We start from the raw sequence: 115343 nt of genomic DNA, 5'->3' as shown, positions 1-115343 counted from the left end.
TTGCGTGATTCGCTAGAATATCGCGACCTTGAGCAATACGAGGACCCCAATCACCAGCATCGCCTTTTTTAGGTGCGCCACTTACGCCAGATGCGTGACAAGCGATACAAAAGGTACCGTAAACTGCTGCGCCATCACGAGGGCCTGTTGGTTCCGCGACTACTGGCTCACTGCCGACTAGGTATACTTGGCCAACTGGTTTGATGCGTTCAGCAATAGCATCTTGCTCTGCTTCGCTTAGGCCTGAAGCCATTGCACCAGTTGAAAAGGTTAAAACTGCGATGACAACGCTTAAAATTCGACGAGACATATCCATTAAACTCACTTTACATTCCCAAGGTAAGTACATGCTTACCAATTTATAGTGTTGGAAGGGTGTTTTGATTTGAGCAGCAAAGAGCAACTGTTAAACCAATGTAAATAATGGGTGATTATATCCCGATAAGTTGTTGCAATAAACAACAACTTATAAGCTGTAGCGGGTTGTAGTACTCAAATAAGGGGTTTATCACATATTAACTGTCGAAAAAGAGACCAAACAGAAAAAAAAGTTAAAAAAGTACTAGACGGCATTGGGTGATATACGTATTATTCCACTCCGCCGACAGGGCATGCGCCTGTAGCTCAGCTGGATAGAGCGTTGGCCTCCGGAGCCAAAGGCCGAAGGTTCGAATCCTTTCAGGCGCGCCATCCGGTCTCTTACTTCGGTAAGTGAGAATTGGCAAAAAAGAAATAATGGTGGCTATAGCTCAGTTGGTAGAGCCCTGGATTGTGATTCCGGTGGTCGCGAGTTCGAATCTCGTTAGCCACCCCATTCTTTCTTTACAAAATATCGGTAGCTTCGGCTTCCAGTGTTGATTCATTCTTCCCAAGAATCGATACAAAACTAGTCGGTGAATAGCGCAGCTTGGTAGCGCATCTGGTTTGGGACCAGAGGGTCGGGGGTTCGAATCCCTCTTCACCGACCACTATTTCAATAATCGCTTGTTAAGTGGTTATATAAAAAATTAGTGGTGGCTATAGCTCAGTTGGTAGAGCCCTGGATTGTGATTCCGGTGGTCGCGAGTTCGAATCTCGTTAGCCACCCCATTAATTTTGGTAGCTTCTTTGAAGTTTCCAGTTTGAGAAATCAAACGAAACATCTCGGTGAATAGCGCAGCTTGGTAGCGCATCTGGTTTGGGACCAGAGGGTCGGGGGTTCGAATCCCTCTTCACCGACCACCTTAAGAAAGCTCATCAGAAATGATGAGCTTTTTTTCTATCTGGAGAAAAGATAATGATGTATTCGGGGGCTGGAAGCCCAGTCGTATCAAATCCTTCTTCACCGAGCACCTTTAAGAAAGCTCATCAGAAATGATGAGCTTTTTTTCATCTGTAGATCACTAGATTGGAACCCAAGTGGGGTTTGCCTGATGTTCAAAGAATGTCTCTTCACCGATCACTTAAGAAGCCTCAACTAGCCGTCCGCGTCAGAAATGACGGGGCTTTTTTACGCCTGGAATTTAGATCATTTGAGACCAGAGGGCTGGATCGCCAGTCCGCAGGAAGCCCTGCCGCGCCGTTATTCATTAACCTGCTATTTAAGGTTATGAACTTACCTATTTCGAAAAATTGTCTGTGATCGTACTGGTAAAATGTACTTTCGTATTAAATGAGCATGCTGTCATGTCTTTAATTATTACGTCTTTATAAATATATTTTCTCTATAAAATCATTAGATCTATATCTAATTTTATATAAATTGATTGCTCAATAATTCGACAAACTAATGGGTTTGGTCTAAGTGTTTTTATGAAAAGAGAAATCTAACCCTAGATTTGCTCTCTAAGGTCTATATTTGACAGATTTCTTCATATTAAATAGCCTAAAATCGTCTCTAATTTTATAAGCCTCTTATTTTACTACTTTACATTTATCACACTTATCTTGATGGTGGAAAGTGTGGCTTATTACTATGTATCTAGTTGTTTTATTTGTATTATTTAAATAATCTAGCATTTGTTTCTATAGTGTTAATTGTTTTTTGGAATAATTATTTGTTTTAAATGACTAATAGTGAGATCTGCTTTGAACGATTGGTTTCAGTCTACAAGTAAGTTGTAGTAAGGGATTTGTGAGTATTTCTCACCATGAGTATGATGTTGATTTTTATTACTATATGCTCTTTTTTTGAATAGTTATGTAGTGCTTTTGCTTGCCAGGCGTTTAATGTCGACTTTTTATCCTATTTTTGTTGCTTTTCTGTGAATTATTTGCCAAATTGTCAACCGTATAAAATATCAGAACAATATTCTGGTAAGAATGGATTCAATTTTGCAGACAGGGCAGAAAGCTGCCAAAGCAGTAGAGGTCTGGTAATGTCACTTTTAGAAGTAAAAAATCTTCGTATCGAATATCCATCTCGTCATGGAGTTCACGCCGCAGTTAAATCACTTTCGTTCAACATTGAACGTGGTGAGATCGTTGGCGTTGTAGGCGAATCTGGTGCAGGTAAATCAACTGTGGGTAATGCTGTTATTGATTTACTGAGCCCTCCTGGCCGTATTGCTAGCGGCGAGGTGTTTCTGGATGGCGAAAAAGTTTCGGGTTTATCTCCTGAGCAGATGCGCTCTGTTCGCGGCTCAAAGATTGGATTTATCTTCCAAGACCCAATGACTTCTCTTAACCCTCTATTCACAGTAGAACAGCAGTTAAAAGAGACGATTCATGCCAACATGAAGGTTTCGGATCAAGAAGCCTACCAGCGTTCACTAGACTTGATGAACCAAGTGGGTATCCCACAACCAGAAAACCGTTTAAAGCAGTACCCACACCAGTTTTCTGGCGGTATGCGTCAGCGTGTTGTTATCGCGATCGCATTGGCAGGTGAACCTGACTTAATCATCGCAGATGAACCAACAACCGCACTGGATGTTTCTATCCAAGATCAGATCTTGGGTTTGATTCGCGACCTATGTATTAAGAAGAACGTAGGTTGTATGTTGGTCACGCACGATATGGGTGTTGTATCTAACGTAACCGATCGTGTAGCCGTGATGTATCGTGGTGATTTGGTTGAGTTTGGCCCAACGGCGAAAGTCCTTGGCACTCCTGAGCATCCATACACACACAGCCTTATTTCAGCGGTTCCGCGTTCAGATCGTAAACTCGATCGTTTCCCTACAGTGAGTTACATCGAAGAAGCACACGAGATGGAACCACTGGATGTGAAAAACCACTGGTTGGGCCAAAGCCAAGATCACCGTGATTACACGGGGCCTTTGTTGAACGTTGAAAACGTGAACTTACGTTTTACGACTAAAGATTCATTCTTCGAAAGCCGTCGTGAATATGTTCAAGCGTCAAACAACGTCAGCTTTGAAGTGCATGAAGGTGAGACGTTTGGTTTGGTGGGTGAATCTGGTTCGGGTAAATCAACGATTGCTCGTGTGATTGCTGGCTTATACGCACCGAACTCAGGCAAGGTAACCTTTGAAGGTATTGACCTTACCGGTCTTAAATCTGAAAAAGAGCGTCGCCCTATGCGTCGCCAAATGCAGATGGTTTTCCAAAATCCGTATACATCAATGAACCCTCGAATGAAGATATTCGACATCATTGCTGAACCTATCCGTTTCCATAAGCTAACTCGCAACGAAAATGAAACTCGTCAGATCGTTAACGACCTGCTCGATCACGTTGGTTTGGGCCAAATGGCAGGGGTTAAGTACCCGCACGAATTCTCAGGTGGCCAACGTCAGCGTATCTCTATTGCTCGCGCTCTGGCAACTCGTCCTCGTCTTCTGATTTGTGATGAACCTACCTCGGCGCTGGATGTGTCAGTACAGGCTCAAATCCTTAATCTATTGAAAGACCTGCAAGACGAGCTCAATCTGACTATGCTGTTCATCAGTCATGATTTACCGGTTATTCGTCAAATGTGTGATCGTGTTGGCGTGATGCAAATGGGCGAACTATTGGAAGTTGCGCCAACTGAGCAGTTATTCCAATCGCCTCAGCATGAATACAGTAAGCACCTAATTTCTTTAATGCCTGAGTTTACGGGCTTAAGAGAAGAAAAAGCAGTGGCAAAAGCCGCAGTATAAAAATCAGCAGGCTGGAGTTTAGCTTGCTAAAAACAATAAACAGACGCAAATACAACAACTAGGGATCTGGATTCCCGCATGAAGGAGTTATGCAATGAAAACCATGAAAAGCAAATTAGCAGTAGCTTTGATGGCAGCTGGCCTAAGCTTTAGTGCAGCAGCAGCAGATATTACCGTTGGCTACGCAGCTGACCCAGTATCACTTGATCCGCACGAGCAGCTGTCTGGTGGCACACTGCAAATGTCTCACATGGTGTTTGACCCTCTAGTACGTTTTACACAAGAGATGGATTTTGAAGGCCGCCTAGCATCTAGCTGGGAGCGTGTTGATGAAACGACTTTCCGTTTCAACCTACGTAAAGGTGTGAAATTCCACTCTGGTAACGAACTGACAGCTGATGATGTTGTGTGGACTTTTGAACGTCTACAAGCTTCTCCAGACTTTAAGTCTATCTTCACGCCATACGAGAAAATGGTAAAAGTGGATGACTATACAGTTGAGCTAGTATCAAAAGCGGCTTACCCACTAGTACTACAAACAGCAACTTACATCTTCCCAATGGACAGCAAGTTCTACTCAGGCCAAACAGCTGAAGGTAATGACAAGTCTGAACTAGTTAAGCACGGTAATTCGTTTGCTTCGACTAATGTTTCAGGTACTGGTCCATTCATCGTTACGCAACGTGAGCAAGGCGTTAAAGTTACGTTCGAGCGTTTCAATGATTACTGGGATACAGAAACGGATGGTAACGTAGACAAGCTAACACTTGTGCCAATCAAAGAAGACGCAACGCGTGTTGCAGCACTTCTTTCTGGCGATGTAGATATGATTCACCCTGTAGCACCAAACGATCACAAGCGTGTTAAGAACGCTAAGAATATCGATCTAGTAACGCTACCTGGTACTCGTATCATTACGTTCCAAATGAACCAAAACAGCAACGAAGCACTGAAAGATGTGCGTGTTCGTCAAGCAATCGTTCATGCGATTAACAATGAAGGTATTGTTAAGAAAATCATGAAAGGTTTCGCGACAGCTGCTGGTCAGCAAAGCCCAACAGGCTACGCGGGTCACAACGAAGATCTAGTTCCTCGTTACGATCTGAAAAAAGCGAAAGAGCTGATGAAAGAAGCGGGCTACGAAGATGGCTTTACACTAACTATGGCAGCGCCTAACAACCGTTACGTGAACGATGCGAAAGTAGCGCAAGCGTCTGCGGCAATGCTGTCTAAGATTGGTATCAAAGTTGATCTTAAGACGATGCCTAAAGCACAGTACTGGCCTGAGTTTGACCTATGTTCAGCAGACATGATGATGATCGGTTGGCACTCAGACACAGAAGATTCAGCGAACTTCAATGAGTTTCTAACAATGACTCGTAACGAAGAGACTGGTCGTGGTCAATACAACTGTTCTGGCTACTCAAACCCAGAAATGGATGCGATTGTAGAAGCTTCTAACACAGAAACTGATCCAGTTAAGCGTTCTAAGATGCTGAAAGGCGTTGAAGCAACACTTTACAACGATGCAGTATTCGTACCTCTACACTGGCAAAGTGAAGCGTGGGGCGCGAAGTCTAACGTTGGTGCTGCAGACATCGTAAACCCAATGGTTATGCCTTACTTCGGCGACCTAGTTGTAAAATAATCTAGCTTGCTAGAATCGAGAGCCTGAAGTTTTTCAGGCTCTCAATATTATTAAGATATAGATTTAAGTTTCGGTATTTGGTCTTCCTTCAGTCTGGCTAAATACCTTTTTTAAGACTGAATTTTTTTGTTGTCTAATCGCGGATTTCGATTAGATAGTCATGGATAGATAAGGGGCAAGGAATGGTTACGTTTCTGGTCAAGCGCCTGTTTCAGGCACTGATAGTGATGTTTGTGATCAGTTTGGTGGCGTTTGCCATTCAGGATAACCTGGGCGACCCGTTACGTGAGTTAGTCGGTCAATCTGTTTCAGAGTCGGAGCGTCAAGCGCTACGTGATGAACTCGGCTTAAATGATCCCTTCGTTACAAAATACTCTCGCTTTATAGGCGCAGCCCTACAAGGTGATCTTGGTACTTCATATTTCTTTAAACGCCCTGCTGTGGACGTAATTCTAGATAAACTGGTCGCGACACTGGAGCTCGTGTTCGGTGCTTCTCTGATCATTGTTTGTCTGTCGATTCCATTAGGCGTTTATTCTGCAATACACCCAAAAAGTTTCTTCACTAAGCTTGTGATGGCCGGTAGTAGTATCGGTATCTCTGTGCCTGTTTTCTTAACTGCAATCATGCTGATGTATGTGTTCTCTATCGAGCTAGGTTGGCTGCCATCATTTGGACGTGGTGAGACTGCAAACTGGTTTGGTTGGGAGTCTGGCTTCTTAACACTAGATGGCCTTGCACACTTAGTTCTGCCGAGTATTGCTTTGGCATCTATCATGCTGCCGCTGTTCATTCGTCTAGTGCGTTCTGAAATGCTAGAGGTTCTTAGTTCTGAATACATCAAGTTTGGTAAAGCAAAAGGCCTAGCGCTGAACAAGATTTACTACCAACACGCTTTGAAGAACACAATGTTACCTGTACTAACGGTAGGTGGTGTTCAAATCGGTACTATGGTGGCTTACACCATTCTTACTGAAACTGTATTCCAGTGGCCGGGCACCGGCTTCCTATTCCTTGAAGCGATTAACCGAGTGGATACACCATTGATTACCGCATACGTTATCTTCGTTGGCTTGATCTTCGTAGTAACGAACACCATTGTTGATTTGCTTTACGGCATCATTAACCCAACAGTGAACATTACAGGGAAAGGAGCATAATCATGGAACAAACAACAACAGCTCCATCTCGTTGGGAGCGATTCAAGCAGTCAGACATTCTGTACTACTTCTTACGCGATAAAGTGGCTATGTTCAGCTTCGCCATCTTCGCCGCCTTCCTTGTGATGGCATTAGCGGCACCGATTTTAGCCCCAATCGACCCATACGACGTGACGTCTATCGATATCATGGATTCAGAACTGCCACCATCTTGGATGGAAGACGGTGAAGAACGTTTCTTACTGGGTACTGACGAGCAAGGTCGTGACATCTTATCGACTATGCTTTACGGCTCCCGCTTATCACTGACCATTGGTTTCTTAGCGGTTGGCCTTCAGTTGACTCTCGGTATCATTATCGGTTTGTCTGCGGGTTACTTCGGTGGTCGTATTGATAGCTTCCTGATGCGTTTTGCTGATGTTCAACTTTCATTCTCAACCATGATGGTTGCGATCATTGTCTCAGCCATCTTTAAGGCAAGTTTCGGCAGTGACTTCTACGCGCAATATGCCGTTGTTATGCTGGTGGTGATCATCGGTATTGCAGAATGGCCGCAGTATGCTCGTACCATTCGTGCATCGGTATTGGCAGAGAAGAAGAAAGAATATGTTGAAGCGGCACGTGTGATGGGCTTTAGAGCGCCTCGCATCATGTTCCGTCATATTCTACCGAACTGTTTATCACCGATCTTGGTTATCTCTACGGTACAGGTGGCAAATGCCATCATGTCAGAAGCGGCACTTTCTTTCCTAGGTTTAGGCCTTCCGGTAGACCAACCGTCACTGGGTGCCCTAATCAGTACTGGTTTTAACTACATTTTCTCAGGAGCATGGTGGATCACAGCATTTCCTGGTGTGCTTTTGGTAACATTAGTTCTAGTTATTAACCTACTAGGCGACTGGTTACGTGACGTGTTTAACCCTAAAATTTATAAAGGGTGATAGCTCGGTTTGATTTTTAGCAAAAAAAGTCACTAAACTAAGAGCCGTAAGCAATTACGGCTCTTTTTTTGCTTAATGGATCTGGAACTTAGTATTATTGATAGTGTCAATGATACTTAAAATGGAATTCATGTTTTATCGACATTGATTCGGTAATAATTAACCCGTGAGGGTTTAAGTGGTGGTTATGAAATTGACAATGAATGCTGTATGTCGTGCTGTGATGAGAAATTATCGTATGGGGCTTATCGCTGTATCTCTTCTGGTGTCGAGCCAAGTTAATGCAGAATCGGTACTATGCGATGCCACTCAAGCAAGCACCAATCAATTACCACAGCTAGAACAATCATGTCCGATCGGTAAAGGTGTATGGGGCAGCAAAGCGCCTAAACGTCATTCAGATAACGAACTGTTTTGGGTTCAATGTGGTTTGCTAAATAAGCCTTTGTCACTGAACCGAGCGAAGCCTCTATATGAAAAGATCTCAACTAACGTATGGATGAAGCCTGAGGGTGGCGATTATCGTTGTTTGATTGGTCCTTACTCTACATTTTCGGATGCGAGAAAAGACTTAGCTCAAGTACGCAAGGTGTCTGGTTATGGTGAAGCCTTTATTCGTATGGTTGATAAGTCTAAAACCTCATCACAGCCTGTCGTTGCAAAACCAGCAGAGTCAAAAGCTGTAAAGCCTAAGGCTCCTGTAAAAGTAGAAGCTAAACCTGCGCCGAAACCTGTGGCGGTTAAGCAAGCGGCTGCGGTAACGAGTGCTGCCGCTATTCAGACGCTACCAAGCGGTAATGCGAGTACAGACAACGATCTAGAAATCGAAATTCGCGTGACAGCCAATGTGTCGGGCAACCAATATGCTATTCCTTACCTCCTAGACCATCAGCAGCAGTTCTATATGGAGCAAGGCAAGCCTTGGAGCCGCCTCGATTACGGTAGCGCTGAATTAGTCTGCAATAAGGTCAACATGAAGCTGATGACTGAAAAACAGTGGCAGAGTATTTTGGGTTCAAAAGTCATGGAAAAACAGAATTGGCCAATGCACTTACCTTATTGGGGGGCAGGCAAGAAGGGTCTGTTTACCAATGGTAATGTAAACCAATTGAAAGGGTCTTCATTGCTTAATGTCATGTGCGTTAAATAAGTAACCTAAAGTAAGACTAAATGAGCCTCAGCTATCGCTGGGGCTTTGTTATTTATGAACCTAACTTTCTCATATTGGTTTTGTTCTTGAATGTTGGTCAGTTTCTTGAATACGAACTTGATTAAAAATCGCTAAAAGTTGTTCAAATTGAGCGTTTGATGCGTAGAAAACCATAACTCAAGCAATAAGGTGATTGAGATTATGAGTTTTAAAAAACGTTTAGAAGATGTGGCACCGCAATTTGAAGCCGGAGGTAAGTACGAAAAACTCTACCCAGTGTATGAGGCGTTCGCGACGATATTTTACACGCCTGGCAATGTAAACCGAGGGTTGACCCACGTTCGAGATAGTATCGATCTCAAACGAATCATGATTCTGGTGTGGCTAGCGACCTTCCCTGCCATGTTCTGGGGCATGTATAACGTCGGGCATCAGAGTGTTTCGGCACTCACATCCAGCTATCAACTGAGTGAGCTCACTTCGGTTATCGAGAGTAGTTGGCGCTTGTCTTGGGCATTTGGTGATGCGCCATCATTAATGGCAAGCGGTTGGGGCAGCCAGATGTTTTTTGGGGCGCTCTATTTCCTTCCTGTTTATGCCACGGTTTTTGTCGTTGGTGGTTTTTGGGAGGTACTGTTCGCGGTTGTTCGCAAGCACGAAGTCAACGAAGGCTTTTTCGTGAGTTCGGTTTTATTTGCCTTAATTCTCCCGCCGACGATTCCACTATGGCAAGCCGCATTAGGCATCACCTTTGGTATCGTTGTTGCTAAAGAGTTGTTCGGTGGTACAGGACGAAACTTCCTTAACCCTGCGTTAGCTGGGCGGGCTTTCCTCTATTTTGCTTATCCAGCCAACATGTCGGGTGGGCTTGTGTGGGTCGCGGCGGCTGATGGCTATTCAGGGGCGACACCACTCAGTCAGTGGTATGAGGGAGGCAGTACCTCTTTAATCAACAACATGACTGGCGAGACAATAACTTGGATGGATGCGTTCATCGGTAATATTCCAGGATCGATGGGGGAGGTTTCTTCGCTATTAATTATGCTTACTGGGTTGATGCTCATTTTCATGAAGATAGCGTCTTGGCGTATTGTTGCCGGGGTTATCATCGGTCTTGTGGTGACCTCTAGTTTGATGAACTGGATCGGCTCTGATACCAACTCGATGTTCTCGATGCCGTTTTACTGGCACTTTGTGTTGGGTGGTGTTGCTTTTGGTACTTTCTTTATGGCAACCGATCCAGTTTCTGCCGCGTTTACCAATCAGAGTAAGTGGGCTTACGGGATCTTGATTGGTGTAATGACGGTCGGCATCCGAGTGCTCAATCCTGCTTATCCAGAAGGCATTATGCTCGCTATCTTGTTTGCTAACTTGTTCGCACCATTGTTCGACTTTGTTGTGAAAGAGCAAAACATCAAGCGAAGACAAAAACGCACAGCTCGATAAGAAATATGACCCAAAAGAAAAAGGCTTGCACTAGTGCAAGCCTTTCTATTTTTATCACGATTGATTTGAATTTGATTCAACTCCATTTCAAATCAATCTCGAATGGTTGGGTATTACCACAATGCTCACCACACATCTCGTCGTAGGCACTGTTGTGAACCAACATTGCCGATGCTACGCCTCGATCGCTAAAGTGGTCGCGCGCTTGGTTAACACTTAAAAACTTCATTGGGTGCTGTTGGTCGTTTTTGATTAACTGCTTTTGCTCGCCAATAATTTGGTAAGCCAAGTAGATCCCGCCTTCAAATGATTCAATTAGTAGATTCATCACAAACTCCATTGCTGTTCTAGATAGGTCAGTATCTGTGTTACGTGGAGTTGAGGGGTAAGGTTCAAGAGTGGACATAAAAAAAGCAGGCACAAGGCCTGCTTTTAAGAGATATCAACAAATAGTGTTGATTATCTCATCGTTACGAACTCTTCGCTGCCCGTTGGGTGAATCGCCACAACAGAGTCGAAGTCTGCTTTGGTTGCGCCCATCTTCATTGCAACGCCGAAGCCTTGAATCATTTCATCAACAGTGAAACCGATGCCGTGTAGGCCAACTACAGTCTCTTCTTCGCCAGCACATACTAGTTTCATCTTACAAGGTTGACGGTGCTTGGTTACTGCTGTGTACATTGCCGTGAAGCCCGACGTGTAAACCTTGATGTTGTCTTTGCCGTATTGCTCTTCAGCTTCTTGAGTCGTTAGACCAATTGTACCGATAGGCGGGTGGCTGAATACAACAGTAGGAACTAGCTTGTAGTCCATCTTCGCGTTTGTTTGGCCGTTGAATAGGCGCTCTGAAAGCTGACGACCTGCTTTAACAGCGACAGGTGTTAGCTCGATACCGCCTTCCATGATGTCACCAACACAATAGATGCCAGGAACGTTAGTCGCTTGGAACTCGTCTACCTTGATGTAGCCACGATCGTTAGTCTCAACGCCAGTAGATGCTAGATTGATAGCGTCAGTCGCTGGGTGGCGACCGATCGCCCAGATTAAGTGGTCAACGTTTTGAGTGTTGCCGTTCTCTAGGTGTAGAGTCAGCGTACCGTCCGCTTCTTTCACCACTTCTTTAGGCACGGAGTGCGTGTGAAGTGTTGGACCTTCTGCTTCCATTACTTCTACTAGCGTTTCGATGATCATTGGATCAAAGCTACGTAGTGGAGATTCTTTACGGCAGAACAGATGTGTTTCTGTGCCAAGTGCACTTAGTACGCCTGCGATTTCTACTGCGATGTAGCCTGCGCCGATTACAGCAACACGCTTAGGTTGCTCCATCAGATCGAAGAAACCGTTTGAGTCGATGCCGTATTCTGCGCCTGGGATGTTTGGAATGGTTGGACGGCCACCTACCGCGATCAGGATGTGATCCGCAGTGTAGTGTTCACCGTTTACTTCAACGGTTTTCTCGTCAACAAACTTAGCAAAGCCTTTGATTACGTTTATTTTGTTGTTACCCAAAACGCGATCGTAAGACTCGTGGATACGACCAATATATGCTTGGCGGTTTTCAACTAACTTGCTCCAGTTGAAGCCTTTTACTTCAACGTCGAAGCCGTAATCTTCAGAGTACAGGTTGATCGCTTCAGCAACTTGAGCGCCATGCCACATTACCTTTTTAGGAACACAACCAACGTTTACACAAGTACCACCAAGGTCTTGAGCTTCGATAAGTGCAACCTTTGCACCGTGCATTGCTGCGCGGTTTGCTGATGCGATGCCGCCTGAACCGCCACCGATACAGATGTAATCAAAATGAGTCGCCATTACTTTCTCCATTTATTGAAGGCTGTGGGTACAGTGATCGCACTGAACACCTACGTCCTATAGATTCTTAAATTGTCTAATTATTATATTGAGGGCAGATCGGTTGAACTCAATCTCCCTGTTTAAAATTTATTCGTGTATGTCACAATCTACTGAATATTCGTCAGATCATGACGTTAAGTTCGAGATTATTCGGGTACGATCCACTCTACTTTGAAGTGACCGGTTGCCGGCGCAATTGCTTCCTTCAAGAATGGAAGAATTTCGTTCATTTGGCTTTCTAGCTTCCAAGGCGGGTTGATAACAATCATGCCTGATGCTGTCATGCCACGCTCGTTGGTATCTGGTGATACGCCAAGTTCGATTTGTAGAATCTTGTTGATACCTAAGCCTTCAAGTCCTTCGATCATGTCTTCGATATCACAGCGGTTTACTACCGGGTACCAAATTGCGTAGATACCGGTTGCCCAGCGCTTATGGCTTTGAGCAATCGCCGTCACCACATCGCGATACTCTTTTGCCAGCTCGTAAGGTGGGTCGATAAGTACCAAACCACGACGCTCTTTTGGTGGCAGGCTGCCTTTTAAGCGTTGGAAGCCATCTTCTTTGTAGATAGATACCTGACGATCGCGGTGGAACTCTTGCTCAAGCAGAGGGTGATCGGCTGGGTGAAGCTCGGTCAGTACCATGCGGTCTTGATCGCGCAGGTGCGCGCGGGCAACACGTGGAGAGCCCGGGTAGAAACGCAGTTTTTCGCCATTGTTGAGTGCTGAGATAGACTCAAGGTAGCTTTGAATGTCTTCAGGAAGTTCTGTTTGTTCCCAGACGCGTGCAATACCTTGTTTGTATTCGCCCGTTTTTTCAGACCATTCATGCGTTAAGTCGTAACGACCTACACCAGAGTGAGTATCATGATAAACAAAAGGCTTATCCTTCTGTTTCAAAGAATTAAGAATAAGGCTCTGTACGATATGCTTTACTACGTCGGCATGGTTGCCTGCGTGGAAGCTGTGGCGATAACTTAACAAATTAAACTCTCGTAACACTCTCGAATTAGAGTGTGGTTAGTGTAGGTGGGGTTAATCAGACTATTATAACCCTCAATGGACCATAAATTCTCGATCAATTCAGGAGCAGTCGTTCGCAATATGCAGTTAGTTATTGGTTCTGCTATTGAAATTTGCCTTCATGGGTACTATTTAATAACTATTCGCAAGTGATTTTTTAGGGCGACCCTTAGCCTGATGACTGTAAGACGACCTCATTACAAAAAAGACGAAAGTCTCTAAAGCCAAAGGAATGTTTATATGTCTAATCCGCTATTAACCTTCACGGACTTACCTCCGTTTTCACAAATCAAACCTGAGCACGTTAAGCCAGCGGTTGAGCAAGTGATTGAAGCGTGTCGCAACAAGATAGAACAAGTACTTGAAGGTAATACTTCACCAAGCTGGGACAACCTAGTTGCTCCGATTGAAGAAGTGGATGATCGTTTAGGCCGTATTTGGTCACCAGTAAGCCACATGAACTCTGTTGTGAACAGCGACGAACTGCGTGAAGCGTATGAGAGCTGCCTACCAGTACTGTCTGAGTACGGCACTTGGGTTGGTCAACATAAAGGTTTGTTCGAAGCGTATAAAGCGATCAAGGCAAGCGAAGCATTCTCGGCATTAAATCGAGCTCAACAAAAAACCATTACTGACGCACTGCGTGACTTTGAATTGTCAGGTATTGGCTTACCCGCGGACGAGCAGCACCGCTATGGTGAGATCAGCAAGCGCCAGTCTGAGCTGGGTTCTCAATTCTCAAACAACGTACTTGATGCCACCATGGGTTGGAGCAAGCAAGTAACAGACGTGGCTGAACTGGCCGGTATGCCTGAATCGGCACTGGCGGCAGCACAAGCCGCGGCCCAAGCTAAAGAGCTGGAAGGTTACCTACTGACTCTGGATATCCCTTCATACCTACCGGTGATGACGTACTGTGACAACCAAGCGCTACGTAAAGAGCTGTACGAAGCTTACGTAACTCGCGCTTCAGATCGCGGTCCAAATGCTGGTAAGTGGGACAACACTGAGATCATCACGGAGCAACTTAAGCTGCGTCACGAGATCGCACGCATGCTTGGCTTTAGCACCTACAGCGAAAAGTCACTGTCGACTAAAATGGCAGAAACGCCAGACCAAGTACTTGGTTTCCTTAACGACCTAGCAGTAAAAGCGAAACCACAAGGTGAGCGCGAAGTAGAAGAGCTACGTCAGTTTGCTGAGAAAGAGTTTGGTGTCTCTGAGCTAAATCTGTGGGACATCGCTTACTACAGCGAGAAACAAAAACAGAACCTGTTCGAGATCTCTGATGAAGAGCTTCGTCCATACTTCCCTGAGTCGAACGTAGTTTCTGGTTTGTTCGAAGTACTAAACCGTGTGTTTGGTATGTCGGTAACAGAGCGTGAAGGCGTAGACACTTGGCATGAGTCCGTTCGCTTCTTTGATATCTTTGATGCGACAGGAACACTGCGTGGTAGCTTCTACCTTGATCTATACGCACGTGAACACAAGCGTGGTGGCGCTTGGATGGATGACTGTCGTGGTCGTCGTATTACTGAATCTGGCGAGCTGCAAACGCCAGTGGCTTACCTAACGTGTAACTTCAACAAGCCAGTTGGTGACAAGCCTGCGTTATTTACTCACGATGAAGTGGTGACTCTGTTCCACGAATTCGGTCACGGCATCCACCATATGCTAACGCAAGTTGATGCGGGTGCTGTTTCTGGTATCAATGGCGTGCCTTGGGATGCGGTTGAGTTACCAAGTCAGTTCCTCGAAAACTGGTGTTGGGAAGAAGAAGCGCTGTCGTTCATTTCTGGTCACTTCGAAACCGGTGAAGCCTTACCAAAAGAGATGTTAGAGAAAATGCTAGCGGCGAAGAACTTCCAATCAGCGATGTTTATCCTGCGCCAGCTAGAGCTTGGCTTGTTCGATTTCACGTTACACACAGAGTACGACCCTGAAGTGGGTGCTCGTGTACTCGAAACGTTGGCGGATGTTAAGTCTAAGGTGTCGGTTCTGCCAAGCCTAGATTGGAACCGTTTCTCACATAGCTTTGGTCACATCTTTGCTGGTGGCTACAGTGCGGGTTACTACAGCTACCTTTGGGCAGAAGTGCTATCGGCAGATGCGTTCTCAGCATTTGAAGAAGAGGGTATCTTCAACACAGAAACTGGTAATCGCTTCCTGAACAACATCCTTGAAATGGGTGGCAGTGAAGAGCCAATGGAGCTGTTCAAACGCTTCCGTGGTCGTGAGCCACAAATTGATGCAATGCTGCGTCATGCGGGAATCAACGCATAATCACGGTAACTATCTAGTTTATTAAGAGTTAATAGCGAAAAGAGCCTCTAGTTAGAGGCTCTTTTTTGTCTGTGCTTCAGGGGCCAAACAAGGCGAACGAATGTTATGGATTCACATTACGATTGATAGGATTCTGCAATGAAATCAATGTCTCTGTCGATTGAACCTCATCGATCGCCTGCAATTTATCAATCAACACAAACTGTAGCTCTTCTATCGACTTACACATCAGTTTTACGAAAATGTTATAAGCACCAGTGGTGTAGTACGCCTCGACCACCTCGTCTAACGCATTCAGCTTGGCTATCGCAGAGTGGTAGTCTTTGGCTGCATTTAGGTTAATACCAATAAAACAGCATACGTCATAACCTAGCTTTTTGGTGTTTACCACAACTTCCGTTCGCTCAATAATGTCTGCCGATCTCATTTTTTCGATGCGAACGTGAATCGTCGCAGGGCTGACATCGAACTGTTTTGCCATTTCAGCATAAGGAGTTCGTGCATCTTCCATCAAGGTTTTTAGAATGGCGCGGTCTAGATCATCTAAACGGACGGTGGTTGTGGACATGCAGAATCCTTAGATTGAATGAAATCAGACTAGCTAGAGTACACATCATAGCCAAGGGTGATAATATTAGCAGCAACTATAGGGTTAGGGTGAATTCAGTGCGATTTTCGTTGTTATTAATTTTGATGTGTTGGAGTGTGTTTGCTTCAGCGCAGACAAAAGATGTGTTGGTTATTCACTCTTATCATCAAGGTTTTTTTTGGACGGATGATTTCCATAAAGGGTTATCCACAGAACTCGACCGTGACGGCTTGTCTTATCGTGTCGTTTACCTTGATAGTAAACGCTCTCAAAATACTGAATACCTAGATCGTATTTATCAGCTTTACCGCACGAAACTGACACATGAAGAATTTGCTGCGGTTGTCGTTAGTGACAATAACGCTCTGAACTTAATGAAACGTTTGGCTCCAGAGCTAAATGGTACTCCCGTTATATTTGGTGGCGTTAGCAACTTCTCATCTGAGATGCTTGAGGGGTTAAACGCAACTGGAATCACTGAAGATATCGATTTGGTTGGTAATATCGATCTAATTAAGCGTCTTCAAGCTACGGTGAAAAAGGTCTATATTGTTACTGACCACTCAATAACGGGCGAGGCTATTCGCTCCCAAGTTGACCTGTTTATTAAAACCCACCCTGATTTATCCAATTTGATTGAGCATTACGTTCCGGATTCATATCAAGAGCTAACGACCTTTGCTCAGCGTGCCGATCTAGGTAAGAGTTTGTTGTTTTGGGCGTACTATCGCGATGTTAATGGTCGTGTTAGTAGCGATGAAGATTGGCGTCAATTGAGCATGAAAACCCAACTGCCACTGTATATGGTCCATGATTTGGCGCTTGGATTTGGTGCTATCGGTGGTGTGATTCAAAGTGGTAAAACCCAAGGGCGAGAGACTGCCCGGATGTTGCTCGATGTGCTTGCTAATCCGGCAGAAGCATTCCCTCCGATTGTGCCTGGCACACCAGAAATTAAGCTCGATTACCAACAAATCTCGAGATGGGATCTTGGTGCTGAAAATGAAGCCAAGGTGACCTTCCTCAACAAGCCTAAGTCATTTCTAATGCGTTATCGCGATGAAATCCGAACCATAGGTTTGCTGTTTATCGCAATGTCGTGTGTCATCGCTATTTTGGTTTACTACCTGAATCGTCTGCAAAAAAGTGAACGAACGAGCCGTAAGAGCCAACTGCTTCTTGAGTCGATATTCGATCAAAGCTTGCAGTTTATGGGGATTATCGATAAGGACGGAGTGTTGCTGTCGAGTAATAGCAAGCTGCATGAACTTTTGTATAACCAAGGCTATAAATTAGGCACACCCTTGCAAGATCACCAGCACTGGGAAGATTCAGCAAGACAGGTACTCAACGAATATTTTATCCCTAGAGATGAACATCAGGTTTTGCGGTTTGAAGCTGAGGTGTGGTGTCGTGATCGCGGTGCGATGGTATTGGAGATTTCATTGAAGCCAATGCCGGGAAGCGAAGAGGATGACATTCAGTTCTTATTTGAAGCACGTGATGTTACCTCGCGTAAGCTAGCTGAGAATAAACTGTTTCAACGTGAAGCGAATCTAAAGTTGTATTACGACAAGCAACCAGTAATGATGATTACGCTTGATGGAAATAATCGTATTCAACAAGTAAACCAATTTGCGGAAGAGTTGTTGGGTTACTCACTTGACCAGTTATTGGGACATCGCCCGCGAGAGTTTTATGTCGATGAAAACGCGATGATCCCGCGCCATATCTTATTGCAACCACAATACAAGATTAGAGGTGTATGGCGTCGTGATATTGAATATCGTCATGCGGATGGCAGCACCATCTGGATTCGTGAAAATATCCGTCCGCTGGTGGAATCGGATCAACTGTTGATTGTGGGTGAGGACATCACCGAGACCCATGAGCTTGCTGAAAAGTTAGAGTATCAAGCGCGTTACGACTTATTGACTGATACCTTTAACCGTAACCACTTTGAGCAAGAGCTGCAAAAGGCCTTGAAAGAAGTTGAAAGCCATATGCGAACTCATGCGATGTTGTTTTTAGATTTAGACCAATTGAAGGTGTTGAACGATACTGCGGGGCATGAAGCGGGTGATGCCGCAATCATGTTTAGTGCCAAATTGCTGGAAGAGGTGCTGCCCTACAATGCTGTGTTGGCGCGTATGGGCGGTGATGAGTTTGCTGTATTAATCAAAGATTGCACCGAGCGAGACACGATCAACGTGTGTCGCAGTATCATCTCTATGATGAGCGAAAATTCGTTTGTGTGGGACGATATTCGATTCAATCTCACTTGTTCTATTGGCATTCGATTGATTGACCATACCGCCGCCTCACCACAGATGGTACACGCTCAGGCTGATGCAGCTTGTCATGCTGCCAAAGAGGAAGGCCGTAACCGCTATAACCTTTATCACCAAGATGATGAAGATCTACGTCGTCGACATTTGGAGATGGAATGCGTCAACCTAGTGCATGAGGCTTTAGCTCATGATCGTTTAGAGCTGTTTGCACAGCGTATTCTTGGTTTGGACAGAGACAGCGAAAAAATGCACTTCGAGATCCTAGTGCGTATAAAGAACATCAAGGGTGAATACATTTCACCCGGGATTTTCATGCCGGCCTCCGAACGCTACAACATTGCGCACTTGATTGATCGCCAAGTGGTGAGTCAGACACTGAGCTGGTTGGAGCGACGACCACAGGTGATTGATGAATTGGGGATGTGCTCAATTAACCTCTCTGGACATTCGATGGGTAATCGAGAGTTTGTCGAGTTCTTGATTGAGAGCTTGAGTAACTCGCTAATACCTTGTCATAAGATTTGTTTAGAGATCACTGAAACAGCGGCGATGAGTAATATGAAACAAGCGATCAAGTTCTTCACGCGACTTAAAGAGTTGGGATGCATGATCGCGTTAGATGATTTCGGCTCAGGGTTATCGTCGTTTGGTTACTTAAAGAAACTGCCGGTCGACATTGTGAAGATTGATGGCTTGTTTGTGCGTGATATTGCTGTCAACGAGATGGACCATGTGATGGTTCGCTCTATCAATGATTTAGCTAAGCAAATGGGTAAACACACAGTGGCTGAGTTTGTTGAAAACACACAGATAATCGACAAGCTGATCGAACTCGGTGTTAACTACGCACAAGGTTACGTCATAGGTCGACCTAAACCGCTTGAGGAGTTGGTTGAAGAGTTACAGCAAGAACGAATCTTATAACCTCCTTGGTTGTTTATACTCTCTTTAGTCGAGCGCTTGGCTTTATGGTGAATACTTTTCTTCCTTAATATGTATTGTTGAGGCAATCAGGTAAACTGGTTGCCTCTTTTGTTTTGAATATTACTGTCTGTTGGAGACGACCTTGCAACTACAACTGATTTGCGAAGATGCTACCCAAATCGATCATTTAAATGACTTAGCGACCCGTTGGAATTTATCCCATGATGAAAACAGCGATTTTGCGTTGGTTCTGACGAGCGAGCGACTTGAGTTACGCAAAGTGGACGAACCGAAACTTGGCGCTATCTTTGTTGATTTAGTCGGTGGCGCAGTCGGTCACAGACGCAAGTTTGGTGGTGGTAAAGGTCAGGCGATCGCCAAGGCGGCGGGCTTAAACAAAGGCGCAACGCCAACCATTCTCGATGGTACGGCAGGCTTAGGACGTGATGCGTTTGTGTTGGCTTCTTTAGGTTGTAAGGTACAAATGGTAGAGCGTCACCCTGTTGTGGCAGCACTGCTTGATGATGGCTTGCAGCGAGCACAACAAGACCCAGACATCGGTGATTGGGTAAGCGAGCGTATGAAGTTGATTCACGCTTCGAGCCATGACGCTTTAGATAAGCTAAGCGATGATCCTAATTTCGAACAGCCAGACGTGGTTTATCTCGATCCAATGTACCCACACCCTGAGAACAAAAAGAAATCGGCTTTGGTTAAAAAAGAGATGCGCGTATTCCAATCTTTAGTTGGTGCAGACATGGATGCAGATGCGTTATTGCAGCCAGCCCTTAAGCTCGCATCAAAACGAGTTGTGGTGAAAAGACCCGATTACGCGGCGTGGCTCGATGAGCAAAAACCGAGCATGGCGATTGAAACCAAAAAGAACCGTTTTGATGTGTATGTGAAAGCATCAATGACCTAGTTAATACATCAATTACTCAGTGAAAGCATCAATAACTTAGCAACACGCTAAGAAAGTTTCCCGTCATAAATACGATAAATTACCATTTAACACTTGCGATAGTCGCGTTACGGATGTATATCTAACTAAGAATCATTATTATTCTTAGCTGGAGTTGTAGCATGGCTAAACGCTTTTGTAAGTTAAACCGTCGAGATATCACTGAACACCTAGGCGAGATCCACAGCTTGGTCACTGAACCTAAGTTTGTGTGTCGTTCTTGTGCGCGTTCTTCGGCGGATCAAGCGAATCTATGCAAACCAACCGCAATTCCACCTCTTGGCTGTCAAAACAAACCCGTTGAAGAAAAAGTGGCATGCGGTCTGTTAGCGGAGACATTACCTGCACCAGAGTTATCGCTTGCGGAAATCAACGATACCCTTGAACCTACTGTGCAAATGTTCGATCCAGCCGTTGTTGATATTGCTGCTGATGTTGTCGATAAAAAAACATCACAGAAAAAAGCCAAGCTGAAAAAGCTGATAGCGAAGGCGAGTGGTGATGAGAAAGCAGAACTTAAGCGAGCGAAGAAAGCCGCTAAGAAGCAAGAGAAGTACAATAAAAAGCTAGCGAAGATGATTAAGAAGCAGCAAAAGCTGTTTAAGAAAAGTCAAAAACTGGAAAGTGACCTTGAACGCATCAATTTACAACTTGATGACGTTGCCTTCATGGAAACCAAGACTCAAGTAGTGAACCATAATCATATCCACTGAAGCTGATTTGAATTGTTTATTGCTACGCGTAGATTTAAAAAGAGCGACCTAAGGTCGCTCTTTTGCTTTTCTGGGGTAGCCGAGCTACTCATTTCGCTTATTCTGCCGGTTAGGCATTGCTTGCGGATCTCGCAACACGTTTCTTCACCCATGTTTCATTCACAAGTAGAGACAACAAGATAACGCCACCACCAATGGTAAGGCGAACCAAATCGACATCCCTGTTCCAAATCAAGATGTTCACCACAAGGCCTGCTGGAACTAAAGCATTATTCATTACAGCCAGTGCACCGGCATTCACCATGCATGCGCCTTTATTCCACATAAAGTAACCTAACCCTGAAGCAATCAAGCCAAGGTATATCAAGATTCCCCATTGAAGTGAGGTGGTTGGCAGTTTCTCTGGGTTACCCAGCAGCATGAAAGCAACGGAAGCGACGCATAACGCCCCTAAGTAGAAGTAACCAAATACGGTTCTCTGAGGTAACTCGGTCGATTCCTTCTCCATTATCACCTTATAACCCACCTGACCAATAGCAAAGCACAGGTTAGCGCCTTGTACGACAAGGAAACCGACTAAAAAGTTGTCATTGATGCCAGCAAATTTAATGAATACCGCGCCCAGCACTGCAATAGCGGCGGTCACGAGATACCAAGGTGAGAATTGCCCTTTGAGAAAGTCATAAATAAGCGTGACGTAAATTGGGGTAAAGACGGTAAACAAAAGGACTTCAGGTACGGACAGCAGTAAGAAAGATTGATAGTAGAAGCAATACATCAGCCCAAGCTGAATACCACCAATCGCCATCAATTTGCCGATCAGTTTGCGCGAGACACCGCGAAACTTAAGAAAAGGAAGAAACACGATGCCGGCAAGGGCTACGCGCATTAGTACAGAAAACCAAGAATCAACCTGACCAGCGAGGTAAACGCCGATCAGGCTAAAGGAGAAGGCCCATAGGAGGGTAACACCAGCTAAATAGCTCATAGTAAAACTTCGTTAATAAGATATGAGCTGTATGTTACCTAACCTTAAATCATTAGTCTTCTGAATCTCTTAGAGGCACGACCAGCATATCAACAGGTGAGGCATTGATCAGTTGTCGTGTTGAAGAAAGCAGTTTGCTCCAAAAGTCTTGGTGGTGACCACAGACCACTAAATCAACACTGAACTCATTGATGGTGTCACACAACTCATGGCTCAAATCACCACTGCCGACCAAAGTATGAGTGATTGGGTATTGAGCGTAGTCAGCAAAACTTTGTAGCTGAATACGAGAGGCCTCCATCGCGTTATGTTGGGTTTCTGCCATGTTGATATCAATCAGGCCGGTATAAAGCTCTGCATAGTTAACATCGATATGGATAAAAGAGACTTTGGCTTCCAATGGTTTAGCCAATGCCACCGCTTTATCCACAAGTAATTTGCTGTCATCTGATAAATCGACTGCGACCAAAATATGTTTGTAACTCATATTGCTAGCTCCTTTATTCGTTGTCTCATTAAAGACTAGCACTATGTGATGCCTTTTTTTGCTGAAGTGATCTCATATCCACTGTCTTGCGTAATGGCAGTTCGAAATATCGGTTAACTAATGGTCAGCGAGATATTCATTAAATAGTGATATAGTAGAGAAAATTGAGGATGTAATTAGGAGTCTTAAATGCTGTCAAAAACTATGGTTGAGCAACTGAATGATCAAATTAACCTAGAATTTTTCTCATCCAATCTATACTTACAAATGAGTGCTTGGTGTGAAGACAAAGGATTTGAAGGTGCAGCAGAGTTTCTGCGTGTTCATGCAGTAGAAGAAATGGAACATATGCAGCGTCTTTTCACTTACGTAAGTGAAACAGGTGCAATGCCAATTCTAGGTGCGATTGAAGCGCCAAAACATGAATTTGATAGCCTGGGTGCCGTGTTCCGTGAAACTTATGAACATGAGCAAATGATTACTCAAAAGATCAACAAATTGGCTCACGTTGCTTTCAGCACACAAGATTACTCAACCTTTAACTTCCTGCAATGGTACGTTGCAGAGCAACACGAAGAAGAGAAGTTGTTTAAAGGTGTATTGGATAAGCTAGAACTTGTTGGTGAAGACGGTAAAGCACTGTTCTTTATTGATAAAGATCTAGCGCAATTGGCAAAAGATGGTTCATCTTCAATTATGGAAGCTCCTGCCGTTTAGGTAGTATGAGAAAGACACTGATTATCTTTTTCTTTTGAGTTTTCTTATGAAGATGTAGGGAGGAAAGGATGATCAGCGGCGACACTATTCTATTTGCACTAATGGTTGTGACTTGTGTGAACTGGGCGCGTTACTTTACTGCGCTAAGAACACTCATTTATATTATGCGAGAAGCACATCCTCTACTTTATCAACAAGTAGACGGAGGTGGATTCTTCACAACTCATGGCAACATGACCAAACAGGTTCGCTTGTTTAGTTACATCAAAAGCAAAGAGTATCACCATCATCACGACGAAGTGTTTATGTCGAAGTGTGATCGCGTAAGACAGTTGTTTATACTTTCTTCTGCTCTGTTGGGTGTAACGTTGCTGTCTTCTTTCATCGTCTAAGTTATTTAGTACGCGTGAAGTAGAGTTTAGGTTTTGGTGTAAAGCTTCGGCTGTTGGTTCGCTAAGCCAAGTAGTGGTTTTGCTGCTGTCTGCAAATTGTACAATTGAACATCAATTGCAAAGTTTAAAATTGCCGCTAGAATAGCGAGCAATTAGTAAGGATGTGCTGTTTATGCACATCCTTTTTTATTGATGGCATTTCGAGAACAGGGCGTACTCGAGGTGCAAAAGTGAAGAAAGCAGAACCCCAATGAGTGAAAAGTTTGATGTAATCGTAATTGGTGCGGGCGCCGCGGGCTTAATGTGTGCTGCGGAAGCGGGTAAGCGCGGCCGACGAGTGCTGGTGGTTGATCATGCAAAGAAACCAGGCAGAAAAATTTTAATCTCAGGTGGCGGCCGTTGTAACTTCACTAACTATGATGTTTCAGCCAACAACTTCCTATGTAACAACCCTCACTTCGTGAAGTCAGCTTTATCTCAATACACCAACTGGGATTTTATCTCGATGGTGAGCAAGTACGGTATTGAGTTCGAAGAGCGAGACCACGGCCAGCTGTTCTGTGTGAATGACCATACCGCAAAAGACATCGTGAGCATGTTACTTGAAGAGTGTAAGCAAGCGAAAGTTGAACAGCGCTACCGCTGTGATGTTCACTCAATCGAAAAAACAGACGCTGGCTTTAAGGTGCACCTCAATACCGACGAAGTTGAGTGTGACTCACTTGTCGTGGCGACGGGCGGTTTATCGATGCCGAAACTAGGCGCGACGCCATTTGGCTATAAGATTGCTGAGCAGTTTGGTTTGTCTGTGATGCCGACTACTGCGGGTCTGGTGCCATTTACTCTGCATAAAGAAGACAAAGAAGCCTTTGCTGAGCTTTCAGGAATCGCGATTCCTGCCGAGATCACCGCGCAAGATGGTACCTTATTCAAAGAAGCGTTGCTGTTTACGCACCGTGGCTTATCTGGCCCTTCGGTACTACAAATATCGTCGTTCTGGAAAGCAGGTCAATCGGTCTCTATCAATCTAGTTCCAGAAGTGGACGTTGCCGAGCTGCTTGAGAATTCTCGCGAGAAACACCCAAATCAGAGCCTGAAAAATACCTTAGCGAAAGCATTACCAAAGCGTTTCGTTGAGGTGCTGATTGACCGCAAAGAGCTGGAAGACAAGCCGCTCAAACAGTTCAATGAAAAGCAGCTAAATGACATTGTAGAGCATCTAGAGAGCTGGAAGATTGCGCCAAACGGCACCGAAGGCTACCGAACGGCTGAAGTGACTTTAGGCGGCGTCGATACTAACCACCTATCTTCAAAAACCATGGAGTGTAAGAGCGTGTCTGGCCTCTACTTCATCGGTGAAGTGATGGACGTAACAGGCTGGTTAGGTGGCTATAACTTCCAATGGTGTTGGAGTTCTGGGTTTGCAGCAGGCCAGTGGGTTTAAGCTTGTGTAGCGACAATAAAGTTTGCCCGTAAGCGTTAAAGTTTGCCTGTAAGGGTGTTTTGAGACAATAAAGTTTGCCCGTAAGAGTTGTGTGTACTACTTTTTACAAAGGCTAACTTTATTGGAACTGTGATGGGACGTGGCAGAAAATTAGAGACTTTTGAAGACTATTCGAGAGCGTTAAAAGGCAAGTATGGCTTAGGTGAAGGAAAGAATTATAAGCCTTGGCTTAGAGTGCAAGATGTTAAGTCCGAGGGGGTTCGTTCTCAGATTTATGGCAGGAAAACTCAACGAGTTCACCATCTCCTATCTTCTATAGAAAGCCAATTATTCTATCTTAATGAATTCTCGGATAGTGTTATTGATATTCGTGAACAGTTCCCTTTACTCCCCCTTAACTACACTCAAAAAATTGCAAAAATCATAGGGGTTGAACACCCCGCTCACCCTATAAGTGGTGATCCGATCGTTATAACGACTGACTTTCTTTTGACGATTAGCACTGAGCGTGGCGTTCGCTATCAGGCAATCTCTGTAAAGCCAGAGGGCGAAGTTAATAATCAAAGAACCCTTGAAAAGATTGATATTGAAAGAGTTTGTTGGGAGCTTCTGGACATCTCATTTAGTTTATTTGTTGGTAATGAACTAACCCGAATTCAGAGTAAAAATATTGATTGGGCTTCTGCTCCATTTCGAGATGCCCCCATGCTTTTTTCTGGTGATCAGGTTACTGCCGCCTTACAAGTTTTAGATTCTGGTCAGCGTTTTGTTGAAGATATTTGTAACCTTTTTACAGCATCAGGCATAACTCCACATGATGAGTCCCTGACGCTACTACGTTACCTTATAGCGAGTAAGTTCATAGAAGTTGATTTATCTTGTGATATCGCTGAAGAGGGAGTAATCAGGATTGATGAAGTCCATTTGACCCAGAGAGGCATTATAAATGGAGATCGTTAGAAACTCTGTGTGGCAGTTTAAAAAAGCTGAAATCTTAGAAGACGGGTTATACCGAGTTCTAGAAGTATTAGATGCCGCAGATTGTGTAATCCTTTTTCCTTTAAACCAAACCTCTACAACAATACGCCCTACAGGTATTTCTATTGAAGGCTTCATCCAGCAGTCGAAAAGACGAAAAATACAAAAGGCTGAATACAATACCCCCCCTCATTTGCTAATTGATGAGTCTGAGATACCAACTCCTCAACGAGATCGTAGAGATAAAAATTACAGACTGATTGAGGGTATAGTCAATAATCATGAATTTTTGTTCGACTATGCCACTAAGAAGCGAGCGCCGCACTTGGCACAATATGCACAAGCTGTAGGCTCAGATAGAAAAAGTATCGCAAGGCTACTCACCCAGTATTGGAAAAATGGTCAAGACAAAATGGCATTGCTACCTGCATTCGCACTTAGCGGTGGTGCAGGAAAGGAGCGATTTGCCAAAGATCAGGCACTGGGTGCACCTAGAAGCCCGAGAACAGTGGCTTTAAATCGAGCTACGAAGTATATCGTCACGGATTTAGATAAAAATTACTTTCGAAAAGCATTGAAGAAATATTATCTGAAAGAAAATGGGATGACTCTCAGTAAAAGCTACAAGAATTTACTGAGAGAACGCTATGAGGATGAAATAAGATTAGCCGATGCATGTGGTAGGGCACCTAATGTTCCAACATTAAGACAATTCAATTATTGGTCTAAAAAACTATTCGGTAAAGACCATATCATTCAGGCGAGAACGTCAGAAAATGATTATCTTCGAAACAAAAGAGGTGTTATAGGAAGCGTCACCCAAGTTAGTTCTACTATAGGTTCTGTCTTTGAAATTGATGCCACGGTAGCCGATGTGCATGTGGTGTCTGAGCTTGGTGCGCAATATGGCTTAGGCAGACCTACCATTTATGTCGTTGTGGATAGATCTAGCCGCATGATAGTCGGGTTGCATGTATCTCTGTATCACGCTTCTTGGCGAGCAGCTCGACAGGCATTAGCCAATTGCTTTTTACCTAAACCTGAGTATTGCCGTCAATTTGGCATTGAGATTGAAGAATCAGAATGGCCTGTAGCTCATATTCCCCAAAGCCTTGTATGTGACAATGGAGAAATGATTGGTTTAAAACCTCAGGAGATTTTAACGCCAATGACTCAGCTTAAATTCACTCCACCTTATCGCCCAGATGGTAAGGGCATTGTTGAAAAGCGTTTTGATATTTTGAATAAAGAGTTGCTACATGACCTTATGGGAACAACTCGTGGTGGTAATGTTGTTAGAGGGAGCAGAGATCCTCGGAAAGATGCAATCTACACTCTCAAAGAAGTAACGACTCAAATGATACAAGCGGTCTTAGAGCACAACCGTTCGATTTTTGACGAACTTGCTTTGTCCAGTCCTTTGCTGATTCAAAATGATTTGGCACCAACCCCCCTTAATTACTGGAAGATTCACCTTGCTAAACATAAGCATGACTTAACGCTTGCCGACAGTAGTGAGGTAATCGCACGCCTGTTACCACCAACCACCGTGAGCATGACCAGAAGTGGTGTCCATTACAATGGTATGTATTACACCTGTGATGAGGTTGAAGAATTGAATTTGGCCTCAGTGGCTAGAAGTTCAGGTCGATGGCAATTAGATGCGCGAATTGATGAGAATACGACAAACTTTATTTATGTTCGGTTAGATAGAAACCAAGGTTTTACCAAATGTCTTTTGCTTCCTCGTAGCCGTATGTTTGAAAACAAAACCATGATTGAAGCCGATTTTATGCAAGACTGGTTAGCCGCGAAAAAAGAGCAGTCTCCGATTAATGTTGCATCGATTGATGATCACAAACAGCGAAAACAAATGGCTCAAAGTGCAAAGCAGCGCAGCAAGTCTACAGAACTATCTTTTGGAGAAAGGACGAAGAATGTTCGTAAAAATCGCAGAGACGAGCTAGAGGCAACGACCAACATTCTCACTGAGTCAGATAGTCAAGATATTAGCGGTAACTCACAAACGCCGCTTCCTGCTAGTAGGCAAGTCCATGTGTTGCCTAGAGGAAGAAAGCGCCAAGCGAGTGAGGATAAAGAATGAGAATCGAAAAAGCAGCCTATCAAAATGCAATTTTGCCTGAGCATCAAGGTAATCCGTTAATTGAAGCCTTACCCCCAAAGAAAGGTTGGGAAGAGTTGATGGTAGCATTTAGTCACTACCCTGATTATGCAGAGCATATTTGTCAGCATCCAGATCCGCTTGTTCGAGAGGAATACCTTAGTCGTATTAAAGAGCTGCGTCAGCCATTACATGATTACTATGAGTGCTTCAGATCGATTGAGCGGGCAATTAAAAATGGTTATTCATCGAAGAATCCTTTTAGCCCAACAACTGCACAATATCTTCATTATCCAGTAGATGAATGCCCTGATATTGAGCCTAGAACGGGTTTTTTCCAACCAAGAGGCGATGGATTAACTCTTATCGGAGAAAGTGGTGTGGGGAAAACGAGTATGCTTGAACAGATACTAAACTACTTTCCTAATGTTATTGAACATGAATCATATGACAACCAGTTTATGGAACTAGACAAGCAGGTCGTCTGGATAAAAGTTGACTGTCCTAACAACTCTAGCGTTAGGGATTTATGTGAAGAGATACTGGCATCTCTAGACTTATCCTTAGGGAGAGAGAAAACGAAACCTGCAGGAACAATAGGTGCATTGGTGCGGCAGATTGAGCAAAACATTAAATCTAGTTTTCTTGGTATCTTAGTGATCGATGAGATGCAGAGGCTAGTTTTCAAACGAACTGGTGGTGAGAACAACCTTTTGAATTTCTTGCACAGTCTAGTGAACAAACTTGGTGTTCCAATCTTCTTTTGTGCTAACCCTCCATTTGATGACACATTAGCAAGGACGTTGAAAGCGGCGAGACGTGCTGAAAGTGGTGGTTATTTTGTTATGGAGGTATTGAAGCATGACAGTGACTCTTGGGAAGCATTTGTCGAAGAGCTGTGGAAGTATCAATGGACGAATAATTATACAGAGCTAACTCAAGAGCTTAACAATAAGCTCTATGAATTATCTGTTGGCAACATGGATATGGCATGTCGCACATATCGCGAAGCGCAACGAGTAGTTATTGGGACGTGTGATGAAACAATAACCATCGCCACACTAGAAATGGGTTATGCCCTAGCGTGTGGGCTATCATCAAAAACGGAAGAAGTTAGAAGCCTAAAGTCTGTAAGGGCGTTGCCGAGAGGACAGTCGCGAGTCCCGTCGAACCAACAGCAGCCACCATCAGTATCACCTGCCCCTCGTGTTGATCGTACAGGCGATATTACCAAGCCACAGCATCCTGAGTTTGCTAAGCAGCTAATCGACATTTTAGGTATCGTTGATCTTCATGAAAAAATTCAAGATACCGATCTTTTTCAACGCGCAGGTAAGAGTGACAATCCGCTTGAATATTTGAGACGAAATGATGTGTTGCTTGATGACCCGCTACAGCATTTTGCTTGTAGTTAGAGTGATTGAATTGAGGATGCGCGGAAATGAGGCTACCCCAAGCATTACCAGATGAATCCTTTCACAGTCGAATTTGTCGGCATATTACGCTTTGTGGCATCACGACAGAACAGTACCTAAAGGATGTATTTGGTGATAATCGAGCATCTGTGCACCCTTACCTGAATGCGAATCTTGGCTCCGTATGCAAAGAATTGAATCAATCAGCTCATGAAGTCTGGTTGAATCAAACGCTTGCACCGCTGTTTTTTCATTTTCTCCCTAAATATAGGTACGCGATAAGTGACATCGACGTGTCACCCAGAGGCTTAATAAGAGCGAGTCAAATTTCTGCTTTTAGAGAAAAAGAGCGTTTACACATTAAATACTGCCCTAATTGTGCTGAAGAAGAAGTAAGTAAATTTGGCGTGCCATACTGGCATTGTTTACATCAGATTACAGGTGTCGATGCTTGTCCAAGACATGGAGTTTGGCTAAACCATATTGAATTGCCAGAAAGGTCACACATTGATATGCCATCCATAACTCTTATTCAATCGCTTGATTGTTCCTTTATGGCAGCCCAATTTGCGGACTACTGTGGAGGTTACTTACATCAAATTCGTAAGAACGAGCGTAAGCTGTCGAATGAAAATCGTATTGAGAGCCTTAATAAAAAAGGCTTTATCACTAACGCTGGTCAAATAAGGCGTAAGAAGGTTTGTAAGGCATTATTCGAATTGTCGGAGCAGATACTTCCAAGTGACTGCACTCTCAAACCAAAGTCTGAACAGGATTTTTCGTATTGGTCACCAGTTCTCTCTGGAGCAGTAAATCAGCCACCTTTTAAGCAGCTTATACTGGACTTTTTTTTAGAGCAGATCGCGGATGATGAGAAGTCTAGCCTCGAACCCAAAATGGATAACGCCAATTCATTAGTAGAAGATCGCTGCTGCGATTTGCTGCGTAAAAGTTGTTCAATGGCTGAAGTCAGTAGGCAAGTAGGAAAAAGCCGCTGTTACGTAAAGGGGATTGCTTTAAAACATCAGATTCCTGTCAACCTCCGTCCTAAGGTGATCACTGAAGCGCTCAAGCAAGACGTGATAGAGATGGCTCGTAAAGGCTTTCATCGTCAAGTGATAGCAATAAAGCATCAAGTATCGACAGGAAGTATTGAACTCATCATCTCCACAACTGAAGGATTGGTAGAGTGGCGTAAGCTTTGCAAACACCAATCAATGTCTCGTCGATATAAAGCTCAAATCACAAGATACCTACTTACCCAACCTCAGGCGACAATACAAGACGTCAAAACGAACTGTGAAGCTGCATTCTTTTGGTTATATGCCCATAAAAAAGATTGGCTAGACAGTTGTTTACCTGCGCCGAAAGAAATCCAACATGTTGATAGAGTCGATTGGGTGCAACGAGATAAAGAGCTTTCAAAGCAAGTGGCGCAAATACTATCCTACTCCGATCGTAAGCTATCTCGAACAGAGCTAGATCGTACTCTTGGTGGACACGGTTGGCTAACTTCTAAAAAGGAAAAGCTGCCAAGAACACTCAGAATGATAAGATTGCATGGAGAAAAATTAAAATAATCAGCAAAAAATTATTTTAATTTCATTGACACTTATTTTTATTCTTTGTATATTTTCCCTATCGAAACGGCAAGGGAGAGTTGGTTATGGCAAAAACAAGACACATCCATCAGCGTATGAATCAGCGAGCAATCAAGTCACAGATGCTTGAAATCGTTAAAATGTTTGGCGTAGATGATGGCGATAAAATTTATCTCAATCGAAAAGGAATCGATGCAGCTCTGGAAGAGTTGAGCAAGATTTCTCAGCAAATGCAGAAGATGAGAAGCCGAGGTGGTGTTGTCCTCGTTGAGTCAGGTGAGACTGAAATCACGACTTATACCTTAGATAGTTACAACCGCTCTCAAACCGTTCACTAATTCAAGGGAGATACTCTGTGAATAAACAAATTTGGTCGTTACTGGAAGCTTTGCGTGGCACTAATGAACATTCTGCTTTGTTAGAACAGTTTGCTGCATGTTGTGCTTGGGTGAAATTAAATGAAAGTAATAAGTTGAGTGAAGATCATCAACTAGCTAATGAGCATAATAGTGTAAAAGAACAACTGCAAAAGGTGATGGATGACTGCGTCTCTGTTCAATATCATGCGGAAAGCTGGTCTTTGTCCGATAATGCAATCCTTCAATTGGTTTCTTCTCTTCAACAGTTAGTACGAGCTAAGGCTATCAGCTATCGAGATTTGTCAGAAGTTATTAAGAGCCTTCTAGATAATGGTGGCAAGAATAATGGAGAGTTAACGATTCCAGATGAGTTGACGCATTTAGGGGTAGGCTTGTTGGGTGATAAGGTTGAGTTCGTTTACTGCCCGTTTACCTCAGGCTATGAATTTGCACACAAATTGCCACTAGAAAGCCTTGTTGAAGGGGAAACACCGCTGCGATCCGACGAATTTTATGCAGAAGTGCATAATGTCCTATTAGATCGAAACTTTCGAGTGACTTGCACCGACCCAATCTTTGTTCCTACCTTGATTGGTGATGGTGGTCTCAAGCAATTCCAAAGTTCAATTGCGATGCCACCACTGGGTCAAAAATATCCCAAATCAGATATTCATGATATTTGGGGGCGTTTCCCTGAGAAGTCGCTAATGGCTGACGTTTATCAACTTCGTCACATGTTAGCTCATGCTTCAGATGTTGCTGTGGGCTTCGTCACTAACGGATTTTTATTTCGCTCCGCTGCGGGTGAAAAACAGTTTAAGCTGGATGTATTAGAGATAAATTGGCTCAAAGCAGTGATTGCATTGCCAAGTAATCTACTCGCTTCAACGTCAATACCCTTGAGTATTGTGGTATTCGATAAACATAAAACCAATGACTCGGTTTTGTTCATTGATGCAAGCGGCGAACATTTTATTGATAAATCTTCGCGAGTACGTAATAAGCTAGTGAATGCTGAGCAAATACTGTCTATTTACAACGTATTTGAGAACAGTGAATTCAGTAAAGTGTGCTCAATTTCAGAGATTGAAGCGATGGATTACAACCTATCGCCTAGCCGTTATGTTCTGACCAACGAAGACATGGCGCTTAAGCAATTTCTTGAGCAGTCCCCTACCGCTAAGTTGTCTGATCTGGTTGAAATCGTTCGCCCACAAGCAGTGAAGCACGATGCGGATGCGGATGCGGAATATATTGAACACAATCTCACAAGCTTAAACACGATAGGGCAGCTTGAGGGCGCTGGTAAGCGAATTAAAGTTGCCAGCAAAGAAGTCGTAAAAGTTGAAAAGCAGAAAATTCAAGCGGGTGACGTTCTTGTTTCTTGCCGTGGCGCTGTCGGACGAGTGGCACTAATCGATAGCAGTATTGAAGATAATGTCATCGCGAGTCAGGCGTTTGCGATTCTTAGGCTAAAACCACATGGGAATAACCTATCAAGTGTTGCGTTGTATCAGTACCTCACTTCGGAGTTTGGTCAGCAGCAGCTTTCAAGCTTGGTAACAGGAACAACCGCCCAAATGCTATCGGCAAAAGATCTTAGCAATATGGAAGTGCCCATTTTTTCAGCAGAGAAATTGGCCGAGCTTGAAGCGGTTAGGTTGAATGTTATTGAAGTGCATCAAAAAATATTAGGTCTACAAAAAGAAATAGAACAAATTAATTTGAGTTGGATAACTCAAAAAGCATAATTTTCACAAGGTATTATGAGCACCATTGGTTGCCTCTGTATTGAATTCATTATGAGAGACAACCAGTAGACTCAATCACAATGAGATAGCAAAGTATGGCTAAGAAACCAGCAGCAAAGAAGAAAGAAAAATCATTTGAAGAAACACTCTGGGATGCGGCAAACAAGCTGCGTGGTAGTGTTGAATCGTCAGAATACAAACACATTGTATTGAGCCTGATTTTCCTCAAGTTCATCAGTGATACATTTGAAAAACAGCGACAAAAGCTAATTGATTCAGGGCTGGAAAAGCACGTTGATATGGTTCCAGCCTACACCAAAGACAATGTGTTTTATCTACCAGAAAACAGTCGTTGGAGCTTTGTTCAGCAAAACGCTAAACAAGAAGATATTGCTCTAAAGATCGATACAGCTTTAAGCACCATCGAGAAAACCAACAAAGCACTGCAAGGTGCATTGCCTGATAACTATTTCTCTCGTCTTGGTTTGGATGTCAGCAAGCTATCTGCACTGATCGATGTGATTAACAACATCGACACCCTAGCGAATCCACACGAAGATGTAGTTGGTCGAGTCTACGAATATTTCTTGTCTAAATTTGCGATTGCAGAGGGTAAGGGTAAAGGCGAGTTCTACACACCAAAGAGCATCGTTAACCTAATCGCAGAACTGATTGAACCATACAAAGGTAAAATCTATGACCCTTGTTGTGGTTCGGGCGGTATGTTTGTTCAGTCAATGAAGTTCATTGAGAACCACAAAGGCAACAAGAAAGACATTTCTGTGTATGGTCAAGAGTACACAGGCGCAACCTATAAACTGGCGAAAATGAACCTCGCTATTCGTGGTATCTCTGCCAACCTTGGCACAGCCGCAAAAGATACTTTTGCCAATGATCAGCACGAAACTCTTAAAGCTGATTTCATAATGGCAAACCCACCATTTAACCAAAAAGACTGGCGAGCTTCCGATGAGTTGGTTGATGATCATCGTTGGGACGGCTACGAAACACCATCAAGCAGTAATGCCAACTATGGTTGGATTTTGCATATGGCTTCTAAGCTTTCTGAAAATGGTGTTGCTGGTTTTATTCTATCAAACGGTGCTTTATCAGGTGATGGAACTGAAAAAGAAATCCGTAAAAAGCTAATTGAAAATAATCTTGTTGAAGCCATTATCATATTGCCTCGTAGTATGTTCTACACCACAGACATTAGCGTGACACTCTGGATTTTAAACAAGAACAAAAAAGCACACACAGTGCCACACGAAGATGTCATTCGTAATTACCGTGACCGTGAAGAAGAAATTTTGTTTATGGATCTGCGTCAACGTGGTGAACCGTTTGAGAAAAAGTTTGTTCAGTTCTCTGAGCAAGACATTCAAGATTTTGCTAACACGCTTCACACTTGGCAGCAAGTGGGATCGGAAGATAGTTACAAGGACATTGCTGAATATTGCTACTCAGCAAAGAAAACGGAAGTTTCAGCAAAAGATTACTCGCTTGTTCCAAGTAAATACATTGAGTTCATCAACCGAGATGAGAATGTCAATTTTGATGACAAGATGAATAGCCTTAAAGGTAATTTTGGTTCTCTTCTTGTAAAAGAAGAGCAATCTAAGAGTGACTTACTAAATGTTTTCAAAGAGCTGGGCTATGAAATCAAATTATAAAAAACTAGGTCAGTTTATTCGTGTTGTTGACACTAGAAATAAAGAAAACCGTAAAGATAATCTACTTGGTGTATCAACTCAGAAGGTGTTTATTGATTCAGTTGCTAACACTGTAGGAACTGATTTTAAAAAGTACAAAATCGTCAGAAAACATCAATTCACTTACGTACCTGATACGTCTCGTAGGGGAGATAAAATGGGTATCGCAATGCTTGAGTCGTTAGATCAGGCGTTGGTATCCCAAGCTTACACCGTATTTGAGGTTAAAGACTCAAATCTGCTAGACCCTGAATATTTGATGATGTGGTTTAGGCGACCTGAATTTGATCGCTATGCTCGATTTAAGTCTCACGGTTCAGTTCGTGAAATTTTCGATTGGCAAGAAATGTGTGATGTTGAGCTACCAGTCCCATCTATCGAAAAACAGCGTGAAGTCGTGCGTGAATACAATGTGGTGGATGACCGTATTGCACTCAACGAACAACTTACTCAAAAGCTTGAAGATACCGCTCAAGCTATTTACAAACAGTGGTTTGTCGATTTTGAGTTCCCGATATCAAAAGAGTACGCAGAGTCCATCGGTAAGCCTGAACTAGAAGGGAAGCCTTACAAGTCTTCAGGTGGTGAGATGGAATATAGTGAAGACTTAGAGCGTGATACTCCCAAAGCGTGGGGAGCAGTACCAATAAAAAGCTTTACCAAAGAAATGAAAAGTGGTGGTACGCCTAAAAGAGATGTTGAGGAGTATTGGAACTCAAAAGATGTCCCTTGGCTTAAAACTGGAGAAGTGGCGAACTGTGTCATTACCGATGCTGAAGAATATATTTCAGAGTTAGGGCTTAGTGAGAGTTCGGCTAAAGTTTACCCCCAAAATACAGTTTTAATGGCGATGTACGGTGACGGGAAGACTAAAGGTCAGGTTGGCTTTCTAAGAGTAGAAGCTGCAACAAATCAAGCTTGTTGTTCTATGCAGTGTAAGAGCGTTAAAGATGCCAGCTTCCTTTTCTATTATTTGAGATTTAACTACCAAGAAATAGTTCGTAGTGCAATTGGTGGAGCACAAGAAAACCTAAGTAAGGGTTTGATTGAAAAAATCAATATTTTGAATGTCGATAAGGATGTAATTAATAGACTTCCATTTGAGAAATTCATTGATTGTAGTGAGAACTATGTGAGAGAGAACATTGTTCTAAAAGCATTACGAGAAGTTATATTGCAAAAAATGTCTAAGGCTTAGGGAATGAAATTTACAGAAGAAAGGCTTGAACAAGCCATCATTGAACTGCTAGGGAAAGAAGGCTACCCATATACTCGTGGTGAGGCGATTGAGCGAGCACCTGAAGATGTGCTGATTAAGTCCGATCTTCGTGAATTTCTAGCCAAACGTTATCAAGCGGAAGCTATTACAGCCTATGAGATAGAGCAAATTATCCATAAGCTTGAGTATCTTCCAGCTTCAGATCTCTACGATACTAACAAAGCCATAATGAAGTTTGTCTCTGATGGTTTTTTGCTCAAGCGTGAAGATGCAAGTCAGAAAGATTTATACATTCAGCTTATCGACTACGTTGACCTAGAGAACAACGGCTATCGCATCGTTAACCAAATGGAGATACAAGGCTATGAGCTGCGTATCCCTGATGGGATTCTTTACATCAATGGCTTACCTCTTGTGGTGTTTGAATTTAAGAGTGCCATTCGTGAAGAAGCGACCATCTATGATGCGTATAAGCAGCTAACCACTCGTTATGATCGAGATATCCCTGAACTATTCAAGTACAACGCCCTGTGTGTGATTAGTGATGGTGTGAACAGCAAAATGGGGTCGTACTTTGCACCATACGAGTTCTTTTACTCTTGGCGTAAAATTACGGGTGAAGAGAAGTTAGACAAAGACGGTATTGATTCATTGTTTACGATGATCAGCGGCTTGTTTAACAAGAAACGGCTCACTGATGTGATACGTCACTTTATCTACTTACCTGATACCTCAAGCAAACAAGAAAAAATTGTTTGTCGTTATCCTCAGTATTACGCAGCAACAAAGCTTTTTGCCAATATCAAACAGCATATGAAGTGCTTTGATGAACATGGTAAGTTGGTGAGTGATGACCCTCTTCGTGATGGTAAGGGTGGTACCTATTTCGGTGCGACTGGTTGTGGTAAGAGCTACACAATGTTGTTCTTATCTCGTCTACTGATGAAAGATGTCGAATTGGGTAGCCCAACCATAATTCTCATCACTGACCGTACCGATCTGGATGATCAGCTTTCGGGACAATTCACCAATGCAAAAGGTTACGTGGGTGATCAAAACATCATTAGTGTAGAGAGTCGTGCTGAACTTCGTGAACACCTGAAGGGGCGTAAAAGTGGTGGTGTATTCCTGACTACCATCCATAAATTTACTGAAGATTTGGAGCTGCTGACGGAGCGAACCAACGTCATTTGTATTTCGGATGAAGCGCACCGCAGCCAAACCAATTTAGAACAGAAAATTACCGTTACTGAAGACGGAGTGAAAAAGACTTACGGCTTTGCTAAGTATCTTCACGACTCTTTACCAAACGCTACTTATGTCGGCTTTACAGGCACACCAATTGACGCAACGCTGGATGTATTTGGTGCGGTTGTAGATAGCTACACAATGACAGAATCGGTTTACGATGAGATTACTGTTCGTATTGTGTATGAAGGCCGAGCAGCAAAAGTGCTACTTGATGGTCGTCAGCTTGATGAAGTCGAAAAATACTATAAAGAGTGTGAAGACGCTGGAACAAACGAATATCAAATAGATAAAAGCAAAACGGTGATGGCGAGTATGTCTACCATACTAGGCGACCCTGATCGCATTAAAGCCATAGCGAAAGACTTTGTTGAGCATTATGAGAATCGTGTTGAAGAAGGCACGACTCAAAAAGGCAAAGCAATGTTCGTTTGTAGCAGTCGTGAAATCGCCTATCAGTTCTACAAAGAATTGCTTGAGCTTCGCTCTGAGTGGGATGAAGTAAAAGTCTGTGAAGACGGTGCAACCCTATCAGAAAGTGATAAGAAGAAAGTTAAGCCAATGGAACGAGTCAAGATGATTATGACTCGTAACAAAGACGATGATAAAGCTCTCTGGAACAAACTCGGTAACAAAGAGTACCGTAAAGAGCTGGATCGTCAGTTTAAAAATGGTAAATCGAACTTCAAAATCGCTATTGTGGTAGATATGTGGCTAACGGGCTTTGATGTGCCATTCCTCGATACCATCTACATTGATAAGCCTTTGCAAAAGCATAATCTGATCCAAACCATTTCGAGAGTAAACCGTAAATTTGAAGGTAAAGAGAATGGTCTGGTAGTCGATTACATCGGCATAAAAAAACAGATGAACCTTGCACTTTCTCAATACACAGCAGGGCAAGATCAGAACTTAGAAGATATTAAACAGTCGGTCATTATCGTTAAGGACCACCTGAGCCTGTTGGATGGGCTGTTCCATAAGTTTGACTCTAAGCCTTACTTCAATGGTACGCCACTAGAGCAGTTACATTGCTTAAATGCTTCGGCTGATTACGTACTTAGAACCAAGAAGTTTGAAAAGACGTTTATGGATCTGACCAAACGCCTTAAATCAGCTTATGACATTTGTGTGGGTAGCAGTGAGCTGGCCAAAGAGCATAAAGACAAGATTTACTATTATCTAGCGGTTCGAACCATTGTGTTTAAGATCACTACAGGTGGTGCGCCAGATGTTGACCAAATGAACCGCAAGGTTCGTGATTTGGTCAAAGACGCACTAATGAGTGATGGTGTTGAAGAGATCTTTAAACTGGGTGAGAAAGACGGTGGTGAGATTGATATTTTTGATGATGACTATCTTGCCAAGCTGGAGATGGTGAAACAGCCAAACACCAAACTGCAACTGCTTCAGCAAATGCTTGCCAAAGCGATTGGGGAGTTTAAAAAGACCAATAAAGTGAAAGGTGTCGATTTCACTAAGAAAATGAATATATTGGTTGAAAAGTACAATGAGCGTGATGAAAAGGATGTACTTCGTTCGGAAGTCATTAATGATTTTTCTGATGAAATTATCAACCTCTACAATGAACTACGTGCTGAGATGGCCTCGTTTGGTGAAATGGGGATAGATTTTGAAGAAAAAGCCTTTTACGACATTCTCATTTCACTGGCTCATAAGTACGACTTTACCTACCCAGAAGAAAAGCTGTTTGACCTATCTAAAGAGGTGAAGAAGGTCATTGATGATAAAGCTAAATACACCGATTGGAACAAGCGAGACGATATCAAAGCTGAATTGCACTTTGACCTGATCATTTTGCTCGATGAGTGGGGCTACCCACCGATTGATCGTGATGAAGTGTATAAAGAGATTTTTGAGCAGGCTGAGAACTTTAAGCGCAATGCGGCATAGAGTATTCACGCTTATCTTAATGGTTCAATTGTTTTGTGTTTAAGGGTGAGGTGATAGCTGCAAGAATACTTTTTTGCATAATGCCCTTTCTTACATAGGAGAACAGAGGTTGGTCACGCCTATTGATGAATCAGTTCAAAGTTTTATTTTTCGTCAGACTCTTTTAAGAAAGGGTGCCCTTGCCTCGAAGGGAATCTTTTCAAAATGTGGTGGGTGGTATTATGAACCAAGACTTTCAGAGGATGTGACGGAAACCTTTGGGCGCCTTAGTGACCAACAGTTAATTCAATTGGTTGAGGCAAGCATCTCTGAAAGAAGAAAGAATTATGGTTTGTTTGCACCACCATCTGTTGGGCAAGATGTTGTCGAGCGAGTGATTGGTAGCAAATCAATATCTTTCAAACAACGCATTATTAGGATTGGATATTGCCCCCAGTGTATTGATGAGATGATACGTGATGTAGGGTTTGGATATTTTAGGAAGTCATGGAATGGCAGCGATTGGTGTTTGAAGCACCAAGCAAGTCTTGAAATATTGGACTCAGCGAATGCCAAAACGTCGGCAAAGCTCGTAGCAAAGTTGTTGGCAGGATTGTCCGTTCCAAGTGTTAAATCTCTCTCTCATAGCTCGAAGCAAAAGAAATCAAGTGAGTGGGGAGCTAAAAGACTTACAGTTTATCCAATAAAAGCAAGTCTGTGTACAATCGGATGGTTCAGTGATGTCATGAGTGATATCGATTTAGGCTTATCTAAGAATAGTTGGAATGGATCAATAGTCTCCAAGGCTAATTACCACGATTCCAATTTTGGGCCGTTTGATGGACGTTGGTATTACTCTTCGCCAAGTTACGGCTTTGGAATTGATACACACATGATATGGTTACAGCATCACCCCAGAGTATCGAAATTATTTAACGAAGAGGTTGACTATTTTGTCTATAATTTCGGGCCAAAGAAGCAATTGGCGGAGTATTTTTTTGCACCCAAGAGCAGAAAATGTACTTTCTGCAAAAAGTTGGAATGTAGAGAAATGGTCACTCAGTCTGAAAAGGTAGACAGGCCTGAATTCAAAGATTTGTTTAAAAAATCCTCTATGATAAAGAGATTTGTGGAGAACAAATTTACATTATACAGGACTAGCAATCACCCTTGGGGGCCGTTAGTTGTGGAGATCGGAAGGGCTAATGAAGCTCTCGTCGTTGGGGAGTTTGGTGGGTTAATATGATATTGGTGGGTCACCATATGTGACCTAAGTTGTTGATTTAAAGTAATTAGTATCAATTATTAAGTGATTTAATAATTGCGCGGAAAACATACAGGCTTAGACCTGAACTGACGGCTCCTGTTGAGATGAGGACTGTCTTGTTTCCGTAACTCAATGCTTGTTCTCACTTGTGCTTCTTACGGGCAAACTTTATTGTCTCATTTTGTGCTTAGGGGCAAACTCTATTGTCCCTACACAAAGCTTCCCATGAGATTTTAAATGACATAAAAATGGCGAGTCATATGACTCGCCATTTTTGTATTTATAAGCGGTAATCTAGCTCTAGATTCGACTTTATCGATAGCTTTTCGTGATCAGCCGAGTCTTTTAGCTCATTTACTCATTCACGCAGATTTGTTTTTTGAAAACTTAATCTGTTGAATCACCAAACCGGCGATGATCAGTACCAAACCAAACAGGGTCGCAGGGTGGATTTCTTCGCCAATAATGGTTGAAAGTAGCATCAACGAGATAAAAGGCGAGGCGAAAATTAGATTACTGATACGTGCTGTATTGTTGGTTAGTTTTAGCGCTGAGAGCCACAAGACAAAGGTAATACCCATCTCGAACAGACCAACGTAAGTCACCGCCATCCAACCCTTCGCTGTGATTTGGCTAAAACTCTCGCCTTCGTAAACGGTTAAACCAATTGCGAATGGCAGTGCCACTAAGAACCCAAGCAATACGCCCACAACCGGGTCAGCCTTGTTTTTGGTGTTTAGAATCCAGTATCCCGCCCAAAGCAAGGTTGAAAGTAACGCCAGAGCTACACCGAGCGGACTATCGAACTGCATGCCTAGCAAATCGCCTTTGGTAGCAATAACCACCACGCCCGCATAGCTGAAGGTACACGCCACCCAATCTTGTTTACGAATCTTTTGCCCTAAAAAAACCGCCGCCATTAAGGTTAACGTGATCGCCCAACTGTAGTTGATGGCTTGGGCTTGAGAAGCAGGCAGTAGATCATAGGCTTTGAAGAGAATCAGATAATAGGCCAGTGGGTTAACCAAGCCGAGGAGTAGGTAATACCAAGGGTTTGAAAGGAACGTGGTACTCAGCTGAGAAAGCTTGCCTTGAAAGGCGCAGATGGTAATCAATGCTATAGAAGAGACAATGCTAGCGATGGTCAGCATTTGAATCGGCGAAAACTCAGCAAGGGTCAGCTTAAAAGCAGTAGCAACGGTTGACCACAGTAATACTGCGGAAAGGCCAAAGCCTAAGGCACGACGTTCGTTCATAGCAACTCATTCTAATTTGATGGGGCAGAATACTGAGCGCCTAGTCTATCTGTCGAATTTTAATACGGCAAACTGGACATTTATCCAGTATCAAAATACCATTTAATGAGTTATCTCCAATTAGGCTAAATCATTATCATGCAATGGATTATCGAACATCAGGCAACGCTTATTGCTGCTATTTCCGGCGCGCTCGTCAGCGGCGGTGTGGTGGGCTGGTGGATCAAACAGAAGTTCTCTTTTCAGCAGCGACTTCTTGAACAGCAACTCGAGTCCGACCGTTTGCTGCATGAGTCACAACAATCTCAGCTCAAATCTTCACTCGCAGAGGCGCAACAAGAGCTCAATGAGTTGGATGATGATCGAGATAAAGCGGCATTTGAACTTAAGCAGGCACATGGCAAGGTGATGGCTGCGATGGAGAAGCTGCGTTATTTTGAAGCCGTGAAGCAAGAGCGTCAGCAGTACGCCGATGAGATCAATGTGCTTAAGGATCATAAGTCTGAATTAGAAGCTGAGCTGCGCGAACAAGAAGCAAGACACGACCAAGAAAACCTCGCCAATAGCGAAAAGCTACAGTTGCTAGAGCAAGCCGAATCTCGACTTAAGCAGCAGTTCGAACTGTTAGCTAATCAACTGTTTGAGAGCAAAACCGCTAAGGTCGATCAGCAAAATAAACAGAGCCTAGAAGGTTTGTTGTCTCCATTGAGAGAGCAGTTGGAAGGCTTCAAGAAACAAGTGAATGACAGCTTCAGCCAAGAGGCCAAAGAACGTCACACCTTGGTACACGAACTGAAGAACCTACAACGTCTCAATGAGAGCATGACACGTGAAGCGGTTAATCTGACTCAAGCGCTAAAGGGTGATAACAAACAGCAGGGCAATTGGGGCGAAGTGGTACTGGCTCGAGTACTTGCTGAGTCTGGGCTGCGAGAAGGGCATGAATACCAAACTCAAGTGAACCTACAAAACGATGCGGGTAAGCGTTATCAGCCGGATGTGATCGTGCATTTACCACAGGATAAGCAAGTGGTGGTGGATTCTAAAATGGCTTTGGTGGCCTTTGAGCGTTACTTCAATGCTGAAACCGATCAACAACGCGATGCTGCGCTGCGTGATCACTTGGTGTCACTGCGAGCGCACATAAAAGGGTTAAGCCAGAAAGATTATCATCAGCTTAAAGGCATCCAGAGCTTGGATTACGTGCTGATGTTTATCCCGGTTGAGCCAGCATTCCAAGTGGCTATTCAGGCGGATCCTAGCTTGGTCAAAGATGCGATGGAACAAAACATTATCTTGGTCAGCCCAACCACCCTGCTGGTGGCACTGCGTACTATTGATAACTTGTGGCGCAATGAGAGGCAGAACCAAAATGCGCAAGTTATTGCGGAGCGAGCGAGCAAACTTTACGACAAATTACGCTTATTCGTTGATGATATGGAAGGCCTTGGTAGCTCACTTGATAGAGCCAACCAAAGCTACCAAGGGGCAATGAATAAGCTGGTGACTGGACGTGGCAATGTGATTCGTCAGGCAGAAAGCTTCAAACAACTTGGTGTTGAAGTGAAAAAATCGATTTCGGTTGGGATTGCCGAAATGGCTCAAAATGAGGCTTTTTCAGAAAATGCCTCCTTAGTAGAAAGACAACCTGCTGAGGATAAAGTAAACTAATCGGCTGCAGCGCCTCTAAACAGAGAGTGTGCTGTCGATGAGAACTTACCATGGTAGATAACAGCATTATGGACACAAGCGTGCAGACAAATTCAGCAGTAGAGTCGGAAACCACACACTTTGGTTTCGAAACCGTCGCAAAAGACGAAAAAGTCGCGAAAGTAGCAGAGGTATTTCACTCTGTAGCCGCTAAATACGACATCATGAATGACTTAATGTCGGGTGGTGTTCACCGCTTGTGGAAGCGATTCACGATTGATTGCAGTGGCGTACGTCCTGGTCAACGTATTCTCGACCTTGGTGGTGGTACTGGTGACCTTACTGCGAAATTCTCGCGTATCGTTGGCGAAAAAGGCCACGTGGTTCTTGCTGATATTAACAACTCGATGCTGAATGTTGGCCGCGATAAGCTGCGTGATAGCGGTATTGTTGGCAACGTACATTACGTACAAGCGAACGCTGAAGAACTACCATTCCCTGACAACTACTTCGATTGCATTACTATCAGCTTCTGTCTGCGTAACGTAACCGATAAAGACCAAGCGCTGCGTTCAATGTACCGCGTACTTAAGCCGGGTGGTCGTCTGTTGGTTCTTGAGTTTTCTAAGCCAGTACTTGAGCCTTTATCAAAGGTTTACGATGCATACTCTTTCCACCTATTGCCAAAAATGGGTGAGCTGATTGCTAACGATGCAGACAGCTATCGTTACCTTGCAGAATCTATCCGCATGCACCCGAACCAAGAAACCTTGGAAGGTATGATGCAAGAAGCGGGTTTTGAAAATACGAAATACTTCAACCTAACGGGCGGCATTGTAGCGCTGCACCGTGGTTACAAGTTCTAGTCGAACTTGGTAGCAAGCTCGTAGAGCACGCTAAAAAATAAGAATAAAGATAGAACGGATAGGTTAAGGCTTATCCGTTTTCAAAGGTAAGGACAGTCATGCCATTTGATCCATTGGTCACCGCGGTTATTGAAACCTCTTTAAATACTTTCGTGAACGATGATCCAGCCTTGGTTCGTCGTTTGTCTCGTTTAAAGGGACAGATCATTCAAGTTAATTTGAAAGAGTTGAACAAAACACTCACCTTCGTTTTCAGTCAACAGATCGATGTGTTGTCGGAATATGAAGGGCAGCCTGATTGCTACCTATCTTTGAATTTATCGGTGTTACCGGAACTGCGTGAGCAATCGAACATCACTAAGCTGATCAAACAAGATAAGTTGATTCTAGAAGGTGATATTCAACTGGCGCAGAAGTTTGCTCAACTGATGACAGACTGCAAGCCAGACTTGGAAGAGTGGTTATCTCGTGCGACTGGTGATGTGGTTGCGCATACCTTAGTGCAAGGTGTTAAAAACGTCGGTGGTTTTGTGGCGAAGCAAGCCACTAAGCATCAAAACCATGTTGCTCAGGTTCTGACAGAAGAGTGGAAGATTGCTCCAGCCCCGTTAGAAGTGGTGCACTTTTGCGACCAAGTTGATGACGTAAAAAGCTCAGTAGCACGCCTTGAAGCTAAATTGAACGCTCTGTTGGAGAAAGCATGACCCCAGCAGAACTGAAACGTCTTTATCATATTATCAAGGTACAGTTAGAGTACGGCCTTGATGAGTTGATGCCTGAGCACCAGTTAACGAAAGCCCCTTTGCTGGCGAGAAAGTCACTGTTTTGGCTTAAGAACAAACATCAAGATAAAGAGTTAGGTCAGCGTTTACGTCTTGCTTTGCAAGAGTTAGGGCCAGTGTGGATCAAGTTTGGTCAAATGATGTCGACGCGTCGTGACCTGTTTCCTCCTCATATCGCTGATCAACTCGCTTTATTGCAAGACCAAGTCGCTCCATTTGACGGCGCGTTGGCCAAGCAAGATATGGAAAAGGCACTGGGTGGTAGCCTAGATAACTGGTTTACCGACTTTGATATCGAGCCACTGGCTTCAGCTTCTATCGCTCAGGTGCATACTGCGAAGCTTAAAGAGAGCGGCCGCGAGATTGTTCTGAAGGTAATTCGCCCTGATATTCGCCCGGTGATTGATGCAGATCTAAAACTGATGCACCGAATGGCGCGTATAGTCGCTAAGTCGCTTCCTGAAGCACGTCGTTTGAAACCTGTTGAGGTGGTTCACGAGTACGAGAAAACGTTACTTGATGAACTGGATCTGCGCCGCGAGGCAGCGAATGCAATTCAACTGCGACGTAATTTTGAAGGCAGCGAAGAGCTGTATGTGCCAGAAGTTATTCCTGATTTAAGCAGCGAAACCTTGATGGTGTCAGAGCGAATCTATGGTATTCAAGTTTCAGATATTGAAACACTGAATGCTAACGGCACCAACATGAAGCTGCTGGCTGAACGCGGTGTGACGGTATTTTTCACCCAAGTGTTCCGCGATAGTTTTTTCCATGCAGACATGCACCCAGGTAACGTATTCGTTAACCCTGAAAATCCAGACAACCCGCAGTGGATTGGCTTGGATTGTGGCATTGTCGGCACGCTCAACAGCGAAGATAAGCGCTATTTAGCCGAAAATCTGCTGGCTTTCTTTAATCGAGATTACCGTAAAGTTGCGGAGCTTCATGTGGATTCGGGTTGGGTTCCACACGACACCAACGTCAACGATTTCGAATTCGCGATTCGTATGGTGTGTGAGCCGATTTTTGCAAAACCACTTGGCGAGATCTCATTTGGCCATGTGTTGCTAAACTTATTTAATACAGCAAGACGTTTCAACATGGAGGTACAACCTCAGTTGGTGCTTCTGCAGAAGACCTTGTTGTACGTCGAAGGCCTCGGTCGCCAGTTGTACCCGCAACTTGATTTGTGGGCAACGGCTAAGCCTTTCCTTGAAACCTGGATGATGAATCAGGTGGGGCCGCAAGCTGTGATTAATGCAGTAAAAGAGCGCGCGCCATTCTGGGCAGAAAAACTGCCAGAGCTGCCAGAGTTACTTTATGACAGCTTGCGTCAAGGTAAAGCGATGAATCACAGAATGGATCAGCTTTATCAAGGCTATAGAGATAGTAAGCGTCAGCAAGCAACTGGAAAGTTTTTGTTTGGCGTTGGAGCAACTTTAGTCGTATGCTCCGCAATATTAGTTTCAAGCCCTTATGAGCAGCTATCTATGGGCTGTGGCATCGCAGGTGTCACATTTTGGCTGCTAAGTTGGCGAGCTTACCGTCGTTAGACAGTAGACTTCCTTAATATTTTTTATGTGTAGACAGACCCGAGGACAATGACAATGGGTGGTATCAGTATTTGGCAACTTCTAATCATTGCTGTAATTGTAATTTTGCTATTCGGAACAAAGAAACTGCGCGGTATGGGCGGTGACTTAGGTTCAGCGGTTAAAGGCTTCAAAAAAGCAATGAGCGATGAAGATAAGCCTGCAGATAAGAAAGACGCAGACTTTGAACCAAAGAATATTGAACAGCAGAAGAAAGAAGCGAGCGCTGAAACAACTGCTGAAACAAAGAAAGACAAAGAGCAGGCGTAAATCGTGTTTGATATCGGTTTTTGGGAACTGGTATTAATATCTGTCGTTGGGTTAGTTGTTTTAGGACCTGAGCGTTTGCCTGTGGCGATTCGCAGTGTTTCCAAGTTTGTTGGACAAGCGAAAAGCATGGCAAATAGTGTGAAAGATGAACTTTCTCATGAGCTTAAGGTGCAAGAACTTCAAGAAAACCTACGCAAGGCGGAAAAAATGGGTATGGAAGATTTATCTCCAGATCTAAAAGCATCAGTTGATGAACTCAAGCAAGCCGCTGCTGAGGTTCAACGTCCGTATGCTAAGCCTGAGTCTGATAAGCCAAGTGAGACTAAACCTAGTGTCACGGAAACTGTGGAATCTGAAACCATTCAGGTCAACAGCGAAGCTTCAGCACCGTCAGATAAGAAAGCCGAATAGTCTCGCAAGGAGGAGTCGCCGTATACTTGAATCGCTAGATGTTTAAATAGATAGCTATTCAAGTAAATAACTATTCAAGTGGATACCAATTCAACTGGATAGATAGGTGCGCGGCTCCTTTTCGATCTTCCTGTTTAAGAGGTTTGACATGTCTTCGACTGAGCAGACACAGCCTTTAATTAGCCACCTTCTAGAACTACGTAATCGCCTACTACGTGCGATTGTCGCGGTTCTGGTCGTGTTTGTCGGGCTAATTTATTTTGCTAATGATATTTATGAATTTGTATCAGCACCTTTGGTAGATCGCCTACCTGAAGGGGCGACGATGATTGCGACTGATGTTGCATCGCCATTTTTCACACCACTGAAATTAACCTTAATCGCGTCTATTTTTATCGCGGTTCCGTTTATTTTGTATCAGGTGTGGGCTTTTGTCGCTCCGGGCTTATATAAGCATGAAAAGCGCTTGATCATGCCTTTGTTGGCTTCAAGTTCATTGTTGTTTTACTGTGGTGTGGCGTTCGCTTACTTCGTGGTATTCCCATTGGTATTTGGCTTTTTTACGGCCATATCATTAGGGGGAGTTGAGTTCGCAACCGATATATCGAGTTACCTTGATTTTGTACTCGCGTTGTTCTTTGCCTTTGGTATTGCTTTTGAAGTACCAGTCGCGATTATCTTGCTATGTTGGACAGGGGCGACAACGCCTAAAGCTTTGTCAGAAAAGCGTCCTTACATCGTCGTCGGTGCTTTCATTGTTGGTATGATGCTGACACCACCCGATATGATCTCGCAAACCCTGTTGGCGATTCCAATGTGTATTCTGTTTGAGATTGGTCTGTTCTTTGCGCGTTTTTATGTGCGTAAACCAGAAGAGGGTGATGAGGAAGAAGAGGCTGAATCTTAATTGGCAAAGAGCTGATCGTTAGAGCCCAGCAGCAAAAAATCACATAATAAAAAAGCGGCTATTGGCCGCTTTTTTATTATGTTTTGTTTATCGAATCTTTAACTGATAGCCACAGTTTTGGCATATATAGAGCTCTTTGATACCCAAAATTTTATGCCATAGGGTTCGATGTTGACGTTGTAAGTATTGTGAGTGGTCACACATATCTATTATCCCCATATGAATGCGGTTGATAATAGACTCATTGCCTTTTGTTCTCAAATATTATTTGTTAATACAATTAATTTAATTTACTGATAAATCTATAATAAATTGAATAAATCTCTCGCATTTTTAGTGGTTAACGCGTCAACCTCTTCAATCGTCATGCCTCTAAGATCGGCTATTCGCTGTGCAACCAACTCCGTGTACGCTGGCTCATTCCTCTTACCGCGATTGGGTGCCGGTGCTAAATACGGACAATCAGTTTCAAGAATGATGTAATTCATATCAAGGTGAGGGATTACTTTGTCCATGCCTGAGTTTTTGAACGTCGACACGCCTCCTAAGCCTAAATGAAAACCTAACGCATTGATTGCTTGAGCTTCCTCTAAGCTGCTGCCAAAGCAGTGAAACACACCACGTAAGCTGCCGTCTTGTTCTTGGCGAAGTAGTGCGAGTGTTTCTTCAATGGAATCACGGGTGTGGATGACGACAGGTAGGTCGAGGTCTTTTGCCCACTGCAATTGGGTGACGAAGGCCATCTCTTGTTCTGCTTTAAAGGTTTTATCCCAGTACAAGTCGATACCAATCTCACCTACGGCTATAAAGTCATGCTTATCAAACCAAGCTCGAACGGTTTTGAGGGTCTGCTCGATATTTGCATCTACGTAACAAGGGTGCAAACCCATCATTGAACGACATACCTCAGGAAACTGAGCCTCTGTCGCTAGCATTGGCTCGATAGATTCTAAATCGATGTTCGGCAGCAGAATGGTATCAATACCTTGAGCAAGCGCGCGTTGCACGACTTGTTCACGGTCTTCATCGAATTCGCTCGCGTAAATATGGGCATGGGTATCGATCATTGTTTTGTCCTGAAAGCGGTCTTTACTGAATTGTCATGAGTATACGGCAGTGTGAGGAGAAGGTCATTTTTTGCCATTTCTCCCTGTTTTTGAGTGGGTTTTATATTTTACTGTTAGCGTCCTGAGCCATCAGTGATATGCTTTTGCCTGTATTTTGCACTTTTCATATCTAAGCATTTCGGTGCTTAGACTAGGCAAGGAGAATCTAGTGTCTGTTTCAATTCAAGGTCAATTCCCAGGTCGCCGTATGCGCCGTATGCGTAAGCACGACTTTAGCCGTCGCCTAATGGCAGAAAATCAATTGTCTGTGGATGATCTAATCTACCCAATGTTTATTCTTATGGGTAAAGAGCGTCGTGAGCCTGTAGAGTCAATGCCAGGCGTTGAACGCCTGTCTATCGATCTTATGCTTGAGGAAGCGGATTACCTGTCAAAATTGGGTGTTCCTGCAATTGCTCTGTTTCCGGTAGTGAACCAAGATGCTAAAAGTTTATGCGCGGCTGAAGCTCATAACTCAGAAGGTTTGGTACAACGAGCAGTACGCTTACTCAAAGAGCACGTGCCAAATATGGGTGTGATTACTGACGTAGCACTGGATCCGTTCACTACACACGGCCAAGACGGCATCATCGATGAAGATGGTTACGTGATGAATGACGAGACGACTGAAGTCTTGATTAAGCAAGCACTATCACACGCTGAAGCGGGTGCTGATGTGGTTGCACCGTCGGATATGATGGATGGCCGTATTGGTAAAATCCGAGAAGCGTTAGAAGAAGCTGGCTACATTCATACCCAAATCATGGCGTACTCTGCAAAGTATGCATCGTGCTACTACGGCCCATTCCGTGATGCAGTTGGCAGTGCTTCGAACCTGAAAGGTGGTAACAAGAAGAACTACCAGATGGATCCAGCCAACAGCGATGAAGCGATTCATGAAGTCGCGATGGATCTTAATGAAGGTGCGGATATGGTGATGGTGAAACCAGGCATGCCTTACCTAGACATCGTGCGCCGTGTTAAGCATGAACTGCAAGCTCCAACGTTTGCTTATCAAGTATCTGGTGAGTATGCGATGCACAAAGCGGCGATTCAAAACGGCTGGCTGAAAGAGCGTGAAACCGTCATGGAATCACTGTTGTGCTTTAAGCGTGCTGGCGCTGATGGCGTCCTGACGTACTTCGCTAAAGATGTCGCAGAGTGGCTTGCTGAAGATAACGCACAAGCTGCTGAGCACCTGCAAGGCAAGTAAGTACGATCAAGCAAATCATATGATCACCAAAGGGTTGGCCGTTGTGCTAGCCCTTTTGTTTTATGAGGATGAAACAAGATGTCAATCATCGTACGTGAAGGTTCGTTAGAAGAGGTCGTCTCTGTTGTTGAACAGATCTCCGAGTTTGCTAAGAACGAAAGCGTTGCTTCTCTTGCAGAGCGGCTTGCTGGGAAAAAGAGCCTGATTTTAGTGGCTGAAGACGATGACGTGCTGCTTGGTTTTAAGATCGGTTACGCATTGGATCAGCACACTTTCTATAGCTGGTTTGGTGGCGTATCACCGCTCGCAAGGAATAAAGGTGTTGCACAGGCGCAATTAGATACTCAAGAACAGTGGGTGAAGCAACAGGGCTACCAACAGCTAAAAGTGAAATCTCGTAACCAGTTTCCTGCGATGCTGCGTCTGTTATTGAGAAACGGTTACCTAATCGAAAAATTAGAAGAAAAAGAAGACATTAATGCCCATAGAATCCATTTTTTGAAGCAAATTTGAGCACTGCTGTTAACGGTTTATAAATTAAATGAGATTTATTATCATTTAAGTGTTGACTATTAAATGAGAATCATTATTATTAACTTTGTCTTAGGGAATGAGGAAATGTTCACAAGGATGTTAAGTACTCAAGTGTCAACTTGGTTACCCAACAGAATTCTCGCGAACTTGTACTAAGTTCTTTTTGACACGACATTGCTCACATTGCTTCCAGTGTAATTTATAGCTTTTAGGTAAAGCTGTGGTATTCAATTTGAATGGCTTTACCGGTTTTTGCTAGGCGACATCTTCGGGTGTCGCTTTTTTTATACCTTCATTTCAACAAGATGCATATTTAGTGGCACATATTTTTATGAATAAAACGCCATCAGTATTCTTTTCCACAACGCAAGATCGTAAAAAGATCGTTGATCATATGTTCGATCTGTAATTTTATTCTTTACTTTCATGAGCTTATTGTTGTTTTATTGCTTGTTGTGCTTAGTTTTCAACAAGGTGGATAAATAATATAAACAGAGTTATCCACAGAACGCTTGCGTCTAAGAACAAAAAATAACAACAAATCGATTATATCGAACACAACCGAGTGAACGGATACAGATCGACAACGTGGAATCCAACCAACAGACGTGGCATTCTTAACAGATAATTTCTGTACTTACTGGATACACAAACATTATGGCTCGTATTCCTGATAATCCATTGATTCTGATCGATGGCTCTTCTTACCTATATCGCGCGTTCCATGCCTACCCTGGCACCATGAGCAATGGTGATATCCCTACCAACGCTGTTTACGGTGTGGTTAACATGTTACGCAGCATGATGCGTCAATTTGCTTCTGATCGTATTGCGGTTATTTTTGATGCGAAAGGAAAGACGTTCCGTGATGACATGTACCCAGAGTACAAAGCAAACCGACCACCTATGCCTGACGATCTTCGTTGTCAGATAGAGCCTCTGCACAATGTTATTCGTGCGATGGGTTTACCACTTATCTCTATTCCTGGCGTTGAAGCGGATGACGTAATTGGTACGCTGGCTTCTCAGGCTTCAGCTCTCGGTATGCCTGTGCTTATCAGTACTGGTGATAAAGATATGGCGCAATTGGTGGATGATAACGTTACTTTGATCAACACCATGACCAACGTAGTGATGGATCGTGAAGGTGTTATCGAGAAGTTTGGTATCCCGCCAGAGTTGATCATCGATTATCTTGCTCTGATGGGCGATAAAGTGGATAACATTCCGGGTGTCCCGGGTGTCGGCGATAAGACTGCAACCGCATTGCTGCAAGGCATCGGTAGTATCGAAAAGTTGTATCAAAATCTTGATGATATTGCGGCACTTGGTTTCCGTGGTTCGAAAACCATGGCTAAGAAGTTAGCTGATAATAAAGCTAATGCTGATATGTCCTATCAGCTCGCAACAATCAAACTGGATGTTGAGCTTGAAGAGACGCCTGAGTCATTAGTAAAAGCACAACCCAATATCGATGAGCTGATTAAGTTATACGGTCAACTGGTCTTCAAATCTTGGTTGAATGAGCTACTTGAAGGTGGCAGTGGTGTCGTTGAGGCGGCTGAAAAACCTGCCGCAGCGGGAGCTGGATCAGTACGTAGCAGCGCTTCTGCAACAACGTCTACTGTAGAGATGAATACATCTGCCGTGACGATTGATCGCAGCAACTACGAAACCATCCTCGATGAAGCGTCATTCAATGTTTGGCTAGAAAAACTGAAAGCGTCTGAAGTATTTGCTTTCGACACGGAAACAGACAGCTTAGATTACATGGTCGCGAACCTTGTTGGCTTGTCATTCGCAACCGAAGAAGGCGTTGCCGCTTACGTACCTGTTGCCCATGATTACTTAGATGCACCGCAGCAGCTGGATCGCGATTGGGTACTTGAACAGCTTAAGCCAATTCTCGAAGATGATTCACAAGCAAAGGTAGGACAAAACCTGAAGTACGATATGAGTGTGCTAGCGCGCTACGGTATCGATATGAAGGGGATTAAATTCGATACCATGTTGGCGTCATACGTTTTCAATAGCGTAGGTGGTAAGCATGATATGGACAGCTTGGCACTGCGTTTCCTACAGCACAGCTGCATCTCATTTGAGCAAATCGCAGGTAAGGGTAAGAAACAACTTACTTTTAATCAAATTGAACTGGGTGAAGCTTCTCCGTATGCCGCGGAAGATGCAGACGTGACACTACGTCTTCATAACCGCTTGATGGAAAACATCAATCAAGATGAAAAGCTTAAAACCATCTATGAAGAAATTGAAGTCCCGCTGATTCCTGTCATGTCTCGCATTGAGCGCACTGGCGTATTCATCGATGACATGTTGCTAGGCGCTCAATCGCAAGAGATTGCGGTTCGTCTGGACGAACTAGAGCAGAAAGCTTACGAGATTGCAGAGCAAGAGTTCAACATGAACTCGCCAAAACAGCTGCAAGCGATCCTGTTTGAGAAAATGGGTCTGCCTGTTATCAAGAAAACGCCATCAGGGGCACCTTCAACCAACGAAGAAGTGCTGCAAGAACTGGCGCTTGATTACCCGCTACCTAAGTTGATTATTGAGTATCGTGGCCTTGCGAAACTGAAGTCTACCTATACAGATAAATTGCCGAAGATGATCAACGCTGAAACAGGCCGTGTTCACACGTCTTACCACCAAGCGGTGACAGCAACGGGCCGTTTGTCTTCGACTGATCCAAACCTACAGAACATCCCAATTCGAAATGAAGAAGGTCGTCGTATTCGCCAAGCCTTCGTTGCACAACATGGTTGGAAGATCCTAGCGGTCGATTACTCTCAAATTGAATTGCGTATCATGGCGCACCTATCGGGTGATAAAGCGTTACTAGAAGCATTCCAACAAGGCAAAGATATCCACGCGGCAACGGCTGCTGAGATTATCGGTGTGGCCATTGATCAAGTTACCACTGAACAGCGTCGTCGTGCTAAAGCCGTTAACTTCGGTCTTATCTACGGCATGAGTGCTTTTGGTTTGGCTAAGCAACTGGGTATTCCTCGTGGGGAAGCACAGCACTACATGGACACTTACTTTGAACGTTACCCTGGCGTAATGCAGTACATGGAAGACACACGCAGCGCGGCTTCAGAGCAAGGCTTCGTTGAAACCATTTACGGCCGTCGTTTGCACCTTCCTGAAATTCAATCTCGTAATGGTATGCGTCGTAAAGCGGCTGAACGCGCAGCGATCAACGCGCCAATGCAAGGTACAGCGGCAGATATCATCAAGAAAGCGATGTTGTTAGTCGATGAGTGGATTCAAGCCGAAGGCGATGGTCGTGTGAAGCTATTGATGCAAGTACACGATGAATTGGTGTTTGAAGTGGAAGAGTCAGCTTTAGCCGAAATTGAAAGTAAAGTACAACAATTGATGGAATCCGCGGCAGAACTAGAAGTGCCGCTTGTGGCGGAAGCTGGCCACGGTGACAACTGGGATCAAGCCCACTAATCAGTTTTTGACCTTATTAAGCAAATTAGTATGAGCCAGTGCACAAACACTGGCTTTTTTTTGTCTCGAATAAAGATGAACTGTGAAAAGAACTTAGATGTTTTAATAAAACATTCATGAAAAAAAACTACAAAAATTGTTTTCATTTCTGAGCAATTGTTGTACATTAAATCTTGTAGGGTACAGAGGTAAGATGTTCTATCTTTCAGACCTTTTGTTTCACGTTATTGGATTAGGCTGATTCAGCCGCCCCAGTCAGTATTTGACTGGGGCGTTTTTTCTTGTGCGAAAGAAAATTTTTCCAACCTACGATTACTCCCGTAAACCCGCCCTTTTTAGTGTCTTTTCTTACGCTTTCTCAAGCACAGTGATAAACACCTGATTTGCCTTAGATCTGGAACTCGATCAGCATTTGGTAATTTAAATCCATCTCTAATTTGATTGTTTTATCATTTGAAATAACTTTTATTTTACAAATGGTCGGTAAAAGATAGGTAAGTCACGCCTTATTTATCAGTGTATTGAGCGGGTGAATGCTCAATGTACTCCATAATTTCTTGTTGTTTCTCAGTACTGTATTTTAGCGCTTCGGCGGTGATCTGGATGGATTGCGCCATAGAAGAGATATTGTGGGTCGCTTTTACCAAGGTTTGCTGCATGGGTTTTAGGATAAGTAGGTAGATAGCAGTCAACGCGATGACAATGACAGCGACCACAGCCACTAACGCAATGATGATCTTGGTCTGAATATCATCCAACAGCATTTGACTGGTATTTTTAAAGGCGAGTCGAGATTGGTTTAAGGCTTGTGGGAGTTGATTGAGTGATGTCTTGGTAGAGCTGGCGAGCTTATTAATGCTTTCGACGGTCTGATTCAATGCTTGCTGCTGATCTTCACTGAGGTTGGGGTTGTTGACGATCGCCTGCAAAGATTGCGATATCACCTCAAGAGATTCACTTGCCTCCTGAGCATACTTCTCCATGCCATCGAGATCTAAGGTCATATCAACATTGACCAGAGCGGTCTCGGTCTTGGTCTGTTCTGCTTCAGAGGCGAGCCCTGTTAATGAGACCAGCATAAGTGCAATGATGGCCAATGGTGTTTTCCACATGAGTACTCCTTTCTCATTGTTCTGTTTATTTCGGTGTGTCTTTTAGTATGGTTCACTTCTATTGGTTTAAGCGGATAAATGCGGTCTCTATCGCTAATAATTCAGGCCTAACTCACTAATTTTCTGGCAAAAAAATACCCCGCTTTTATAGTGCGAGGTATTGATAAGGCTAAATCACTGGTTGTCAGTGCTTTAATCCCTAACTATAGATAAATCTATAGTTAGGAGAACTACTCTGAATCGTTGTGCTCTTCGTCCGCTAGCTCATCAATGAGTTGGTCAGCGAAAGCTGGGGCAAACCACTCATCCATCTTGGCACGCAGTTGGTCAACGCCGATGCCTTTCATTGAAGAGAAAACATCAACCGCAACATCACCACCGAAAGATTTCGCATCGTTACGGATTTTTAGTAGCTGAGCTTTACGCGCACCACTTTTCAGTTTGTCTGCTTTTGTTAACAAAACCTGTACTGGGATGCGGCTATCGATAGCCCAGTAGATCATTTGTTGGTCAAGGTCTTTCATTGGGTGACGGATGTCCATCAATACCACTAAACCTTTCAGGCTTTCGCGACGTTGTAGGTATTCACCTAGCGACTTCTGCCACTTTTTCTTTAGTTCAAGCGGTACTTGAGCAAAGCCATATCCAGGTAAATCGACGATATGACAACCATCCGTTACCTTAAATAGGTTGATTAGCTGAGTTCGACCGGGTGTTTTACTGGTTTTCGCCAAGCTTTTTTGGTTTGTAACGCGATTTAGCGCGCTAGATTTACCAGCATTGGAGCGTCCTGCAAACGCAATTTCGATCCCTTCGTCTTCTGGTAAATGACGAATATCAGGTGCACTGGTAATGAAATGCGTGTTTTGATAATGAATTTTTACGCTCACTGTTAACTCCATCTCGACTTTGTGTAGTCGATTGATTACTTTTTTGTGAATTTGTGTAAAATAACCGTGCTCGGCATAAGGTCGCCTATTGTACCATGAGTGGCAACATAGAGTGGTACTGGAAGCTTGATAATTATAATGGAATGTCATGAAGAAATTAGCGCTAATTTTGAGTCTTTTAGCCAGCTGCTCAGTATGGGCTCAAGGTAGTATTGAAGCTGGTAAAGCCAAATCACAAACATGTGTTGCCTGCCACGGTGCTGACGGCAACAGTCTGATCACTCAGTACCCTAAACTGGCTGGTCAACATGAGAAGTACCTAGAGAAGCAGTTAAAAGAGCTTAAACTCGGTATGACGAGTGGTGGTAAACAAGGTCGTAATGAACCTGTAATGGGTGCGATGGCGATGTCTTTATCTGAAGAAGATATGGCTGACCTAGCGGCATACTACGCCTCTCTACCTATTTCTAGTAACTCAACTCCTGAAAATGTTGTGGATGAAGGTAAAGTTCTTTACACCGCAGGTAACGCAGAACGTGGCGTAACGGCGTGTATTGCTTGTCACGGTCCTCGTGGTAACGGTACTGAACTTTCTGGTTTCCCTAAAATTTCTGGCCAGCACGCAGATTACATCAAGGCTCAACTTGAGAAATTCCGCGATGGTAGCCGTAATAACGACATGAATGCGATGATGCGTGATGTAGCTAAAAAGTTAACAGACGCAGATATTGATACCTTATCGAAGTACGTTGGTGGTTTACACTAATATGTCGGTTTCTTGCTCTTAGCCAGAGTAAAGAAATGTACGTTCGAGCGAGATTCAAGATACGCCCCGATCAGAAATGGTTGGGGCGTTTTCTTTTGTATTACTATTGCCTATGAGTGCCGTGTTCATATCTTATTTATCAATACGAGCTCAATTTGTGTACAAAAGTGTGAAGTCGCACTCTTGTAGTCTTTTTGTAACAAGGTAAAGTACCCGTCATCAGCTAGGAGCTGACTTAGATACGGATGGTCATCTAGTCTAACGGTATAGACAGAAACGGATCAGGCTAGGACAGCCCAGTAACAAGGTGTTAGAAAAGGATAGCCAAAACTCATCAGGACGATGAACAAAAAACAAATTTGGCATGGAAAGCACCAATAACAAATGGAGATTTGTGTACCAAGTTGAGTATGCAAATTTTGGCCGATATAGGCAGATTTAGAGAGCGATAGGTTTTCCTATCGCTTTTTTTATTGATTTGATGAAAAAACACCCAATACCTCTCCACTATAAACTCAGTTTCTGGTATGTTTCGCATCCCTGTTTAAGGATGTGCTATGTATACTTGTCCCTTATGCCATCACCAAGGCGTGAATCACTATTTTGAAGACAAACGCAGAGCTTATCTGCAGTGTCAGCAATGTGAACTGGTATTTGTTAAACCTGAACAAAGGTTAGAAGCAAAAGAAGAAAAAGCACACTATGATCTCCATGAGAACGATCCTAGTGATGCAGGCTATCGCCGTTTTTTATCTCGCATCGCAGATCCTCTAACAGACAAAATTTCATCTAACTCACACGGGTTGGATTTTGGTTGTGGCCCAGGCCCTACGCTATCTATTATGTTAGAAGAAGCCGGACACACCATGGAGTTGTACGATATCTATTACCACCCAGAACTCTCTGTGTTGGAAAAAACGTATGACTTTATGACTGCCACGGAGGTGATAGAGCATCTTTACCACCCAGACAAAGTGTGGCAGCAATGGTTGAATTTAGTTAAACCCAAGGGCTGGATTGGTCTTATGACTAAACTAGTAATAGACGTAGACGCGTTTGCTGGTTGGCACTACAAGAATGACCCGACACATGTCGTCTTCTTTAGTCGTCAAACATTCCAGTTTTTGGCAGAGCGGGATAAGCTCGAACTAGAATTTTTTGGAAATGATGTAATTTTACTGAGGAAAGTGCAGTAATGGGTCGTAGTAAGAAATCAAGAAAACCAGGAGCACTTGGCGCTCCGGAACCTATGGTTACTCGTAACCGTAGTGAATCTGATGTTGAAGGTCGTGAACGTAAGCGTGTTAAAAAGCGTAAAGGCCTTAAGTCTGGTAGCCGTCACTCAGATGGTAGCGAAGCAAAACAGCGCAAAGCTGCACTAGCTCGCGACCCTCGTTTAGGCAGCAAGAAAAAAATTCCGCTGATCGTTGAACCAGCGAAGAAGCCGACGAAACAAGAGCGCAAGCTATCTAACGAACAAGAGTTAGAGATGCTTGAGAATGATGCTCAACTGAATACACTATTAGATCGTATCGAAAATGGTGAAAACCTAGGTGCAGGTCTACAGAAGTTCGTTGATGAGAAACTTGATCGTATCGAACACCTAATGGGCCGCTTGGGTCTGCTAGAGCCAGAAGACGATGAAGAAGAGATTTTCGAAGAAGCACCTGTTGTTTCTAAGAAGAAAGCAAGCTCTGATGAAGACTTGTTATCTCAATTCGAAGACTTCGATTTAGACAGCTTTAAAGGTTAAGAGCCAATGAATGTAACCTTATTAGCAATTGCTGGCGGAATAATCATTCTCGGCTTGGGCTCTTATGCAGGTTACCTTCTACTTCAAGTGAAGAAGCAGACGGAGTTGCAAAAGCAGCATCAAGCACTTGCCATTGAAAAACGTAACGCAAAGATTTACGAGAACGTGAATACTTTGTGTCTAGCGGGTATTCAAGGGCAGTGTGATTTACCTGAGATCAGTATCCGAGTGTGTATCATTATGGATAATGTTCAGGGTGATGAGCGTGTCGATTTTGATTCTGAATATCCTGCTCTTTCTGAGCTGTACCATATCGTAAAAGACATGGCTCGCGGAGATGAAAGACAGGCACTGACCAAGAAAGAGCGCATGCAGCAGAATCTCACACGCCACAAGGCAGAGACTCGCTTGAATGATGCCGTCATCGAAGATTTGAAACGGTTGCAGGAGAAAATTAAACCTCTTAACAACCAAATCAATATTCAGATGATTTAGTCGCTAAGACTTTTAAAATTGAGGCTTGTTTAACATTTAGTTTTCAAAACGTGCTGTTTCAAGACGCGCTGTTTTTGAGATATACAGCTTTAAGACTCACGTCTTTAATACGCTTTGTCTTTAACAGATAATGTTAAATAAGCCTTCTTACCTTTTGCGTCTCGTTAATCCCGACGCTTTGTTAGTGATCAAGCTAGCAGTTCTGAGTTTTTGTCTAAAAAATTGATTTTGTCTTGAAACGACCTTACTGGTCGTGTGGCAAAATAACCCGTCTATATTTTAATGTATGTAAAATGATTTGAGAGACCTTAGGTTCTCGCGGATCTAAATTGGAATTACCGCTATGTCGAGCAAGCCAGTAACAACGAATCAGCAAATCGTTTGGGATCAAGAAATCTTAAACAAGTACAACTATTCGGGACCTCGTTACACTTCATACCCAACTGCGTTGGAGTTTCATGAAGCGTTTACCGTCGCTGATTACGACATGGCGTGTACGCAATACCCTGAGCGTCCACTCTCTCTTTACGTGCATATTCCGTTCTGTCACAAGCTTTGTTATTACTGCGGCTGTAACAAGGTCATTACCCGTCATTCGCACAAAGCGGATGAGTACCTAGATGTGATTGAACACGAAATTCGTCAACGCGCTTCTTTGCTGAATGGTCGCGAGGTGACTCAACTGCACTTCGGTGGCGGTACCCCGACATTCCTAACAAAAGTACAAATCACTCGTTTGATGATGATTCTGCGTGATGAGTTTAACTTCACGGCTGATGCTGAGATTAGTATCGAGGTTGACCCACGTGAGATTGAACTTGATGTACTCGACCACCTACGCCGCGAAGGTTTTAACCGCTTGAGTATTGGTGTTCAAGACTTCAATAAAGAAGTGCAAAAGCTGGTTAACCGTGAACAAGATGAAGAGTTCATTATTGCAATGGTTCAGCGTGCTAAAGAGCTAGGCTTCCGCTCTACTAATCTTGATTTGATCTACGGCCTGCCAAAGCAGACTCAAGCTTTGTTCGCGGAAACATTGAAGCAAGTGTTAGAAATGAAACCGGGTCGTTTATCGGTATTTAACTACGCACACATGCCGCAATTGTTTGCTGCACAGCGTAAGATTAAAGACGAAGACCTACCAGAAGCTAAAGAGAAAATGGCTATCTTACAAGATACCATCGAAACGCTAACGGGCGCTGGTTACCAGTTCATCGGAATGGATCACTTTGCACTACCTGAAGACGAGCTAGCAGTAGCACAACGCGAAGGTATCTTGCATCGTAACTTCCAAGGCTACACGACCCAAGGTGAAGCTGACTTAATTGGTTTCGGTGTCTCTGCTATCTCTATGGTCGGTGATGCTTACGCTCAAAACCAAAAAGAGCTGAAGAAGTATTACGCTCAGGTGAATGACCTGCGTCATGCACTTTGGAAAGGTGTGGTATTAGACAGTGATGACCTAGTGCGTCGTGAGGTCATTAAACAGCTTATCTGTAACTTTAAGCTTGATAAAACCATGATCGAGTCTGAGTTTTCTGTAGACTTTAATGGTTACTTCAAAGAAGACTTAGGGCTACTGCAAACCTTCATCAATGATGAGTTGGTTGAAGTGGATGACAAAGAAATCCGCGTGACTTTGCGTGGCCGTTTGCTGATCCGTAACATCTGCATGTGTTTTGATAAATACCTACGTGCAAAGGCTCGCCAGCAGCAATTCTCTCGTGTGATTTAATTACACGTTCGAGAAACAAACATAAAAAATGCCAGCATCATGCTGGCATTTTTTTGTCTGTCTGTAAGTCAATTCTCTATCTACTTTACATCATGCTTTCTTTACTGCTTTGTCTTACGTTGCAGAGGTCGGTTGGCCATTGCTCAAAAGGAACCGGGCGACTGTATAAGAACCCCTGCGCCTGCGGGCATTTCAGCTGTTTGAGTAGATCCGCTTGTTGCTGAGTTTCTACACCTTCTGCGACTATGCTTACCTTGAAGCCCTTGGTGATATTAACGATTGCTGCAACGATAGAGCTGTCTAGGTTCTCCTTATCCAACTTGCTAACAAAGCTGCGATCGATTTTAAGGCAGTCAAATGGCAGCTTATGTAAGTACGCTAACGATGAATATCCTGTGCCAAAATCATCAATCGCAATGGAAACACCCAGTGCTTTTAAAGTCAGCATGTTGTCGATGATCATGGGGTCATTATCTACGATGCGCGATTCGGTGATCTCTAACGTAAGATTGTTAGCCGATAGCTTTGTCTCACTCAGTATGGATTGGACTCGATCAACAAAGCTACTTTCACTCAACTGGTCGACGGAGAGGTTAACGTGAATTGTGAAGTCTTTACCCCATTTTCCTGACGCGATCGCGATGGCGGTATCCCGACAAGATTTGTGCAGGATTTGCTGGCCGATGTCGTAAATAAGCCCAGTCTCTTCTGCAAGTGGGATGAAATCTAATGGTGAGGCGACGATACCATCGTCTGTTATCCAGCGTGCTAAGGCCTCCGCACCAATTGTTGAGCCAGATTCAAGGTCAATAATTGGCTGATAAAAAGGCTCGAACTGTTGCAGTTCGATGGCTTTGTTCATACGAGCGAGCATTTTAGTTCGGTGCCTAGAAGCTTTGCCCATCTCGGGGCTGTATACGCTGACACGAGTCTTATCTTGCTTTGCGTTGCTGAGTGCAATGCTGCTATTGCGTAGCCACAGCGTAATATCTTGCTCGTTAGAGACTCCTACGACTCCAATTGAAACATTAATGACAACATTTTCTGACTCCATAGCAAATGGAGACGCAAAGGTTTGAAGTAAGCGGTTGGTCAGTAATTGAATATCGTCATCTTGGGTGACATTAGGGGCATAGATTGCAAATTCGTCGCCACCAGTACGGGCTAATAGGTATTCACTAGGCAGTGTGCCTCTTAGGCGTGCTGCCGCGATGATAAGCAGTTGGTCACCATTGTAATGACCTAAGCTGTCATTAATGTCGCGAAAGCGATCAATACCCACTAAATACAGAGTGCCTTTTTCGATATCGCCATTTGTCTTAGCGGCCTCAATAAAGCCTTCACGGCTGTATAGTTTGGTTAGCGAGTCATAGGTAAGCTGAGCTTGTAATTGCTGGAATGAAGCTTTTAAATTGTTGGCCATCTCATTAAAGGCTTCTACCAACAGGCTGGTTTCGTAGATGTTATTGCCAGATTTTGGCATGCCGCTGTCCCAGTCGCCGTTCGCGAGACGTTTGGCGGCATCTGCTGTGGAGGTGATGGGTTGGGTAACTCGATTAAAGGCGATCAATCCTGCGATAATACCGATACAGCTGAGAAGCAGTCCAAGTAGCCAGCTATTTCTTTGGTTTTTAGGTAAATCACCAAGCAGGTTGGTTTCAGGGATCGACATACCAATAAACCAATTGATGCCGTGATCATCTTGATAAGGCGTGATCTGATTGAAGTATTGTTCACCATCAAGAGTAAATTTGAAACGTTGCACGCCCATATTTTCAATCAAATGAAATTGGTCAACGTAACTGGCGCTCTCTTTTATGATGGGGTTAGCACTTTCTGTTGCTAATAAGCGCTGACCTTTATGAGTTTTACCGGTTCCCCAAGAGACAACGCTGCCCCCACCAGAGTGCGCCACCAAGCGCTGCTGTTGGTCAATAATATAGACAGAGGCATCGGTTTCGGCTTTTAGGTTTCTTAAGAAGGCGTTGAAAGTGTTGATCTTGATGTCACTGACAATCACGGCTTTAAATTCGTTGTCGTCATAGATAGGTGCTAGGGCTGAAAGCGTGATCTCTTGGCGTTCATCAGCGTTGGCGTAAATGGGCGACCAAGAAGCTGTTTTTTGATTAACAACAGGCGTGTACCAAGGACGAATTCTCGGATCGTATCCCGAAATGACGGAGCGAATGTCTTCACTAATCGTGCTGCCGCGATAAATGACAAGTTGATCTTGGGTTCGGTCATCTTGCACCATCAAGGTATAACCATTGTTGGCTTCTTGACGAAAGCCAACGTAGTTACCGTCTTCAGAGCCAAAGCCGATCACATCCAGTTGAGGAACGGCCTGAAAATGCGTAGAGAACTTATAAAGAATATAGTCTTGAACTCTGCTGAGGTTCCCCGATTGATAAAGGTGGTGGTAACCGATGTTGTGGCTCAGCGAGAGGTTGGCGTGAAACGGTTTTTCTAAAAACTCAGAAAGACTTTTATGAACGTTGTCTGTGAGTGATGTTAGTTGTCGCGCACTAAGATCACTCACCATTTCTTTGTAGCTTTGCTTTTGAGTAAAAACCATTACGCTCATAGTGAATAGAAAAATCATCACGAATGGCAGAACCACAGCGGTTCTTAATGTAATTTTTGTTTTCAAAGACATCGTCGCTACAACTTTAGTGAATGGCATACCTTAATTGTACCGACACTACTCAAACCAAGCGACTCTTTTTTGGGTTAAAAAGTCGCTGCATCGAAAGTCATATCAGGTCAGTACAGTTCTTTGAGTTTACGGGTTAGGGTGTTTCTGCCCCAACCTAAAACCTTAGCTGCATCTTGTTTATGACCATTGGTATGGTTGAGTGCAGCCTCGAGCAGTATACGTTCAAACTCTGGTAGAGCGTAAGTGAGCAGCTCTTTTTCTCCTGAATCAAGCGCACATTTCGCCCAATTCGCGAGCAGTTGCTGCCAGTTATCCCCAGAACCTGAAGTGGTCACGACTTTTTCTTCCAACAATTCCGGTGGTAGATCGGAAGGCAGTATCTCGCTGCCGCTAGCCATCACCGTTAACCAACGACAAATATTCTCAAGCTGACGTACGTTACCAGGCCAATTCAGTTGGTTGAGCTTTAGAATCGTTTCTGGATGCAGTGTCTTCACTTCAACGCCTAACTCTTCTGCAGCTGAGGCTAAAAAGTGGTGAGTCAGCTTTTCAATGTCCTGTTTACGTTCGCGTAGTGCTGGAATATGAATTCGAATGACGTTAAGTCGATGGAAAAGGTCTTCACGAAACCCACCTTCATGAACTAATCGTTCGAGGTCTTGGTGGGTCGCTGCGACGATGCGAACATCGACCTTAACTGCAGAGTGACCACCTACGCGATAGAACTGACCATCAGAAAGTACACGCAATAGACGAGTTTGAATATCGAGTGGCATATCACCGATTTCATCAAGAAACAGCGTGCCGCCGTTAGCCTGCTCAAAACGTCCTTGGCGAACACTGTTAGCACCAGTAAACGCGCCTTTTTCGTGGCCAAATAGCTCTGATTCAATGAGATCTTTAGGAATAGCCGCCATATTAAGGGCGATAAATGGCTTTTTCGCTCTTGGGCTGTGTCGGTGCAAAGCATGCGCGACGAGCTCTTTACCCGTACCTGACTCACCGTTAATAAGAACCGAAATGGATGAACGAGATAAACGACCAATAGCACGGAAAACTTCCTGCATCGCAGGTGCTTCACCAATGATTTCTGGCGCATTAGTGTCTTCAGTTACTTCGCTGGCTTGTTCGCGTTTCTGTTCATGGCTATGCGCAATCGCTCGCTCTACCAGAGTCAGTGTTTCATCGATATCAAACGGTTTAGGCAGATACTCAAAGGCCCCTTTTTGGTACGCATTGACTGCTGCATCTAAGTCTGAGTGCGCGGTCATAATAATGACGGGTAGATCAGGCGATCGCTGATGAACTTGATGTAACAATTCAATCCCGTCGATACCAGGCATTCTAATATCAGATACTAATACATCTGGCGTTTCGCGCTCAAGAGCAAGCAATACGCTCTCTGCGTCGGCAAATGTTTCGCACTTTATGTCCGCAGAAGACAGTGTTTTCTCTACTACCCATCGGATAGAGCTGTCGTCATCAACGACCCAAACGTATCCCTTACTCATAATTCAATTCCTTTACAGCCAATTCTATTGTGATAATCATTGTTGTTTTTATTTTTCGGTATTCTTTTTTGCCTTTAAAGCTCGGTTTTCCATTGGGATCTAGCTTCACTTATATCGGCAAGTAAATCGTGAATGTGGTATTTCCTGGCCAGCTTTCAACGTCAATTTTCCCATTGTGTTGATCGATCAGGTTTTGCGATATGGATAACCCTAATCCCGTGCCACCTTCTCGCCCGCTAACCATTGGGTAAAACAGTGTGTCTTTTAATTCATCAGGAATACCTGGGCCGTTATCGCTGATCTCAATACGAGCAGCGAGTTTGTGCCGTTGACCATGAATATTGGCTTGATGCACCGTTCTGGTGCGAATGGTGATTTTTCCTGATTCTTGGGTCTTTAAAATCTGTGCAGCATTGCTCACGATATTGAGCATGGCTTGTTCAACTTGGGCGGAATCCATCAAAATCGCGGGCAAGCTCGGGTCGTAATCTCTTTCGATAGCGAGTGTTGAACCTGATTCGAGTTCAACGAGTTGTCTTACTTTTTCGAGTATTTGATGGAGGTTCTCTTCCGATTTTGTTCCTGGCTTTTGTGGACCAAGAAGGCGGTCGACTAACGCTCTCAAGCGGTCGGCTTGCTCAATAATGATCTGCGTATACTCATTAAGGGACTGATCGGGCAGCATTTTTCCAAGCAGCTGCGCCGCGCCTCTTAATCCACCTAACGGGTTCTTAATTTCATGCGCTAACCCTCGCACCAGCAGCTTAGCCGCTTGTTGTTGCGCGTGCTGGTTTAGCTCTTGGCTGAGTCGTCTTTGTTGGTCTATCTTGCGCATCTCTACCAATAGCAAGGTCTCACGCTGCCAAGATATTGGGCTCACTGTCACTTCAAGCATTAATGGGCGGTTATCGACAACAAAGGTAACGTCACTGTCGGTAATGCTCTGGCCACTTTGCAGAGGTTGTGTCAGGAGGGCTAAATCGAGAGAGGCATGTTGGATGAGTTGGCTCAATGGATGATCAACGATGCGTCTCGCACTTTGTGAAAAGAGTTGTTCAGCCGATGGGTTGGCGTATCGCACATACAGTTGCTCATCGAGCATCAATGTCGAGGTCACCATATTATCGAGAATGGCACTGGAAAGTTGATGTGTATCTATGCTGTCGCGTTTCGCTGATCGATTCACTATTTCGTCCTTGAACTGGTGTTTTCTCACTGCACCAATTTGGTGCGTAGCTAAGTTCAAGTATGGCGCATATCAATCAGAAGCTAAAGTTAATTCATTAAAGTTGCTGAAAGCTGTTGAGAACAGGTGAAAAGCTGAGGTAATTCCGTCTCTTTTAACACACAGGCCTACTTGATCGTCGCTCGATGTAAATACACGGTGACTGGACTAGTAGATGCAATAAGCTTGCCGCTTCTATGTGCTTGAATTGCAATGGTGTGAGTACCTCGGTCTATGCCCTTCAGTTCCCAGTGAGATTGGGTTTGTGGAGCGCCATAACGACGACCATCAAGCATGAGTTGTAATTGTTCCCCGATACCTAGCTTTCGGCTCAGTTCTATTTTAATAGGGATTAAGCCGCGGTTGCTGCGGATGGTTTGATCGTGAACGGGAGTCAGCATAGTCAGTGCTAACTGAGTAGGGAGTTCTCGTTCTGTGGTGTTGTTGGCTGTTGGCTGATCATGAACTGGCGCAGTCACTTTCGTTGCCGATGAAGCCGAAGAATCAACGGGTATCGAGCTTTCAAATTTAGGCGCGGGCGCAGAAGCTTGTACGTCAGGTAAGTGAAGAGACTTGGCATTTTCAGCGGTGGGCATATCACTAAAGTGGAGTACGCCCTCGCTATCTTCCCAGGTATATACCGTTTGAGAAGAGCATGAGAGTGCGACTGTTAACCCGATCAGGAACAGTATATTTTTCATATCTTTAGCCTCTTTTAACCGCTAGGTGATTTCACGTTTGGCGTTGATTTTATTGTATTTATAGCAGCAGCCTCTGAAGGCTTTTGTCTAAGGTATGGTACGAGGAGGGGGGCGTCGAGAGAATAAAAAAAAGGCCCACCTGCGAGGCGAGCCTAATATTTTTTTAGCACTTCTTACATGTTGCAGTAAGAGTCACTACACGATTATTAATCGAGGATTAAACTGAGTAGTACAGTTCAAACTCAAGTGGGTGTGTAGCCATGTTCACGCGTTGTACGTCGTCAGATTTCAGAGTGATGTAAGAATCGATGAAGTCGTCAGAGAATACGCCGCCAGCTGTTAGGAACTCACGGTCGTCGCTAAGTGCTGCAAGAGCTTCTTGTAGAGATTCCGCAACTGTTGGGATTTCAGCTGCTTCTTCTGCAGGAAGGTCGTATAGATCTTTGTCCATAGCTTCGCCTGGGTGGATCTTGTTCTTGATACCGTCAAGGCCAGCCATCAGCATTGCTGAGTAGCATAGGTATGGGTTAGCTGCTGGATCACCAAAACGTAGCTCGATACGACGTGCTTTAGGGCTTGGTACTACTGGGATACGGATAGAAGCAGAACGGTTACGTGCTGAGTAAGCAAGCATTACCGGTGCTTCGAAACCAGGTACAAGACGCTTGTACGAGTTAGTTGATGGGTTAGCAAATGCGTTGATTGCACGAGCGTGTTTGATTACACCACCGATGTAGTAAAGCGCCATTTCAGATAGGCCGCCGTACTTATCACCAGCAAACAGGTTTACACCGTCTTTTGCTAGAGATTGGTGAACGTGCATACCAGAACCGTTGTCACCAACTAGTGGCTTAGGCATGAATGTTGCCGTTTTACCAAATGCGTGAGCAACGTTGTGTACAACGTACTTGTAGATTTGAGTTTCATCAGCTTTCGCTGTTAGCGTGTTGAAGCGAGTTGCGATTTCGTTTTGACCCGCAGTTGCTACTTCGTGGTGGTGAGCTTCAACAACTAGGCCCATCTCTTCCATTACTAGACACATTGCTGAACGGATGTCTTGAGATGAATCGACAGGAGCTACTGGGAAGTAACCGCCTTTAACGCCAGGACGGTGACCTTTGTTACCGCCTTCGATGTCAGAACCTGTGTTCCAAGCTGCTTCTACGTCATCAATCTTGAAGAAAGAACCAGACATGTCGTTTGAGAACTTAACGTCATCAAATAGGAAGAATTCTGGCTCTGGACCAACTAGAACTGTGTCTGCGATACCTGTAGAACGTAGGTACTCTTCAGAACGTTTAGCGATAGAGCGTGGGTCACGGTCGTAGCCTTGCATTGTTGCAGGCTCAAGAATGTCACAACGGATGTTTAGTGTTGCGTCTTCTGTGAATGGGTCTAGTACAGCAGATGCAGCGTCTGGCATCATTACCATGTCAGATTCGTTAATGCCTTTCCAACCAGCTACTGAAGAGCCGTCAAACATTTTACCTTCTTCAAAGAAGTCAGCATCAACTTGGTGAGAAGGAATAGAGATATGCTGCTCTTTACCTTTTGTATCAGTAAAACGTAAGTCGATAAATTTAACTTCGTTCTCTTGGATCAGGGATAGTACATTTTCTACTGACATCTTGGATAACCTCCAGTGTTATTAATTCGGTATTAGCTCGATTCGGTTGAAACTAGCATTGATTAATGTCTGTATGTGCATTAATCGATGCTGATTTATCTATAGCCAAAAACGTGCCAAAAAAATTATTCCATTAATTTCAATGATTTACTTGTTTAACTGTTTTGTTCTCTTTGGTTTTTGCACCAAAATGATCTCTATCTGCACTTGTTTGGTGCAATCGTTTGTCTGTGCACCAAGATGAGTCATGAACGAATACTATTCAGCAATGAATTGCTTAAGTTGTCAATCCACTTTTACGGTTTTGAGAGAGATTCGGCTTGAAGCTGATTTGGTAATGATTCTTCAGAGTCATATAAAATGGACGGTTGGGTACGATACTGAATCAAAGTTAAGCGGATATGAATCGCTAATAAAGAAAAAAGCCTTGGTTCAGATCACATATTTCTGGGTTTTTGTCTAGAATCTGGTATATTATTGACCGTTTTTTAAATCAAGCTAGCGGTTATTATCCAAACTTTTGAGATAAGTGACGGCTACTTTTATGAGTGAATCGAGAATCCATGTCTACTCCACAGATTGATAAGTTAAGAAATATCGCGATCATCGCGCACGTTGACCACGGTAAAACGACTTTGGTTGATAAACTGCTACAACAGTCAGGCACTCTTGAGTCTCGTGGTGAAGCTGAAGAGCGTGTCATGGATTCGAATGACATCGAAAAAGAGCGTGGCATTACCATTCTTGCTAAGAACACAGCAATCAACTGGAATGATTACCGCATCAACATCGTAGATACTCCGGGACACGCGGACTTCGGTGGTGAAGTTGAGCGTATCATGTCTATGGTTGATTCAGTTCTTCTGATCGTAGATGCAGTTGACGGCCCAATGCCTCAAACTCGTTTCGTAACGCAAAAAGCATTCGCACACGGTCTTAAGCCAATCGTTGTAATTAACAAGATTGACCGCCCAGGCGCTCGTCCTGATTGGGTTATGGATCAAGTATTCGACCTTTTCGACAACCTAGGTGCTACTGATGAGCAACTAGACTTCACCGTTGTTTACGCTTCAGCTCTAAACGGTTGGGCAACAATGACTGAAGGCGAAACTGGCGAGAACATGGAACCATTGTTCCAAGCTGTTGTTGATACAGTTGAAGCGCCTGCAGTTGACCTTGACGGCCCACTACAAATGCAAATTTCGCAACTTGATTACAGCTCTTACGTAGGTGTTATCGGTGTTGCGCGTGTTACTCGTGGTTCTGTTAAGCCAAACCAACAAGTAACTATCGTGAATGCTGAAGGCAAAAAACGTAACGGTAAAGTAGGTACTGTACTTGGTTACCTAGGTCTTGAGCGTCACGAAGTAGATCAAGCTAACGCTGGCGACATCATTGCAATCACAGGTCTTGGTGAGCTGAAAATTTCAGACACTATCTGTGACGTAAACAATGTTGAAGCAATGGAACCACTGTCTGTTGATGAACCAACAGTAACAATGACTTTCCAAGTAAACACTTCTCCGTTCGCGGGTAAAGAAGGTAAGTTTGTAACTTCACGTAACATCCTTGAGCGTCTTGAAAAAGAATTGGTTCATAACGTTGCACTACGTGTTGAAGAAACTGAAAGTCCAGACCGTTTCCGCGTATCAGGCCGTGGTGAGCTTCACCTTTCTATCCTGATCGAAAACATGCGTCGTGAAGGTTTCGAGCTTGCAGTATCTCGTCCAGAAGTAATCATCAAAGAAGAAGATGGTCAGAAAATGGAACCGTTCGAAACGGTGACTATCGATGTAGTTGAAGAGCACCAAGGTGCGATCATGGAAAGCATCGGTCTACGTAAGGGTGAGCTAACAGATATGGCACCAGATGGTAAAGGCCGTGTTCGCATGGACTTCATGATGCCTTCTCGTGGTCTTATCGGTTTCCAAACTGAATTCCTTACAATGACATCGGGTTCTGGTCTTATTTACCACTCGTTCGATCATTACGGTCCTTACAAAGGCGGTATCATTGGTCAGCGTAACAACGGTGTTCTAATCTCGAACGCGACTGGTAAAGCACTGACTTACGCATTGTTCTTCCTTCAAGCTCGTGGTCGTCTATTCACAGAGCACGCTGATGAAGTTTATGAAGGTCAAGTAATCGGTATTCACAACCGTTCAAACGACCTGACAGTAAACTGTCTGAAAGGTAAGCAACTAACGAACGTTCGTGCATCTGGTACTGATGAAGCACAAGTTCTTTCTCCACCGATCAAGCACACTCTAGAGCAAGCTCTTGAGTTTATCGATGAAGATGAACTAGTAGAAGTAACGCCACTAAACGTACGTATCCGTAAGAAGCTTCTTACTGAAAACGAACGTAAGCGTGCAGCACGTCCAGCTAAGGCTTAATTGCCAGCAGACTAGCTTCTAGCTATCAAGCAGTTTTAGAATAAGTAAGAAAGCCCCGAGTAGCCTAGCTGCTCGGGGCTTTTGTTTTGTGTGCGGCTTGGAAAAGTATCGAAAACCATCAGCTGTGTGAGGTTCCTTATCACACTCGTGCCTCGCTGTAGGGAATGACGGTAGTTTGCTTAGATTCAGGTCAACGAGATGCGAGATACAAAGAGCATTCAAGTATTCGTCATCCTCAAGAGGGAGGACCGGCCGAGTTGGGGATTGAGCTTTTGATACCTAGGTGACTTTTAACAAATAGAGCCCGTTCTTCGACTGACATAAATGGAACCTCGACAACCTCATAACCCAGTTCTTGGTAGACTGTTACTAAAGCGTGGTGAATTTCTAAGGCTTCTTCAAACGGATAAGGGCGCACTTCATCTTGCACATAGATAGAAGCCTCTGGGCGGCAGAATAGGGCTTGTGAGTGATAGCCTTGGCTCGCTTCTCGGTAGGTCACATCAATATCGAGATTCGCCTGAGCTAAGTAACCGCAGATATCTGGAATCGCACGGTCGAGAAATGCAATCTGGTGTTGATTCGCTTGCTCTTTTTGCTCACTCATCACGGTTAAGCACAAGTGAGCAAAGCCCGGAAGGTCTAACCAAGGTAATATACCGTTCTCAAGTTGACTCTGCTGTTCTATCAACTGGCGAGAGGACTCAGCGAATATCGGGTAACCCATGTCACCCAAGGCATTAATTAGTGTGGTTTTACCAGCCCCTGGGCCGCCAGTAACAATGATTGGGTTCATACGGATTTATCTTAATTCGCTTCTAATGGCACTACTTCTGATTGAGTTGAGCTAGGAATTTATCCGACTCTGCTATTGCCGTATTCATCTGCTCTATTGCATAGGCGATGTCTTTTTCTAAGCTCATAAACTCTCCCTGCAACGAACCGACAGCGCTCGCATTTAGGTTGTGCTTGAGATAAAGCGTATTGTCGCGAAGGGTGTTGAGTACAGGGTCCATCTTTTTCTCGGCACGTTTCATCGCTGAAAGCATCGTTTGGTAAGACGATTTAGTCTCACGCAGCTTTTGCTCACTTGAACGACGCAGTGAGTCGCTAGTGTAAAGGTCTAGTTCACTTTGCCATTCGGCGAATAGCGCATCTGATACATCTTCAATAGCAGCAATCCGGTCACTGACATTTTGCGCGGCTTTCTCGCTGTCTTGGTATTTATCATTGATTTGGTTGTACATGTCTTCAAGGTCGCCACCGTTGAAGTTAGTCAGGCTGCTGAGCGCCTCTAGCGCGCTACTAAACTCTTCCTGAGCATCCTGCTGCGACTCTTTAGCGTCTTCCACTCTATCGACCATAATGTCGCGCTTGTGGTATCCCACTTGCTCCATAGCCGAGTAATAAGCGGACTGGCATCCAGTTAGGGTAAAAATAGAGAGGACTATAACTATTAAATAAGGCATCCTAGTTTCCTATAGTTAAATAAAGGAATATTAATTAGGACTATGAACGAGTTACCAGGGAGTTACAAGTTGAAGATAAAAAACGCAATCACTGGAAGCATCCAGTTTTCCCGCTATCTCCTCACGCGAATGACACACGATAGAGTCAATGTGAATGCCGGGTACTTGGCGTACATTACTTTGCTCTCAATTGTGCCGATGTTGACGGTTCTGCTCTCTATTTTGTCGTCATTCTCAATTTTTGCTGATGTTGGGCTCGTGATTCAAAACTTCGTTATTACCAACTTTGTTCCTGCGTCTGGGGATGCGGTGCATGGTGCCTTGTTAGAGTTTGTCGCCAATACTGGCAAAATGACAGCGGTAGGTAGTGTGTTCTTATTCGTTGCTGCATTGATGTTGATCTCCAATATCGATAAGAACCTAAACTACATCTGGCGAGTAACGGAAAAGCGACGTGCCGTGTTGTCTTTTTCCATGTACTGGATGGTGCTGACCCTTGGGCCTATTCTAGTGGGCGCTAGTATTGCAGCGACCTCTTACGTGACGTCATTGAATTTGCTGCAAAACGAAGTCGTATCGAGTGCATTTAATACCATTATTCGCAGACTTCCTTTGATTCTCTCTTTCTTTGCGTTTTTTGGCCTATATCTTCTTGTTCCAAACAAAAAGATACACTTTTCTCATGCCGCGGCAGGTTCTTTGGTGGCGGCAATTTTGTTTGAATTGAGTAAGAAAGGCTTTGCAGCTTACATTACTCAGTTTCCTTCTTACCAGTTGATTTACGGCGCGCTAGCGGCGATCCCGATTCTCTTTGTTTGGGTTTATTTGTGTTGGCTGATCGTGCTAGTTGGAGCTGAAGTGACAGCCGCGCTTGGTGAGCACGAACAGTGGAGTGACTCGCAAGAAATGGTACACTCAGCGGATAACGATGAAATTCCAGAACAAGGAAACAACAGTGATAGCCCTGATTCAAAGAGTAAGTGAAGCTGCCGTTCGAGTTGATGGCGAAGTAGTTGGTGAGATTGAACAAGGCTTATTGGTTCTATTAGGCGTAGAAAAAGGTGATGACGAAGCCAAAGCCAAACGTTTGATGGAACGAGTAACAACTTATCGTGTCTTTGAAGATGAAGACGGAAAAATGAACCTCAACGTAAAACAGGTTGAAGGTAAAGTGTTGGTGGTTTCTCAATTCACACTGCCAGCCGATACAAAAAAGGGAACTCGAGCGGGCTTTTCTTGTGGAGCAAACCCTGAAGATGCGGAGCGTCTTTACGATTATTTCTCTAACCAATGTGAATCAGTATTGCCAACGGAACGTGGCCGATTTGCAGCCGACATGAAAGTGTCATTGGTTAATGATGGCCCAGTAACATTCTGGCTGCAGGTTTAAACTTAAAAGGATAAGCATGTTTAAACTGATAACACCGACCACCGAAAATCAACTGAACAAGTATTACCATTTTCGTTGGCAGATGCTGCGTGAACCTTGGCGAATGCCGGTAGGTTCCGAGCGTGATGAATATGATGCCATGAGTCACCATCGCATGATTGTCGATGGTCGTGGCCGTCCGATGGCGATTGGCCGCCTTTACATCACTCCAGACCTCGAAGGTCAGATCCGTTATATGGCGGTAAAGAACTCTCGTCGAAGTAAAGGCATGGGCTCATTGATTTTAGTGGCGTTAGAGTCACTGGCTCGCCAAGAGGGTGCCAAACGTCTAGTGTGTAATGCACGTGAAGATGCGATCTCATTCTATGAGAAAAACGAATTTGAGCGTCGTGGTGAAATTAATGACCAGCGTGGTCCAGTTCGTCATCAGCAGATGGTGAAACACCTTGATCCGATGGCTGATGTACTGCGTAAGCCTGAATGGTGTAATGAGCTACAACAGCGCTGGGAAAATCAAATTCCGATCAGTGACAAGATGGGTATCAAAATTAACCAATACACGGGTTATCAGTTTGAATGTAGTGCTCAGTTGAACCCAAACCTTAATCCTCACAACACCATGTTTGCAGGCTCAGCTTTCACCTTAGCGACATTAACAGGCTGGGGAATGACTTGGTTGTTGATGAAAGAGCGTGGACTTACTGGTGATATCGTTCTGGCTGACAGTAATATTCGTTATCGTCACCCGGTTGAGCAAAACCCAGTCGCTGCTACTTCATTGGATGGAATCAGTGGTGATTTAGATCGTCTCGCTTCAGGTCGAAAGGCTCGTATCATTATCCACGTGACTATTCATAGTGGCGATGTTGAAGCGGTTGAATTCACGGGCACTTATATGCTGATCCCTGACTACAAAAAGCGATTATCAACAGACACTAACGTAAGCGTATAGCTGACACTGACTAACAGATACAAGGCGCCTACTCCTGTGGAGTGGCGCTTTTTTGTTGGCAGTTATTAATCTCCGAATATTTCGCTTGGTCGAGCTTTCCTGAGATTTGATGGCATTGGTCAGTTAAGGTGATGGAAAGTGTGTGTTTGCTAGTTTCTAGCAAATCGAGTTCTCCTGAGACCTCGCCAGTTAACGTTTGAATCCTTTGCGAACCTTGCGCTTCAGCGGATGCACCAATGATGTGCGTTGGTTCAAGGGTGAAACGGCCACGGTCAAAACTGGCATTCAGTTCTGGGACTTCAAATACATTATTACTCGAGGTTTCAGAAAGCTTATCGTTAAAGGTCATCATGCCTTGGCGAACGCTACCAGTAAGTTGGCCTGAGGTTGAGTACCCGAGCATTAGTGAATCGCCGTACAAACCTGCGGCTTGAAGTTCGAATTCTCCATAACCTGTCGCATCGAGTGGCAATTTAAGTTGTTGCAACATTAGTGAGATTGGTAACCCGTCAGCAGAGACATCTAAGCTCCATGGTTTGCTTATTTTGTTAAAATCGAGCGTGGCATTTGCTTCAATATAACCATCCCGTAGTGGGGCAAACAGGCGTGTTAACGTCCATTTCCCCTGCTCGCTATGCATTTCAATCACAGGTTGGGCGCTGAGGATGTTTTGATAGCTCGCATCGTTGGCGCTGGCCATCAACTTGCCCTGCCATAGACCTAATTTTCGGTCTTGAAGTAATTGAACCTGACGCCCCTCTATATGTAGCCCTGAGACTTGCCAGTAAGGTTTCTCGGCGAGTTGAATGAGTTGGCTGCGTTCAACGTTAAGTTGCTTGATAGAGATCTGTTGTAGTTCTTCAAACCAAGGCGTTAGGCGAACTGCAGGTAAATGTTCATCTAGGCTCTCCTTGATCCACTTTATTCCGCGAACATCGAGTTGTGTTAATTCAACGGTGCTCGGAGTTACTTTTCCATTCAGTTGAATACTGCCTTGAAGAAGTTGAGTATAGAAATCTTCAATCAGAATCTGGTTTGGTTGGAGGTTCAACTTAACGCTTGGGTCGATGAACCTGTCATCATCTAAAATGACACCTTCTGCTTGCAGAGAGAGCGTCGCTTGCTGTTGCTCCCACCACCTAAAAGGCAGTTGGATATTTTCGAGTGACGCATCAAAAGCGGTTAAGTGGCCATCTTGCCATTGCACGTCACTGCGTAGAATATCGAGACTGTTGATGTGATTGATCTGAATGCCTGCGACATCCCAATCTTTGTTTAACAGGCTTTGGGTCTGTTGTTCGTTTAATCGTAAGCCATCGACTGTGACATTCACCAATGACCAATCGCGTTGGTATTGTTCTGCCTGTCCAGATATTTTGGCTCCACGCCAATCAAATGAAGCGCCATAAAGGGTGCTATCACTCGGTTTTAGGTCTAAGTCTATCAACAGATTATCGAATGCTTCACCTTGCCAATACAATTGCGAGGCGGAGAGTTGGGTTTTGCCATAGGGCAGCAGTGAACGGTTGTCCCCCCAAATGGGTTCGGAGATCTGGAGGTTGATGCCTCGTGTATTAAAGTCTGGAGTCGAGAAATCTAGATTATTGATGGCCAACTGATGGAGTTTGAGACTTGGTTGAGTCAATACCGATGTGAGTGTTTCCAGATCGTCAGCTTCTAACTGGAGTCCGCTGATTAACACCGAGTCTAAAACCAGCTTGGCTTCAATAAGAGAGTCTGAACTGAACCAGATATCGATCTTATCGATATAAAGAGGCGTTTGCTGTTTAGGTTGGTTGTGGGTGATGCCCATCAAGGTGATGTGATACGGCGCCTGATACTCAATATCTTCAATGAGTACAGGTTGTTCAATCGTATGCTTGATAAAAAAGTTAGCAACATCAGCTCGGTATTGAGTTTGTAAGCTTAATAGCAGCGCCGCGAGAAGTGCAACGATGATGGAAAGCACAATGCCGAGCACCATGAATACCTTTTTCATTCCTTGAAAGCCTTAATTTTCACTAGTCTTAAAACAGAGTGGAACAAAAATGGGTAAGCAGCAACAAAAAAGCCCCTCAAAAGAGGGGCTTGCTACAAAAATATCATTTTGAAACAGGGTCTTTGCATTTCGCTCAACCCCGAGCAGACTTTAGGGTTAGTCTAGTTGTGGACCTGCAGCAACCAGTGACTTACCTTCAGCGTTATCTGTGTACTTGTCAAAGTTGTTGATGAAGCGCTCTGCTAGATCTTTCGCTTTGCTTTCCCACTGCAATGGATCAGTGTACGTATCACGCGGGTCAAGAATCGTAGGATCTACGTCGTGCAACGCTAGCGGTACTTCTAGGTTAAACATAGGGATAACCTTAGTATCCGCTTGGTCGATTGAGCCATCTAAGATAGCGTCAATGATGCCACGAGTATCTTGAATCGAGATACGTTTGCCTGTGCCGTTCCAACCAGTGTTCACTAGGTAAGCTTCTGCTCCCGCCGCTTCCATACGTTTCACAAGCACTTCAGCGTACTGAGTTGGGTGAAGAGTTAGGAATGCAGCACCGAACGCAGCAGAGAACGTAGGAGTTGGCTCAGTAATACCGCGCTCTGTACCCGCTAGTTTCGCTGTGAAGCCAGATAGGAAGTGGTACTTCGTTTGTTCTGGAGTCAGTTTAGATACTGGCGGTAGAACACCAAATGCATCAGCGGTCAGGAAGATAACTTTTTGAGCGTGACCTGCTTTTGATACTGGTTTAACAATGTTGTCGATGTGATGAATCGGGTAAGAAACACGAGTGTTCTCTGTTTTTGAACCGTCATCAAAATCGATAGAACCATCGCCACGAACCGTTACGTTCTCTAGTAGTGCATCACGACGGATTGCGTTGTAGATTTCAGGTTCAGCTTCTTTAGATAGACGAATTGTCTTCGCGTAACAACCCCCTTCAAAGTTGAAGATACCATCGTCATCCCAACCGTGCTCATCATCACCGATTAGCTCACGTTTAGGATCGGTTGATAGGGTTGTTTTACCAGTGCCTGATAGACCGAAGAAAATAGCGACATCGCCTTTCTCGCCAACGTTTGCACTACAGTGCATTGAAGCAATACCTTGTAGAGGTAGTAGGTAGTTCATCATTGCGAACATACCTTTTTTCATCTCACCGCCGTACCAGGTACCGCCAATGATCTGAACACGTTCAGTCAGGTTGAAAGCGACAAAGTTCTCAGAGTTTAGACCTTGTTTCTCCCAGTTAGGGTTGGTTGTTTTAGCACCGTTCATTACCACGAAATCAGGTTCGAACGTTGCTAGTTCTTCGTCGGTTGGACGAATGAACATGTTCTTAACGAAGTGCGCTTGCCACGCTACTTCAGTGATAATACGCACACTTAAACGCGTATCTGGGTTAGCACCACAATAACCGTCGATGACAAACAGACGCTTGCCAGATAGCTGAGTTGTTACAAGCTCTTTCAGCTCGTCCCATACTTCAGTGGTAATCGGTTTGTTGTCATTTTTGCCTTGATCTGACCACCACATGGTATCGCGTGTTGTGTCATCTTTAACAATGTACTTATCTTTTGGTGAGCGGCCAGTAAAGATACCAGTATCAACCGCAACGGAGCCTAGTTCCGTTACTACGCCTTTTTCGTAGCCTTCTAGACCCGGCAGTGTTTCTTCAACGAATAACTGCTCGTAGCTAGGATTACGAAGAACTTCGGTAACGCCAGTCAGTCCGTGCTTAGTTAGATCAATTTGTGCAGCCTTAGTATGTTCCATAACGGTCATAGGTGCTCCTTGTAGGATATTTTGTAGGGATTTTGTAATAATTTTTTATTGTTATCTGCTCACCATGCTAGCAACGAGGCTCGGGGGAAACAGGGATACAGCTCAAAAAATATCCATATTAACCTTGGGGTTTTAAGCGCCTCGTCACATATTGGCCCAACTAGTCTATCCTGTACGCAAACCTTTGCGCTAGGGGCGAGAACATTATTAATTGATTAAAATTAAGCGGTGATTTTATTACGAGATGTTACGGAGTTTGCGCTATTTTGATCACAAAAAAGGCCAGCTGAGTGCTGACCTTTTTGGGGTAAATTACGTGTTTTTGGTACGCCGTAAATTAATGAACCGTATTGCTGCCTTTATCTGCCGCTTCTGCGTAAAGAGCATCTACATCATTTTTGTCGAACGAGTAGTTTGTGCCACAGTAATCGCAGTGTAGTCCCACACTACCTTCCGTGCTTAGAATGTCGTAAATCTCTTCTTGAGCAACAGTAATGATAGCCGCAGCGCTTCGATCACGTGAACAGCCACAGAAGAACTCAACCGGTTGAGGTGTAAATACCTGAACCTTCTCTTGGTTGTATAAACGGTAAAGCAGTTCGTTAGCTTCTAAAGAGAACAACTCTTCGTTTTTAACGGTGTCGGTTAGTTGCTCTAGATGCTCGAAATCATCTGGCGTACCTGTGCCGTCAGGCATAACTTGTAAAAGCATACCTGCAGCGTGAGCTTTGCCTTCATGTTCGCCAGTGCGCAGCCATAGACGAGTCTTAAGCTGTTCTGAGTTAGCAAAGTAACCTTCAAGAACGTCAGCAAGCGTTTCGCCTTCCAGACCAACGATACCTTGGTAACGTTCACCTTTCTTAGGATCGATGGTGATCACTAGGTGGCCTTTACCCATTAGGTCGTGTAGGCCTGCATCATCAGCAATCTCGCCTTCAAAGCGAGCGACACCGCGGATCTTTTGGTCGTGATCGCCATTGATAACAACTAGAGATACTGGGCCATCACCTTGCAATTGCATGGTAATAGAGCCTTCAAACTTTAGGGTCGCTGTTAATAGCGTCGTTGAAACCAATAGCTCACCCAGTAGCTTTTGAACTGGCGCTGGGTATTCCTTGCTAGAAATAATCTGTTGGTACGCTTCATCGATTTGTACCAATTCACCACGTACTGATAGATCTTCAAATAGGTAGCGATTTAAAACATTACTTGTAGACATTGGGTCTGCCATTTGGCTATTCCTTCTAGCTTATTGATTCTTGAACTTGATAATGTCACGACGTTGCTTTTTATCTGGGCGACGTTCAGGTGCTGGGCTATGAGCATTCAGCTTACGTTGTGCTGCAAACTCTTCTCTTTTTGCCACGCTCTCGGTGGTTTCTGCATAGAGGGTTTGGGCGATCGGAGCTCCGCCACGATGAGCCGAGATTTTCTCGATTGTCACCGTTTTTTCTTCATTACCTTGACGCAGTGTAATCACGGCCCCAAGTTCGACAATTTTACTTGGTTTGCTGCGCTGACCATTATAGTGGACTTTGCCACCATCGACCATGTTGCGAGCAATAGACCGGGTTTTGTAAAAACGAGCTGCCCACAACCATTTATCGAGTCTGACAGCTTCATTAGCAGTTTTCATATAGGGCTGTGCCTTATTAAGTGAGAAATGAATGCGGTTTAACTGTAATGAACAGTGCGCAACATGTTTTTTTGATGATGCTTATCACATTAAGTAGAAGCTTAAAGTGGAGGCGGTTGGCATTTTTTTCAAGTCATATTACAAAATAGCCATGTAATGCCGTTTTATCGATTTGCTATGATATAGTTCGAGATCTTATGCTTAAATAAGCTCGGTATCGAACGAATGAATAAAAAGGCTGAAAGTTTAATGATTTGCAGCGTTTGTCGTCATGAAAAGGGGCAAGGGAAGTGAACTTTTTAGAGCTCAAAAGTCGCATGGGAAATTCACCTGTGTTGAGCCGCTTATTAGAGAATGGATTTGTATTTCAGCAAAAACTAAGCCTAGTGACGTGTTGTTTGTTGATTGCAGCTTCAGCATGGATTTTAGGACAGCTTGCGTGGTTTATTGAACCTGCCGAGCAAACCGTTGTGCCTTGGAAAGCAACAGCTTCATCGTCTTCCTCTCCTCAATCGACCCTCGATATTTCTTCCCTACAGCAGAGCAACATGTTTGGTGCCTATAACCCAACCACAGCTCCTGTTGTTAAACAGCAAGTTATCCAAGATGCACCTAAGACACGATTAAACCTAGTTTTGGTGGGCGCTGTCGCCAGCTCTAATCCAAAATTGAGCTTAGCGGTGATCGCGAATCGTGGCACGCAAGCAACTTACGGCATTAACGAAGAGATTGAAGGTACGCGAGCTAAGTTAAAAGCGGTATTAGTGGATCGCGTGATCATCGATAACTCAGGGCGAGATGAAACATTGATGCTTGAAGGGATTGAGTACAAGCGTTTAGCGGTATCAGCACCTGCGCCACCTCGTACCACTTCTTCTGTTCGTGGCAATAACCCCGCTTCCGAAGAAGAGAAGCTAGACGAAATTAAAGCGAAGATAATGCAAGATCCACAACAAATCTTCCAATATGTTCGACTGTCTCAGGTGAAGCGTGACGATAAAGTTATTGGTTATCGTGTGAGCCCTGGCAAAGATTCAGAACTTTTTAACTCTGTTGGGCTCCAAAACGGAGATATTGCTACTCAGTTAAATGGGCAAGACCTGACAGACCCCGCAGCGATGGGCAACATATTCCGTTCCATTTCCGATCTGACAGAGCTAAACCTCGTGGTCGAGAGAGATGGACAACAACATGAAGTGTTTATTGAATTTTAAAACTTTGCGTCTGAAGACAGACGAAAGTGTAGGAGAAATACGTGAAGCATTGGTTTAAGAAAAGTGCATGGTTACTGGCAGGAAGCTTAATCTGCACACCCGCAGCCATCGCTAGTGATTTTAGTGCCAGCTTTAAGGGCACTGACATTCAAGAGTTTATTAATATTGTTGGCCGCAACCTAGAGAAGACGATCATCGTTGACCCATCGGTGCGCGGTAAAATTGATGTACGTAGCTATGACGTACTCAATGAAGAGCAATATTACAGCTTCTTCCTAAACGTATTAGAAGTGTATGGCTACGCGGTCGTTGAAATGGACTCAGGCGTTCTTAAGATCATCAAAGCCAAAGATTCTAAAACCTCAGCAATTCCCGTTGTTGGTGATCGTGATTCGATCACAGGCGACAGTGTAGTCACGCGTGTTGTGACGGTTCGTAATGTCTCGGTTCGTGAACTTTCTCCTTTGCTTCGTCAATTGAACGATAATGCCGGTGCGGGTAACGTTGTGCACTACGATCCTGCCAATATCATCTTGATTACCGGTCGTGCGGCGGTAGTGAACCGTTTAGCAGAAATCATCAAGCGTGTTGACCAAGCGGGTGATAAAGAGATTGAAGTCGTTGAGCTAAAGAATGCATCGGCGGCAGAAATGGTTCGTATTGTTGATGCTCTGAGTAAAACCACCGATGCTAAAAACACACCTGCATTCCTACAGCCTAAATTGGTTGCCGATGAGCGTACTAATGCAATTCTTATTTCCGGTGACCCAAAGGTACGTAGCCGTTTAAGAAAGCTGATTGAACAGCTTGATGTAGAGATGGCGACCAAAGGTAACAACCAAGTTATCTACCTTAAATACGCAAAAGCGGAAGATCTTGTCGATGTGTTGAAAGGCGTATCGGACAACTTGCAGTCAGAGAAACAATCTTCAACTAAAGGCAGTTCATCGCAACGTAATCAAGTCATGATCTCAGCCCACAGTGATACCAACTCGTTGGTCATTACCGCACAACCAGACATCATGAACGCGCTGCAAGACGTTATCGCGCAGTTGGATATTCGTCGTGCCCAAGTGTTGATCGAAGCCTTAATTGTCGAGATGGCTGAAGGTGACGGCATTAACCTTGGCGTGCAGTGGGGTAACCTAGATACTGGTGCAGTGATTCAGTATGGTAACACCGGTGCATCGATTGGTGGCGTGATGGTTGGTTTGGAAGAAGCCAAAGACACTGAAACGACCACTGCCGTTTATGATGACAATGGTGACTTTGTTCGTAATGAAACCACCACTGAATCGGGTGACTATTCTACCTTGGCATCTGCTCTTTCTGGCGTTAATGGCGCCGCAATGAGTGTTGTTATGGGTGATTGGACAGCGTTGATCAGCGCGGTTGCGACCGACTCAAACTCAAACATCCTATCTTCTCCAAGCATCACGGTTATGGACAATGGCGAGGCTTCATTCATTGTGGGTGAGGAAGTGCCTGTTCTAACCGGTTCTACCGCAGGTTCAAGCAACGACAACCCATTCCAAACGGTTGAACGTAAAGAAGTGGGTATCAAGCTTAAAGTGGTGCCACAAATCAACGAAGGTGACTCGGTTCAGCTGCAAATAGAACAAGAAGTCTCTAACGTATTGGGCGCCAATGGTGCAGTTGATGTTCGTTTTGCTAAGCGTCAACTGAACACGTCTGTGATTGTTCAAGACGGTCAAATGTTGGTGCTGGGTGGCTTGATTGATGAGCGTGCACTGGAAAGTGAGTCTAAGGTGCCGTTCTTGGGTGACATCCCAGTACTTGGACACCTGTTTAAATCAACCAGTACTCAGGTTGAGAAAAAGAACCTAATGGTTTTCATCAAGCCAACCATCATCCGTGATGGCATGACAGCCGACGGTATCACTCAGCGTAAGTACAACTTCATTCGTGCTGAGCAGTTATACAAGTCTGAACAAGGTTTGAAGCTGCTGGATGACGATAATATCCCGGTACTGCCTAAATTTGGTTCCGATATGAATCACCCGGCTGAAATCCAAGCCTTCATCGATCAAATGGAAACAGAATAATGTCTGAATTGGTAGGGGCGGCACGCACTTATCAGCGTTTACCGTTTAGCTTTGCGAATCGCTACAAGATGGTGTTGGAATATCAGCACCCTGAACGTGCGCCAGTGCTTTATTATGTTGAGCCACTGAAATCAGCTGCGATCATTGAAGTAAGCCGCGTTGTCAAAAATGGCTTTACTCCAGAAGCTATTACAGCAGAAGAGTTTGATAAAAAACTGACCGATGCTTATCAACGTGATTCGTCAGAAGCGCGGCAGTTAATGGAAGACATCGGTGCTGACAGTGATGATTTCTTCTCATTGGCAGAAGAACTGCCCCAAGATGAAGATCTACTCGAATCGGAAGACGATGCACCTATCATCAAATTAATCAATGCGATGTTGGGAGAGGCGATCAAAGAAGGCGCTTCGGATATACACATCGAAACTTTTGAAAAGTCACTCTGTATCCGTTTCCGAGTTGACGGTGTGTTGCGTGATGTTCTAGCGCCAAGCCGTAAACTGGCTCCGCTATTGGTTTCACGTGTAAAGGTTATGGCTAAACTGGATATTGCAGAAAAACGCGTGCCACAAGATGGCCGTATATCTCTGCGTATCGGTGGTCGTGCGGTAGATGTTCGTGTCTCAACCATGCCTTCTTCACATGGTGAGCGTGTGGTAATGCGTCTGTTGGACAAAAACGCGACTCGCTTAGACTTGCACAGCTTAGGCATGACCGCAGAAAACCACGAAAACTTCCGTAAGCTTATTCAGCGCCCACACGGCATTATCTTGGTTACTGGTCCTACGGGCTCTGGTAAATCAACGACCTTGTACGCTGGTCTGCAAGAGCTCAATAGCAACGAGCGCAATATCTTAACCGTTGAAGACCCAATCGAATTCGATATCGATGGTATTGGCCAAACACAAGTGAATCCTAAGGTTGATATGACCTTTGCGCGCGGTTTACGTGCCATTCTTCGTCAAGATCCCGATGTGGTTATGATTGGTGAGATACGTGACTTAGAGACCGCTGAGATCGCTGTTCAAGCCTCTTTGACGGGTCACTTAGTTATGTCGACCCTTCACACCAATACAGCAATTGGTGCGATCACGCGTCTACGTGATATGGGCATTGAACCTTTCTTAATCTCTTCTTCGCTGCTGGGTGTTTTGGCTCAGCGTTTGGTTCGTACTTTGTGTAACGACTGCAAAGAGCCTTATGAAGCCGACAAAGAACAGAAAAAACTGTTTGGATTGAAGAAGAAAGAGAGCCTGACGCTTTACCATGCGAAAGGTTGTGAAGCGTGCGGCCATAAAGGTTATCGAGGCCGTACCGGTATTCATGAACTGTTGATGATTGATGATTCAGTCCAAGAGCTGATTCATAGCGAAGCAGGTGAACAGGCGATTGAAAAAGCCATTCGTAGCACGACACCAAGCATTAGAGATGACGGCTTAAGTAAAGTTCTGAAAGGGATAACGTCCCTAGAAGAAGTGATGCGCGTTACCAAGGAAGTCTAGTATGGCGGCATTTGAATACAAAGCGCTGGATGCTAAAGGTAAAAGTAAAAAGGGGTCTATTGAAGCGGATAACGCTCGCCAGGCTCGCCAGCGCTTAAAAGAGCAAGGCTTAATGCCGGTTGAGATGACTGAAGCCAAGGCAAAAAATGCCAAAGGCTCTCAACCTTCGACCAGTTTTAAGCGTGGTATCAGTACACCTGATCTTGCTTTGATTACGCGTCAAATATCAACGCTTGTTCAATCTGGTATGCCGTTGGAAGAATGTTTAAAAGCGGTCGCCGAGCAATCGGAAAAACCACGTATTCGAACTATGTTACTTGCCGTCCGCTCTAAAGTGACGGAAGGTTACTCGTTAGCCGATAGCTTGTCAGATTATCCACATATCTTTGATGAACTGTTCAGAGCCATGGTTGCGGCGGGCGAAAAATCAGGGCACTTAGATGCGGTATTGGAGCGATTAGCTGATTACGCGGAAAATCGTCAAAAGATGCGCTCTAAGTTACTGCAAGCGATGATCTACCCGATTGTGCTGGTGGTGTTTGCGGTGACGATTGTCTCTTTCCTATTGGCAACGGTAGTACCTAAGATCGTTGAACCCATTATTCAAATGGGCCAAGAACTTCCGCAATCGACACAATTTTTATTAGCATCGAGTGAATTTATCCAGGATTGGGGCATCCAATTACTGTTGTTAACTGTTGGTGTGATTGTTCTGATTAAGACGGCACTGAAAAAGCCGGGCGTTCGTATGAGTTGGGATCGAAAATTATTGAGTATCCCGCTGATTGGTAAAATAGCGAAAGGGATCAATACCTCTCGTTTTGCTCGAACACTCTCTATTTGTACCTCGAGTGCGATTCCTATTCTTGAAGGGATGAAGGTTGCGGTGGATGTGATGTCGAATCACCATGTGAAGCAACAAGTACTGCAGGCATCAGACAGTGTTAGAGAAGGGGCAAGCCTGCGTAAAGCGCTCGATCAAACCAAACTCTTCCCACCGATGATGCTGCATATGATTGCCAGTGGTGAGCAGAGTGGCCAGCTGGAACAGATGCTGACAAGAGCGGCGGATAACCAAGACCAAAGCTTTGAGTCGACCGTGAATATCGCGCTAGGTATTTTTACGCCAGCACTTATCGCTTTGATGGCAGGCTTAGTGCTGTTCATTGTGATGGCGACGCTGATGCCGATGCTTGAAATGAATAATTTGATGAGTGGTTAACCAACGGCTCATAAGACGTTAGTTTTTGGATGAGCGAGAACAAGGACACTATTACCTTCACTCGTTGTCTGTAATTTGGAGAAAACAATGAAAAATAAAATGAAGAAACAATCAGGCTTTACCCTACTAGAAGTGATGGTTGTTGTGGTTATCCTCGGCGTATTGGCGAGCTTTGTTGTACCTAACCTATTGGGTAACAAAGAGAAGGCTGATCAACAGAAAGCGATCACTGATATCGTGGCGCTAGAGAACGCGCTGGATATGTACAAACTGGATAACAGCGTTTACCCAACAACGGATCAAGGCCTTGATGCATTGGTTTCCAAGCCAAGCAGCCCAGAGCCTCGTAACTACCGTGACGGCGGTTACATCAAGCGTTTGCCAAACGACCCATGGGGTAACGAGTACCAATACCTAAGCCCTGGTGATAACGGCACTATCGATATCTTCACACTTGGTGCTGATGGCCAAGAAGGTGGTGAAGGGATTGCTGCAGATATCGGCAACTGGAACATGCAGGATTTCCAATAAGCTTCGGCTTGTTGTTTGATTCGTTCCTGTTGGTTGATAAGTTATTGAGCTTGAAACGTTATTGATGGTAGGACGTAAACAGATGGAGTCTACAAGGTGAAAACTAAGCAAACACAGCCAGGTTTCACCTTGATTGAGATTCTTTTGGTGTTGGTATTACTGTCAGTAACGGCGGTCGCAGTGATCGCGACCATACCTACCAATAGTAAAGACGTCGCCAAAAAGTATGCCCACAGCTTTTATCAACGAATTCAGTTGCTTAATGAAGAGGCTATTTTGAGTGGCTTAGATTTTGGTGTTCGTGTTGATGAAAAGAAATCGACTTACGTTCTGATGACTTTGAAGTCTGATGGCTGGCAAGAAACTGAGTTCGAAAAAATCCCCTCTTTAACTGAATTACCAGAAGATCTCGCATTGTCACTGACCTTAGGTGGTGGCGCATGGGAAGACGATGATCGGTTATTCAATCCAGGAAGCCTGTTTGATGAAGATATGTTTGCTGATCTTGAAGAGGAAAAAAAGCCTAAGCCACCACAGATCTACATCTTATCGAGTGCTGAAATGACACCATTTGTGCTGTCGTTTTATCCAAATACAGGTGACACCATACAAGATGGTTGGCGCATTCGAGTGTTGGATAATGGCGTTATTCGATTGCTTGAGCCAGGAGAAGAAGATGAAGAGGAATAACGGCTCTCCTTATCGTTCTCGTGGTATGACTCTTGGTTCTCGAGGAATGACCCTGCTTGAAGTATTAGTTGCGCTCGCTATTTTCGCAACGGCAGCGATCAGTGTTATTCGTGCCGTCACTCAGCACATTAATACCCTTAGCTATCTAGAAGAAAAAACCTTCGCAGCTATGGTAGTAGACAATCAAATGGCTCTCGTCATGCTGCATCCTGACAAGCTTAAAAAAGCGCAGGGCACGCAAGAGTTAGCAGGAAGAGAGTGGTTCTGGAAAGTGACGCCAATTGATACTAGCGGTGATTTGTTAAAGGCGTTTGATGTCAGCGCGGCAACCAGTAAGAAGGCCTCTCCAGTGGTTACGGTGCGCAGCTATGTTGTCAAATAAGAGCATGTTGTCAAATAAGAGCATGTCGTTAAGTAGGGTCAAGCCATCAGCTAAGGTTTCATCTAAGTGTCTGTCACGCAAACAAAGACTATCCTCGAAAGGGAGAGGCTTTACCTTAATCGAAGTTTTGGTCTCGATCGCTATCTTTGCCACGTTAAGCATGGCGGCTTATCAAGTGGTAAACCAAGTTCAACGAAGTAATGAAATCTCAATTGAACGCAGTGCGCGCTTGAATCAATTACAGCGTAGCTTGGTCATTTTAGATAATGATTTTCGTCAGATGGCAGCGAGACAATTTCGCACCGATGGTGAAGAAGCATCATCTAAGCTGATCTTATTGAAAGAGTATTTACTGGATTCCGACAGTGTTGGCATCATGTTTACTCGTTTGGGTTGGCATAACCCGCAGCAGCAGTTCCCTCGAGGTGAGGTGACTAAAGTGGGTTACCGCATCAAAGAAGAAACGCTTGAGCGAGTATGGTGGCGCTACCCAGATACACCAGCAGGCCAGCAAGGCGTGATGACTCCCTTACTTGATGATGTCGAAAGCTTGGAGTTCGAGTTTTATGACGGCAGTCGTTGGGGGAAAGAGTGGCAAACTGATAAGTCTCTGCCTAAAGCGGTAAGACTCAAGCTAACATTGAAAGATTATGGTGAGATAGAACGTGTTTATCTTACGCCTAGTGGTACGTTAGACCAAGCTGATGACTCTTCAAGTAGTGAGGACAGCAATGGCTAATCGAATCAATCGTCCTGCTAAGAGACGTTCGGTCATAGGGCGTAAACAACGCGGTGTAGCATTGATCGTTATTTTGATGCTATTGGCGATCATGGCAACCATTGCAGGCAGTATGTCTGAGCGTCTGTTTACTCAATTCAAACGCGTTGGTAATCAGTTAAATTACCAACAAGCTTACTGGTATAGCATTGGTGTAGAAGCGCTTGTACAAGACGGTATTAGGCAAAGCTATAAAGACAGTGATACTGTGAATCTAAGCCAACCATGGGCGTTAGAGGAGCAGGTCTATCCATTAGATTATGGGCAAGTCAAAGGCCGTATCGTGGATGCGCAAGCTTGCTTTAATCTTAATGCGCTAGCGGGTGTTACGACAACTTCAAGTAACCAAACACCTTATTTAGTGACAGTTTGGCAAACCTTATTGGAAAACCAAGATATTGACCCTTATCAGGCTGAGGTTATCGCGAATTCAAGCTGGGAGTTTGTTGATGCTGATACCCGAACCACTTCTTCGTCTGGCGTAGAAGACAGCACCTATGAAGCGATGAAGCCATCGTATTTGGCGGCCAATGGTTTAATGGCCGATGAATCGGAGCTACGAGCGGTGTATCAGGTTACCGGTGATGTGATGAATAAAGTTCGCCCTTTGGTTTGCGCTTTACCAACCGACGACTTCCGATTGAATGTGAATACACTCACGGAAAATCAGGCGCCTTTATTGGAAGCGATGTTCGCGCCGGGCTTAAGTGAATCGGATGCTAAACAGCTGATAGATAAACGCCCATTTGATGGTTGGGATACGGTAGATGCATTTATGGCGGAGTCTGCCATTGTCGGTGTGAGTGCCGAAGTTAGCAAGAAAGCGAAAGCATATTTAACTGTAGATAGCGCCTATTTTGAGCTAGATGCAGAGGTATTAGTTGAGCAGTCACGTGTACGTATACGGTCGCTTTTCTATAGTAGTAATCGAGAAACAGTGACGGTAGTACGCCGTCGTTTTGGAGGAATCAGTGAGCGAGTTTCTGACCGTTCGACTGAGTAGCGAACCACAAAGCCCTGTGCAGTGGTTAGTTTGGTCGACAAGCCAACAAGAAGTGATAGCAAGTGGTGAATTGTCGAGCTGGGAACAGCTTGGTGAATTAACACCTTACGCTGAAAAGCGCAGTTGTATTGCTTTATTGCCGGGAAATGAGTGCTTAATTAAGCGTGTTGAGATCCCGAAAGGTGCTGCTCGCCAGTTCGACTCTATGCTGCCATTTTTGTTAGAAGACGAAGTGGCACAAGATATCGAAGACTTGCACTTAACCATTTTAGATAAAGATACCACTCATGCCACGGTATGTGGTGTTGAGCATGAATGGTTAAGACAAGCGCTAGGTAAGTTTCGTGAAGCCAATATTATCTTTCGCAAGGTCTTGCCAGATACACTCGCTGTGCCTTTGGAAGAGCACGGCATTAGTGCATTGCAGATAGACCAACATTGGCTGTTACGCCAAGGTAACTCTCAACGCCAAGGTCACTATCAAGCGGTATCGATCAGCGAAGCATGGTTGCCGATGTTTTTGCAAAGTGACTGGGTTGCTGACGATGCAGAACAACCTACGACTATCTTCAGCTATACAGCGATGCCGAGTGACGATGTTCAACAGCAAAGTGGTGTGAATTGGCAAGCTAAGCCTGCTGAGTTGGTGATGTCTCTATTGAGCCAACAAGCGATCGCAAGCAGTGTGAATTTACTGACTGGCACCTTTAAAACTAAATCTTCATTCAGTAAATATTGGCGCGTATGGCAGAAAGTAGCGATTGCTGCTTGCTTGCTGGTGGCCGTGATTGTGACTCAACAAGTGTTAAAGGTTCAGCAATACGAAGCGCAAGCACAAGCTTACCGCATGGAGAGTGAACGTATCTTTAGAGCCGTACTACCAGGCAAGCAACGCATTCCGACCGTGAGTTACCTCAAGCGTCAAATGAACGATGAAGCTAAGAAATACGGTGGCTCGGGTGAGGGCGATTCCTTACTCGGCTGGTTAGCGCTGCTGCCAGAGACCTTAGGCAAAGTGACATCGATCGAAGTTGAAAGTATTCGTTACGACGGTAACCGCTCTGAGGTTCGACTGCAGGCGAAAAGTTCGAATTTTCAGCACTTTGAGACTGCCAGAGAGAAACTCGAACAGAAATTTTCCGTGGAACAAGGCCCACTAAATCGCAATGGTGATGCTGTCTTTGGCAGTTTTACTCTTAAACCCCGTCAATAACCAACGCAAGGAGAGCAGTGATGAGAAATATGATTGAACCACTCCAAGCGTGGTGGACTTCAATAAGTCAGAGGGAACAACGATTAGTCATTGGTTGTTCTATTTTATTGATACTGGGTATTGTCTATTGGGGATTAATACAACCACTTAGCCAACGAGCTGAGCTGGCGCAGAGCCGTATTCAAAGTGAGAAGCAATTGCTGGCTTGGGTTACGAATAAAGCCAATGAAGTGGTTGAATTAAGAGGCAGCGGCGGCATCAGTGCGAGCCAGCCTTTAAACCAGTCGGTACCCGCTTCTATGCGTCGTTTTAACATCGAGCTGATCCGTGTACAACCACGTGGCGAGATGCTGCAAGTGTGGGTAAAGCCGGTGCCATTTAATAAGTTCGTAGACTGGCTGACATACCTGAAAGAAAAGCAGGGTGTTGAGGTTGAATTTATGGATATTGATCGCTCTGATAGCCCTGGGGTTATTGATGTCAACCGACTACAGTTTAAACGAGGTTAATGTGAAACGCGGTTTATCTTTTAAGTATGGCCTGCTCTTCAGTAGCATCTTTATCGTCTTCTTCTCAGTCAGCCTGTTGCTGCACTTGCCGGCTTCTTTTGCTCTCAAACATGCACCTGTGGTACGCGGTTTGAATATCGAAGGCGTTGAGGGCACCGTTTGGCAAGGCAGCGCTAACAATATCGTTTGGCAGCGCATCAATTACGGCTCAGTACAGTGGGACTTCCAGTTTTCTAAACTCCTACAGGCTAAAGCTGAGCTCGCGGTTCGTTTTGGTCGTAATAGCGATATGAACTTATCAGGCAAAGGACGTGTCGGGTACAGCATGAGCGGCGCGTATGCCGAAAACTTAGTGGCTTCAATGCCTGCTATGAACGTGATGAAATACGCACCAGTGATCCCAGTCCCGGTTGCTATTGGCGGACAAGTTGAACTGACGATTAAGCATGCGGTTCATGCTCAACCTTGGTGCCAATCGGGCGAAGGCACGCTTGCTTGGTCTGGCGCTGCCGTTGATTCCCCTGTGGGTGCGCTAGATCTCGGCCCTGTGATTGCTGACATCAGCTGTGAAGACAGTACAATTGCAGCCAAAGGCGTTCAGAAGAGCACTCAAGTAGACAGTGAGTTCTCAGCGAGTCTAACACCTAACCAGCGCTACACATCTGCAGCGTGGTTTAAACCGGGTGTTGAATTCCCGCCAACGATGCAAAATCAGCTTAAATGGTTGGGTAATCCAGATAACCAAGGTAAGTATCAATTTACCTACCAAGGTCGTTTTTAGCTCGGTATCTACTTCTGAGATAGGCGCTGTTGGTGAGTGAATTTGGTTATTAAATCGCGAGATATAAAAAATGGGCACCTCACTGAGGTGCCCATTTTGTTTGAATATCGGTAAGTTACAGACGCTAATCTTTACCCTGAAGTATCTCAGCCCAAGGTAAGTCTGCATCACCAAGAACAATGAAGTTCGGGTTCTCAAGCGTCTCTCTTTCGTTATAAGAAAGTGGCTCTAATTGAGTGCTTAGGATTCGGCCTCCCGCTTCTTCAACAATACATTGCGTTGCTGCGGTATCCCACTCGCCGGTTGGGCCTATTCTTAGGTAACAGTCCACAGCGCCTTCCGCCACTAAACATGCCTTAAGTGCAGCGGAACCTAGTGGAACCAAGTCATAGTTCCAAGCTGAGCTCATACGGCTAGTGATGCGGTTGATGTCTTGACGACGACTGATCGCCATCGCGATCGATTGGTTTGGTAGCTCGTGATGATGCGTTTTGATTTTCACGCTGTCGTTGAGGTCTGGAATTTTCCAAGCGCCTTTACCGCTATAAGCGTAATAGCTCACCCCTGAAACTGGCGCATACACCACGCCCATTACTGGCTTGTTGTGCTCAATTAAGGCGATGATTGTTGCAAAGTCGCCACTTCGAGCGATGAATTCTTGCGTGCCATCGAGTGGGTCAACCAACCAGTAGCGATCCCATTGAGAACGCTGCTCTAGGCTGATGTCGGCGGCTTCTTCAGATAAAACGGGAATATCAGGTGTGAGTTCAGTGAGTTTTTTCGAGATCAGCTTATGTGCGGCGAGATCGGCACTGGTGACAGGTGTGTCATCGCTTTTGGTGAACTCTTCGTAATCTTTTTTCTCATAGATCTCTAAGATGAGTTGCCCTGCGGAGCGAGCAATCTCAATGACAGAGGGAAGGAGATGAGATAAATCTTTTGTTATTGGCATAAATATTCTCTTACTCTTCGAGCGAGCCTGTTTGTTCTAATTGTTGTTTAAGACTCGAAGGGTTAATAGTAGGGCGGTAATACTGCGAGCCTCACAGAAGTCGAGATGTGTTAATAGCTCTTCAGCTTGAGCAAGTGGCCAGCGAACAATATCCAGCGGCTCAGGCTCATCACCTTCTAATTTCTCTGGATAGAGCTCTTCTGCGATGAATAGCGTCATTTTGCTAGAGAAGTAAGAGGGCGCGAGAATCACTTCTTTTAGCGGGGTAAGCTTGTTGGCACCAAAGCCTATCTCTTCTTTTAATTCGCGAACGGCGGCTTCATTAGGCTGCTCTCCTGGGTCAATGAGACCTTTTGGAAAGCCTAATTCATAACGCTCAGTACCCGCGGCGTATTCACGCACTAATAGAATATCGCCTTGCTCAGTAATCGGAACCATCATTACTGCATTGCGACCACTAGGCTTCATGCGTTCGTAAGTGCGCTCTTCACCGTTTGAAAAGCGTAAATCGAGAGACTCGATAGAGAATAGTTTTGATTGAGCGACAGTTTGCTGAGCCAAAATCTCTGGCTTGGTCCTTTTTGTCATTGCGCTCGCTCCTTAACTCATTGAGGTTCTTTCTTGTAAAGTCATTCTAATATAGGGGAAATGACGTTGAGTTCCTAGATCCGAGTTTTCATATCCTAGATTTATTAGATCAGGAACCGATTGCGATCACTTGAATACCTTACTGCAAATGGTAACGCCGCCGTCATTATTGTGATTGCACGGGATATATACGGATAGAGGGTGTTTTTGCCGTTTTTAAAACAAAAAAGGTTGATGCTTGCGCATCAACCTTTTAATCATTGAATCATACTAATTGAGTGATTAGTAGTAAGAGTGCTCACCGCGATCGTGCTCAGTGGCATCGCGAACTGCAGTCAGTTCACCTTCGAATTGTTGAAGAAGTTCTTTCTCGATGCCTTCTTTTAGCGTTACATCAACCATAGAACAACCGTTACAGCCACCGCCGAATGCAACGATAGCAGCGCCATCTTCAGTGATTTCTACCAAGCTTACGTGACCACCGTGGCCTGCAAGTTGCGGGTTAACTTGTGTTTGAATTGCGTATTCAACGCGTTCTACAAGTGGTGCATCATCAGAAACTTTACGCATCTTAGCGTTTGGTGCTTTCAGTGTGAGCTGAGATCCCATTTTATCGGTCACGAAGTCGATTTCAGCTTCGTCTAGAAATGGCAGGCTTAGCTCATCAACGTATGCAGAGAATGCGTCGAAAGAAAGCTTTGTATCCGATGCTTCGATAGCATCTGTTGGGCAGTAAGAAACACCACACTCAGCGTTTTGTGTGCCTGGATTTACCACGAACACACGAATGTTTGTACCTTCAGGCTGCTGTGACAGCAGATTGGCAAAGTGAGTTTGAGCTGTTTCTGTAATAGTAATATTTGACACGACGAATACCTGAGTAGATTTGTAGGTTATTAGCGCCATTCTACTCCTGTCAGATTTGTAATTCAGCCCTTTTTTTGTTGGATTGCTGTACAAGTAGCGATCCACAGCTTTTATCCAGAGGGCTCAGGAGTGCGGCAGATGCAGTAAATATCAATCCTTTTCACGCCCACTTCAAGTAGTAATTGGCATAATTGATACACTGTACTGCCTGTGGTTACAACATCATCAATTATCGCGACGTGAGAGTCATCGTTCGTTGAAAAATTCGTATTGCGCAGCGTGAAAGCGTCTTCCAGGTTGTTCTGCCTTGCTGATTTGGTTAATCCTTGCTGCGAATCTGTTGAGCGAGATCGACGAAATAAAACCGCACTTTTAACATTCAGCTCCTGAGCTGTGTAATGTGCCAATAACTGGCTTTGGTTAAAACCTCGATGAAGGTATCGAGTCCAATGTAAGGGAACACCGGTAATCAAAGGCGCTGGGTGCTGAATATGTGGCGCTAACAATTTTGATAGATCGCGAGCGAACCAGAACTTATCGGCGTATTTCATTTGTTGGATATAACGCGCCGTTGGAAAGGTGTAGTCACCTACACAATAGAGATGATGCCAAGGTGGAGGCTGAGACAAGCATTGACCACACTGCTCGACTGTGAGTAGTGTTTTTAACCCACATCGTTGGCAGCGTGGCTGTTGGCAAAAGAGATCGAGGCAAGACTGACACCATCGAGGATGAGTATCATTGGGGAGTTTGTCTAGCTTGCATAGGTGGCATTGAGGTGTGACCAGGCGTGGTGTGTTTTTTTGTAGCCAATCAGATAACATAGCTCGTGATGCTTTTGGGTTAGGGTGTTCCTTTTGCTCACCATACTGAAAAGCGCGGATTATCGCTGATGGAAAAAGTAGGGAATATTGAGAATGAGTGACGCGTTGTATTGGCATGTTTCAGGGCAAGGTCCTGATTTGGTTCTGGTTCACGGTTGGGGAATGAACGGTGCGGTATGGCAACAAACGGTCACTGCGTTAGAGTCTGATTTCCGAGTTCATGTTGTCGATCTGCCGGGTTATGGACACAGCTCTCACTGCCACGCTCAAGATCTTGAAGAGATAGCTCAGCAACTGTTGGCCGATGCCCCTAAGCAAGCTATTTGGGTCGGTTGGTCACTCGGTGGCTTGGTCGCGACGCATATGGCTCTGTATCATTCAGATTATGTAAGCAAATTGGTGACGGTCGCCAGTTCTCCCAAATTCGCCGCTGCAAAAGAACCTGTTTTGTGGCGAGGTATTCAATCCAATGTATTAACGGCTTTCACTGAACAGTTAGTGGAAGACTTTCAGACCACCATCGAACGCTTTATGGCATTGCAAGCCATGGGCAGCCCTTCAGCAAGGCAAGATGTAAAACAGCTCAAGCAAGCAGTGCTTTCACGTCCGTTGCCGAATCCAGATTCTTTATTGGCGGGCCTAAAGATGCTGTCGGACGTCGACCTGCGTGAACAGCTCCCTGAGATTTCAGTGCCTATGCTGCGTTTATACGGTCGATTAGATGGATTGGTGCCAGTGAAAGTGGCCAAAGATCTGGGAAATGCGCTACCCGATACCGAGCAATACATCTTCACACAGTCGTCCCATGCGCCGTTTATGACAGAAGCCGATGCCTTTTGCAGTGAACTGGTCAGCTTCGCGCAAAAATAATCGCTAAATTTATCGCTGGCTTGGTCGATATATAACCTAATACCAATCACAGTAAGTAAGTGTTCAAAAATAGCGTAGGAAAAAGGCTTGAGAACAAGGCTGCTTTTTTTTGACAAGTAGTTTTGATAAGTAGTTATTCTACAATCAAAAGTTCTAATGCCGTTATCGAGCATTTTAACAAGCTAGGATGAGCAGTTATTTACTACGATTGGTATAACACCAAGGCATTGCATGATACTCAGACCTCACTCTCTCCAGAGTGGATTGCGATAAGTTGGGCTATGCCTGTTGTGCTGACTCACAGTACAACAGCGTTGTAGCAATAACGATGGGCGATTCTTGAGGAGAGTTCGCGATGATTGTGTCACCTGCAACTGCAGTGAGTGTGCCACTGATCGCTCCATCCGTTAATGTGCAAACAGAGCAAGTTGCGCGTGATAATAGAGTTCGAGAACCCGTAGCTCCTGCCGTAGCATTGGCGAAAACCAATGCAGAGCGAAAGGTAAAATCGGACGATAAGCGAAGGCAGCAGTCGGCTTGGGATCCTTCAGACCATCCTGGTTATGAAATGGAGAACGAGTCAGAGGCCAATTCGATTAGCCAAGAAGAGCCACAAGATCCTTTTGAGAGGTTATTCAGCTTATTGGCACTGAGAACATACAGTGCTGATCAAGGAAAGGGCTATACCATGCGTTTTCGCCTGCCAAAGCATGTTTTAGATGCGGCGATTCAAGAGGGACAGATGGAGAAACGACGTAAGGTCATAAAATATCATTATGGTCATGCTGTTGCGCCTCATGCTCCATCAGAGATGCTGGTCGTGTTGTAAGTCGAAAACTTATGACCCTGCCAAACTTCGATGTCTTTTTTGAACACATAATAAAAACCTGCATACCCTAAGGGATGCAGGTTTTTTGTTTTAGGCGAATCAGCTTTTCAGATGAGCTAACGGATTACTTTTTCGCTTTTGCAAAAGCAGCAGCGAACGCACCACCCATCGCAGCGTTTTGTTGCGGCTCTTCGCGACGGCGTTGTCCGCCTTGTGAATTTTGGTTCGGGCGGTTTTGCGTGCGAGGCGCGCTTGAGCGCTGTGCACGGTTGTCTTGTCCAGGCTCATCTTTCATGCGCATGCTTAGCGCAATACGTTTACGTTGAACATCAACTTCCATTACCTTCACTTTCACGATGTCACCGGCTTTTACCACTTCACGCGGATCAGAAACAAAACGATCGGTCAGTGCTGAAATGTGCACCAAGCCGTCTTGGTGTACGCCAATATCCACGAACGCACCAAAGTTTGCCACGTTTGAAACCACACCTTCTAAGATCATTCCAGGTTCTAAGTCAGACATGCTATTCACGCCATCAGCGAAGGTCGCAGTCTTGAACTCAGGACGAGGATCTCGACCCGGTTTATCCAGCTCTTTAATAATGTCGGTTACTGTGGGTACACCAAAGCTTTCGTTGGTGTAATCAATCGCATGTAAACCTCGTAAGAAATCTGTATTGCCGACCAGAGATTTGATGTCTTTGTGGTTTTTCTCGGCGATGGCTTTCACCAATGGGTAAGCTTCTGGGTGAACCGAAGATGCGTCTAGTGGATTCTTACCATCCATAATACGTAGGAAGCCAGCACACTGTTCAAAGGCTTTTGGCCCTAAACGAGCAACTTTTTTCAGCGTAGTACGCGCTTCAAAGCGACCATTTTCATCGCGGTAATCTACGATGTTCTGAGCGATGGTGTTAGAAAGACCAGCAACACGAGTTAGAAGCGCAGCAGAAGCGGTATTCACATCAACACCAACCGCGTTTACACAGTCTTCGACAATCGCATCTAGGCGCTTAGCGAGCATAGTTTGGCTAACATCATGTTGGTATTGGCCCACACCGATCGATTTAGGGTCAATCTTCACCAGCTCTGCCAGTGGATCTTGCAGACGACGCGCAATAGATACCGCACCACGAATCGATACATCCATGTTCGGGAATTCTTTTGCCGCTAGCTCAGAAGCAGAGTAAACCGATGCGCCGGCTTCGCTGACAATGATTTTTTGTGCTGTTAGGTTGCTACGCTTAATTACATCAGCAACAAAGCTGTCGGTTTCGCGTGAAGCCGTACCGTTACCAATCGCAATTAAATCAACATTGTATTTACGAACCATTTGCTCAACAACGTGCGCAGATTTGTCGTATTGTTTTTGAGGCGGGTGAGGGTAAATGGTTTCTGTCGCCAGAACTTTACCGGTTGAATCTACCACCGCGATTTTCGAACCGGTACGTAAACCCGGATCCAAGCCCAAGGTTGCACGAGGTCCAGCCGGCGCTGCCATCAGCAGGTCTTTAAGGTTAGTTGCGAATACTTCAATCGCTTCGATCTCTGCACGCTCTTTCATCGCACCCATCAATTCGGTTTCCATGTGCATAGAAACCTTGATGCGCCATGCCCAGCTAATCACTTGCTTACGCCATGCATCTGCAGGTGCGCTGCTTAGAGTAATGCCATAGTGATCAGAGATGATGTTCTCGCAGTAAGAACCACGTACACCTTCTTCTTGCTCTGGGTCTGCATTCATTGCCAGCGTTAGGAAGCCTTCATTTCGACCTCGCAACATAGCAAGCGCACGGTGAGAAGGCACTTTGTTGAGTGTTTCGTTGTGTTCAAAATAGTCTTTGAATTTCTCGCCTTCATGTTCTTTCCCCGTAACGACACGAGCCACTAGCTCAGCATTGCGGTTTAGGTGTTGGCGAATTTTCTCAAGCAGGTTTGCATCTTCAGCAATGCGTTCCATGATGATCGCACGTGCACCATCGAGTGCGGCTTTAGTATCGGCGATGCCTTTATCGCTGCTGATGAAGTTAGCGGCTTCAGTTTCAGGATCGTGCTGTGGTTCATTCCATAGCGTATCGGCTAGGGGTTCTAGGCCCGCTTCAATCGCGATCTGACCTTTGGTACGACGCTTTGGTTTGTATGGCAGGTATAGATCTTCTAGGCGCGTCTTACTGTCGGCTTGAGTGATATCCCGCTCTAACTCTGGCGTGAGCTTACCTTGATCTTGAATCGACTTAAGAATCGTTTGGCGACGATCGTCGAGCTCGCGAAGGTATGAAAGGCGGCTATCAAGGTTACGTAGTTGGGTATCGTCTAAGCCACCCGTGACTTCTTTACGGTAGCGGGCAATAAAGGGAACGGTGTTACCGTCGTCAATTAGGTTTACTGCGGCGGTGACTTGCTCTGAACGAACATTCAGTTCTTCAGCAATCAGTCGACAGATAGCTTGGCTCATCCGATGAATCTCTTATTTAATATCATGACAAATACATGGGGGTTAGCGTACGCTTTTTCTAGCTTTGGCTGTGTAATTATCCTGTCAGAAGCCAAATTTCCGTTTGTGATACCCGCTTTGTGCGAGATCTCTTACACGTGGTGTGCGACTAAGTCACTTTAAACCGATGAAATCGTCTTAAAATAAATCTAAGTTACTGATTTTATTTGTTTGTGTGTTTGTGGGCGTATTTCTCACCTGAAATGTTTTTTGGGACAGTCTAGGAAACTCGCTCAATTACCGTAATATTTAACTTGTCGACAGGGAGTTGGCAGGAACAGGAAAAAGCCTAATGGACTAGGTATCTTCAGGATGAAGATTTGATTACTTAGGATGAGTGGTCAGCAAGGAAGTGATAATCTCTGGATGAGATTCGCCAGTCAGGATGACAGGCTAGAATGGACACCGCTAGGATGGCGATGAACAAAAAGGAAATTGGTTAAAGGATTTAGCCACTATCAAGGAAAGATGCAGGGAGCACCTTATCTCGAAGAGATAAACAGTAGCCGGATTGCTGCGATAGAGACTTAACCCCGCTAGGCGAAAGCCTTGCGGGGTTTTCTTTTATCTGGAATTTGGTTTTTGCCAGTTTCGGGCTGTTATGGCCAGTTAACTGCGCTTGTCTAGTCAGTTCTAAGCGTTATCTGTGTAGTGAATTGAATTGATAAACCATTCTTTTATGCCTTCCGGGGTCTTCACCTCGAACTCATCGTCGACTTCCTTTTTAAGCAGAGCTCTAGCCATAGGTGAGTCGATAGAGATATAGCCTTTAGCATCGCCGTAGATCTCTTCAGGGCCGACAATACGAAACTTCTTAATTTCCCCATCATCATTCTCAATTTCCACCCAAGCACCGAAAAATACCTTACCTTCTTGTTGCGGCGAGTAATCAACGATAGTTACATCAGGTAAGAACTTGCGTAGGAAACGCACTCGGCGATCAATTTGACGAAGCAAACGCTTATTGAAGGTGTAATCTGCGTTTTCTGAACGATCTCCAAGGCTTGCAGCCCAAGTGACTATCTTAGTAATTTCAGGGCGTTTCTCGTGCCATAAGTGGTCATGTTCTGCTTTGAGCTTGTTATAACCTTCTCGGGTGATAAGTTTGGTTTTCATAAATCTGACTTAATGAAATGATGATCTAAGATAGAATATATAGAAAGGCAACATACGTTAACAATTATTTAGGCGACTTTTTCCTCAATAATGTTACATTTTTAATGTCTTATACAATTTACCAAGAATGCTTAACCTCAGGTTTAAGCTTTAATAGGTGGAACCATTACATGCAAGAAAACTACAAAATTTTAGTGGTCGATGACGATGCTCGTTTACGTGCACTGTTAGAACGCTATCTGTCAGAGCAAGGCTTTCAAGTGCGTAGCGTGGCAAACAGTGAGCAGATGGACCGCCTGTTAACCCGTGAAAACTTTCACTTGATGGTATTGGATTTAATGTTGCCGGGCGAAGATGGTCTTTCGATCTGTCGTCGTCTAAGAAACGCAAACAACTCGCTACCTATCCTTATGCTGACAGCAAAGGGGGATGAAGTGGATCGCATTGTGGGCTTGGAAGTGGGTGCGGATGATTACCTGCCAAAACCATTTAACCCACGTGAACTGCTTGCTCGTATCAAAGCGGTAATGCGTCGCCAAGTGATTGAAGCGCCGGGCGCACCAAGCACAGAAGAATCTGTGGTTGAGTTTGGTGAATTCCGCTTAAATCTAGGTACGCGTGAGATGTTCCGCGGTGAAGATCCGATGCCTCTTACCTCAGGTGAATTTGCGGTTCTTAAGTCACTAGTGACTAACGCGCGTGAGCCAATGTCTCGCGATAAGTTGATGAACATGGCGCGCGGCCGTGAGTATTCAGCGATGGAACGTTCTATCGATGTTCAGATTTCTCGTCTGCGTCGTCTAGTGGAAGAAGATCCAAGTAAACCTCGTTATATCCAAACGGTGTGGGGCTTGGGTTACGTATTCGTTCCCGATGGCAAAGCAGTCTAAGCCGGTTTTGTAAGCTCTATATCAGCTTCATCGGTTCTGTGAATCAGAATTCTATATTTACGGGTCATCTCATTAATATGTGATGGCCCGTTTTGTATTCAGCACAAGGGTTTAGGGTTATAGTCATAGCCATATAAAACATTTTATCACCCCTCACTTTAGGTCTCCTATGCGCATACGTAGCTCCTTTACTCAGTCGATAGTGCTCTTCTTAACCTTGTTGGTTGCTAGCCAAATATTTTCTTATTACGCAGTGTTCAACTACGCATTAATGCCGAGTTTGCAGCAGTTTAATAAGATTTTGGCTCATGAGTTAAACCTTGTGTTGGACCAAGGCACTGACATGGATATCGAAATTGATGCGCCACTACGTCAGCGTGTACTTGAGCAGTTAGGGGTAACTGTTCACGCGAAAAACAGTGAAGCGGCGGGTGAGTATTACCACGCCGTTGCGATTGACTTGATGAGCGAGGAGATGACCAAAGAGCTGGGTTCTGAAACCGAAGTGCGGCTGATCTTGGGGAAAGAGAGTTATGTACTGTGGATGGACATTGCGCAGTTACCCAACTCTTTAATTCGTATTCCGTTATCAGAGCTGCAAGAAGAGGATTTTGCCCCACTGTTTCGTAACAGTCTGATCATGGCGCTGTTGATTGTCGCAGGTGGTTGGCTGTTTATCCGATTGCAAAACCGTCCGTTGATTGCGCTGGAGAAAGCCGCGCAAGGTGTCGGGCGAGGTGATATTCCACCACCCCTGCCAGTACAAGGTGCGCAAGAGATTCGTTCAGTAACCCGAGCCTTTAATCAGATGTCGAAAGGTATCCAAGAACTCGAAGAAGACCGCGCTTTGTTGATGGCAGGTATCAGTCATGATTTACGTACTCCGTTAACGCGTATTCGTTTAGCGACTGAGATGATGTCACCAGAAGACAGTTACTTAGCGGAAGGCATCATCAGTGATACCGAAGAGTGTAACGAGATCATCAGTCAGTTTATGGATTATTTAAAACCCGTTGATCGAGATTCATTTCAAGCGGTGTTTGTTGACGATATTGCTCGTGAGGTTTCTAGCTCTGAAGGTGGATACGAAGTACAGATTGAAACGGATATTCCTGAATCAATGAAGCCCGCGCTTGGTAACCCAATTGCGATGAAGCGTGCGGTGAGTAACTTGGTAGTCAATGCGCTGCGTTATGGTAATGGTTGGGTCAAGGTATCGACCGGCATGACAGCGGATAACAAACTTGCTTGGGTAACGGTGGAAGATAATGGACCAGGTATCCCACAGGACCAGATCGGGAAGTTGTTTGAACCGTTCACGCGTGGCGATACTGCCCGAGGCAGTGAAGGGACCGGTTTAGGCTTGGCGATTGTGAAACGTATTGTCAGCCAACACCAAGGTGCGGTAGTCGTGAATAATCGTAGTGAAGGTGGCTTAAAAGCGCAGATCAGTTTCCCTGTTAAGCCGTAAGTTCAGTTTAATGGTTTGGCGAGTCGGTTGGGTTTCGGCTTAGAGATCCCTGACTCGGTCACTTTTCCCTCTCGGGGATGACGAATTGCTAACCATGGACTTTGATGGTGAAAGTTTACTTTGATCGTCATTCTCTATCGTGAGGAACGAGCGAATAGGGAATCTCGCTCTTGCTTGATGAGAGTAAGGCACAGTAAAAAGGCTTCCTAGAAGGGAAGCCTTTTTGTCTTTTTATGCAGTCTCAGCGTTAGCTAAGCCTTGGAGTAAACATCGCGCTCGCCTAGCCAGCGGTTGATGATCGCCTTGGCGTTATCTGGGTAGCTATCGTGAATATGACGCGCAATACGCTGCACTTCAGGGATCAAACGTTGGTCTCGTACCAAGTCAGCAATCTTAAAGTCTGCCAAGCCCGTCTGCTTAGTGCCAAGCAGCTCACCGGGCCCTCGAATTTCTAAATCTCGCTGTGCAATGACAAAGCCATCGTTACTTTCACGTAGCACACCTAAGCGTTTCTGAGCGGTTTTAGACAGTGGTGAGTGATACAGCAATACACAATGGCTTGCGACCGAACCACGGCCGACACGGCCTCTTAGTTGGTGCAGTTGTGCTAGGCCAAGACGCTCTGGGTTCTCGATGATCATTAAGCTTGAATTAGGCACATCCACACCGACTTCAATCACGGTAGTCGCGACCAACAAATGCAGTTTGTTCTCTTTGAATTCCTGCATTACTGCTTGCTTCTCGGCTGGCTTCATTCGGCCGTGCACGAGACCAATTTTGACGTCAGGCAGTTTGCGTTGCAGCTCTTCAGCAGTATCAGCCGCAGCTTGAGCTTCTAATACTTCGGACTCATCAATCAGCGTACATACCCAATAGGCTTGTTTGCCTTCATTAAGACACGCATTTTTCACACGTTCGACAATGTCATCCCGCTTGGTATCAGGAATCGCCACGGTTTGAATTGGTGTTCGACCCGGTGGCAACTCATCAATAATTGAGGTTTCGAGGTCGGCATAGGCCGTCATCGCTAACGTTCGTGGAATCGGTGTTGCCGTCATGACTAATTGGTGTGGGTAATAACCTTGCTTTGCACCTTTCTCACGCAGCTCTAATCGCTGGTGGACGCCAAATCGGTGCTGCTCATCAATGATTACTAAGCCAAGGTTTTTGAACTCGACATGTTCTTGGAACAAAGCATGAGTACCGACCACCATTTGTGCTTCACCACTGGCAATACGAACGAGCTCGGTTTCGCGAGCCTTGCCTTTGAGTTTACCTGCTAGCCACCCAACTTGAATGCCCATCGCCTCAAACCAGTTGGCAAAGTTAATCGCGTGCTGTTCTGCGAGTAGTTCAGTTGGTGCCATCAGTGCCACTTGCTGACCGTGTTCGAGTGCGCGAACAGCCGCGAGTGCAGCCACTAAGGTTTTACCAGAGCCCACATCACCTTGCACTAAACGCATCATAGGGTGCGGCTTTTCAAGGTCAGCTTCGATCTCTTTGGTTACTCGTGCTTGTGCGTTGGTTGGCGAGAATGGCAGCTGAGCTAACAGTTTATCTTTGAGGGTGTTCACCGGAGGAAAAGGCATTGCCTTGTCTTGCTGCCCTTTGCTACGAACAGACAACATCGACAGGTTTTGAGCCAGTAACTCTTCCATAATCAGGCGTAGCTGCGCAGGGTGTTTACCTTCATCAAACAACTCTAGGTCAATGCCTGGAGGTGGCCTGTGAATGGTATGCAGTGCTTGCGCGAGGGTAATTTGGTGATCGTATAAACCTGATGGTAGCAGCTCATTCACCGCGGCTTTGTCGATCAGTTCTAATGCTTGGTCGGTGAGGTTACGCAGCGTGACTTGTCTTAGCCCCTCCGTGGTTGGATACACTGGAGTCAGATTGGCTTCAACATCTGGCTGTTGCCTAGGCGCAAAGAATTTGTAGTCGGGATGGACAATCTCCAGCCCCATGTTACCGCGCTTGATCTCACCGTAGGCATGCACTTGTTTGCCTTCAGCAAAGTTGTTCTTCATACCTGCGGTGAAGTTGAAAAAGCGTAGGGTAATAGTGCCGTTACCATCGCTGATCTTTACCGCCAACATCTTACGTTTACCGAAAATGGTATCGACATGCATGACCTTGCCTTGCACTGCAGCCCATAAGCCCGCGTGCAGTTTTACGATGGGGTAGATACGTGTTCTATCTTCATAGCGCAAAGGGAGGTGAAAAAGCAGATCTTGTACGTTGTTAAGCCCAACCTTTTCCAGTTTCTCTGCGACTTTAGCGCCGACTCCAGATAAAGAGTTGAGAGGGATAGCAGATAAAAGCTGTGACATAACAAGGCTCATAAACGTAAGAGAGATGATCTATTCAAGCATTTTACTGGATTTTTGTACAGGCAGGAATGGGAGGGAGCGCGGTAAATACTAGGATTACGGTTATAAAAATCCCCTTAAGCGATAAAGCATTAAGGGGATTTAAATTCTTGGCAAAACTATTATCAAGTTTAAACGTTAGTTCTTACGACGTCTTACTTTCAGCGCGTGTGGCATCACACGTAGCTTTTTCATAATACTTGCAAGATGAACACGATCTTTGGTGGTCAGCAAGATAGTCACTGTGTACAGGCGTCCATCACGTTCTTCAGTTGAAATACCGTGAATGTTCGAGCCTGTTTTCGAGATAACGTTAGTTAACTCAGCCAGTGCACCTTGGTGATTCTGCAGATCAACCTGAAGTTCAGCAGTGAACTCTTGGTCGTAATCGTCAGACCATTCAACCGCCATGTATTTGTCTGGTTCTTTCTGGTAACCACGAACGTTTGGACACGTTTCACGGTGAACCACAAGGCCACGACCTGGCGATACATGGGCAATGATGTGATCATCTGGAATTGGGTGACAACAGTTAGCGAACGTCAGTAGTAGACCTTCAGCACCACGGATAGCCAATTTCTTCCTTGGTGTGTCGCTGTTGTTTTCCACTTCAGTCAGTTCGTCAGCATCACCCAGTAGACGACGAGCAATAACAATACTCATCAGCTCACCAAGACCAATCGATGCCAGTAAGTCTTCAACATTGTCTAGGCGAAGATCAGACAATACGTGGTCGATATTCTCTTGGCCGATATCGCCAATAGAGTGTTCGCCAAGTGCATGATTCAGTAGACGACGGCCTAGCGTGATCGACTCTTCACGACGCATCGTTTTCAGAACCTGACGGATCTTAGTACGTGCACGCGATGTCACCACGTAGTTGAGCCATGCTGCATTCGGGCGTGCGCCCGGAGCACTGATGATCTCAATGGTTTGGCCATTCTTCAGCGATTTGCTCAGTGGGTAAGGGTTCATGTCTACACGAGCACCTACACACATGTTGCCGACATCGGTATGTACCGCGTAAGCAAAATCGACCGCTGTTGCGCCCGCAGGAAGTTCGACAATGCGACCTTTCGGCGTGAACACAAAGATCTCATCTGGGAACAGATCAGACTTAACGTTTTCAATGAATTCGAATGAGTTACCTGCGCTTTGTTGCAGCTCAAGTAAGCTCTGCATCCAACGTTGTGCTTTAACCTGTGCGGTCGTGCCGTTGCTACTACGTGCCCCATTGCCTTTGTAAGACCAGTGCGCTGCGACACCTTTGTCTGCCATTTGATCCATATCTTCAGTACGAATCTGAACCTCAACGGGCACCCCGTGAGGGCCGATCATTGACGTGTGCAGAGATTGGTAGCCGTTGGCTTTTGGTACCGCAATGTAATCTTTCATGCGGCCAGGACGAGGCTTGTACAGGCTGTGAGCCTGGCCAAGTACGCGATAACAAGTATCTGGGGTATCAACCACCACGCGGAAAGCGTAGATGTCCATAATGGTGTGGAAGCGTTGTTCTTTGGTTTTCATCTTGTTATAGATGGAGAACAGGTTCTTTTCACGACCAAGTACGCGAGCAGGCAAACCGACTTCTTCAAGACGGCCTTCGATTTCGCTATGGATACGTTGGATCATTTCCTTACGGTTACCACGCGCAGCTTTCACTACGTTTTTAAGTACGCGATAACGGTTAGGGTAGAGGGCTTCAAAGCCCAACTCTTCTAGTTCGGTCTTGATGTTATGAATACCAAGACGGTGAGCCAGTGGAGAGTAGATCTCTAGGGTTTCACGAGCAATACGACGCTTTTTGTCAGGACGAAGTGCCCCAAGCGTACGCATGTTGTGAGTACGGTCAGCTAATTTGATCAAGATAACGCGGATGTCTTGCACCATGGCGAGAACCATCTTGCGGAAGTTCTCTGCTTGCGCTTCTTTGCGATCACGAAATTTAAGCTTATCCAGCTTAGATACACCATCTACCAATTCAGCAACAGTATTGCCAAATTTAGCCTCAAGGTCTTCTTTAGTGACATCACAGTCTTCGATGACGTCATGAAGTAAGGCTGCTTGCAGGGTTTCGATATCCAGACGCATTTCTGCCAGGATTCTTGAAACCGCTACAGGGTGAATTATGTATGGTTCACCGCTTGAGCGGGTTTGCCCTTCATGGGCGTCTCTCGCTACCACATAAGATTGACGCAGAGCCTCAATTTGAGGCTCTGTTAGGTATTCTTGGGCAACGTCTTTGAGGCTATCGAATAGATACAAATTAAAGGCCCGGAAGGTTAATTAGTTCGAATGGCGCTATTAGCGACTGTGAGCTAACGAGTGTGAGCGATGCTGCTTACTGCTGCAAGTTCAGCCGCTTCTTGCTCTTGTTGCTCTTGACGCTCACGAGCATCTAGTACGTCTTTAGTGATAAGACCTTCTTCGATTTCACGAAGAGCGATAACCGTTGGCTTATCGTTTTCTTCAGGCACTAGTGAATCTTTACCGCCAGTTTGCATTTGACGTGCGCGGCGAGCCGCAATAAGAACTAGGTCGAAACGGTTGCCAACTTTTTCAACAGCGTCTTGAACAGTTACGCGTGCCATGAGGACTCCAAATAGTAATTAACTAATAAATTTTTTATGACGAGAAAGTATACAAGTTTAACTAGATAGTTTCTAGTTCACCGTATACTTATCTCAATGGAAAATCCAGTTATACCAATCACAGTAAATAAGTGCTCAGAGATAGCGTCGGAAAAAAGTTTGAGAACAAGGAAGAATTTTTCGATAAGTAGTGACCCTACAATCAAAAATTCTAACGACGTTATCAGGCTTTTTCACAAGCTAGAATGACCAGTTGTTTACTACGATTGGTATCAGAGATTATTCCGCCAGTAGTGCTGTAAGCATGCCGCTGTATTTTGCTGCTTGCTTATCTTCTTTTAAGCGCTCCGCACGAATGATTGCTCTGAAGTCCATTAGGGCTGCATCAAAGTCATCATTCACGATCACATAATCGTATTCTGCATAGTGAGAAATCTCTGATTTTGCTTCGCTCATGCGTTTCGCAATAACTTCGTCGCTATCTTGACCGCGAACATTTAAACGACGCTCTAGCTCACCATTTGATGGTGGAAGAATGAAGACACTCTTCGCTTGAGGCATTTGTTCTCGGATCTGACGAGCACCTTGCCAGTCGATATCTAGGAATACATCGATACCGCGGTCTAGGTTTTCTTCAATCCAAACGCGTGACGTACCGTAGTAGTTGCCGAATACTTCAGCATACTCTAGGAACTCACCTTTACTAATAAGGTCTTCAAAATGATGTTTTTCTACAAAGTGGTAGTGAACACCATTTTCTTCACCAGGGCGCATACCGCGAGTGGTGTGTGAAACAGATACCTTCATTGCGTAGGTTGGATTGGTTTCTAGCATTGCTGAGATCAAGCTCGACTTACCTGCGCCACTAGGTGCAGATACGATGTAAAGAGTACCTTTGCCCATCTGTATATTTCCACTGTTGGTTGGATAGAGTGAAGGCGATAAACCGACACTATAAAAGATAGCACTGACCTTAATTGTTATACCGATGGCTGCATCTATAAAGGGATAACGAGTGAAACTAATAGAGACAACTGGTGAAAATTAGGTCAGAAAAATGGAGGCGAAGAGTAGCATATTTAGATGATTGAGAACAACTGACTTGATCGTTATTTATTAGCGAATGATCTTATCAAGGATCTTTGTATAAATGTAATGACTCATCATGTTCACTTTTTTATGTGATCTGGGCAAAATTTGTTGAAGTTTTAATCCCAACCCTTACAATCCGCGCAAACGATTAAATGCTGTATATGTCTAGGGTTAACAGACCCTACTGGACTAGATGTTTCTACTACCAAGCCTACCTTGGTGACTACAGTTTTTAGTGTAGAGACCTCTCTATTCTCACAGCATTTGAATCTCAAATTCTTAATTTATTGCAAAGGTTTTGTTGTGAGTACCGATTCCACCCTGAAAGCCCAGAACACCTCTGGCTCGCTTGATTCGATGTTTAAAATCACTGAAAGAAAAACCACGATTGGCACAGAGCTGTACGCGGGTTTTATTACTTTCTTAGCGATGAGCTACATTCTGGCGGTTAACCCAGCGATTTTGGGGGATATCCCAGGTATGGACAAAGGGGCAGTATTTACAGCAACCGCTCTGTCTGCCGCTATCGCAACGCTTATTATGGGCATTTGGGGCAACTACCCAGTCATGCTTGCACCAGGCATGAGCATGAACGGCTTCTTCAAAGGCTTATTATTAAGTGGCTCTGTTGCGGTGCTTTGGAATGAAGCGCTGTTTGGCATCTTCCTATCGGGTATCCTTTACCTCGCGTTCTCATTGACCAATATCCGTAAATCGATGATTGAGTCGATTCCTGAAGATTTGAAGTTGGCGATTACCGTGTCTCTCGGACTGTTCATTGCTTTCTTAGGCCTCAAGAATGCGGGCATCATTGTTTCTAACCCGTTCGTCTTGGTTGGCTTAGGTGACATTTCCGATCCGAAAGTGATCATCGCTTATGTGAGCATCTTCATTGCATTAGGCTGTATGGTTCGTGATATTAAGTTAGCAACCTTTATCTCGTTCGTTTCTGCTATTGCACTGACCATTCTTGCTGATGTCTTCATGGGCACTTCAAATGCACCAATCCCAGAACAGTTCATTGCTATGCCACCAAGCATGGCAGGTAGCTTCGGTGCTATTTTTGATTTCTCTGCTTTTACGCCAGAGAAAATGTTTGACCTCTTGTTCATCGTCCTTATTTTCCTGATTGTCGATTTCTTTGATGGCTTGAGCACAATTGTTGGTGTGGGCCGCGATGCAGGTATCATTGACAAAGACGGCAAGGTACCAAACGCAAAATCAGCGTTAGTCGCCGATGCGGGCGGTACAGTGATTGGTTCAATTCTAGGTACCACATCGATTACTGCTTTCTCTGAATCGGGTATTGCTTCTTCTCAAGGTGCAAAAACGGGCTTGGCAGCAGTCATGGTGGCGGGTCTGTTCTTAATCTCGCTTTTCCTATACCCACTTTTCTCTATCTTCTCGGCGGCAATGGTTGCGCCTGCGATGGTTGTAGTGGGCATCTACATGGTGGGTCGTCTTGGTCAGATTAACTGGGAAAAGAAAGAGTCACGTATTGCAGCTTTCTTCACCATCATGTTCACCGTACTCAGCTTCTCTCCTGCCAATGGTATGGCGATGGGTTTCATCAGCTACGCATTCACCATGGTTGTGGCAGGTAAGCGTAAAGAAGTACACCCGCTTATCTACGGACTGTGTGTGGTGTTCTTAACTTACCTAATCCTGCTATAAGCTTAATAGCCAAGTAACGTTTGTTAAGCAACAGTCGCTAAGTAACAAACCAATAGATGGCTCTGCAGTGAAAGTGGGGCCATTTTTGTATCTGTTATCTCTTAGAATGCGCGACTTATATTGATGCATGCTATTGTAGAGGTTGGATTAATTATTTTTGAAGAGTGACTATGTCTTCTCACTTACCTAAGTCTTTTAGTAAGCCTTTCCTTAAGGTTTTCCACATTCTTGAAGCCGTTCTATTAGTGGCGATCACACTGGCGACACTGTTTGCCATGATGGAAGAGTTCATGCACGTCTTTGCTGAACGTCGAGTACAACTGACCGACATTCTGCTGATGTTTATCTACTTAGAAGTGCTAGCCATGGTTCAGCAGTTCGTGATGAACGGTAAGATCCCAGTGCGATACCCTATCTATATCGCGATGATGGCGATAGCACGTTACATCACCTTGGGTATGAAAGAGTTGGATGCGGTACTGATTGTTTGGTTATCTTTAGCGGCATTTATCTTAGCTGCAGCAACTCTGTTGATTCGAGTTGGTCACCATTACTGGCCATATGTCGATCTCAGAACTAAGCAGCCAGACGAGTAAATTTTTTGAGATCAAAATCTTACAAATCAAGCCCGGCGACCTAGCTGAGCTTGAATTAAAGCCAACCGAACAAAAAAACATCAATTATTTTCAAATAAAGCTTTACAACCGGGCCTAGATCACCAAGAATGGCCTCGCTCTGTTTTCAGAGTTATTAAATGAAACATCCAGTTGTAAAGTAAAACCCTTAGTATTGCTTCATTGTTATTCTCAGTGTTTCCCTTGGCTTCATAGATACATTAAATAATTCAAGCTTTCAGCGCATCGCACTTTTGGCGATTAATTTTTTATTTTTATATAAGGGACACATCATGTCTAACAAAACAAACGGCGTAGTAAAATGGTTTAACGAAGAGAAAGGTTTCGGTTTCCTAACTCAAGATAACGGCGGCGCTGACGTATTCGTTCACTTCCGTGCTATCGCATCTGAAGGTTTCAAGACTCTTAAAGAAGGCCAACAAGTGTCTTTCGAAGTAGAGCAAGGCCAAAAAGGTCTTCAAGCTGCAAACGTTGTAGCTCTATAAGATTTTAAGTCGGCGCAGGTTGCATTAGCAACTTGCGTCACTTTCTCCCTTAAATCTTTCCCCTCTAGTTCCATCTGTAATACCCCCTCAAAATATTCTAAAATCCTTTGTTACATCCGCTTCTCTGTTTTATCTATCTCTATCTCTTGCTCCAAACAAATCTCCTGCGTAATAATCTGCTCACTTAGTCATCCTGATTGGCATTATTTTATCCATAAAAAAAGCCCCTAAAATTAGGAGCTTATCTTGATCTAATTAACACTGTTAGTTAATCAACACTGATTCAGCTAATGGCTATTCACAGCGTATTACTGACAAACTGTTATTCAATGTTCTGGATCTGCTCACGCATCTGTTCGATAAGAACCTTAAGCTCTACGCCCGATGCTGTGATGTCTGTGCTGATCGACTTAGACGCTAGCGTGTTTGATTCACGGTTGAACTCTTGCATCATGAAGTCAAGCTTACGGCCACAAGCGCCACCTTTCTTCAATACTGCATTGGCTTCTTTCACGTGAGAGTCTAGGCGGTCTAGCTCTTCTGCGACGTCTGACTTCTGTGCTAGCAGGATAAGCTCTTGTTCAACGCGAGAACCTTCAAGCTCAACTTTAGCTTCTTCAAATTTGTTAAGTAGACGCTCACGTTGCCATTCTAGGATCTCAGGCATGCGTGCACGAACTTTCGCTACTTCTTCAGTGATCGCATCCAAGCGCTGAACGATGAGCGCCTTCATGTTTTCACCTTCACGAGCACGAGCATCAATGAACTCTGCAATCGCATCGTTGAATGCTTCTAGCAGGTCTTTGTTGATGGCATCCATATCTTGCTCTGGCGTTTCCATCACGCCAGGCCAGTTCATGACTTGGAATGGGTTCAAACGGCTGTTTTCACCTGTCATGGTCATAACTTGGTTAGCGGCATTAATGACTTGCTGAGCCAAACCTTCGTTGATACTTAGCTCACCTTTTGCCGCTGGGTTTGCCTCAAAGCGTAGGTTACATTCAACCTTACCGCGCGCTAGACGCTTACGGAAACGCTCACGTAAGATTGGTTCTAAACCACGGAACTGTTCAGGCATACGGAAGTAAGTTTCTAGGTAGCGTTGGTTTACACTACGGATTTCCCATACTGCTGTACCCCAATCGCCTTTTACTTCTTTACGCGCGTACGCGGTCATACTATAAATCATCGAATTTTCCTGTCTTTTATCATTCTGAAAATAACGCGCACGAATAGTATCACGATATGGTGTACTCCCGAAGCCTGTCGCTTTTCACTATCGATAGCCTTTGCGATAACTCCCCCTTTCATGGAGATTAGCTTTTAATGGCCAATCGCTTTTAATGAGCAATAGCGTTTAATGACTAATAGCTCCTAATAACCAATAGCTTCGAACAGTAAATAGATTTGAAAGGTAAACTGCTATATAATCTTGCCCCAATCAAAACTGTCTCACCCCTTTCTTAGGTGATGCACTCTTTCGATAGTCAATCACTTCAGACTGTTAATAAGGTAGATACCAATGCGTCCAAATGACCGCGCTGTAGATCAAATTCGTCCAATTAAAATTACTCGTAACTACACAGCTTATGCTGAAGGTTCTGTATTAGTTGAGTTCGGCAACACCAAAGTTCTATGTAATGCGACGGTAGAAGAAAACGTACCGCGTTGGTTAAAAGGCCAAGGAAAGGGTTGGGTAACCGCTGAATACGGTATGCTTCCACGTGCAACGCACACTCGTAACCGTCGTGAAGCGGCGAGCGGCAAGCAAGGTGGTCGTACGATGGAAATCCAACGTCTGATCGCTCGTAGCCTACGTGCTGTTGTTGACCTGAAAGTACTGGGTGAAATTATGATCACTGTCGATTGTGATGTTATCCAAGCAGACGGCGGTACACGTACTGCTTCTATCTCAGGTGCAAGCGTTGCGATGGCTGATGCTATCAACAGCTTATTAGCAAGCGGTAAACTGAAAAAGAACCCAATGAAAGGCCACGTAGCGGCAGTTTCAGTGGGCATCGTTGGTGCACAAGCACTGTGTGACCTTGAGTACGTTGAAGACTCAGCAGCTGATACCGACATGAACGTTGTAATGACGGAAGACGGTAAGATGATTGAGATTCAAGGCACCGCAGAAGGCGAACCGTTCAGTCACGAAGAGCTGATGCAGCTTTTAGCCCTGGCGAACAAGGGCATTGCCGATATCGTCGAAGCGCAGAAGTCGGCGTTAGCAGAATAGTTTTTAGATAGCTCCCACATCGGGGGCTATTTTTTTATTTTCGTCATAGATAACTCCACACCTGTGTTAGCTACAATTTTTCACCCTAATCACATAGGTTCCCTATGCTCATAGGGCTGAAAAACTTTGCTGCCTTGTTGTAGAGCTATCTATTTAGAAAATACATCATCGTTAGCTTTCGAAGTGATCGGAAGTTAGGAATTGGAAAGTAAATTAATTTAGAGGATGAGCATGAAAGCATATCAACGTGAATTTATTGAATTTGCACTAGAGAAAGAAGTACTTAAGTTTGGTGAGTTTACTTTAAAGTCTGGCCGTAAGAGCCCTTACTTCTTCAATGCTGGATTGTTTAATACAGGTCGTGACTTAGCGCGTTTAGGTCGCTTCTACGCAGCAGCATTGGCAGATTCAGGCATTGAGTTCGATGTACTATTTGGCCCTGCATACAAGGGTATCCCAATTGCAACGACAACAGCAGTTGCTTTGGCTGATCACCATGATGTAGACACGCCTTACTGCTTCAACCGTAAAGAAGCGAAGAATCACGGTGAAGGTGGCAACCTAGTGGGTAGCGAACTTGAAGGTCGCATCATGCTAGTGGATGACGTGATCACTGCAGGTACAGCGATTCGTGAGTCGATGGAAAT

General features: G+C 44.6%; 97 protein-coding genes and 5 tRNA genes (2 of these 102 only partly in view). 69 read left to right on the top strand and 33 right to left on the bottom strand.

Going from position 1 to position 115343, the window contains the following annotated elements; translation table 11 throughout:
* Positions 1 to 316, bottom strand: the 5' portion of a protein-coding gene (locus tag SJY39_RS20695; protein WP_016788864.1) for a cytochrome c5 family protein. It extends 98 nt beyond the left edge of the window; the window shows 316 of its 414 coding nt (coding positions 1–316); its start codon is at positions 314 to 316; its stop codon lies beyond the left edge, outside the window.
* Between the two features lie 297 nt (positions 317 to 613).
* On the opposite strand from SJY39_RS20695, the gene SJY39_RS20690 reads away from it, so the two are divergent.
* The 11 genes from SJY39_RS20690 to SJY39_RS20640 all read left to right on the top strand — a co-directional run bounded on the left by SJY39_RS20690 (position 614) and on the right by SJY39_RS20640 (position 10430).
* Positions 614 to 690: transfer RNA gene (locus tag SJY39_RS20690), tRNA-Arg, on the top strand.
* Positions 691 to 738: 48 nt separating this feature from the next.
* Positions 739 to 814: transfer RNA gene (locus SJY39_RS20685), tRNA-His, on the top strand.
* A gap of 77 nt (positions 815 to 891) precedes the next feature.
* Positions 892 to 968, top strand: a tRNA-Pro gene (locus SJY39_RS20680).
* Between the two features lie 45 nt (positions 969 to 1013).
* Positions 1014 to 1089 (top strand) — tRNA-His (locus SJY39_RS20675).
* Between the two features lie 55 nt (positions 1090 to 1144).
* Positions 1145 to 1221 (top strand) — tRNA-Pro (locus tag SJY39_RS20670).
* Positions 1222 to 2357: 1136 nt separating this feature from the next.
* A complete protein-coding gene (locus tag SJY39_RS20665; RefSeq protein WP_010433407.1) occupies positions 2358 to 4085 on the top strand; it encodes an ABC transporter ATP-binding protein in 1728 nt (575 codons plus the stop codon).
* A gap of 94 nt (positions 4086 to 4179) precedes the next feature.
* On the top strand, positions 4180 to 5733 hold the full coding sequence (locus SJY39_RS20660) for an ABC transporter substrate-binding protein (RefSeq protein WP_016768241.1): 1554 nt from the start codon (positions 4180 to 4182) through the stop codon (positions 5731 to 5733).
* Between the two features lie 182 nt (positions 5734 to 5915).
* Entirely contained in the window at positions 5916 to 6893 is a 978-nt protein-coding gene (locus SJY39_RS20655) for an ABC transporter permease (protein WP_010433413.1), read from the top strand.
* Positions 6894 to 6895: 2 nt separating this feature from the next.
* The gene (locus SJY39_RS20650) at positions 6896 to 7834 is read left to right on the top strand and encodes an ABC transporter permease (RefSeq protein ID WP_010433417.1); all 939 of its coding nucleotides are present in this window, start codon (positions 6896 to 6898) and stop codon (positions 7832 to 7834) included.
* A 187-nt stretch (positions 7835 to 8021) separates the two neighbouring features.
* Positions 8022 to 8984: an SPOR domain-containing protein gene (locus SJY39_RS20645; RefSeq protein WP_016784110.1), complete on the top strand. Its 963-nt coding sequence runs from the start codon at positions 8022 to 8024 to the stop codon at positions 8982 to 8984.
* A gap of 201 nt (positions 8985 to 9185) precedes the next feature.
* Positions 9186 to 10430, top strand: a complete 1245-nt coding sequence (locus SJY39_RS20640) for an NADH:ubiquinone reductase (Na(+)-transporting) subunit B (protein WP_010433422.1) — start codon at positions 9186 to 9188, stop codon at positions 10428 to 10430.
* A 76-nt stretch (positions 10431 to 10506) separates the two neighbouring features.
* Here the strand turns inward: SJY39_RS20640 and SJY39_RS20635 are convergent, their stop codons facing one another.
* The 3 genes from SJY39_RS20635 to SJY39_RS20625 form a co-directional block, all read right to left on the bottom strand.
* Complete coding sequence (locus SJY39_RS20635; protein ID WP_016784108.1) at positions 10507 to 10758, bottom strand: DUF6482 family protein; 252 nt, start codon at positions 10756 to 10758, stop codon at positions 10507 to 10509.
* Positions 10759 to 10889: 131 nt separating this feature from the next.
* Positions 10890 to 12245, bottom strand: coding sequence for a glutathione-disulfide reductase (gorA, locus tag SJY39_RS20630; protein ID WP_010433426.1), 1356 nt, complete (start codon positions 12243 to 12245; stop codon positions 10890 to 10892).
* A 188-nt stretch (positions 12246 to 12433) separates the two neighbouring features.
* Positions 12434 to 13273, bottom strand: coding sequence for a 23S rRNA (adenine(2030)-N(6))-methyltransferase RlmJ (locus SJY39_RS20625; protein ID WP_010433428.1), 840 nt, complete (start codon positions 13271 to 13273; stop codon positions 12434 to 12436).
* Positions 13274 to 13552: 279 nt separating this feature from the next.
* On the opposite strand from SJY39_RS20625, the gene prlC reads away from it, so the two are divergent.
* Entirely contained in the window at positions 13553 to 15595 is a 2043-nt protein-coding gene (gene prlC / locus SJY39_RS20620; protein ID WP_016789461.1) for an oligopeptidase A, read from the top strand.
* Between the two features lie 103 nt (positions 15596 to 15698).
* Here the strand turns inward: prlC and asnC are convergent, their stop codons facing one another.
* Complete coding sequence (gene asnC, locus SJY39_RS20615) at positions 15699 to 16163, bottom strand: transcriptional regulator AsnC (protein WP_010433446.1); 465 nt, start codon at positions 16161 to 16163, stop codon at positions 15699 to 15701.
* A 125-nt stretch (positions 16164 to 16288) separates the two neighbouring features.
* Here asnC and SJY39_RS20610 point away from each other — a divergent pair, with 125 nt between their 5' ends.
* From SJY39_RS20610 to SJY39_RS20600, 3 genes are all read left to right on the top strand, one after another.
* Positions 16289 to 19399, top strand: a complete 3111-nt coding sequence (locus SJY39_RS20610; protein ID WP_016768246.1) for an EAL domain-containing protein — start codon at positions 16289 to 16291, stop codon at positions 19397 to 19399.
* A gap of 142 nt (positions 19400 to 19541) precedes the next feature.
* Positions 19542 to 20321, top strand: a complete 780-nt coding sequence (locus SJY39_RS20605) for a class I SAM-dependent methyltransferase (protein WP_010433454.1) — start codon at positions 19542 to 19544, stop codon at positions 20319 to 20321.
* 161 nt (positions 20322 to 20482) lie between these two features.
* Positions 20483 to 21073, top strand: a complete 591-nt coding sequence (locus SJY39_RS20600; protein WP_016784105.1) for a hypothetical protein — start codon at positions 20483 to 20485, stop codon at positions 21071 to 21073.
* Positions 21074 to 21182: 109 nt separating this feature from the next.
* Here the strand turns inward: SJY39_RS20600 and SJY39_RS20595 are convergent, their stop codons facing one another.
* Positions 21183 to 22061 (bottom strand): carboxylate/amino acid/amine transporter, encoded by an 879-nt coding sequence (locus tag SJY39_RS20595; protein WP_016768248.1) that lies wholly within the window; start codon positions 22059 to 22061, stop codon positions 21183 to 21185.
* A 52-nt stretch (positions 22062 to 22113) separates the two neighbouring features.
* Entirely contained in the window at positions 22114 to 22548 is a 435-nt protein-coding gene (gene uspA, locus SJY39_RS20590) for a universal stress protein UspA (protein WP_010433461.1), read from the bottom strand.
* Positions 22549 to 22737: 189 nt separating this feature from the next.
* Here uspA and ftnA point away from each other — a divergent pair, with 189 nt between their 5' ends.
* From ftnA to SJY39_RS20525, 13 genes are all read left to right on the top strand, one after another.
* Positions 22738 to 23265, top strand: coding sequence for a non-heme ferritin (gene ftnA, locus SJY39_RS20585; protein ID WP_004735556.1), 528 nt, complete (start codon positions 22738 to 22740; stop codon positions 23263 to 23265).
* A 68-nt stretch (positions 23266 to 23333) separates the two neighbouring features.
* Positions 23334 to 23657 carry a universal stress protein UspB gene (gene uspB, locus SJY39_RS20580; RefSeq protein WP_004735557.1) on the top strand — a complete coding sequence of 108 codons (324 nt, stop codon included), beginning with the start codon at positions 23334 to 23336 and terminating at the stop codon, positions 23655 to 23657.
* 250 nt (positions 23658 to 23907) lie between these two features.
* Positions 23908 to 25101 (top strand): NAD(P)/FAD-dependent oxidoreductase, encoded by a 1194-nt coding sequence (locus SJY39_RS20575; RefSeq protein ID WP_065107181.1) that lies wholly within the window; start codon positions 23908 to 23910, stop codon positions 25099 to 25101.
* A gap of 132 nt (positions 25102 to 25233) precedes the next feature.
* Complete coding sequence (locus SJY39_RS20570; RefSeq protein ID WP_372275234.1) at positions 25234 to 26061, top strand: TnsA endonuclease N-terminal domain-containing protein; 828 nt, start codon at positions 25234 to 25236, stop codon at positions 26059 to 26061.
* Positions 26048 to 28183 carry a DDE-type integrase/transposase/recombinase gene (locus SJY39_RS20565; protein WP_102313332.1) on the top strand — a complete coding sequence of 712 codons (2136 nt, stop codon included), beginning with the start codon at positions 26048 to 26050 and terminating at the stop codon, positions 28181 to 28183. Before SJY39_RS20570 ends, SJY39_RS20565 begins: the two co-directional genes overlap by 14 nt.
* Positions 28180 to 29616, top strand: a complete 1437-nt coding sequence (locus SJY39_RS20560; protein WP_102313333.1) for an AAA family ATPase — start codon at positions 28180 to 28182, stop codon at positions 29614 to 29616. The genes SJY39_RS20565 and SJY39_RS20560 overlap by 4 nt, the downstream gene beginning before the upstream one ends.
* Before the next feature lie 26 nt (positions 29617 to 29642).
* Positions 29643 to 31196 (top strand): TnsD family Tn7-like transposition protein, encoded by a 1554-nt coding sequence (locus SJY39_RS20555; RefSeq protein ID WP_102313334.1) that lies wholly within the window; start codon positions 29643 to 29645, stop codon positions 31194 to 31196.
* A gap of 86 nt (positions 31197 to 31282) precedes the next feature.
* Positions 31283 to 31555 (top strand): hypothetical protein, encoded by a 273-nt coding sequence (locus SJY39_RS20550; protein ID WP_102313335.1) that lies wholly within the window; start codon positions 31283 to 31285, stop codon positions 31553 to 31555.
* A gap of 17 nt (positions 31556 to 31572) precedes the next feature.
* Positions 31573 to 33327 carry an N-6 DNA methylase gene (locus tag SJY39_RS20545; RefSeq protein ID WP_372042783.1) on the top strand — a complete coding sequence of 585 codons (1755 nt, stop codon included), beginning with the start codon at positions 31573 to 31575 and terminating at the stop codon, positions 33325 to 33327.
* A 95-nt stretch (positions 33328 to 33422) separates the two neighbouring features.
* Entirely contained in the window at positions 33423 to 35000 is a 1578-nt protein-coding gene (locus SJY39_RS20540) for a class I SAM-dependent DNA methyltransferase (protein WP_102313337.1), read from the top strand.
* Entirely contained in the window at positions 34984 to 36237 is a 1254-nt protein-coding gene (locus SJY39_RS20535) for a restriction endonuclease subunit S (protein ID WP_102313338.1), read from the top strand. The genes SJY39_RS20540 and SJY39_RS20535 overlap by 17 nt, the downstream gene beginning before the upstream one ends.
* Positions 36238 to 36240: 3 nt before the next feature.
* Positions 36241 to 39420, top strand: coding sequence for a type I restriction endonuclease subunit R (locus SJY39_RS20530; RefSeq protein WP_102313339.1), 3180 nt, complete (start codon positions 36241 to 36243; stop codon positions 39418 to 39420).
* Between the two features lie 109 nt (positions 39421 to 39529).
* Entirely contained in the window at positions 39530 to 40645 is a 1116-nt protein-coding gene (locus SJY39_RS20525; protein ID WP_102313340.1) for a hypothetical protein, read from the top strand.
* Between the two features lie 383 nt (positions 40646 to 41028).
* Here the strand turns inward: SJY39_RS20525 and SJY39_RS20520 are convergent, their stop codons facing one another.
* A complete protein-coding gene (locus tag SJY39_RS20520) occupies positions 41029 to 41922 on the bottom strand; it encodes a DMT family transporter (protein ID WP_016784093.1) in 894 nt (297 codons plus the stop codon).
* Positions 41923 to 42060: 138 nt separating this feature from the next.
* Here SJY39_RS20520 and rmuC point away from each other — a divergent pair, with 138 nt between their 5' ends.
* The 7 genes from rmuC (at position 42061) to tatC (ending at position 48400) form a co-directional block, all read left to right on the top strand.
* The gene (gene rmuC / locus SJY39_RS20515; protein WP_010433470.1) at positions 42061 to 43593 is read left to right on the top strand and encodes a DNA recombination protein RmuC; all 1533 of its coding nucleotides are present in this window, start codon (positions 42061 to 42063) and stop codon (positions 43591 to 43593) included.
* Between the two features lie 65 nt (positions 43594 to 43658).
* Positions 43659 to 44438 carry a bifunctional demethylmenaquinone methyltransferase/2-methoxy-6-polyprenyl-1,4-benzoquinol methylase UbiE gene (ubiE, locus tag SJY39_RS20510; RefSeq protein WP_026012235.1) on the top strand — a complete coding sequence of 260 codons (780 nt, stop codon included), beginning with the start codon at positions 43659 to 43661 and terminating at the stop codon, positions 44436 to 44438.
* Positions 44439 to 44536: 98 nt separating this feature from the next.
* Positions 44537 to 45142: an SCP2 domain-containing protein gene (locus tag SJY39_RS20505; RefSeq protein ID WP_016768252.1), complete on the top strand. Its 606-nt coding sequence runs from the start codon at positions 44537 to 44539 to the stop codon at positions 45140 to 45142.
* Positions 45139 to 46773 (top strand): ubiquinone biosynthesis regulatory protein kinase UbiB, encoded by a 1635-nt coding sequence (gene ubiB / locus SJY39_RS20500; protein WP_010433475.1) that lies wholly within the window; start codon positions 45139 to 45141, stop codon positions 46771 to 46773. The genes SJY39_RS20505 and ubiB overlap by 4 nt, the downstream gene beginning before the upstream one ends.
* 54 nt (positions 46774 to 46827) lie before the next feature.
* Complete coding sequence (tatA, locus tag SJY39_RS20495; RefSeq protein ID WP_004735565.1) at positions 46828 to 47082, top strand: Sec-independent protein translocase subunit TatA; 255 nt, start codon at positions 46828 to 46830, stop codon at positions 47080 to 47082.
* A gap of 3 nt (positions 47083 to 47085) precedes the next feature.
* Positions 47086 to 47493, top strand: coding sequence for a Sec-independent protein translocase protein TatB (tatB, locus tag SJY39_RS20490; protein WP_010433478.1), 408 nt, complete (start codon positions 47086 to 47088; stop codon positions 47491 to 47493).
* 148 nt (positions 47494 to 47641) lie between these two features.
* Positions 47642 to 48400 (top strand): twin-arginine translocase subunit TatC, encoded by a 759-nt coding sequence (gene tatC, locus SJY39_RS20485; RefSeq protein ID WP_010433482.1) that lies wholly within the window; start codon positions 47642 to 47644, stop codon positions 48398 to 48400.
* 302 nt (positions 48401 to 48702) lie between these two features.
* Here tatC and SJY39_RS20480 read toward each other — a convergent pair whose 3' ends face one another.
* Positions 48703 to 49467, bottom strand: a complete 765-nt coding sequence (locus SJY39_RS20480) for a TatD family hydrolase (RefSeq protein ID WP_016768254.1) — start codon at positions 49465 to 49467, stop codon at positions 48703 to 48705.
* 208 nt (positions 49468 to 49675) lie between these two features.
* Between SJY39_RS20480 and hemB the strand changes: the two genes are divergently transcribed.
* The 3 genes from hemB (at position 49676) to polA (ending at position 54724) form a co-directional block, all read left to right on the top strand.
* A complete protein-coding gene (hemB, locus tag SJY39_RS20475) occupies positions 49676 to 50719 on the top strand; it encodes a porphobilinogen synthase (RefSeq protein WP_010433487.1) in 1044 nt (347 codons plus the stop codon).
* Between the two features lie 78 nt (positions 50720 to 50797).
* Positions 50798 to 51232 carry a GNAT family N-acetyltransferase gene (locus SJY39_RS20470; RefSeq protein ID WP_016793875.1) on the top strand — a complete coding sequence of 145 codons (435 nt, stop codon included), beginning with the start codon at positions 50798 to 50800 and terminating at the stop codon, positions 51230 to 51232.
* Positions 51233 to 51910: 678 nt separating this feature from the next.
* Positions 51911 to 54724 (top strand): DNA polymerase I, encoded by a 2814-nt coding sequence (gene polA / locus SJY39_RS20465; RefSeq protein ID WP_016793876.1) that lies wholly within the window; start codon positions 51911 to 51913, stop codon positions 54722 to 54724.
* A 506-nt stretch (positions 54725 to 55230) separates the two neighbouring features.
* On the opposite strand, the gene SJY39_RS20460 is transcribed toward polA, so the two are convergent.
* Together SJY39_RS20460 and yihA are read right to left on the bottom strand one after the other, a co-directional pair.
* Positions 55231 to 55836 (bottom strand): hypothetical protein, encoded by a 606-nt coding sequence (locus tag SJY39_RS20460; RefSeq protein ID WP_016768256.1) that lies wholly within the window; start codon positions 55834 to 55836, stop codon positions 55231 to 55233.
* A gap of 230 nt (positions 55837 to 56066) precedes the next feature.
* The gene (yihA, locus tag SJY39_RS20455) at positions 56067 to 56726 is read right to left on the bottom strand and encodes a ribosome biogenesis GTP-binding protein YihA/YsxC (protein ID WP_010433499.1); all 660 of its coding nucleotides are present in this window, start codon (positions 56724 to 56726) and stop codon (positions 56067 to 56069) included.
* 148 nt (positions 56727 to 56874) lie between these two features.
* Between yihA and SJY39_RS20450 the strand changes: the two genes are divergently transcribed.
* The 5 genes from SJY39_RS20450 (at position 56875) to hemN (ending at position 61475) form a co-directional block, all read left to right on the top strand.
* Complete coding sequence (locus SJY39_RS20450) at positions 56875 to 57492, top strand: cytochrome c (RefSeq protein WP_004735574.1); 618 nt, start codon at positions 56875 to 56877, stop codon at positions 57490 to 57492.
* A 557-nt stretch (positions 57493 to 58049) separates the two neighbouring features.
* Complete coding sequence (locus SJY39_RS20445; RefSeq protein WP_016789627.1) at positions 58050 to 58688, top strand: class I SAM-dependent methyltransferase; 639 nt, start codon at positions 58050 to 58052, stop codon at positions 58686 to 58688.
* The gene (gene yihI / locus SJY39_RS20440; RefSeq protein ID WP_010433507.1) at positions 58688 to 59245 is read left to right on the top strand and encodes a Der GTPase-activating protein YihI; all 558 of its coding nucleotides are present in this window, start codon (positions 58688 to 58690) and stop codon (positions 59243 to 59245) included. Before SJY39_RS20445 ends, yihI begins: the two co-directional genes overlap by 1 nt.
* Positions 59246 to 59251: 6 nt before the next feature.
* Complete coding sequence (locus SJY39_RS20435; protein WP_010433509.1) at positions 59252 to 59740, top strand: DUF2489 domain-containing protein; 489 nt, start codon at positions 59252 to 59254, stop codon at positions 59738 to 59740.
* A 343-nt stretch (positions 59741 to 60083) separates the two neighbouring features.
* Complete coding sequence (hemN, locus tag SJY39_RS20430) at positions 60084 to 61475, top strand: oxygen-independent coproporphyrinogen III oxidase (RefSeq protein WP_010433511.1); 1392 nt, start codon at positions 60084 to 60086, stop codon at positions 61473 to 61475.
* An 85-nt stretch (positions 61476 to 61560) separates the two neighbouring features.
* On the opposite strand, the gene SJY39_RS20425 is transcribed toward hemN, so the two are convergent.
* From SJY39_RS20425 to glnA, 5 genes are all read right to left on the bottom strand, one after another.
* Positions 61561 to 64158 carry an EAL domain-containing protein gene (locus SJY39_RS20425; RefSeq protein WP_016784091.1) on the bottom strand — a complete coding sequence of 866 codons (2598 nt, stop codon included), beginning with the start codon at positions 64156 to 64158 and terminating at the stop codon, positions 61561 to 61563.
* An 80-nt stretch (positions 64159 to 64238) separates the two neighbouring features.
* A complete protein-coding gene (glnG, locus tag SJY39_RS20420) occupies positions 64239 to 65642 on the bottom strand; it encodes a nitrogen regulation protein NR(I) (RefSeq protein ID WP_010433515.1) in 1404 nt (467 codons plus the stop codon).
* Positions 65643 to 65751: 109 nt separating this feature from the next.
* Positions 65752 to 66828 (bottom strand): nitrogen regulation protein NR(II), encoded by a 1077-nt coding sequence (gene glnL / locus SJY39_RS20415; protein ID WP_010433517.1) that lies wholly within the window; start codon positions 66826 to 66828, stop codon positions 65752 to 65754.
* A 167-nt stretch (positions 66829 to 66995) separates the two neighbouring features.
* Positions 66996 to 67568, bottom strand: coding sequence for a DUF4124 domain-containing protein (locus SJY39_RS20410; RefSeq protein WP_016793877.1), 573 nt, complete (start codon positions 67566 to 67568; stop codon positions 66996 to 66998).
* A gap of 217 nt (positions 67569 to 67785) precedes the next feature.
* Positions 67786 to 69195, bottom strand: coding sequence for a glutamate--ammonia ligase (gene glnA, locus SJY39_RS20405; RefSeq protein WP_010433520.1), 1410 nt, complete (start codon positions 69193 to 69195; stop codon positions 67786 to 67788).
* A gap of 247 nt (positions 69196 to 69442) precedes the next feature.
* Here glnA and SJY39_RS20400 point away from each other — a divergent pair, with 247 nt between their 5' ends.
* A complete protein-coding gene (locus SJY39_RS20400) occupies positions 69443 to 69658 on the top strand; it encodes a hypothetical protein (RefSeq protein ID WP_016768260.1) in 216 nt (71 codons plus the stop codon).
* 100 nt (positions 69659 to 69758) lie between these two features.
* Complete coding sequence (gene typA, locus SJY39_RS20395; RefSeq protein ID WP_010433522.1) at positions 69759 to 71591, top strand: translational GTPase TypA; 1833 nt, start codon at positions 69759 to 69761, stop codon at positions 71589 to 71591.
* Positions 71592 to 71826: 235 nt separating this feature from the next.
* Here typA and SJY39_RS20390 read toward each other — a convergent pair whose 3' ends face one another.
* Positions 71827 to 72387: an AAA family ATPase gene (locus SJY39_RS20390; protein ID WP_016768261.1), complete on the bottom strand. Its 561-nt coding sequence runs from the start codon at positions 72385 to 72387 to the stop codon at positions 71827 to 71829.
* A 31-nt stretch (positions 72388 to 72418) separates the two neighbouring features.
* On the bottom strand, positions 72419 to 73060 hold the full coding sequence (locus SJY39_RS20385) for a DUF2959 domain-containing protein (RefSeq protein WP_016793878.1): 642 nt from the start codon (positions 73058 to 73060) through the stop codon (positions 72419 to 72421).
* Positions 73061 to 73102: 42 nt separating this feature from the next.
* On the opposite strand from SJY39_RS20385, the gene SJY39_RS20380 reads away from it, so the two are divergent.
* From SJY39_RS20380 to SJY39_RS20370, 3 genes are read left to right on the top strand one after another with little or no spacing between them, the layout of a single operon-like run.
* Positions 73103 to 74044 (top strand): virulence factor BrkB family protein, encoded by a 942-nt coding sequence (locus SJY39_RS20380; RefSeq protein ID WP_010433528.1) that lies wholly within the window; start codon positions 73103 to 73105, stop codon positions 74042 to 74044.
* Complete coding sequence (gene dtd, locus SJY39_RS20375) at positions 74016 to 74450, top strand: D-aminoacyl-tRNA deacylase (RefSeq protein ID WP_102424210.1); 435 nt, start codon at positions 74016 to 74018, stop codon at positions 74448 to 74450. The genes SJY39_RS20380 and dtd overlap by 29 nt, the downstream gene beginning before the upstream one ends.
* Positions 74451 to 74466: 16 nt before the next feature.
* Positions 74467 to 75402 carry a bifunctional GNAT family N-acetyltransferase/hotdog fold thioesterase gene (locus SJY39_RS20370; RefSeq protein ID WP_010433534.1) on the top strand — a complete coding sequence of 312 codons (936 nt, stop codon included), beginning with the start codon at positions 74467 to 74469 and terminating at the stop codon, positions 75400 to 75402.
* Between the two features lie 28 nt (positions 75403 to 75430).
* Here SJY39_RS20370 and SJY39_RS20365 read toward each other — a convergent pair whose 3' ends face one another.
* The 4 genes from SJY39_RS20365 to hslR form a co-directional block, all read right to left on the bottom strand.
* A complete protein-coding gene (locus SJY39_RS20365; protein WP_261802844.1) occupies positions 75431 to 77401 on the bottom strand; it encodes an AsmA family protein in 1971 nt (656 codons plus the stop codon).
* A 156-nt stretch (positions 77402 to 77557) separates the two neighbouring features.
* The gene (gene pckA / locus SJY39_RS20360; protein ID WP_010433544.1) at positions 77558 to 79183 is read right to left on the bottom strand and encodes a phosphoenolpyruvate carboxykinase (ATP); all 1626 of its coding nucleotides are present in this window, start codon (positions 79181 to 79183) and stop codon (positions 77558 to 77560) included.
* A 337-nt stretch (positions 79184 to 79520) separates the two neighbouring features.
* Complete coding sequence (hslO, locus tag SJY39_RS20355; protein ID WP_010433546.1) at positions 79521 to 80414, bottom strand: Hsp33 family molecular chaperone HslO; 894 nt, start codon at positions 80412 to 80414, stop codon at positions 79521 to 79523.
* 18 nt (positions 80415 to 80432) lie between these two features.
* Positions 80433 to 80819, bottom strand: coding sequence for a ribosome-associated heat shock protein Hsp15 (gene hslR / locus SJY39_RS20350; protein WP_010433549.1), 387 nt, complete (start codon positions 80817 to 80819; stop codon positions 80433 to 80435).
* Positions 80820 to 81136: 317 nt separating this feature from the next.
* On the opposite strand from hslR, the gene gspC reads away from it, so the two are divergent.
* From gspC to SJY39_RS20290, 12 genes are all read left to right on the top strand, one after another.
* Positions 81137 to 82033, top strand: a complete 897-nt coding sequence (gene gspC / locus SJY39_RS20345; RefSeq protein WP_016768265.1) for a type II secretion system protein GspC — start codon at positions 81137 to 81139, stop codon at positions 82031 to 82033.
* A 41-nt stretch (positions 82034 to 82074) separates the two neighbouring features.
* The gene (gene gspD / locus SJY39_RS20340) at positions 82075 to 84099 is read left to right on the top strand and encodes a type II secretion system secretin GspD (RefSeq protein ID WP_016791472.1); all 2025 of its coding nucleotides are present in this window, start codon (positions 82075 to 82077) and stop codon (positions 84097 to 84099) included.
* Positions 84099 to 85601 (top strand): type II secretion system ATPase GspE, encoded by a 1503-nt coding sequence (gene gspE / locus SJY39_RS20335; RefSeq protein WP_010433557.1) that lies wholly within the window; start codon positions 84099 to 84101, stop codon positions 85599 to 85601. The genes gspD and gspE overlap by 1 nt, the downstream gene beginning before the upstream one ends.
* Before the next feature lies 1 nt (position 85602).
* Positions 85603 to 86823 (top strand): type II secretion system inner membrane protein GspF, encoded by a 1221-nt coding sequence (gene gspF, locus SJY39_RS20330; RefSeq protein ID WP_010433558.1) that lies wholly within the window; start codon positions 85603 to 85605, stop codon positions 86821 to 86823.
* An 87-nt stretch (positions 86824 to 86910) separates the two neighbouring features.
* Positions 86911 to 87354, top strand: a complete 444-nt coding sequence (gene gspG / locus SJY39_RS20325; RefSeq protein WP_004741459.1) for a type II secretion system major pseudopilin GspG — start codon at positions 86911 to 86913, stop codon at positions 87352 to 87354.
* 96 nt (positions 87355 to 87450) lie between these two features.
* Positions 87451 to 88044 (top strand): type II secretion system minor pseudopilin GspH, encoded by a 594-nt coding sequence (gene gspH / locus SJY39_RS20320; RefSeq protein WP_010433564.1) that lies wholly within the window; start codon positions 87451 to 87453, stop codon positions 88042 to 88044.
* Entirely contained in the window at positions 88031 to 88426 is a 396-nt protein-coding gene (gene gspI / locus SJY39_RS20315) for a type II secretion system minor pseudopilin GspI (protein ID WP_010433567.1), read from the top strand. The genes gspH and gspI overlap by 14 nt, the downstream gene beginning before the upstream one ends.
* Complete coding sequence (gspJ, locus tag SJY39_RS20310; protein ID WP_016788494.1) at positions 88413 to 89165, top strand: type II secretion system minor pseudopilin GspJ; 753 nt, start codon at positions 88413 to 88415, stop codon at positions 89163 to 89165. The genes gspI and gspJ overlap by 14 nt, the downstream gene beginning before the upstream one ends.
* On the top strand, positions 89158 to 90207 hold the full coding sequence (gene gspK, locus SJY39_RS20305) for a type II secretion system minor pseudopilin GspK (RefSeq protein ID WP_010433573.1): 1050 nt from the start codon (positions 89158 to 89160) through the stop codon (positions 90205 to 90207). The genes gspJ and gspK overlap by 8 nt, the downstream gene beginning before the upstream one ends.
* On the top strand, positions 90176 to 91420 hold the full coding sequence (gene gspL, locus SJY39_RS20300; RefSeq protein ID WP_016768268.1) for a type II secretion system protein GspL: 1245 nt from the start codon (positions 90176 to 90178) through the stop codon (positions 91418 to 91420). Before gspK ends, gspL begins: the two co-directional genes overlap by 32 nt.
* A gap of 20 nt (positions 91421 to 91440) precedes the next feature.
* Positions 91441 to 91929 (top strand): type II secretion system protein M, encoded by a 489-nt coding sequence (locus SJY39_RS20295; protein WP_016768269.1) that lies wholly within the window; start codon positions 91441 to 91443, stop codon positions 91927 to 91929.
* A gap of 1 nt (position 91930) precedes the next feature.
* Positions 91931 to 92710, top strand: coding sequence for a type II secretion system protein N (locus SJY39_RS20290; protein WP_029203047.1), 780 nt, complete (start codon positions 91931 to 91933; stop codon positions 92708 to 92710).
* 124 nt (positions 92711 to 92834) lie between these two features.
* Here the strand turns inward: SJY39_RS20290 and cysQ are convergent, their stop codons facing one another.
* The 4 genes from cysQ to SJY39_RS20270 all read right to left on the bottom strand — a co-directional run bounded on the left by cysQ (position 92835) and on the right by SJY39_RS20270 (position 95941).
* Positions 92835 to 93662, bottom strand: a complete 828-nt coding sequence (gene cysQ / locus SJY39_RS20285; RefSeq protein ID WP_010433599.1) for a 3'(2'),5'-bisphosphate nucleotidase CysQ — start codon at positions 93660 to 93662, stop codon at positions 92835 to 92837.
* Positions 93663 to 93698: 36 nt separating this feature from the next.
* On the bottom strand, positions 93699 to 94250 hold the full coding sequence (gene nudE / locus SJY39_RS20280) for an ADP compounds hydrolase NudE (RefSeq protein ID WP_010433602.1): 552 nt from the start codon (positions 94248 to 94250) through the stop codon (positions 93699 to 93701).
* A gap of 282 nt (positions 94251 to 94532) precedes the next feature.
* Entirely contained in the window at positions 94533 to 95117 is a 585-nt protein-coding gene (nfuA, locus tag SJY39_RS20275; RefSeq protein ID WP_010433605.1) for a Fe-S biogenesis protein NfuA, read from the bottom strand.
* Between the two features lie 110 nt (positions 95118 to 95227).
* A complete protein-coding gene (locus SJY39_RS20270; protein WP_016801014.1) occupies positions 95228 to 95941 on the bottom strand; it encodes a phosphoribosyltransferase family protein in 714 nt (237 codons plus the stop codon).
* A 93-nt stretch (positions 95942 to 96034) separates the two neighbouring features.
* Here SJY39_RS20270 and bioH point away from each other — a divergent pair, with 93 nt between their 5' ends.
* Positions 96035 to 96811, top strand: coding sequence for a pimeloyl-ACP methyl ester esterase BioH (bioH, locus tag SJY39_RS20265; RefSeq protein WP_016784078.1), 777 nt, complete (start codon positions 96035 to 96037; stop codon positions 96809 to 96811).
* 355 nt (positions 96812 to 97166) lie between these two features.
* Positions 97167 to 97640, top strand: coding sequence for a hypothetical protein (locus SJY39_RS20260; RefSeq protein WP_010433611.1), 474 nt, complete (start codon positions 97167 to 97169; stop codon positions 97638 to 97640).
* Positions 97641 to 97764: 124 nt separating this feature from the next.
* On the opposite strand, the gene SJY39_RS20255 is transcribed toward SJY39_RS20260, so the two are convergent.
* Positions 97765 to 100095 (bottom strand): Tex family protein, encoded by a 2331-nt coding sequence (locus SJY39_RS20255; protein WP_010433612.1) that lies wholly within the window; start codon positions 100093 to 100095, stop codon positions 97765 to 97767.
* Positions 100096 to 100767: 672 nt separating this feature from the next.
* Positions 100768 to 101250 carry a transcription elongation factor GreB gene (gene greB, locus SJY39_RS20250; RefSeq protein ID WP_010433615.1) on the bottom strand — a complete coding sequence of 161 codons (483 nt, stop codon included), beginning with the start codon at positions 101248 to 101250 and terminating at the stop codon, positions 100768 to 100770.
* Positions 101251 to 101420: 170 nt separating this feature from the next.
* Here greB and ompR point away from each other — a divergent pair, with 170 nt between their 5' ends.
* Together ompR and envZ are read left to right on the top strand one after the other, a co-directional pair.
* On the top strand, positions 101421 to 102140 hold the full coding sequence (gene ompR, locus SJY39_RS20245; RefSeq protein ID WP_010433618.1) for a two-component system response regulator OmpR: 720 nt from the start codon (positions 101421 to 101423) through the stop codon (positions 102138 to 102140).
* Positions 102141 to 102309: 169 nt separating this feature from the next.
* A complete protein-coding gene (gene envZ, locus SJY39_RS20240) occupies positions 102310 to 103611 on the top strand; it encodes a two-component system sensor histidine kinase EnvZ (RefSeq protein ID WP_010433621.1) in 1302 nt (433 codons plus the stop codon).
* A 251-nt stretch (positions 103612 to 103862) separates the two neighbouring features.
* Here the strand turns inward: envZ and recG are convergent, their stop codons facing one another.
* From recG to gmk, 4 genes are all read right to left on the bottom strand, one after another.
* On the bottom strand, positions 103863 to 105941 hold the full coding sequence (gene recG / locus SJY39_RS20235; protein ID WP_010433624.1) for an ATP-dependent DNA helicase RecG: 2079 nt from the start codon (positions 105939 to 105941) through the stop codon (positions 103863 to 103865).
* A 177-nt stretch (positions 105942 to 106118) separates the two neighbouring features.
* Complete coding sequence (gene spoT / locus SJY39_RS20230; RefSeq protein ID WP_010433627.1) at positions 106119 to 108245, bottom strand: bifunctional GTP diphosphokinase/guanosine-3',5'-bis pyrophosphate 3'-pyrophosphohydrolase; 2127 nt, start codon at positions 108243 to 108245, stop codon at positions 106119 to 106121.
* 53 nt (positions 108246 to 108298) lie between these two features.
* Positions 108299 to 108571 carry a DNA-directed RNA polymerase subunit omega gene (rpoZ, locus tag SJY39_RS20225; protein ID WP_009848003.1) on the bottom strand — a complete coding sequence of 91 codons (273 nt, stop codon included), beginning with the start codon at positions 108569 to 108571 and terminating at the stop codon, positions 108299 to 108301.
* A gap of 279 nt (positions 108572 to 108850) precedes the next feature.
* Positions 108851 to 109474: a guanylate kinase gene (gene gmk, locus SJY39_RS20220; protein ID WP_010433632.1), complete on the bottom strand. Its 624-nt coding sequence runs from the start codon at positions 109472 to 109474 to the stop codon at positions 108851 to 108853.
* A gap of 492 nt (positions 109475 to 109966) precedes the next feature.
* Between gmk and SJY39_RS20215 the strand changes: the two genes are divergently transcribed.
* The 3 genes from SJY39_RS20215 to SJY39_RS20205 all read left to right on the top strand — a co-directional run bounded on the left by SJY39_RS20215 (position 109967) and on the right by SJY39_RS20205 (position 112457).
* Positions 109967 to 111337, top strand: coding sequence for an NCS2 family permease (locus tag SJY39_RS20215; protein ID WP_010433636.1), 1371 nt, complete (start codon positions 109967 to 109969; stop codon positions 111335 to 111337).
* A 170-nt stretch (positions 111338 to 111507) separates the two neighbouring features.
* Positions 111508 to 111933, top strand: a complete 426-nt coding sequence (locus tag SJY39_RS20210; RefSeq protein WP_010433639.1) for a phosphate-starvation-inducible protein PsiE — start codon at positions 111508 to 111510, stop codon at positions 111931 to 111933.
* Between the two features lie 311 nt (positions 111934 to 112244).
* On the top strand, positions 112245 to 112457 hold the full coding sequence (locus SJY39_RS20205; protein ID WP_004735656.1) for a cold-shock protein: 213 nt from the start codon (positions 112245 to 112247) through the stop codon (positions 112455 to 112457).
* A gap of 322 nt (positions 112458 to 112779) precedes the next feature.
* Here the strand turns inward: SJY39_RS20205 and SJY39_RS20200 are convergent, their stop codons facing one another.
* On the bottom strand, positions 112780 to 113646 hold the full coding sequence (locus SJY39_RS20200) for a YicC/YloC family endoribonuclease (RefSeq protein ID WP_010433732.1): 867 nt from the start codon (positions 113644 to 113646) through the stop codon (positions 112780 to 112782).
* Positions 113647 to 113979: 333 nt separating this feature from the next.
* On the opposite strand from SJY39_RS20200, the gene rph reads away from it, so the two are divergent.
* Positions 113980 to 114696, top strand: a complete 717-nt coding sequence (rph, locus tag SJY39_RS20195; RefSeq protein WP_010433734.1) for a ribonuclease PH — start codon at positions 113980 to 113982, stop codon at positions 114694 to 114696.
* Positions 114697 to 114927: 231 nt separating this feature from the next.
* Positions 114928 to 115343, top strand: partial view of an orotate phosphoribosyltransferase gene (pyrE, locus tag SJY39_RS20190; RefSeq protein ID WP_004735727.1) — the 5' portion only. It continues 226 nt past the right edge of the window; 416 of the gene's 642 nt are visible here — the first part of the coding sequence; it begins with the start codon at positions 114928 to 114930; its stop codon lies off the right edge, out of view.

Origin of the sequence: Vibrio sp. R78045 (genome assembly GCF_042466085.1) — a bacterium.
Lineage (GTDB): Bacteria > Pseudomonadota > Gammaproteobacteria > Enterobacterales > Vibrionaceae > Vibrio > Vibrio cyclitrophicus.
The sequence above is the reverse complement of the archived record's forward strand: the minus strand, read 5'-3'. Positions and strand labels throughout refer to the sequence as shown.

Bases quoted from the DNA above. Each gene is read 5' to 3' on its own strand.
- SJY39_RS20665 (WP_010433407.1), top strand. From the start codon at position 2,358: ATGTCACTTTTAGAAGTAAAAAATCTTCGTATCGAATATCCATCTCGT.
- SJY39_RS20660 (WP_016768241.1), top strand. From the start codon at position 4,180: ATGAAAACCATGAAAAGCAAATTAGCAGTAGCTTTGATGGCAGCTGGC.
- SJY39_RS20655 (WP_010433413.1), top strand. From the start codon at position 5,916: ATGGTTACGTTTCTGGTCAAGCGCCTGTTTCAGGCACTGATAGTGATG.
- SJY39_RS20650 (WP_010433417.1), top strand. From the start codon at position 6,896: ATGGAACAAACAACAACAGCTCCATCTCGTTGGGAGCGATTCAAGCAG.
- SJY39_RS20645 (WP_016784110.1), top strand. From the start codon at position 8,022: ATGAAATTGACAATGAATGCTGTATGTCGTGCTGTGATGAGAAATTAT.
- SJY39_RS20640 (WP_010433422.1), top strand. From the start codon at position 9,186: ATGAGTTTTAAAAAACGTTTAGAAGATGTGGCACCGCAATTTGAAGCC.
- SJY39_RS20635 (WP_016784108.1), bottom strand. From the start codon at position 10,758: ATGAATCTACTAATTGAATCATTTGAAGGCGGGATCTACTTGGCTTAC.
- gorA (WP_010433426.1), bottom strand. From the start codon at position 12,245: ATGGCGACTCATTTTGATTACATCTGTATCGGTGGCGGTTCAGGCGGC.
- prlC (WP_016789461.1), top strand. From the start codon at position 13,553: ATGTCTAATCCGCTATTAACCTTCACGGACTTACCTCCGTTTTCACAA.
- asnC (WP_010433446.1), bottom strand. From the start codon at position 16,163: ATGTCCACAACCACCGTCCGTTTAGATGATCTAGACCGCGCCATTCTA.
- SJY39_RS20610 (WP_016768246.1), top strand. From the start codon at position 16,289: ATGTGTTGGAGTGTGTTTGCTTCAGCGCAGACAAAAGATGTGTTGGTT.
- SJY39_RS20600 (WP_016784105.1), top strand. From the start codon at position 20,483: ATGGCTAAACGCTTTTGTAAGTTAAACCGTCGAGATATCACTGAACAC.
- SJY39_RS20595 (WP_016768248.1), bottom strand. From the start codon at position 22,061: ATGAGCTATTTAGCTGGTGTTACCCTCCTATGGGCCTTCTCCTTTAGC.
- uspA (WP_010433461.1), bottom strand. From the start codon at position 22,548: ATGAGTTACAAACATATTTTGGTCGCAGTCGATTTATCAGATGACAGC.
- ftnA (WP_004735556.1), top strand. From the start codon at position 22,738: ATGCTGTCAAAAACTATGGTTGAGCAACTGAATGATCAAATTAACCTA.
- uspB (WP_004735557.1), top strand. From the start codon at position 23,334: ATGATCAGCGGCGACACTATTCTATTTGCACTAATGGTTGTGACTTGT.
- SJY39_RS20575 (WP_065107181.1), top strand. From the start codon at position 23,908: ATGAGTGAAAAGTTTGATGTAATCGTAATTGGTGCGGGCGCCGCGGGC.
- SJY39_RS20570 (WP_372275234.1), top strand. From the start codon at position 25,234: ATGGGACGTGGCAGAAAATTAGAGACTTTTGAAGACTATTCGAGAGCG.
- SJY39_RS20565 (WP_102313332.1), top strand. From the start codon at position 26,048: ATGGAGATCGTTAGAAACTCTGTGTGGCAGTTTAAAAAAGCTGAAATC.
- SJY39_RS20560 (WP_102313333.1), top strand. From the start codon at position 28,180: ATGAGAATCGAAAAAGCAGCCTATCAAAATGCAATTTTGCCTGAGCAT.
- SJY39_RS20555 (WP_102313334.1), top strand. From the start codon at position 29,643: ATGAGGCTACCCCAAGCATTACCAGATGAATCCTTTCACAGTCGAATT.
- SJY39_RS20550 (WP_102313335.1), top strand. From the start codon at position 31,283: ATGGCAAAAACAAGACACATCCATCAGCGTATGAATCAGCGAGCAATC.
- SJY39_RS20540 (WP_102313337.1), top strand. From the start codon at position 33,423: ATGGCTAAGAAACCAGCAGCAAAGAAGAAAGAAAAATCATTTGAAGAA.
- SJY39_RS20535 (WP_102313338.1), top strand. From the start codon at position 34,984: ATGAAATCAAATTATAAAAAACTAGGTCAGTTTATTCGTGTTGTTGAC.
- SJY39_RS20530 (WP_102313339.1), top strand. From the start codon at position 36,241: ATGAAATTTACAGAAGAAAGGCTTGAACAAGCCATCATTGAACTGCTA.
- SJY39_RS20520 (WP_016784093.1), bottom strand. From the start codon at position 41,922: ATGAACGAACGTCGTGCCTTAGGCTTTGGCCTTTCCGCAGTATTACTG.
- rmuC (WP_010433470.1), top strand. From the start codon at position 42,061: ATGCAATGGATTATCGAACATCAGGCAACGCTTATTGCTGCTATTTCC.
- SJY39_RS20505 (WP_016768252.1), top strand. From the start codon at position 44,537: ATGCCATTTGATCCATTGGTCACCGCGGTTATTGAAACCTCTTTAAAT.
- ubiB (WP_010433475.1), top strand. From the start codon at position 45,139: ATGACCCCAGCAGAACTGAAACGTCTTTATCATATTATCAAGGTACAG.
- tatA (WP_004735565.1), top strand. From the start codon at position 46,828: ATGGGTGGTATCAGTATTTGGCAACTTCTAATCATTGCTGTAATTGTA.
- tatC (WP_010433482.1), top strand. From the start codon at position 47,642: ATGTCTTCGACTGAGCAGACACAGCCTTTAATTAGCCACCTTCTAGAA.
- SJY39_RS20480 (WP_016768254.1), bottom strand. From the start codon at position 49,467: ATGATCGATACCCATGCCCATATTTACGCGAGCGAATTCGATGAAGAC.
- SJY39_RS20470 (WP_016793875.1), top strand. From the start codon at position 50,798: ATGTCAATCATCGTACGTGAAGGTTCGTTAGAAGAGGTCGTCTCTGTT.
- polA (WP_016793876.1), top strand. From the start codon at position 51,911: ATGGCTCGTATTCCTGATAATCCATTGATTCTGATCGATGGCTCTTCT.
- SJY39_RS20460 (WP_016768256.1), bottom strand. From the start codon at position 55,836: ATGTGGAAAACACCATTGGCCATCATTGCACTTATGCTGGTCTCATTA.
- SJY39_RS20450 (WP_004735574.1), top strand. From the start codon at position 56,875: ATGAAGAAATTAGCGCTAATTTTGAGTCTTTTAGCCAGCTGCTCAGTA.
- SJY39_RS20445 (WP_016789627.1), top strand. From the start codon at position 58,050: ATGTATACTTGTCCCTTATGCCATCACCAAGGCGTGAATCACTATTTT.
- yihI (WP_010433507.1), top strand. From the start codon at position 58,688: ATGGGTCGTAGTAAGAAATCAAGAAAACCAGGAGCACTTGGCGCTCCG.
- SJY39_RS20435 (WP_010433509.1), top strand. From the start codon at position 59,252: ATGAATGTAACCTTATTAGCAATTGCTGGCGGAATAATCATTCTCGGC.
- hemN (WP_010433511.1), top strand. From the start codon at position 60,084: ATGTCGAGCAAGCCAGTAACAACGAATCAGCAAATCGTTTGGGATCAA.
- SJY39_RS20425 (WP_016784091.1), bottom strand. From the start codon at position 64,158: ATGCCATTCACTAAAGTTGTAGCGACGATGTCTTTGAAAACAAAAATT.
- glnG (WP_010433515.1), bottom strand. From the start codon at position 65,642: ATGAGTAAGGGATACGTTTGGGTCGTTGATGACGACAGCTCTATCCGA.
- SJY39_RS20410 (WP_016793877.1), bottom strand. From the start codon at position 67,568: ATGAAAAATATACTGTTCCTGATCGGGTTAACAGTCGCACTCTCATGC.
- glnA (WP_010433520.1), bottom strand. From the start codon at position 69,195: ATGTCAGTAGAAAATGTACTATCCCTGATCCAAGAGAACGAAGTTAAA.
- SJY39_RS20400 (WP_016768260.1), top strand. From the start codon at position 69,443: ATGAACGAATACTATTCAGCAATGAATTGCTTAAGTTGTCAATCCACT.
- typA (WP_010433522.1), top strand. From the start codon at position 69,759: ATGTCTACTCCACAGATTGATAAGTTAAGAAATATCGCGATCATCGCG.
- SJY39_RS20390 (WP_016768261.1), bottom strand. From the start codon at position 72,387: ATGAACCCAATCATTGTTACTGGCGGCCCAGGGGCTGGTAAAACCACA.
- SJY39_RS20385 (WP_016793878.1), bottom strand. From the start codon at position 73,060: ATGCCTTATTTAATAGTTATAGTCCTCTCTATTTTTACCCTAACTGGA.
- SJY39_RS20380 (WP_010433528.1), top strand. From the start codon at position 73,103: ATGAACGAGTTACCAGGGAGTTACAAGTTGAAGATAAAAAACGCAATC.
- SJY39_RS20370 (WP_010433534.1), top strand. From the start codon at position 74,467: ATGTTTAAACTGATAACACCGACCACCGAAAATCAACTGAACAAGTAT.
- SJY39_RS20365 (WP_261802844.1), bottom strand. From the start codon at position 77,401: ATGAAAAAGGTATTCATGGTGCTCGGCATTGTGCTTTCCATCATCGTT.
- pckA (WP_010433544.1), bottom strand. From the start codon at position 79,183: ATGACCGTTATGGAACATACTAAGGCTGCACAAATTGATCTAACTAAG.
- hslO (WP_010433546.1), bottom strand. From the start codon at position 80,414: ATGGCAGACCCAATGTCTACAAGTAATGTTTTAAATCGCTACCTATTT.
- hslR (WP_010433549.1), bottom strand. From the start codon at position 80,819: ATGAAAACTGCTAATGAAGCTGTCAGACTCGATAAATGGTTGTGGGCA.
- gspC (WP_016768265.1), top strand. From the start codon at position 81,137: ATGGGAAATTCACCTGTGTTGAGCCGCTTATTAGAGAATGGATTTGTA.
- gspE (WP_010433557.1), top strand. From the start codon at position 84,099: ATGTCTGAATTGGTAGGGGCGGCACGCACTTATCAGCGTTTACCGTTT.
- gspF (WP_010433558.1), top strand. From the start codon at position 85,603: ATGGCGGCATTTGAATACAAAGCGCTGGATGCTAAAGGTAAAAGTAAA.
- gspG (WP_004741459.1), top strand. From the start codon at position 86,911: ATGAAAAATAAAATGAAGAAACAATCAGGCTTTACCCTACTAGAAGTG.
- gspI (WP_010433567.1), top strand. From the start codon at position 88,031: ATGAAGAGGAATAACGGCTCTCCTTATCGTTCTCGTGGTATGACTCTT.
- gspJ (WP_016788494.1), top strand. From the start codon at position 88,413: ATGTTGTCAAATAAGAGCATGTTGTCAAATAAGAGCATGTCGTTAAGT.
- gspK (WP_010433573.1), top strand. From the start codon at position 89,158: ATGGCTAATCGAATCAATCGTCCTGCTAAGAGACGTTCGGTCATAGGG.
- SJY39_RS20295 (WP_016768269.1), top strand. From the start codon at position 91,441: ATGAGAAATATGATTGAACCACTCCAAGCGTGGTGGACTTCAATAAGT.
- cysQ (WP_010433599.1), bottom strand. From the start codon at position 93,662: ATGCCAATAACAAAAGATTTATCTCATCTCCTTCCCTCTGTCATTGAG.
- nudE (WP_010433602.1), bottom strand. From the start codon at position 94,250: ATGACAAAAAGGACCAAGCCAGAGATTTTGGCTCAGCAAACTGTCGCT.
- SJY39_RS20270 (WP_016801014.1), bottom strand. From the start codon at position 95,941: ATGTTATCTGATTGGCTACAAAAAAACACACCACGCCTGGTCACACCT.
- bioH (WP_016784078.1), top strand. From the start codon at position 96,035: ATGAGTGACGCGTTGTATTGGCATGTTTCAGGGCAAGGTCCTGATTTG.
- SJY39_RS20260 (WP_010433611.1), top strand. From the start codon at position 97,167: ATGATTGTGTCACCTGCAACTGCAGTGAGTGTGCCACTGATCGCTCCA.
- SJY39_RS20255 (WP_010433612.1), bottom strand. From the start codon at position 100,095: ATGAGCCAAGCTATCTGTCGACTGATTGCTGAAGAACTGAATGTTCGT.
- greB (WP_010433615.1), bottom strand. From the start codon at position 101,250: ATGAAAACCAAACTTATCACCCGAGAAGGTTATAACAAGCTCAAAGCA.
- ompR (WP_010433618.1), top strand. From the start codon at position 101,421: ATGCAAGAAAACTACAAAATTTTAGTGGTCGATGACGATGCTCGTTTA.
- envZ (WP_010433621.1), top strand. From the start codon at position 102,310: ATGCGCATACGTAGCTCCTTTACTCAGTCGATAGTGCTCTTCTTAACC.
- recG (WP_010433624.1), bottom strand. From the start codon at position 105,941: ATGTCACAGCTTTTATCTGCTATCCCTCTCAACTCTTTATCTGGAGTC.
- rpoZ (WP_009848003.1), bottom strand. From the start codon at position 108,571: ATGGCACGCGTAACTGTTCAAGACGCTGTTGAAAAAGTTGGCAACCGT.
- gmk (WP_010433632.1), bottom strand. From the start codon at position 109,474: ATGGGCAAAGGTACTCTTTACATCGTATCTGCACCTAGTGGCGCAGGT.
- SJY39_RS20210 (WP_010433639.1), top strand. From the start codon at position 111,508: ATGTCTTCTCACTTACCTAAGTCTTTTAGTAAGCCTTTCCTTAAGGTT.
- SJY39_RS20205 (WP_004735656.1), top strand. From the start codon at position 112,245: ATGTCTAACAAAACAAACGGCGTAGTAAAATGGTTTAACGAAGAGAAA.
- SJY39_RS20200 (WP_010433732.1), bottom strand. From the start codon at position 113,646: ATGATTTATAGTATGACCGCGTACGCGCGTAAAGAAGTAAAAGGCGAT.
- rph (WP_010433734.1), top strand. From the start codon at position 113,980: ATGCGTCCAAATGACCGCGCTGTAGATCAAATTCGTCCAATTAAAATT.